The following is an 86,650-nucleotide window of genomic DNA, read 5'->3' on the forward strand; positions in this document are numbered from 1 at the left end:
CCTGGACGCCACGCGCATGACCCGGAAGGACGTGGAGGTGGTGGTCCGCCAGGCCCTGGGAGTCTCCCCGCGGGAGTGCGTGGACTGGTTCCTGGAGCGGGCGCCCCACGCGGTGGGACACTACCGCTTCATCGTCAACCACTGCCGGCTGGCCAAGCAGCTCGCCCAGGACCGGGGGGTGACGGCGGCGCACCTGGAGATGGCGGGGAGGATGATGGGGTGAAGCAGAACGAACTCTCAGAGTCCTGCCCTAGGTCCCATCGAATTTGGCAATAGGAAAACCGCATCAACTCGTAATTAAGTCTGGGAATTTCCGGATCTCCCGGGTAACGATCTATCGACTGATGGGCCGGGGGCTCCCCTATCTCAAGGTGGGGGGCAGCGACGCGGTTTGCCTCGGTGCGGGGGCATGGGATAGCTGGAGAAAAATAGCGAAGCCGACGGGGAGACGGAAACCATTCTGTAGCGCGGGAACTTTAGGTACATGGGGTGCGAGTGGATCGGGCACGTGCCTGAGCCGAGGCCATTGAGCGGGATTTGGTGCCCGAAGTGCAGGGCTGTGAGAAACGTAAAACAGGGTCTAAATCCACCTGGTTGAAAGTAGCTAGACTCCCACTTTTCTGCGAATGCTGCACGCGCAAAACCCATTAAAATCCGCCGTACCATCGAACATCGCCTGACCGCTTTGCCCCCCGCTTCGCCCCTGCGGCCCCCGGGAGCGCTCTGGCGTCGCCAGCATCCATGGAGCAAAAACGGGGCTCCCGCGCCTGCGCCAGGCTCCCAATATCGTAAAGTCATAACAAACAACTCATTAACGAAAAATTAAGCCCGGATACGTCAAAATGTTGACAACGGATTTTTAGGGCCTCATATTATGTCATGCTTTTGACGAATTTTTGTGGCCATCCTGTGAGAAGTCCCCAGGAAACCGGCCCAAATCCCCCTCTGGGAGGCGGGCACCTCTGAGGGTCCGCCCATGCGTTCTTCTTCATTGATCCCAAGACAGGCCCAAACGCGCGGCAGCCGAGAAACCGGAGGGGATCGATCCCCCTTGTGGGTTGTGCTCCTGGCCTGCGGACGCGTGGGGGCGGAGGGCGAGACCCCCGCTCCTCGCGCGGGCGACCACCCTTCGTCCCTTCTGCTGCAGGTCCATTCGCTCTCCCTCCGTTACGCCGAGCCCGAGCGAATCCTCGTCGTCGCCGCCGACCCGCCGCGCGCCATCGCGGCGAAGCTGCTCTGGCAAATTCCCGAGAGCAACGTCATCAGCCAGCCCAAGGATCTCGACACCGCCCCCGCTCTCTCGCTCGCGCTCGCCCACATCCTGAAGCTCGAGCCGGACGCGTCGATCCTCGGAATCTCCTGCGGCCACATCTTTTTGCCGGAGTGCATGCTGTCCGACGTGGTTTCCGAGACCCTTCAGGCGCTGGACGATCTCCATCACGTCAGCGCGGTGGTGTTCGGCATCCCTCCGGACAAGCCGCGCAGCGACAGGGGCTGGCTGTTGCCGGACCCGGGCATGAACAAGGAATGCGCCGAGCCGTATCCGCGGAGGCTGGCCAGGTTCATCGAGCAGCCCCGTCACGACGTCGCGCAGAAGCTCTTTGGCAGCGGCGGCCTGTGGAACACCTTCCTCTTCGCCGGAAAAGCGAGAGCGCTTTGGTACCTGCTGGGCAAACGCATGTCGGACACCCTGTCGCTGGTGGCCCGGCACTTTGGACTGCTCAAGTCGGGCGACAAGGGAAATTCCCTTGCCGATCTTTACGACCGGATCCTGCCCGCGAGCTTCTGGTCGCAGATCATGGCCAGGGAGCCAGCGGAGTTCCTTCTGGTCCCGCTTCCGGCCATCCGACAGGTTCGCCTTCGCCTCGGGCAAGCGGCGGGCACAAACCCGGAGAACGAGGCCACCACCCGGGCCCTTTCGTCATGGGACGAAGGCGCGGAAGAACGCGCAGGGGCTGGCCATAGGCCGGTTGCTTGACGGTGACCGGGAATCGGCCTGTAATGCTTCCTCTGAGCTGGGAAGGCGCGATTTCGCGCCCATGAGGCGACATCGATTCCGGCAGAGACGGGTCGCCAGGACCGTTCGACCGGCGGAAGGCTCCCTCGGTTCCTCTTCGCGGGTCAGCGTCGCCTGTCGCGCCTCCCATACAAGCGATGACCGAACAATACGAGCTGGCGCCTCTGACCAATTTTGTCTGGGACGGGACTCGCTTCGAGCTTCCGCGGATCGGCGCGATTCAACGCCTCGACCTCCCGATTCATCTGGAAAAATTCAAGAAAATCCTCTCCGAGGTCGAGATTCAAAGGCTCAGCGCGTGCCCCTTTTGGCTCGTCTTCCGCCCATCGGCCGAGTCGAACCTCCAGCCGGCGGCCATCCTGTTCGTCTTCCAATTCCTGCTGTGGCTCGTCGTGCCGACGAGAACGCAAATCGAATTCCGTTTCATTTCAACCGATGGGGCCGACCCGACCCTCGCAAACCGCGCCTTCCGGATCCTCGATCAATTCCATTGGCTCGAGAAAATTGTGCAGGAGAGGGTCTCAACGGGCCATCTGGAGGAAATCCGGCGATACACCGACAACCTGCTGTGGATCGTCACTTCGAGTGAGCGCCTCTTGAACAGCCTCCAGTTGACGTACTCGGGCATCACCTCGCTCATGTGGCAGGCCCGGTTCATCTGCTTCAGCGCCACGATGGAAGGGCTGCTCACTTACAGCTCGGAGCCCGGAATCGCGAAAAGGCTGGCGGGATCATTCGCCTGCCTGGTGGACCGCGACCCCGAGCGAAGGCTGCGCCTGTACCACGAGTTCAGGCGTCTGTATGACATCCGTTCCGATATCGCCCACGGGCGCGCGAATCATCTCAAGCAGCCGGAGAAGAACATCGAGGAGCTCATCGCATACGAGAACCTCGTGCGGCTGCTGTGGAAATCCATCCTGGCCGAGCCGACCACCGCGCGGGAGCTGGAAAAAACCGACAACCACAGAAGAACGTTTATCCAATCACTCATGGAGGGCTTTCACCCGCCCGAGAACTGACCCTCCTTCCGTCCCGTCAGTTGGATGCCGGCAAGGGGCTTCGCTCAGCCTCTTCCTTGGCGCCCTCAAGCCCGGTCGGATTGCCCTTCGGCGCGGGAAGCGGATCAAGGACGCGTCTGTAAACGCTTACTTCATCTTCAAGGCTGCGCAAGGCGACCGCGAGCTCGGCCACCTGTTTCCTGAGCAACTCGTTCTGCTGCGCGACCCCGGGGGGATCCCCGCCCCCCGCGCCTTGAGGCGCCACCTGACCCAAGGCCGCCCAGAGCGCCTCTCTCCTTGCCAGCTCCTTTCTCGCCGCCGCGAGCTCCCGCCGGATTTCTCGGAGCTGGCCCTTCAACCGGCCGTCGTTTTCTTGGGCTCTCCGGAATTCCTCCTGAAGCTTGGCCTTCTCCGAGCGATCCCGGGCCTGCACGGCTCTGAGCGCCTCGAGTTCCTCGAGATATTCCGCAAGCCTGACGCCTGCCTCTTCTCCTTTCTTGAGCAATTCCGCCACTTTCGCTCGATGTGCCCGCTCACGTTCGACGGCGGCCTTGTGATCGGCGGCTCCCCTCTCCAGGCGCTCCCGTAACGCGGCCCGCTCGCCGTCCGCCTGCCTGAGACGGGAGCGCAGCGACCCGTTTTCCTCCCGCAGGCTCTCCGACCGTGCGGCCTGGGCACGCAACTGCTTCCCCATCTCGGCGTTGGCGAGACGCAACTGCGCGACTTGGCTTTCGAGGGACGCTGAGATTTCCTTGAATTCCTTCGATTTCCTTTCTTGCTCCCGTTCGCCGGCAAGGGCACTCCTGTAGTCCTCCTCCAGTTTTCTCCAACGGCCCTGCAACGAGGCCAACGCATGGCTTGCCTGGGTGAGCCGGGCGTGCAGCGCCTCGTTCTCCTTGCGCAGCCTCTCCGACCGTGCGGCGTGGGTGCGCAGCTGCTTTCCCATCTCGGCATTGGCGAGACGCAATCTTGTGGTTTCCTGCCGCGAGGTGGAGGCCTCCGCCGTAAGCGCTTTCAGACGGTTCTGGATCTCCTCCGCCGATACATCACCCGCAGGCGCATGGGCTCGTGGGGTGGAAGGCGATTTGTCCTCCCGGCGTTCCTTGTCTCCGCCGCCTTCAGCCGGCTGGGTTTCTCCTTTTCCCGGCCCACCCTGGGAATGATCCTTGGACCCGAGCGGGGCTCGCCCCCGCGTTTTGTCCAGCGTCCGGCTCAACCTCTGCAGTTCCTCGCTGCGCTTTTCGCCAAGAATGTGCACTTGCGCCTTCGCCTCGCTCAGCCTTTCATACAGCGACTCGATGAGCTGGTCCTTCCGGCGGAGCTCCCCGGCCTGGATGACGACGGCTTGGCTTGCTTCCCAGAGATTCTTGAAGAGGTAGACGACTTCCATTCCGATGACGAGGGCCAACAAGGGGATGAGGATTCGCAGTCCCCTGTATAGCCACAGCAAATCTGAATTGTGCAGCCGTGCGATTGATCGGAACCGCAGGAATGCCATTGGGGTAATCCTTAGCGCAAGCTTGTCATTGCTTACTGATGAACGTCCCTGCACACAACGTACCCTGGAAGACAACGGGCCGCCTTCTCTTCTGACATTTCGGTGGACGTCCATGCGTCGTTGGCGGCGTTAACACCGCCAACGGACAATCTCGCAAATCATCTTCTCGGCTTTCCATAATCAGCAAGCTCCGGTTTCGCCTATCCCTCCATGAAGCAACTCTCCGCATCCCACGAATTGCAAGAATTCACGCCCGGCGGGCGCAGCCGCGCGGCTCCAGCCCCGCGCCCTGTAATGATTCGTGTAATGGTGACAACGCGTGCAACATTCCCTTTCCAAACCACCCTTTCCGCACGCCAGCGGCTGGATGCTGCCGGCACACCGTGTCCCGTGTTTTTCATCCGCTGCACAAGGGCATCCGAACGCCCGCATGGCATCCCAGGGGCAAAATCGCTGACAAAGAAAATACAATGCGCATTCCCGGAACAGAAACACATATCAGAAAATCGAGCGAGATTGCAGGAAATTCCCGTCTGTCATTCGGCACGGGCCTTGGCCTCTAGTTTGCAAGGCCATCATCCGAGCCCGACGGGAACGGCTCCATCCGGCGGGAAAGACCCATTCCGGCCGGCATTGAGAATCAAAGGATGTCGCGTTCCACCGTTGACGGCGCGAGATTTCCGGCCTCCGCGGGCAGGCCGTTCTAAAGTGGAGATTCGCTCTTTCATTCCAATTGGAGCCCCGATCCCTGAAGGGAACGGCTCGGCGACCGCGAATCAAAGGCGCTTCCCGCTAGCCCGCTTCTTATTTTCCACTTGAACAAGGGATCCTTCGAAAGGTGCTCCTCTGCCCGACTCTCCGCCAGGAACAAATCGGTAAAATTATAACGAGCCATTTGGCAAATCGCTTTACGCCTTTCCCGTCCGCTCTGCCCAGGGCTCATTTCGCCAAACCCTTGTCACCGAACGCATTAGGATTTCTCCGCGCGCCTGGCCTGACCTTTGCTATCGGAGAAATGCGGTTTCCCGGCAGGCAAGAAATCCGACGTGTCTTCCGGAGGGCATCGGGCACTCACGGGGGAGTCTGCAACCCCATTGGGCCGAATCGCGGCAGCCAAGTCGCGGAAAAAAATCGCGCCCTTCGGCGAGAAAGGAAGAACATGCGAGGCTATGCGGTCCACCGGTCACGTACGATGAACATCTATGGCGAACCCATTCTCATCGCCTTGCAGGATTCCGCCATACGGGAATTCGTCTACGAATCCCTATGCCGTTTCGGATTGTGCAACTGCACGGTCGTCGAGAATGAAATGGCCGCCTTCTCCTGCATTTGGGCGGGCATCGCCGAATCGCCCTGCGCTCCGTACACCATGGTCATCGGGGATGATCCGCGGGCGGGAAACACCACCCTCGATCTGCCGCAGATTCTTCAATATCACCGGCTGTTCCGTAATATCGGGATCATCCTTCTGACCGACCACGAGCGAAAGCTAGGCTCACGGGATTATCGGATGCTCGTCGAATACCTTCCTGTAACCTTGACCTTTTCCCAGCTCGTCTCATCTGTGTATTCGGTGTGGCGGAAGTTGCAGCTATTCAGAGAAGGCGATTATGTCCATTAAACTCGATTCTCTCATTGCGGAAACGGGCACCAAGTTCCAAGTGTTTGTGCTTCCGCGCCACCTGAAGTCGTTCTCGTTGCCGGAGCTCATCCAGGTATCCGTCGCCCCCCAAGGCATCCGGCCGGGCCCCCGGGACGACCGGATGTATGTGTGCAACGCCGTCTCCAAGCGCCCCTACACCAAGGACTACCTTCCCCCGTTCCAGGGGCCGGTCCATCCCCCGGTGGGACCGGGGGAAGATGGCCATTTTAATCATCTTTCCGTTGATTCGCCTGAATTCGTCTGCGCCGCCGCTTACGCATCGGCGCGCAGGACGCTGGACATTTGGGAAGATTATATGGGGCGCAACATCGCCTGGCCGTTCCGCTTGGAGTTTGAAATGCTCGAGATCATCCCGCTGGCTCGCATGCCGGGCGCGAGGATCGGATGGGGATTCTTGGAGTTCGGCTTCGCCGGAAGGAGCAGCGACGAATTGGATCTGTCGCACCCATACGCCCTGAATATGGAAGCAACCGCGCGGGGAATCGGCCGCGACATCTTCCTCTCGGAAGTCGGCATCCCGCTCCGCTCGCAGCTCACGCCCGAGCTCGTCGGCGTGGTGAAAACCACCGAGGATATCTCCGCCCTTCTGGCCGTGCTGCATTCCCACAAGATTTTGAATCATCTGCTCGATGCGACCTCGGGTGACCTCTTCTCCCCCGACGTCATCGGGCGAATCGGGGAATTGTCCGAGGTGCCCTTCTTCCGTCTCGCGCTGAATCAGGAAACGATGTCCAGCGTGCCCACCAAACCCAGGTTCCACATGCCTCTCACGGGGGCCCTCGTGGAGCTACTGATCCAAGTGTTCAAATATGAATTGATATCATTGCAGATCATCGACCCGGAGCTGTTCGGGCGGCTCGAGAAGCTCTCTTATCCGGATAAAACCGACTATATGGTCCAAACGGAGTTCGACATCGCTTACCTTCGCTATAAGCCTGAATTTAAGATCTGCTTTCAAAAGGCGCGCGATTATTTGGGCATGCTGATCGCCCGTGCCTGGCCGGGACTTTCGTGCGAGTCCCTCACCTTCTTCGACGTCGGCTTGGCGCTTCTCTCGGCGGACCAATTCGTATCGGGCGGAAAGCACATTGCGACCTTGAGGCGATGCTTTTCACGGCGTGAAATCGGCCTCCCAAAAGCCACGATCGCCCTTGAACCCGCCAACCTAGTCCCCTCTCCAAACGTGTGAGCGGATTTTTGAGATTCCGGGCTCTCCGTCACTTCCAAAAATCAAAGCCCATCCAGGGGAGGGATTGCCGCAACCCGGCAAGGGCATATGACCAGGCATGCCAACCGTTCTACCCCCAGGTATCGATGATCTTTCCACGTGCAGGGAGTTTTGTGTCTGCGCGCAGGCTTTTCTCCGGCGGGCTCATCCCGGCCGACGGAACCGTCCCGAAGACCGGAAAATCTTCCCGAAAAGGCACTATCGTGATCACCTCGGGCTCGATGGGTTGTTGATATTCCGGCCATCGCTGCCTGCGGTTCCGCTTGTCCACGTCCACCACCTTGTCTCGCGTCCTTGTCGGATTTCCAACCCGAATGACATTCAGATTCCAATGCTGGCGTCGCCTGATATCCTCGCACCCAACGAGAGTGGGCCCGTTCTTTGAGTCTGCGCAGGAGCCTGCGCCGTTGGTGAACCTCCCAGCGGCGCGGCCGCCAATTCGGGCGCCACAATCACATCCGGCGCACCGTCGAGACCGCCCGCCTTACATGCTTGACTCCGATCGCGCCTTCGCTCGTTCTAGCCCTCCTCCACCTTGATTTTGCATGCACCCGCCTCCGTGTTCCACAAAGGCCCCGCCGAGGCATCATCCCGGCCCTGGTGCCAGTTGCCCTAGGAGAAGGTGAGCCAGTTCATGTCAGAGATAGCGGTCCGCCGCATAGGGATCGACATCCTTCGCGATCAGGATGATCCCCTCTTGCCGGAACGCGCATGCTTGAATTTGTCCGCCGGGATGCTGCACGGCGGTCCCCGCGTTCCGGCAGGCCCTGTCGACCTGGGCTTGGTGGGTGCGTACGACGCGGATACCCTGAATTTCCCTGGCGTTATACGGCGGCGAGGCGGCGCATCCCGAAAGCAGAACGGTCAGGATCAACGCGGCTTGACGGACCCGCCGCGTGTTTATACGCTCGCGCAACCCTGATCCCTCCGTTGACCCGGTGCGGTTTTAGGGTAGCCCTCGGTCGGGATTCACGGTCCCGGCTGAGGGCGCTGGTTCTCGTTTGTGCTCCTCGCATGCAGCGGACCATTCGTCTTGATTTACCAAACGAGGCGGAAATAATGGTTTCCGCATTTGAACCGGCCATCCACTGACCTTCGGATCCCCGCTCCGCGAAGGCAATAAAGTTGTTCCGAGGTGGCCCCCGCGGGGATTCTCACCACGATGATTCCCCAGATGGTCAAGACATTGATGCTGAATTCACGTCCCAAGTGCGCGCTGGGAACCCTCACTTCGCTGAACACGTCCAATTCTTTCCGAATCAGAAGAGGATGGGGCTTGTATGAAATGACCAGTCTCAAATCCTCTCCGTCGTCCTGGGGGATTCGAATTTCTTCTCCGTCCTCCAGGCCGGGAGGCAGCAAGATCTTTCGGAAGGCCCAGCTCCGAATCTCACCGCTTCCGTCGCAAATCACGCATGTGCCGCCGCCCTGGCCGTGGCATATCGGACACTCTTCGGAGATCTGGAACCGGATCGCCACCTCTCCTCCCCGGATGCCCTTGATGAACTCGAGTGGCAGGAAATAGCGGCGGCCCTGGGCGGCCGCGCCGGGATCCTCCCGTGCGGCTTCCTCGGCGGGCCTGCTGGCGACGTGGTCCATCAGCTCCCGGTAGGCGCTGCTCAGGATCAAGAATTTTCCTTCCATCTTCGGGTCGCCGCCGTGGCGATCCGGATGGTATTCGAATGCCAATTGCTTGAATCGCCGCCGGATCTTCTCAGCGTCCGCGTCGGCCGTAATCCCCAAGATTCGACAAGTCTCCTCCAATCGCTCCTTCGGCATAGCCAACATGCTCATCCCTCATCGCAAGGAACCAGTATTCAATGTTTCCGCAGGAATCCGGACAGCAATCACATCAAGTCCCGCTGAATACAGTTCACCCTAACTTTTTCTTTTCCTAACAAATTGCATACCAATCGAGGCGCACGGGAAAAATGACATGCCCGCAACGGAAGATGTAAACATAACGATCGATGTTCGAGCCGCTGGACGCGGCCTGGAAGACACCGAACTGGCAGGCACAAACGGCGCAGGTTCCCCAAAAAATGTTTCATCCTGCACTTCGCGAAGTTTCTTTCACTATATCCGCCTGCGCATCCACGTCGGCCGTGATGCGAGGGGAAATTGCGTAAATTCCCACAATCTCTGCAAACGTTGTTTCCAACCCCGCCGGGATGGCCTGCGCGGTGCGGGCTGAGGCGATTTACTGACTCACGGCATGTAAACCTTGCGGACAGAAACCATTCCAGCGCCGAGAGGAAAGACGGGTTTCGAAGCCCAGCGACGAAGCCATTTCTTATAGATTGACCCAGAGCGGTACGAGGTATCGGAGCAAAACAAGAAAATCTACGACACCGGAATGACAAATCAGGCAACAGCCACTCATCCCGTTTCGACCCTCAATCCCCAAGGCATGCCAGCGCAGCGGAGGATTCTTCGCGAGTCATCGGAGTTGTATCCCATCCGCATCGATCGTTTGCGCCGATTTCTTTCCGCGCCTCCGTCCATCCATCGCCCTCCTTTGGCATCCCCCTTGCTCTATCCATCAACGACCGAGAGACAGGTGGCCGGATCGTTGACATTGCCCAGGTCACCCAGTGCCCACACCCGGCGCCTCACCCGAAAGTTGAAGACGAGACGCTCAAGCCGGGCGTGCCGGAGCCCACCCATTCGGGACGTGCTCCGGCAGGCTGGAAAGGAGGTGACACCCACACGCAGTCGGGAACCCGCAGAAGCAGGCAGCACCAGAAACAGCACGAAATCGGGTCCAACATCAACGGAGGCAAAAAAATGCGTAGATGGAGTTGGGTAGCTCCAGCATTGGCCACCTCCCTCATGCTGGGAGCGGGGCCGGCGTTCGCGGACGTCTTTGTGGCCGTGGACGTCTTCAAGCGCAAGGATATTGACATCGTCGAGCGGATCGAGATCGCCAAGGCCGTGACCGTGAGTGCGTTTTTTGCCGGGGCGGTGGAAAAGGCGGCCGAGTCGGATGTCATCGTCGATCAGGTGAACCTGGGCAACCAAGCCTGCACCAACTGCGACGAGAAGACCGACACCCTTGTCAATTCCGGCAACAGCAACTCCGGCGTCCTGAGCATCAACCAGGCGGCGGGCAACATGAACAACCAGGGCAACGTGGTGAGCGCCGCTGTGGACGCGGTCGTCGGCAACGGCGGCGGCACTCCGCCGACCCCCTCCGATCCCACGGGCGTCGCCAATTCCCAGTCCGCTCTCGAGCAGGAGAACGGCGTGTTTGTGAAGTTCGCCTTCGACGTGACCGTCACGCCGGCCCGGCCGCTCGATGAGCGTTTTGAGAGTGACGTCGACTTCACCAACCTGTTCATCGTGGCCAACGGCAACACCGTGACGACGGTGGACATCATCTTCCGCGATGCCACCCTCCAGAACGCGGTCAACGGCAACAGCGGCATCGCCCAGGTGAACCAGAGCCCGGGCAACATGAACAACCAGGCGAACTCCCTGTCACTCGCCGTGTCTCTCGCCGGCAACGGCGTGGCGCTGGCCGAAGCGGACCTGGGGCAGATCAACGCCGTGAACCAGGTGTTCGAGTCCGACGTGGTGGGGTCGAGCATCGGCGTCAATGGCGACGATGTCCCGGCCGCGGTCGGAATCAACAAGAACGCGACCATCACGGGCTCGATCCTGGGGAACACCGGCATCGTCGGCGTGAACCAGTCGGCCGGGAACATGGCGAACCAGGCCAACAACGTGAGCTTCGCCGCTGTGACTCCAGGAAACTAAAGGCGAGCGAATTCAAGGGAGACCTGACTAATGACAAGGAAACTTCTGGGCATTGCCCTTGGCCTGTCGATGATCGCCTTGGCGCCTCCAGCGTATGCTTTCCTGGACAACACGGCGATCATCCTCAAGGACAAAGACATCGAAGTACTCGAGCACGTCCGCGTACTGAAGCGGATCGTGATCGCCCCGAGGCTTGAGCGCCGCGATTTCACGGGAGCGGCGGAGGCCCAGGCTTTCACGAACCAGGCGAATGTCCTGAACAGCGATGACGCCGTCCCGGGGACGCCTCCCGGTGACTCCGAATTCGACCCCATCTCGGGGCAGCCCCAGGATCTGGTCGGCTTCGGCTGGCTGAAAGAGGCACTGATCACCGGCTCGGTGAACGCCAACACCGGTATCGTGGGCGTCAACCAGGACGTCGGCAACATGGTGAACCAGGCCAACAACGTCGCCTTCGCCCTGACCACCGCCTCCGCTGCGATCGCCCATTCGCAGGCGGACAGCGATCAGTTCAACCTGGGGAACGAGCACCGTCACATCGAGGTCCTTCCGCGGAATCCCGACGGGAGCCTCGATCTCGCCACGATCAACGATCCCAACTTCGGGCATCTCAAGGCGACGATCACCGGGTCGGTCAACACCAACTCCGGCATCGTCGGAGTGAACCAGAACGCCGGCAGCATGAACAACCAGAGCAACACCCTGGCCCTGGCCGTCGCTCCGGGCGGCTCCGTGGCCCTCTCCGAGTCCGATCTCGGGCAGGTGAATGCCTTCAACGAGGTGGTGGAGGTCGAGACCGTCAAGCGCGATCTCATCACCGGCTCGGTGAACGGCAACACAGGCGTCGTCCAGGTGAACCAGAGCACCGGCAACATGAACAACCAGGCGTCGGCCGTCAGCATGAGCGTGCTCACCAGCGCGGTCAGAGTGAACGTCGTCGGCGCTCCGTAGTCTCTAGCGGGAGGGAACGACCCCTCTCAAAGGGGCGCCGGTGGGGCGGGGGCGACCCCGCCCCACCCGGCCCCTCCTCCGGCGGGGCAGAGAAAAAGTCCACGCGATAAGCGGGGTCCAGGTCGGATGGACATCACACGAAGAGGGCCTCTGATGAAGGCGATGGGACGAAAGACATACCGATGGCTGGCCGTCCTGGCCGTCGCCGCGGCGGCGGTGGGAGCTCCCTTGGGGGCGCAGACGGCGTCCGCCCAAGAGAAAGCGGCCTTCGAATCGACCGAGACCGGCTTCAAGTATTCGGTGACCGGCGCCGGGGATGTCGAGGCGATTGCGAACAGCCTCGGCATGGCCATCGCCGAGACGACCGTGAGCCAGGCCCTAATCGGAAACTATGTCGAGCAAAATAACGTCAACAGCCGCACCCTGATCCGTGATTCCGTCAGGAACAACGCCGGGATCATCACGATCAACCAAGAGTCCGGGAACATCAACAACCAGGCGAACTCCATCGCGGTGGCTCTGATCGAGAGGAGCGGGCCCACCTTCGTCTCCTTGAACAACACGAGGATGGCCATCAGCGCCGGCAACACCCTGCTCGTGAGGGGAGGCCACCGGGAGGACCGCATCGAGAACAGCCTACAAAACACGCGAGGCATCGTAGCCGTCAACCAGACCTCCGGGAACCTGAACCAGCAGTCCAACGCCCTCGCCCTGGGCGTCGGTCTCCGGCTCGGGACCGAGGCGGTCAGCGTCGCCGACGGCGATCTCGGCCAGATCAGCCTGAAAAACAGCATGGTCAAAGACGAATCGGATTCCCGCACGAGAATGGACATCCTGGTGGACTCGTTCGGCGGTTTCTTCGGCATCGCGCAGATATCCCAATCGGCCGGAGATTCGAACATCGTGAGCAACACGGCCGCGGTTTCCATCACACGGCTGGAGGCCCGATGAATACGTGCGCAAAAACCGCCGTCGCGTGCGCGGCTTGCCTGCTCGCACTGACGCTGAGCATGCCGGCTGGAGAGGCCAGCGTCGTGGCGATTCCTGGCGCCGGAGGCGGAATCCGCCTGAACAACATCCACGTGAAGACGCTGGTGGACATGCGCTTCAAGCAGATCGTCCGGCAGCAGTACGACGTCAGCTGCGGCGCCGCGGCGGTCGCGACCCTGCTCAAACATTATTTCGGCCGGGAGCAGGCGACCGAAGAAGACGTTCTGAGAAGCATGATCAAGATCGGCGATCAGGAGAAGATCCAGCGCTTCGGATTCTCCCTTCTGGAAATGAAAAAATATACAGAAATGCTGGGATACACCTCGCGTGGATTTCGCCTCAAGAACATCGATGTGCTGACGCGCCTGAAGGTCCCCGTAATCACCCTGACCAATGTCAGGGGATATGCCCACTTCGTCGTCGTCAAAGGGGTGCGGGGGAACCGCGCCTACATCGCGGATCCTGCGTTCGGGAACCGCGCCGTCCCGCTGGATGAGTTCGAAGCGTCATGGAACCAGGTGATCCTGATTGTGATAGGAAATTCGGTCACGGCTGACAACACGTTCGAACTGCAAGACGCAGTGAAAACGGAGAACTCGACCCTGGCGTCAATCCTGAGCAGAGTGTCGTTCATCCACACGACGGTGACGCCCGGCGTCGGAGAATTCTAACCTCGGGAGACAGAACGACATGAAAAAGGCTTTTGTTCTGGGGTCCATTTTGGCTCTCCTTCTGGCTCCCGTCCAGAGCGTCGCGGGCGAGCGCGGGAAGCGCCCTTCCTTTGCGGAAGCGCAGCTCGTCATGCTGCAGCAACACGCGAATCCGCTGCCGGACGAACAGTTGAGCGATTTGCGCGGTGGCTTCAACGGTTTGGCCTTCCGGGTCATCTTCGAGGGATTTGCGAACTCCAACGGCGACCGCAACTTCAACCTCCAGGTGAACAGCAACACCGAGCCCTCCTCCAACGGGGGCCAGGTGACCACCACCGGCCAGGGAGACGGCGAAGCCAAGATCATCGCGTCGGTCGGCGGGTTTGGGGCGGCCCGAGGCGTATTCCAACTCGCGCAGGTCCCGGGGAACAACAATGTGATCACGAACAATCTCTTTATCCAGCTCGTTCTGCTCAACACCGGCGGAACGGAAGTCCTGCGCCTCTCGGACATCTTCGGGCCCGGGCAATAGGGGAATGTGAGGAACCGGGATGATGCGCCTGGAGAAAATGAGGACGCTCATACGCATCTTGTGCTTCATGCTGCTTGCGTCGCCCTTTGGTCTGGAGCGGGCCGGCGCGGAAAATCCCGCCTTGCTGAAGTCGGATTGCAGTCCGAGAGAGGCGCCCTGGCATTCTACGACGGTTGAAAACCTGCGCCTGGAATCATCCATCCTGCATGAACGGGTTATGACGATAGCGACCCACGGCTGTTCGGATATGCAGTCCATTTCGGAGTTGGAACTGGGCAGCGTGCGAGGCGGGGAATCCGGCGACGCCAGTTTCACTCCGCCCGAGGCCGCAAAAGAGCAGGACCCCTCCCTCGGCGGCGCGGACGCTGCGCCCGAAAGCTCCATTTCCGAGGTTCCGCCAGCCAACGGCGAAAAGAAGCGCGTCCGCGTCGAGATCAAACGGAACACCGCATCGGTCCGCAACGAGGAAAGGAATACCCGCCTCTCCACCTTTCGAGACGTCGCTCTCGTGCCGACATTCGGACCGTCCTTCGGTACCGGCTCCCCCACCCCCAACGGATTCTCTTCCCGCCTGATCCAGAATACCGCGCCGACAAGGTAACATGCCCCAAGGCGCCGCCTCGAGAGATACCTCACAAACCATCTCGTCCACCCTGTCCACCTGTCACTAGCCCCATCGAGGAACCCTTCTCCGCCGCAGCCTCCTGTATCCGCTCGGGCTCCCGCTCCCTTCCATAAGTACAGGCCGAAAGAAGCACAGCCCGAAGGAAGTCGCAAAAGGAGACGCGGGATCATCCTCCTTCAAAATATCTCCAGATAACGTCACATGATGAACAAAAGGTCATGTTTCTTAACACCGCGTTTCATAAAAGCGTATACAGCCTTACACCCGAAAATCCTTCGCCCGTATGGGTGTTCCGCCGCTTCACAAATCGGCTGTCTTTGGGATTTACATAAGCGGACCACACCCCCATCCCCTTCTCCCAATTCAAGCCGCAATTCCGACATGATCTTAGAATTTCACTTGGCCCGTAATTTGCTTTTTCATAGGCGGACTGCCAGCGGGATTCCCGGCGTGGATCGCATCGCAGGAAGCGGAGGGTGAGACTCTTGCGCCTTCTTGAGACGAGGCGAGAGCTAGCCCAAGGGGAAGTCCAAAGAACTCCACGCGTTGCCGATCTGGGAATCCTTGCAAACCGGCGGCAACGAAACGCCCGAGGGGAGACATGCCATATTCCGCCCATGATTTGCCTGACACCTGCTTTTCCGATGGCACCCCAAACCAGTCCGACGCACCCGGCTTTACGCCTCCCGTCCACGTCCTGGAAAGAGGAAAGCACCCGAAGGAAATCATCGCCGACAGCCCGGGGATGCAGGAGGTCTTCCAGCAAATTGAGAAATTTGCCTCCTCATCGGATGCCTCGATCCTCATCACAGGGGAGACCGGCACAGGCAAGGAAGTCGTCGCGGCCTTGATTCACAAGAAAAAGCTGCGGCGTGCCGATGGTCCCTTCGTTGCGGTCAATTGCGGCGCGATACCGGGCCCGCTCCTCGAGTCCGAGCTATTCGGGCACGAAAAGGGGGCATTCACGGGGGCGTATGCCCTCAAAAAGGGGAAGGCCGAGCTCGCGCACGGAGGCTCGCTGTTCCTGGATGAGGTCGGGGAACTGCCCCTGACGCTCCAGGTCAAATTGCTGCGCTTCCTGGAGACGCGCCAGATCGACCGGGTCGGCGGGACCAGCGCCAGGAACATCGACGTCCAAATCATCAGCGCGACCAACAAAAACCTGTTCGAGTCCGTCAAGAAGAAAGAGTTCCGAGAGGATCTGTACTACCGCCTGGCGGTCTTGTGCATACATCTGCCGCCTCTCAGGGAACGCGGCGACGACGTGCATCTCCTCGCCTACCAATTCCTCGAGAAGTTCGCGCGCGAGTTGGGCCGGCCCGTCAAAGGCTTCACGCCCGAAACCTTGCGGGCCATGGAGTCATATCCCTGGCCGGGCAACATCAGGGAGCTGCTCAACAAACTCCGCAGGGCGGTCGTGATGGCGGAAAACGAGTGGCTCTCGCCCTCGGACCTGAGCCTCGATCCGGAGAAGGACACCCCTGACCTCTTGAATCTCCCGGAGGCAAAGGAAAAAGTCGAACATGAATATCTGCAAAAGGCGCTCTCGCTCAGCAAAGGCAATATCTCGCGCGCTGCCAGGCTGCTGAAAATCAGCCGTCCGCATCTTTACACCCTGATGCGGAAGTACCGCATAAAAAAGGGATGACATGGCACTTCACGCGAAATGCCGGGCCTTTATTGCCGGCGCTTTTCCTCCAAGGAGATCGTCCATGAGACCGGCAAGAATATTCTGGGCCGCCGCAGCTCTTCTCCTGGCGATGGCCTCTCATTCGGCCGCCGCAGAATTGCGCGTGGTCCGCCTTTCCTTCACGAACGGATGGAACGCCCTGCCGGCCCTGGTGGCCATCGAGCGGGGCTTCTTCGCCCAAGAGGGCCTCGTCGTCAGCGGCTTGGCGGTCCCCTCGGTGAACGCCATCGGCAACTCTTTGCTGGCCGGCTCGTCGGATCTCGCCATTCTGCCCCAGCGCAACTTTCTGAAGATGGCGCAGCTGAAGATGCCGATCCGCGCCATATCCATAAGCGGCTGGGACACCCAGATGCAGCTCGTAGTGCCCGCGTCGGACGCTCGCACCAAGTCATTGAATGATCTCAAGGGGAAAAGCATGGCCCTGGGCGTCGCCTCGAACGCCTTGCCCGCGTTCATCCGGCTGCTCAACCAAAGCAACATGACCCTGAAGGATGTGGAGATCCGATTCTTGGACTCCTCCAAGCTCACCCAGGTGTTTCCGGCGAAAATGGCGGACGCCATTTTCGAGACCCGGCACTTCACCGATGTGATGACGATGAAAAAACTGGGAAGGGTCGCCGTAGGACACGAGGAAATCAAAGAGAAGATCGGCCTAATCCAGAGCGACCCTCTCCTCGCACGCCAAGAGTTCATCGAGAAGGAGCCGGAGACCGTCCAACGGTTCGTGAACGCGTGGGTCAAGGCGCTTCAATACATTCAACAAGACTCCAAGGATGCCTCCCGCGTCCTGACCATCTTCTTCCACCGCCTAGGGGTGGCCTCGGTGGACGAGAAGCTCGCCCATTCGTGGGTCACGTATTCCCGCCACGACCGGTATTTTTGGTCGGAGAGCGACATTGCCGACGCGAAGTATAACGCCTGGGGCCTCAAGGAGGCCGGCCAACTGAAGGCGGTGCCGGAGGATCTCGAAAAATACATTGACAACCGGTTCGCCCGGAAGGCGATGGAGAAGTTGAAGGCGGAGTTGCCTCCCTCCCCGGCGGCGAAATGAGCGTCCCCATCCGGGCCGGACGACCGGACCGGATGCTGGGCGCATGCATGACCTCCTACCTGAACAGATTGAACGTGATGGGAAAGCTGATCGTAAGTTGAAAGTCGGGCGACTGCTCCGAGAGGCCGATGGCGACCGCCATCAGGAGCGACATGTTGGGAGCGATGGTAACGGAGGTTCCGAAGGAGAGCCTTGCGTCCGTAAAGTCCGTCCCTCTCACCTTCACGCCGTTCCGCTCCGTCTTCGCCTGATCCTGGATGATGAATGACATATTCATCGAAACCCGTTCGTTGATCGCGAAGTTCAGGCCGGCGAACAAGTCGACGACATCGCCCGGATCGATGTCGCCCGTCGCTCCGCCGATGGAGCGCTCGAGATTGAACGTATAGCCCCCTCCCGCGAACAAAACGACGGGATCCGTTCTCCAGACAAACGTGACGCCCGGTCCCGCGCTATAGAAGCCCGAGCCCGTGGGCGCCTCGGTCAGACGCACATCCCCCGCGCCGACCGTCTCGGTGCTAATATCGAAGGAGTCCTTGCCGGTGCGGGATTTCCCGCGTAAGCGCAAGATGACATCGGGAATCGCCCCCTGCCCGATGATGGGCTGGTAAAGGATCGAACCCTCGACGTCGCCGATGCCCGAGCCAGTGATGGTTCTGCTGCTTTCAGCGTTGGTTCCAACCTGGATGATTTCCTCGTCCTTGCGCTGAATGAAGGGAACCCGCGTTTCGAGTTGCACGCGCGGGAGCAGGCCGTAACGGAGCGTCACCGCCTCGGTGTATATGTCGCGATCCAGCCGGTCGACCCGGATCGAGCCGATGACGATCGCCTCGAACACGGTGAAGCCGTTGATCACGACGCGGTTCGCGGTAAACCGGGACCACTCGAAACTCGGCTCGATCTGAAGCGTCCCGGGGGCCAGGAGGATGGCCCCCCGCTCCAGCAGCAAGGCCTCGCGCGGTTTTTCACTCGCCGGGCGGTCACCCTGGGTGGGGCCGGAAGGTGGCGTCGTCGGCGCAACCGGGGTCACCTCCCTGGGGGGCTTGGGGGCGGGCTCCGGCGCCTGCGCAAGGAGCAGGTCTCCTGCCCCCCTCTCCGCATATAGGTCGGGGCGCTCCAGGGTCAGCCGATCCAACAAGCCGCCCGATCCGTGCAGGCTGATCCCCAGGCCTGGCCTCCAGCCTTGCGCTGGCTGGCCGTAGGCCAAACCGTGCAACAAGATGAGCACCACAAAGCTGCCAACGCCCACCAGCGCCGAAATCACGAATTTGCCGACACAGCCGGCTGCACGGCCCGACGAAGTACGCCATCGAATTTTCACGGCTTATTCCTCTCCCCTGAGAAAAATGGAAATGATTCCATCCATCCCGGCGAAAATTGTTCGTCCCGCCCAAAGCGCCCGCCAAGGAATGGGAACGAGAAAGAGCAAACCGTAAATTACATTTACACAAGTAAATTCCTTGAATACGCGACATTCCCCGAATCAACAGAACAAATTCCCTCATCACGAGGGATGTCCGCTTTCAAATTTTCCTCACCGGCCAATCTTCATCCCTCCCAGTCCCCATCCCGCCGCGATGAATGCTTCGAAACGGGGACCGCTCGGGCACATCCTCTCCATTCCGCCACGATGAATGCATTCACCTCCTGTGTGCATGCTCTCCTCAAGCAAGCACATCGCATGCCGCCATTTTTGATCGGCCCACGGCAGACGCAGGGAAGGAGCCGTACCTCCCTCCACGGCTTTTCGTTACAGGTGATCTGGGATTTGAGACTACGGAAAATCCAAAATATAATTAATAGTCTACCTTCGACTCATATGAGAACAGTCCGGGAATTGGCCATCTACAAAGGAATGCACGACCTCCCCGGACGCTTTATCCGCAAACCCTGGCATCTTTCTTTCAGAATACCCTATGTTGGAATATCTAATATCCCCTTGGAGCAAGGAGAATTGATCGAAAATTCTCATATGCCTAAAAAGATAACTGAATATTGTAAAATTTGCTTACGGGTATTTTAAGTTGATTTTTCTAGTCTTAAAGAGCACGAAGGGATATAATAATTCTGATATGGATATACTTTGATAAGGGTTACGGAAAATATTGCAAATAATTCAGGAATATCCTGATATCGCTTTTTTGCGGAGGTATTCAGATGATCGCCCGAATCCTTCTTGTGGAAGATTGTGTGAAACAACGCACAATGATCCGGCATGGGCTCAACGAATTCGGCTTCGAGATCATCGAGGCCGACAATGTTGAGAATGCGAAGGAAAAACTGCGGCATCATATCCCTGATATTTTCGTGATCGATCTGCACCTTCCCGGCCGCGACGGCTTCGATTTTTGCGTCGACATTCAACAAGATCCCGCGCTGACTTCCATCCCGCGGCTCATGCTGACGGGGGATTCGACGATGGATAACCAGCTTCTTGGACTCTCGGAGTATGTCGACGATTACGTCACGAAGCCCTTCCGGCTGGAGCTCCTTAACGCGCGCATCAAGGCCCTGCTCCGCCGGTACAACCCTTATCTGCTATCTGACAACACCAGTTCCGTTGACCTTCAGGCGCTTCCCGAGAGCAACGACGCCTATCCGACTTTTGGCAGCGGGATCATCGGAGCATCGAAACCCATGCTGGATGTGTTCGCCTCGTTGAAAAAATTCGCCCAGGCGAACGCGCCAGTCCTGATCACCGGAGAGAGCGGCACTGGGAAGGAGCTTGCCGCACGCACCATCCACGAACGAAGCAGCCGTTCGGGCGGACCGTTCGTCTCCATCAACTGTGGGGCCATCCCCGACAACCTGCTGGAAGCCGAACTGTTCGGCTACGAGCGGGGCGCCTTCACCGGCGCCCACGCCCGGAAAAAAGGCAAGGTGGAAATGGCCCATGGCGGAACGCTGTTTTTCGACGAGATTGGAGAGTTGTCCTTGTCGCTCCAAGTGAAGCTGCTGCGCTTCCTCGAGACATACAGGTTCGAGAGGCTCGGGGGGATGGAATCCCTGAAAGTGGACGTTCTCTTCGTCGCGGCCACGAACAAAAACCTTCAGCGGGCCATTGAAGCAGGAACATTCCGCGAGGATCTATATTTCCGCCTCGCCGTTCTCTCGCTCGAGCTTCCGCCTCTTCGCACGCGGGGAGAGGACAAGATCATCATCTCGAACGCGCTCCTGAAGCGTTTTTCGCAGGAGGCTCGCATCAAGGTGGAGGGCTTTGCGCCGGATGCGCTGAACGCTATCCGCATGCACCACTGGCCCGGCAATGTGCGCGAGCTGGCCAATTGCATCCGGAGGGCCCTTGTGATGACGGATCACAGATGGATCCGAAAGGAAGACCTCAATCTGTCGAAAGGGAGCGATGGAATGAGGGTGGAAGTCCCCGGCTCGTTGCATGAGGCCAAAGAACAAACCGAGCGCATGTTCCTGGAGGAGGCCATTGCTCGTCACAAGGGCAACCTTTCCAGGGCCGCCCGTGAACTGGGCATCAGCCGTCCCACCCTGTACGGCCGGATCAAGAAATACAACCTGCGCCCCGATGCATTGGGCAATTCATGAGCGGTGGAGATGAGCATCACGCTGCACGGCAATGCGTTCGCCCCGCATCCGTCCGATGCGATCTTCTTCATTCCGTATGAGAATGTCATCCATCAAGACGCCCAATCCTGAACTCGCCAGGGTCCTCCATCCGGTCAGCGAGGAGGCGCGAGCCGCCTTGCGGGGCGACACGGTCATCATGCTGCTGATGGACCTCACGGGCAGCACCCCCGCGAGCGTTCTGTACCAGGCTGGATTGCCCTTCGTTGCGGCTCTTGACGAGAGTCTCAACGAGCACATGAGCTTCCTGCTTCAACGCGCCCTGATGCACGGGCGACCCGAAGTGACCAATTGCCTGGCTCCCGGGGCCATTTATGAAAAAGTCTTTCGGAAGATGGGCTTCACAACCTTGCTCGTCATCCCGTTTCACGCCGACCCCAAGACGATCATGGGGTTGTTCATATGCTCCAAAGAGCGGCAGGAATACTCCTCGGCCGACATACAGCTCGCCGAGCTTTACGGCCGGCTCATTGCGTCCCTTCTGGAGACATTCGAGCTTGGGAAGCTGTACGAAATCAGCAGCCGGACCATGCAGTTCATGCCCGGGGCCTTGCGAAAGTTGAGAGCCCAGGAAGACTTGCTGGAGATCATCCAGGCCGCCTTCCGCGAGTGCAAGCCCGTCATGGGCACGGATCGCAGCGTCCTCATCCTGCTCGATCCGGACACGAACGAGCTCCTCTTTTTCAAGTCCGATGCCGTCTCCGCCCGGTTCATAACCCGCCTCAAGAATTTTCCGGTGCCACACCCCTTTTTCCATCGCATGCTTCCTCAACCCAACCTGGGCGGGTCCGTTGTTTTCCCTGACGCCACCAAGGATCCGGAATGGGGATGGGTGCAGGTAGAGGAGGGGCACCAATCGTTCATTGGCTACCCACTTTGCTGTCAGAACCGGACCTCGGGTTTTCTTTTCTTCTACTGGACGAGCCCGCAAAGGCTGGACGACATCCGATATCTGATGGGAGAACTTTTCGCCGACCAGGTCGCCTGCTCCATCGCTCAAGTCCAGGCCAAGAACAGACAAGATGGTTTCCGGCGGATCACGGATAACGCCGCCGATCCCATTCTGGTCCATGACCTGAACGGAAAGATTCTTTACGCCAACCCGAGCGCCTGCCGCGCGCTTGGCTATTCATCCGAGGAGATCCTCGGCCTCTCCGTGGACGCTGTTGACCTGTACTGCCAGATCGCCACCTCGCGGCTGGAATGGGATCGGACGCGAGAGAATGAAGCGAAAACCGCCGAGGGGTTCTTCCGACGGAAGGATGGGAGCACCTTCCCCGTCGAGATCAGCCGCAACCGCCTGGACAGGCGTGGAAGCCCCGCCCTCATTGCATTCATCCACGATGTCGCGCGGTACAAGGAAATCGAGGACAAACAAAAAAAGATGATCGATGAGGCACACGCCACCAACAGGGCCAAGAGCTTCTTCCTCTCTACGGTCTCCCACGAACTGAGGTCTCCGCTCAATCAGATTATCGGCTACTGCGACATCATGATGATGGAGTCCCCCGATAAGGCCGAGATGCTCAAATCCATTCTGAATGCGGCGGAGCATCTGATGAAGCTTGTCGAGGACCTTACCGACATTGCGAATCTGGGCCGTCACAACATGCAGCTCCACTTGCAGGAGGTCCCCATCAACGAGTTGGTCAAGCATCTGACCGAAAGCCGGAGAGAGTCCTTCCCCGGCAAATTCCATCTTTCGCTCCGGCTCGACCCCTCCAACCCGCGCTGCATCTGCGATCCCACCCGGGTGAACCAGATCCTCACCAACCTTCTCGACAATGCCATCAAGTATTCGCCCAATGGGGGAACGATTTCCTTCGGCTCGCAGGAATATCCGACCGAAGTGTGGGTCTCCGTCAGCGACGAGGGGATCGGGATTGACGAAGCCGACAAAGAGGTCATCTTCGAGCCTTTCTACCAGGGGGACAGCGGCTTCTCCCGGCGCTTCGGCGGCCTGGGAATTGGCCTGAGTCTGGTCCGTTCCATGGTCATCATGCAGGGCGGTCGCATCTGGGCCGAAAAAGGCGAATCGGGAAAAGGCAGCACCTTCACGTTTTCCCTGCCCAAGTTTTAGGCCAACCGGAAAGGGCAGGAGACGGCTCTTGCTGACCCTCCTTCTCGCCCCAAAGGGTGGCCGGGGGTGCCGGCCCGCATCCGTGCGGAAGCTTGCGGCACGAGGTCCCGCATAGGCTTCATGAAGCCATCGACTTTCTTTGAGGACCTAACCGGGACGTGGATGGTGTTGGCGGGGACAACACATCGCATTCCCCCATTTTCACAGGCGTTTCACCTCAACTTGATATCCTTTTCCGCTTTTTTACGGAGTTTTACGCCCTTTCACGCCCATTTTCGGCCAATTTAAACCGAAAAATCCGCCAAATCATTTCGCAAATAACACGGGAGGCTCAAACGGCTCAGGCGCCCTCGACGGCGCGGGCCTCTACAGCATCGGAATTGGCCCGCCGGCGGGGAGCATCCGTCACCGCCATCGATCTCGGACCCGCGGTATTCGCGCCCGGCGCGTTTCCTCATCCTTTGTCTTTTTTCTGCTTTCCACCCTTCTCCTCCGGCTCCCTCGGAATGGCCCCGGACAAGGCGAACGGAATCCCTCCCCCGCTCGTGCCGCCACCCTCGTCTCCCACCACATCCGGCAAGTGCCTGGCATCGAGGCCGGGTTTCGTTTTGTCCTCATTTTTCTTTCGCGCGCCCGGGCCGCCGGCCGCCTCAGCCGTGCCTTTCCGTCTCGCATCTTCTCGATTCATTTTGGCCTCCTTAAGGCTTGAAAATTTCACCTTCAAGCAATATGGGCGGCTGGTTTTCCCGGATCAATGAAATGCCTGGAGGCGTGGGAGAGGCGGATGCCGCTAGAATCCCCTTTGATTTCGTTTCTCGCCGCTGGGGGCTTTTCCGCATGCTTCGAAGAGAAATGGTGAACGAGGACTTTCGGGCCCAACTGCGCGAATGGCGTGTCCAGCGGGCGCTGTGGATTCTTCTCATCCTGATTTTGATCAGCGCCCTCGCCGGAGCCTTCGGCGGGGGGCCGCTCAGCCGGGCGGTGGCGGGAGACGCGGCGGAGTCTTTCTGGCTGGAGTATGAGAGATTCGGCCGCTACAAGTCGACGAGCCTTCTGAAGGTGCATGCGGGGGAAAGGACGGGGCGAACCATCGCGCTCCGCCTCTCCAACGATTACCTGGATCAAATCGAAATCGAGAGAATCACGCCGGAACCGGCGTGGACCGAGACATTCTCCACCCACACCGCGTTTCATTTCGCGGCGGGCGCCGGCAGTACGCTCCTCGCCACCATCCAATTCCGGCCGAAGCGCATCGGCCGCATCCATGGGGCGGCCGGAGCGGGCGGAGCGTCCCTGCCGTTCGCGCATTGGGTATACCCGTAGGGAATTGCCCCGCCGGCACACATCCCCCTTTGGCCAAGCTGCCTCGAGGCGATCATGGAACCCGTCCTTCGCGCCACGGCGATTTACCTCGTGCTGATGATCCTCTTCCGGGTGATGGGCAAGCGCTCGCTGGCCCAGATCACGCTGTTCGATTTCGTCTTGCTGCTCATCATCGGGGAGGCGACGCAGAACGCCTTGCTTTCGGACGATTATTCGGTAACCAACGGCGTCCTTGTCATCATCACGCTGCTGATGGTGGATTTGGGCTTCAGCCTGTGGAAGGAATACTCCCCTCGCATGGAAAAGGCCGCCGAGGGGACGCCTCTCGTCCTGGTGGAGGACGGCAAACCGCTCGACGACCGCATCCAGAAGGAACGCGTCAACAACGAGGACATCATCGAGGCGGCCCGGCACCAATACGGACTATGGAAGATGAGTCAGATCCGGATGGCGATTCTGGAGAAGAACGGGGGCATCACCATCATCCCCATGGAATTGCCTTACGTGACGGAGACGATTCGGCGAGAGCTGGACGCCCGCTTGGGCCGCTCCTGAGCCTGCTGACTAGCGGCGCCATTTTCCCCGGAGGCGCCCGCCCAGGCGGTTCAGCCGCTCCATCAGGCGCTTTGCGGGAGGAAAATCGACGGCGAGGAGGGAGAGCCCCAGGGGAATCATCCAGAAGCCGACGATGGGCAGGAACCCCGCGAATCCGGAAATCGTCAGCAGCAAGCCCAGGGGAACGCGCAGCCAGAACAAGGAAGGCTTCTTCAGCCATTCGAAACCGCGCCGGAGCCCTCCGGCGGGGCCGCTTTCGCCGGAACGTGATTGCCGATGCGGGGGCATGAGATTTGGATGGCCCTGTCAGGGATGCCTATTGAACAGCGGACCGCAGGAGGAGGGCGGCGTGATCCGCGCCCGCCGCCGGAGCGCCGGCCGCCATCCTCCTGATGAGAGGATGGCGGCGCGGCCGGCTCAGCTATCTCCCTTGCATTCCCTCTCCGGCCCGTTCGATATCCCTGCCCATGCCTCTCCACGTCTCGCACCCGGAGAGCGCGAAGCTTCCCGCGAGAAGAACCGCGGCAAGGAACACCCTGAGCATCCAATTCGCCTTGATCATCTCGTTCTCTCTCTGTTTCATGGGGAATGAAGCGGCGTGTCTCTTTTTCAGCCCGGAGCGGCATGGCGCGGCCGGCTCGCCTCATCTGCCTTGCATTTCTTCTCCGGCCCTATCGAGATCCCGGCCCATGCCTCTCCACGTCTCGCACCCGGACAAAGCGAAGCTTCCCGCGAGAAGGACCGCGGCAAGAAACAACCTGAGCATCCAATTCGCCTTGATCATCTCGTCCTCCTGTCGTCTCATGGGGAAATGGAGCGGCGAGCGTCGTCTTTGGCCCCATCAGGCTCTCAGCGCCCCCGAATGGCATCTCCGAGGTTTTCCATGTCCCGCCCGAATCCTCTCGCGGTTTCGCAGCCCGTCAACGAAACCGAGCCCGCCAAGAGAGCGGCCGCCAGAAACAATCTGAGAATCCAGTTCGCATTGTGCATTCGTCACCTCCTTGCCTAACCACGAACCAGAGAAAAATTCTCCCAGTTCTTGAATTAACGTACCATTGGCCGGGGCCCGCTCCATTGAGCCCCTCTCCTGAAATCTGCGTCTTTTTCCGCTGAACTCCGTCCGGAAGAAACCTGAACTTTCGCTTCGAATGCGAACCCGCTCATGCCTGGGAGCGCATGCGAAAGCGGGGGCAGGGCTCTTCAGCCCTCGGGTAAAAAGCCGTGCGAATCCTTGCCCGCCAGCGCGACGGTCCCTAGATAGAAAAAAGGAGAAAAAACGCCGGCCGGTTCTTACCACGTTGAAAAGAGGGAGAGGTCGCCAGCTCACTTAAGGAGATCTTCTATGGCCGTATTCACCAAGCCGCATCCTCCCAAGACCACCCGTGGCGTCTCCCGGAAGACCCGGCTGGGCTCGGGGGCGCTGCAAGAAGGCGTGCTCGCGGGTTTGATAGGGGCCGCTATGATCGCCGTCTGGTTCCTGCTGGTCGATACGCTGCAGGGCCGGCCGTTCCACACGCCGGATATGCTGGGAAGGGTCTTGTTCCAAGGCGCGTCCCCGCTCGCGGCGGGGCCCGTTTCGTTCCAGACGGTGTTCCTCTTCACCTGGATCCACACGTTCGCCTTCATGGCGATCGGCGTGGCGGCGGCCTTCCTCATCCGGTTGGCGGGCCGGAACCCGAACTATGGGTTCGGGGTGCTGCTCCTGCTCGTCATCGTGGCGTTCGAGTTCACCGCCTTCTCCCTCGCCTTCGCCCGCGAAGTGATATACGCGATCACCCTTCCCTTCATCCTGATCGGGAATTTCCTGGCGGCGGGGGCGATGGCGTATCACTTCTGGCGCTGTCACCGCGGGATGAGGGTCTACCCTTGACGCGCCCGAATCCGGGCGAGCTCAGGAGAACGGAGCGCGGCGGATGAGGGTGTAGATGGCGCCGCCGGGGCGGAGGGCGCTGCGGAAGAGCCCCGCCTCTCCCATCCGGAACCGGGGCGGAGGAGAGAGCCAGCGGCCCTCGGCGGCGGCGAGCTCTCCCTCGAGTCCCGCGGGCGGGCGCCCTTTCACGCGGCGGCGGGCGAGGGTCAGGTGCGCGCGGAAGGGGCGCTCCTCGGCCGGGAATCCGGCCGCGTCCATTTCTTCCAATAGCCTCTCCGCGAAATCCGCCAGCGGCCCGGGGGTCCGCTCGGGCCCTCCCCACAGCACGCTCGGGCTCCGCAGGTGGGGGAATACACCGAAGCGGTCGAGAGGCATCTCGAAGGGGCGGCACCGCGCCGCGGCGGCTTCGAGTACATCGCCGGCCCGGGCTGCCTGGGATTCGCCGATATCGCCCAGAAAGCGCAGCGTCAGGTGGATGTTCTGGACGGGTGTCCAGCGGAATTCGCCGAGCGCTGGAAGGGAGGTCAGGGATTCCTGGAGCGCGCGGAGCTTCCCCGCTTCCTCGGGCACCAGGGGGATCGCCAGGAAAGCGCGCATGGGAGTCCCCTCGGAGCGGGTCACGCCCCTCCTTCCAGGACTTCGCGCAGGAAGCGGAGCGCCGCTTCGGCCGTCTGCACCTGGATCGAAATGCGATCCCCTTGGAAGTGCTGCTCCCGGCAGCGGGTGCCCGAGGGAAGGGACACGGCCATGAAAACCGTCCCCACCGGCTTCTGCGGCGTCCCCCCCGAGGGCCCGGCGATGCCGGTGACCGAGAGGGCGGCTTCGCTGGCCGCCGCGCGGCGTGCGCCCTCGGCCATGGCTTGCGCGCATGGCTCGCTCACCGCTCCATGGGCGGCCAGGAGATCGGCCGGGACCCCGAGCTCCTCCATCTTGGCTTCATTGCTGTAGGTGATGAAGCCCCGGTCGAAGTAGCCCGAGCTCCCCGGGACGTTCGTGATGCGGTGCGCGATGAGGCCCCCCGTGCAGCTCTCGGCGGTGGCTATCTTCCACTCCCTCCGGAGCATCTCGGGGCCCAGCCACTCTTCCAGCTTCTCGGCCAAAAAAATTCCTTTCCTTCAATCGATCAAAAGAGAGAAGTGGCCCGCGCGACGGCCAGAAGAACCCATCCGGCCGCGCCCGCGGCGAGGTCGTCCGCCATGATGCCCCACCCGCCGGGCAGGGACTCCAAGCGCCTCCAGGGCTTCGCGATGTCGAGCGCGCGGAAAACCACCAGGCCCGCGGCCAGGAGGGCGAGGGAAGGCTCCGCCCCCAGGAGGCAGAGCATCTGCCCCGCCGCTTCGTCGACCACCACCTCGGGAGGATCCTTCCGATCCACCTCCCGCTCCACCGCGCCGGCCGACCAGAGGCCGGCCGCCGCGACGAGGATGAACAGGACGAAGGGGAGCCAGGCGCCGGCCTGATAGGCCGCCCAGTAGAGCGCCAGACCCGCCGCCGACCCGGCGGTGCCGGGGGTCAGCGGGAACCGCCCGAGGCCCCCCAGGGTGGCGACCATCCAGGCCGGAGACGCCCCGGCGCGCCGCTCCGCCGCCCGCGCGTTCACCGCCGCCGCGCCCGGGCGGCTTGGCCGTTCAGGCAGGTCCGCGCGAATTCGCGCGCCCAATGGTCCGCCGCCAGGACGGCCTCCACGCCGGAGGCGGGGGCTCCGGCGTGGGCGTCGAGGGCGGCGCCCACCACGGCGGGGATGTCCATGAACCCGACTTCTCCCGCGAGGAAGGACGCCACCGCCTCCTCGTTCGCCGCGTTCAAGACGGCCGCCGCCGTCCCTCCCTCGCGCAGGGCCGCCTTGGCCAGGCACAGGCAGGGGAAGCGGTCGGAGTCGGGCTCCTCGAAGGTGAGCGTCCCCACCTCCGCCAGGTCCAGCCGGCGGACCGACAGGGGGATCCGCTCGGGATAGCTGAGCGCCTGCGCGATGGGGATCCGCATGTCGGGCTGGCTCATCTGGGCGATGAAGCTCCCGTCCACGAACTCCACCATGGCGTGGACGATGCTCTGCGGGTGCACCACCACGTCCACCCGCTCGGGCGCCAGGCCGAAGAGCCAGTGCGCCTCGATGACCTCGAGGCCCTTGTTCATCATGGTGGCCGAGTCCACCGTCACCTTGGGCCCCATCTTCCAGGTCGGGTGGCGCAGCGCCTCCTCCGGCGTGATGCGGGCCATCGCGTCCAGCGGCAGGCCCCGGAAGGGCCCGCCCGAGGCGGTCAGCACCAGGCGTCTCACCTCCTCCGCCGGCCGCCCCTGGAGCGCCTGGGCGATCCCGGCGTGCTCGCTGTCCACCGGGAGGAGGGCCGCCCCCCGGGCCCGCGCCCGCCGGGTGACGATCTCCCCCGCCATCACCAGCACTTCCTTGTTGGCGAGGGCGACGGCCACGCCCGCGTCGATGGCGGCCAGCGTGGGATCGAGGCCCGCCGCCCCCACCAGGGCCGAGACCACGACGCCGGCGCCCACTCCCGCGGCCACCTCGCGGAGCCCTTCCGCCCCGCTCAGGACCGCGGTTCCCTTCGGCACGATGCCCTCCAGGTGCGCGGCGTCCCGGGGATCGGCCACCGAGACGACCGCCGGCCGGAAAAGCCTGGCCTGCTCCGCCAGGCGCTCCCATCCCTTCCCGGCGGCCAGGCCCGCCACCTGGAAGCGGTCCGGATGCTCGGCCACGATGCGGAGGGCGTTCTCCCCGATGCTTCCCGTGGACCCGAGGATGGAGATGCGGCGCGGCATGGCGGTCACCTGGAGACGGTCCTATCGGCTCGCGAGCCAGTGCAGGAGATAGTAGAACGGCGGAGCGGAGAGGAGCAAACCATCGATCCGATCCAGCACCCCGCCATGGCCGGGGATGATGCCCGAGGCATCCTTCATCCCGGCGGCCCGCTTGAGAAGGGACTCGCACAGATCCCCCACCTGGGCCAGGAGCCCCAGGAGAAGGCTCGCCCCGACGGCGCCCGCGAAACCCAGCGCCGGCAGCGGGAAGAAGGCCGCGAAGAGCGCCCCCACCGCCGCGCCGGCGGCCAGCCCTCCGGCCGCGCCCTCCATCGTCTTGGCCGGGCTGATGACCGGGGCGAGCCGCCTCCGGCCCAGCCTGCGGCCCACGAAGTAGGCCGCCACATCGTTCGCCCACACCACGGCGAAGAGGAAGAGCACCGCCGCCCGCCCGCCCGGGAGCGCGCTCGTCATGGACAGGAGCATGCCCGCGCCGCCGATCCACACGATCCCGAGGAGGGAGGCGCCCGATCCGGCGATGCCGAGGCGCGGCTCCGCCGCCCCCAGCGAGCGCACCAGGAGGCGCAGGAGGATGAGGGTGAGCGCCAGGCCCGGAAGCGCCCCCCCGGCCCACCCCGCGAGCAGAAGCGCCCCCGCGTCGAGCGCCGTCTCCCACTCCCGGCCCGGCCAGCCGCAGGCGGCCATGAGCCCCTGATACTCCCAGGCCGCGAGGAGGACGAACAGGAGCACGAGCCAGATGAAGGCAGTGGGGGGAGCGAACCACACGACAAAAACGGCGGGGATTCCGAGCGCGAGGGCGCTCAGGAGGCGGGCCACGGCAGGCTCACGCCTTCCGGCCGGCCAACTGCTCCTCGGTCAGGCCGAATTTCCGCACCCGGGACTGGAAGTCGAGGATGGCTTCCTCCAGCTCCCGCTCGCCGAAATCGGGCCAGTAGAGGTCGGTGAAGTAGAGCTCCGCGTAGGCGGCCTGCCAGAGGAGGTAGTTGGAGAGGCGCAGCTCCCCGCTCGTCCGGATGAGGAGATCGAGCTCGGGCAGGTTCGCCGTGTAGAGATGCCGGGCGAGGTCCGCCTCGTCGATGTCCTCGGGATCCAGCTTGCCCGCCGCCGCCTCGCGCGCCAGGGCGCGGGCGGCGTCGGCGATCTCGCGGCGGGACCCGTAGCTCAGCGCCAGGGTCAGCACCATGCCCCGCTGGTCGGCCGTGTCGCGCATGGCGTCCGCGACCATCTTCTGGGCGAAGGGCGGGAGATCCTCCAGATGGCCGATGGCGTTGAAGCGGATCCCCTCTCGGAGCATGCGCCTCAGCTCGCGCTCGAGGTACTCGGCGAGGATGCCCATCAGGGCCTCCACCTCCTCGCGCGGCCGGCTCCAGTTCTCGAGGGAGAAGCTGTAGAGAGTGAGGGCCTGGACGCCCATCCGGCGGGCGTGGGCGACCACGCGGTCCACCGCCTTCACGCCCTCGCGGTGGCCGGCGATGCGGGGCAGGAACCGCTTCTTCGCCCACCGGCCGTTGCCGTCCATGATGATGCCGATGTGGCGCGGCAGGCGCCCGAGGTCGACCCGCGGATCGATGCGAGGTTCCATGAGCCGCCTCCCGGACCTACACCTCGAGGATTTCTTTTTCCTTGGACGCCAGCAACCCGTCGATCTGGGAGATGAACTGGTCGGTCATCTTCTGTATCTCGGCTTGGCCCTTCCGGGACTGATCCTCGGTGATCTCCTTGCTCTTCTCCCGGGCCTTCAATCCCTCGTTCCCGTCCCGGCGGACGTTGCGGACCGCGACCTTGTTGTCCTCGGCCATCTTCTTGAGCATCTTGACCATTTCCTTGCGCCGCTCCTCCGTCAGGGGAGGGACGGGCACGCGGATCACCTTGCCGTCGTTCGCGGGGTTCAGGCCGAGGTCCGCCTTCTGGATGGCCTTCTCGATCTCGCCCAGCGCGTTGCGGTCGAAGGGCTGGACCACGAGGAGCTGGGGCTCGGGCGCGCTCAGGGTGGCGAGCTGGTTCAGGGGCGTCGGATTGCCGTAGTAGGCCACCTTCACGTGGCTGATGAGGCCGGTCGAGGCCCGGCCCGTGCGCACGCGGGAGAGCTCCTGCTTGAAGCTCTCCACCGTGGCCGTCATCCGCTTCCTTACGTCGGCCGCTACGTCGTCCATGAGGCGCGCCCTCCGTTCCCGGTCCCGTCCCCGCCTAGGCGGTCGCCGCCACCAGGGTCCCCACCTCCTCCCCCATCACGACGCGGCGGATGTTCCCCGGTTTGTTCAGGTTGAAGACGATGATCGGGAGGTTGTTGTCCATGCAAAGGCTGATGGCCGTGGTGTCCATCACGCTCAACTGGCGGTTGAGGACCTCGATGTAGGTCAGCCGGTGGATGAACTCGGCCGAGCTGTCCTCGTGCGGGTCGGCGGTGTACACGCCATCCACCTTGGTGGCCTTGAGGATGCACTCGCAGCCCACCTCGACCGCCCGCAGGCTGGCCGTGGTGTCGGTGGTGAAGTAAGGGTTCCCCGTGCCCCCGGCGAAGATCACGACGCGCCGCTTCTCCATGTGGCGGATGGCCCGCCGCCGGATGTAGGGCTCGCACAGCTCGGCCATGTGGATGGCGCTCAGGACGCGGGTGACGAGGCCGGCCTTCTCGAGCGCGTGCTGCAGGGCCAGGGCGTTGATGACGGTGGCCAGCATCCCCATGTAGTCGGCGTTGGTGCGCTCCATGCCCATCTCCGCCGCCTCGCCGCCGCGGAAGATGTTGCCGCCGCCGACCACGACGGCGATGTCCACGTTGAGCTTGTGGACCTCGGCGATCTCCTGGGCGATGTTGTCCACGGTGGCGTGGTCGATGCCGTAACTGCGCTTCCCTCCGAGGGCTTCCCCGGACAGCTTGAGGAGGATCCGGCGGAACCGCGGACGCTGGGCCATTGCAGCTCCTTTCCCCGGAGCGCCTCCCGGAGGGCTAATTTCCTTCGCCGGGCTGGGACGCGGTCTCGCCCAGCTGGTACCGCACAAAACGCACGACAGCGATGCTATCGCCGAGGGCCTTGCCCCGGCTCGCGAGCATGGCCCGGACGGTCTGGTCCGGATCCTTCACGAAGGGCTGCTCGAGCAGGCATATCTCCTTCTTGAACTTGGCGAGCCGTCCCTCGACGATCTTGGCGAGGATATTCTCGGGCTTGCCCGAGTCCTTCTGCTGGGCGAGCAGGATCTGGCGCTCGTTGTCGAGGAGCGACTGGGAGATCTCGCCCGGCTCCAGGAACTGGGGCGCGCTCGCCGCCACGTGCATGGCGACGTCCTTGGCCACCTCGGCGAACTCGGGCGACGCTGCCTTGGCTTCCGACTGGACGGCCAGCACGGCCAGCACCCCGATGCGGCCGCCCGGATGCACGTAGCTCACCACCCGGCCCGCCTGGCCGGACGGCAGCTCGACGCGCTCCCCGCGGGCCACGATGATGTTCTCGCCCAGCTTCGCGATGGCGGCGCTCACCGCCTCCTGGACGGGCCCGCCGTCCGGCGCCGGCGGAAGGCTCTCCGGGCCCTTCTCGGAGACGTGCCTGGCCACGCGGGCGAGGAGCGCCCGAAAGTCGTCCGTGCGGGCGACGAAATCGGTTTCGCAGTTCACCTCGACGATGACGCCCTTGCGGCCGCCGGACTCCAGCATGGTGTACACCTGTCCGTCGCTGGCCGCGCGGCCGGCCTTCTTCGAGGCGCTGGCCAGGCCCTTCTCGCGGAGGTAGCGGACCGCCTCGTCGAAATCGCCCGCCTTCTCGCGGAGGGCCTCCTTGCAGTCCATGATCCCCGCGCCCGTCTGGGAGCGGAGCTCCTTGACCATCTGTGCCGTAACTTCCATCCCCGCACGTTCTCCCTGTCAAGGCGGGCCGGGCCCGCCGGTTATGCTTCCCCCTTCCCGCCTTCGCCGGCCGGCTGGGGCTGCTTTTGGGCCGCGGCCATGATCTCGGCCGCCACCTTGTCGCCCGACGCCATCACGGCCTCCACCTCCGCGATTCCGCCCTCCTTGCGGAGCGTGGCCCCCTCGCCGATGGCCTCGGCGGAGCGGGAGAGGAAGTAGCGGATGGAGCGGAGAGCGTCGTCGTTGCCCGGCAGCACGTAATCGATCCCCTCGGGGTCGGAATTCGTGTCCACCAGCGCGATGACGGGAATACCCAGCTTGCGGGCCTCGCGCACGGCGATCTGCTCGTGGCCCGCGTCCACCACGAACATGGCCTGGGGCAGGCGTTCCATGTTCTTGATGCCGCCCAGGAATTTCTCGAGGCGCTGGCGGTCCTTCTCCCGGCGGACGGATTCCTTCTTGGCCAGGAGATCGAAGGTTCCGTCCGCCTTCATGACATCAAGGTCCACAAGCCGGGCGATGGACTTCTTGATGGTGGCGAAGTTCGTCAGGGTGCCGCCCAGCCAGCGCTTGGTCACGTAGGGCATGCCGATCCCGCCGGCCTCCTCGGCCACGATGTCCTGGGCCTGCTGCTTGGTGCCCACGAAGAGTATCTTCCCGCCCTTGGCGGCCACCTCGCGCATGAACTCGCGCGCCTGGTTGAACAGGCGGACCGACTTCTGCAGGTCGATGATGTAGATGCCGTTCCGGGCCCCGAAGATGTAGGGGCGCATCCGGGGGTTCCAGCGGGTGGTCTGGTGCCCGAAGTGGGCACCCACTTCCAGAAGCTCGCGCAGCGAAATGGGGGTCAAAGACGCTCCTCCTGCTCCGCCTTTCTCCGAGGCGGAGCCTTGCCAGCATCCCGGTGGACGGGGGCTGAGATTGAGAAAACCCAGGATTTACCGAGATTCACCGCGCCGGCCCGCTCCAAGGAGGCGAGCCGCCACCGCGCGGCGGCATGAATGTCTCACAAGCCGGGGAAGGATTCAACCCCGCCCCGGAACCCGTCAGGTCCGATAATCCGCGTTTATCTTGACGTATTCATAGCTGAGGTCGGTGGTCCAGACGGCCCCCTCGGCCCGCCCGGCGCCCAGGTGCAGATTGACCATAAACTCCGGGCGCTTGAGGACGGGAGCGAGCGGCCCCTCCCAGCCCTCGACCGGGGCCCCATACCGGACGACCGGCACCCCCCCGATTTCGAGAGACATCCGCTCGGGCGCGATGCGCGCCCCGCTCCGTCCGGCCGCGGCGAAAATGCGGCCCCAGTTGGGCAGGCCCCCGAAGAAGGCCGTCTTGACCAGGAGGCTCTCGGCCACGGTGCGCCCCGCCCGCCTGGCGTCCGCCGGGCTCGCGGCGCCCCGGATCCGTATCTCCACCACCCGCGTCACTCCCTCCCCGTCCCGCAGGATGGCGAGGGCGAGCGCCCGGCAGACCTTGTCCAGACCCGCCCGGAAGCGCTCCAGCGCCCTTCCGCCGGCGATCCGGACGCCCGAGGCCCCGGTCGCGGCCAGGATGGCGGTGTCGTTCGTGGAGGTGTCCCCGTCCACCGTCACGCAGTTGAACGTGAGGTCCGCCGCCTTGCGGAGGGCCGGCAGGAGGACCCGGGAGGGGACGGCCGCGTCCGTCGTCAGGAAGGCCAGCATGGTCGCCATGTTGGGAGCGATCATGCCCGCGCCCTTGGTCATCCCCCCCAGGCGCACGCGCTGGCCGCCCCCAAGGTCGATCTCGACCGCGTGCTCCTTGGGGCGCGTGTCGGTGGTCATGATCGCGGCCGCCGCCTCGCGGCCCTTGCCAGGGGCGAGGTCCCGAACAAGCCCGCCCAGCGCCCGCTCCATGAGGTCCACGGGCAGCCGCTGGCCGATGAGCCCGGTCGAGCACATCGCCACCCGGGCCTGGGGGCAGCCGAGCTCTTTCGCGAGGGCCTGGGTGATCCGGCGGGCGTCCTTGAGGCCCTGCTTGCCGGTGCAGGCGTTGGCGTTGCCGCTGTTGACCAGGATGGCCCGCAGCGGCCCCTTGCCCACCCGTTCCCGGCAGAGCACGACCGGGGCGGCGCACACCTTGTTCCGGGTGTAGACGCCGGCCGCCTGGGCCGGGGAGTCGAAGGCGAGAAGAGTCATGTCGGGCCGGCCGGATTCCTTGATGCCGGCCGTGGCGGCGGAGGCCGCGACGCCCTGGGCGGCGCAGACTCCGCCCTCGATTTCCCGCAGGAAGGATTCCGCGCTCACATCCAGAACCCGGGATGGGCGAGGCCCCGCGTCTCCGGGAGCCCCAGCATGAGGTTCATGTTCTGGATGGCGGCGCCGGAGGCGCCCTTCACCAGGTTGTCGATGGCGGTCACGACGATGAACCGCCCCGTCCGCTCGTCGAGGGTGAAGCCGATGTCGAGGAAGTTGCTCCCGGCCACCTGGCTCACGTCCGGGAAGGCCCCCTCCGGCATGAGCCGCATGAAGGGCTCGCCGTCGTAGGCGTCCCGGTAGGCCTGCCGCGCCCGGGCCGCCGTCGCGCCCGGGCCCGCCTCGGCGTAGATGGTGGAGAGGATGCCCCGCGTCATGGGGACGAGGTGCGGGGTGAAGGAAACCTTCACCGCCTCCCCCGCCATCGCGGAGAGTTCCTGCTCGATCTCGGGGGTGTGCCGGTGGGTGGCGATGCCGTAGGCGCGGAAGCGCTCGTTCACCTCGGAGAACTGGAGGCTGAGCTCGGCCTTCCGCCCGGCGCCCGAGACGCCCGACTTGGAGTCCACGATGATGGAGCCCGCCCGGATGAGCCGCGCCTTGAGCAGCGGATAGAGGCCCAGGATGGCGCCCGTGGGATAGCACCCCGGGTTGGCCACGAGGGAGGCCTTGCGGATTCTCTCCCGGTACAGCTCGGGGATGCCGTAGACGGCCTGGGGGATGCGCTCGGGGCAGATGTGGGCCGTCTTGTACCAGGCGGTGTAGACCGAGGGGTCCTGAATGCGGAAGTCCGCCGAGAAATCCACCACCTTCAGATCCTGATCCAGCAGGCCCGGCACCGAATTCATGGCGACCCGGTGGGGAAGGCAGCAGAAGACGAGGTCCACGCCCTTGAATGTCCCGGGTGCGAATTTCTCGAAGCGCCCCCGCACCACCCCGGCGAGCGCGGGAAAGACCTCTCCCACCTCCTTGCCGGCGTAGCTTTCGGAGGTCAGCGGACCGAACTCGATTTCCCCGTGGGAGGCCAGCAGGCGGAGGAGCTCAAAGCCGGTGTAGCCCGTGGCCCCCATCACACCGACGCGGTGCATGGAAACCTCCCCCCGGAGGACGGGGCGCGGTGAGCGCGCGGACTGTTAGCGCTTGGAGAACTGGAAGCTCTTCCGGGCGGCCGCCCGGCCGTACTTCTTCCGTTCCTTGACGCGGGAGTCGCGGGTGATGAGGCCCGCCTTCTTCAGGATGCCGCGGAAGGCAGCGTCCACTCCGAGAAGCGCCTTGGAGATTCCGTGCCGGACGGCGCCCGCCTGGCCGGAGAGGCCTCCCCCCTGGACGCTGACGCGCACGTCGAAGCGCCCCCACGTGCCGGTCAGGTCGAACGGCTGCTTGATAATCATGAGGGAGGTGTCGCGCAGGAAATACTCGTCGACGGGGGTGTTGTTGACGAGGATGCGCCCGTCGCCGGGGAACATCCACACGCGCGCGATGGAGGTCTTCCGCTTGCCGGTTGCGTAGTAGGTGGTCGGGGTCGCCATCGTCAGGGTCCGCTTCGTTCCTTCGACGCGCGGCCGGAGGGGCCGCGCTAGCTAAAAGAGAGAGCCTCGGGCTTTTGGGCGGCGTGCGGATGGCTGCTTCCGCTGTACACCTTGAGCTTCTGCATCATGGCCCGGCCCAGCTTCGTCTTGGGGAGCATTCCCCGGATCGCGAATTCCACGAGCCGCTCGGGATGGGTTTCGAGGACCCGCCGGGCGGTGACTTCCTTCAGGTGACCCGGGTACCCGGAGTGGCGGTAGTACTTCTTCTGGTCGAGCTTCCGGCCGGTGAGGACCACCTTCTCGGCGTTCACCACCACGACGTAGTCGCCCGAGTCCACGTGGGGCGTCCAGTCGGGGCGGTGCTTCCCGCGCAGGACCACGGCCACGCGCGAGGCCAGCCGCCCCAGGGTCTGGCCCTGGGCGTCCACCACCACCCACCGGCGCTTCCCGGGGGCCTGCTCCTTCGTGAGCATCACGCTTTTCTGATACATCCTCACGCCTGATTCCTCCGGTCCGCCCGGCGGGGCGGCGAATCGCCCAAAATCCGCCCGGAACGGCGGAAGCGGCGATTAAAGCCCCAAAAAAGGCCCGGTGTCAACTCAGGGGGAGGATTTCGCGGGGTTACAGCTTGTAGAGCCGGCCGTCCGGCCGGGCGCCGGGATAGGCGTTCCGGGTGTCCACGATGCAGGGGGCGTGCTCGCGGACCAGCGCCAAGTCGATTTCCCCGTGGGCCGTGAGGATGACGGCGCAATCGATGTTCCGGAGGGAATCCGCCTCGACCGCCTGCGAAACGTGGCGCCGCCCCAGGAACTCGAGCTCCGGCACGTGGGGGTCATGGTAGCTGATCTGGGCGCCCAGCTCGGAGAGCAGGTGCCACACGTCCAGGGCCGGGCTCTCGCGGATGTCGCTCACGCCGGCCTTGTAGGCCACCCCGACGAGGAAAATCCTGGCCCCGTTCAGGGCCTTTCCGCGGTCGTTCAACGCTTTCAGCACCAGATCCACCACGAACTGGGGCATACTGATGTTGATCTTGCTGGCCAGGCTGATGAACTGGGCCTCGAAGCCCACCTGCCGGGCCTTCCACGACAGGTAGATGGGGTCGATGGGGATGCAGTGTCCCCCCAGCCCGGGCCCGGGATAGAACGGCATGAAGCCGAAGGGCTTGGTCTTCGCCGCGTCGATGACCTCCCAGATGTCCACCCCGAGCTTGTGGCACATGCGGGCCAGCTCGTTCACCAGCCCGATGTTCACGCTCCGGTAGGTGTTCTCCAGGAGCTTCACCATCTCGGCCACGCGCGGGGAGCTTACCGTCACGACGCTCTCGATGCAGTTGGAATAGAGCGCGGCGGCCACCTCGGAGCACCGGGCCGTCATCCCTCCCACCACCTTCGGGATGTTGCGGGTGTTGTATTGAGGGTTCCCCGGATCCACCCGCTCGGGCGAGAACGCCAGGAAGAAGTCTTCTCCGACCTGGTAGCCCGTCCGGCTCAGCACGGGCAGGAGCGCCTCCTCGGTGGTCCCCGGGTAGGTGGTGCTCTCCAGGATGTAGAGCTGGCCCCGCTGCTGGTTCGACGCGATGGACTGGACGGCGGACTGGACGTAGGAGAGGTCCGGATCGCCGGACTTGCTAAGGGGAGTGGGCACGCAGATGTTCACCGTCTGGACCTCGGCGAGCACATCCGGGTCCGTGGTGACGTGGAAACGCCCCGTGTCCAGCGCCTCGCGCAGGTGCCCATCGGCCACGTCGGTGATGTAGGACTGCCCGTCCCGCATCCGCCGTACCCGGCCATCGTCCGCGTCCAGGCCCACCACCTGATAGCCCGCGCGAACGAACTCGAGCGCCAGCGGGAGGCCCACGTAGCCGAGTCCCATCACGCAGGAGCGGACCCGCCGGTTCTGGATGTCCTCGAGCAAGGTCGTGAACACTGAGAGGCTTCCCCCCTTCTCTCGTTCTCCGTGGAAAAACCACAGCTTTTTATATTCGCCCCGAAACGCTGTCAATGATATCGGGTGTTTTACCGACCGCCGCCCTTGGCTTTACGGGCGCCGAACTCCTTCTGGATCATGTCCCGAAGCTCCTTCTGCATTTCCCGCTCGCGCTCGGGGGAGATATAGGGATCGGTCGTCCCAAAGAGGAAGAAGCTGGCGACATCCATCATCGTGACGCGCTGGACGACAGCGAACAGGAAGGCCGCCAGGGCGCACACGGCCACCAGGGAAGCGATGGCCTTCCAGGACATCCGGCTTCGGCGGGCGCGCGGGCTGCGATGTTTCCCCTTTTCCAGGGACCCTTCCGATCCGAACCGGAGCCATGAGCGGGCGCTCGTTTTATCCTTGGCGGAGCGCCTTTTTCTCTTCCGGGAGCGGCCGGCAAGAGCGCCGGTCCCCTTCCCGTCCCCTGGCGCGGAATGCCTCGGACCTCTCATGGATGGCTCCCCCGAGCGGACGCCAATCATCCGCCGAGGGCCCAGCTTGCCACAAACGGCGGAAGTCTTCCCATTGAAATTTCATCCCCTTCCGCCCCCGGGGCCCCCAAGGCGGCCACCGCATGTGGGGGCCACATGCGGATTCTGGGCCCAAAATCATGTAACACTGCAAAATCAATTGATTATTGACCTAATATTATTGTAAAATCATAGCTTGGTCCGGAGCCCTTTGGCGTGGAATTGTTTGTCTCTTTCGTGAGGCGAAGCCGGGGATGCGCAAGTGGGCGCTGGGGATCATGGCGGCGTGCCTGGCCGCCGGGATGGCCGGGACGGATTTCCGTCTGGCCGCGAGAGCCGCCTTCGGGGCTCCGGGGCCCGCCGCGGACGCCCTCCAGCCCAAGGGGCCGGTCGGGAAAGGCTACTTCCGCGGGCTCGTCGCGGCCGACCTGGACGGCGACGGCAAGCGCGAGCTCATCTCCAGCGACTTGGCCTCGGGCCAGGTATTGATCTGGCGGCCCCGCCCGGACCCCGGGTGGACCGAGCCCATCGCATTGGGGACTGGCGCGGAGGTGCGTTCCATCGCGGTCGCCGACCTGGACGGGGATTCTCTGCCGGAGATCATCGTCGCCCTCCGCGGCCAGGAAAAAGACGGGATCGAGATTTGGAAGAACATGGGGGGCCTCCGCTTCCAGCGGACGGCCGGCCCCGGCCAGGGCGAGGTGTTCTCGGACGTGGCCGTGGCCGATTTCAACTACGACGGGAGGCCGGACATCATCGCCTCCAAGGAGGAGGCGGGCGCCCAGGGCGGCCTCCGGGTCTGGCTGAACCTCGGCACCGACAAATGGCAGGAGGCGGCCGCCCCTCCGGCCGAAGGGCCCTTCCACAGCCTCGCCGTGGTGGACCTGAACCAGGACGGGATTCTCGACGTCGCCGCCGCCGGCACCGGCCCCTCGGGCGGCCTCCGGGCGTGGCTGGGCCGCGACAAGCACCTGAATTGGGGGAGGCCCAACCAGCTCTCGCAGGGGGACTTCTGGGGCGTCACCGTCGCCGACCTGAACGGGGACGGCCTGCCCGACCTCCTCGCCGCCGGCAGGAACACGGGCATCCAGGTCTGGCAGGGCCTGGGAAAGGGCACGTTCAATCAGATGGCCAGCCCCACCCCGGAGGGCAGCTTCTTCCGCGTGGTGCCCGTCGACCGGGATTCGGACGGCCGCGCCGATCTGGTGGCCAGCACGATGGACGGCAAGGGCTTGCGCTATTGGCGGCAGGACCAGGCGCTGGGCTGGGTGGCCCATCGCCTCCTCGCCGAGTCGGGGATATTCCACCACCTGCTGGTGGCGGACCTCGACGGCGACGGCCGGCTCGATTTGGGCGCCGCGACCCACGGCGAGGGCGTCGCCGTCTGGCCCGGTTTCGGAAAGCCCCTGCCCGGCCAGGTCCCGGGCGAGAAAACCGCCAAACACGATCTCCCGCTCCCGCCGGGCGCCCGCATGCCCGACCTGCGGACGGGCCGCCCCGCCCCTCCCCGCCAGCCCAAACAGCCGGCGCGGATCGAGGGGGCCTTCCCGGAGAAGCGGGTCCCGGGCGAGTACCTCATCGGCTCCGGCGACGTGCTGACCGTCAGCGTGTGGCGGGGGGTCATCTCCCAGAAAGAGCAGGTCCAGGTGAGCGAGCGGGGCGTGGTCAGCATCGGCCTCATCGATGACGTCCAGGCGGCGGGCCTGACCGTGAAGGAGGTGACCGACCTCCTCAAGGAGAAGCTGAGGAAGTTCATCAAGAACCCGCGGGTGGACGTGGTGGTGTCGAGATTCGGGAGCAAGATCGTGCGGGTGATGGGCGCGGTGGCGCGGCCCCAGACCTATAACGTGTCCGCGACGGTCACCCTGCTGGACGCCATCCTCCTCGCCGGCGGCCACCTGCCCACGACGCCCGAGCGTCCCGGCGGCGACCTCACCCACGTCTCCCTCCGGCGAGGAGGAAGGACGCGGACCGTGAACATCCTCCGCTACATCTCGGGAACCACGGGCGAGACCGACAACCCCGAGCTCCTGGACGGCGACCTGGTCTTCGTCCCGGAATCCAGCTCGGAGCTGGTCGAGCAGAAGCGCGTGTACGTATTCGGCGAGATCCGGTCGCCGGGCGTGCACCCCCTGACGTTCAACATGCGGGTGCTCGACGCCATCGCCAGGGCGGGAGGCTTCAACGAGTTCGCCCAGCAGGACGAGGTCCGCATCATCCGCGGCGACGCGGAGCGGCCCGAGGTCATCCACGCCGACATCAAGGCCATGCTCCGCCGCGGCGATCGCCGCGGGGATCACCTCCTGAAGCCGAACGACGTGGTGTTCGCCCCCCGGACCATCATCGGCGACCTCAACGAGTTCGCCCGCCACATGTCGCCGATTCTCGACTTCCTGTTCTACCCCTCCCGGTTCCGCGAGTCCTACTCGATCAACTCGAACCTCCTGAAGTTCGACCTGGGCGGCCCGAGCCGCACCACCGCGGAGCGGGGAGGCGAAGGCACATTCACCCCGGGCACGCGCACCGTCACCCTCATAGGGCAGTAGCCGAAAATGGGCCAGTATGACATCAACTTGCGCGACTATTGGCGGATCATCCGCAAGCGCAAGCTCATCATCATCTTCACCGTCGTCATCCTGGGTTTCTTCAGCTTCGTCTTCGCGAAGCTGAACGAGCCGCCCCCCATCTACTCGGCTTCCAGCGCCGTCCGGCTCGAGCCGAACACGGCCCTCTCCGGCCTGGTGAGCGACCCCGGAGCCCTCGGCACGACCGCGGAGATCACCACCCAGACCGCCGTCATCCGCAGCTACCCGGTCATGGAGCAGGTGGCCAAGGAGATGGGGATGGTGGACAAGTCCCTCTCCTCGGAGGATATCGCCAAGAACAGCCGGCTGGTTTCCATCATCAACGGCCTCGCGGGCCAAGTGAACACCGGCCAGGTGGGCGACACCAACATCATCTCCATCACGGTCATCTCGGGGGATCCCGACCAGGCGGCGCGGATGGCCAATACCACCGCGTCCGTTTTCCGGCAGTTCGACTACGAGAACCGGAACCAGACGGTCCTGCGCCAGCACGACTTCATCAAGACCCAGCTCACCCAGAGCGAGGCCCGCCTCAAGGAGGCCGAGCGCATCATCAAGGAGTTCAAGGAGTCCAAGAACTTCCTTTCCATCGCCGTGGAGGCCGCCTCCATCGGGCGGCTGATGGAGCGCCTCCAGGAAGTCGTCGCGCAGCAGCAAGGGATGCTCAAGCGCGTCCGCGAGGCCATCGAGCAGGTCCGCAACATCCGTGACGTCCGGGCCGGCAGGACCGAGCGCGTGCCCGTGGACGACATCGATCCCGGCCTGGCCCGCCTCAACCAGCAGCTCGTGGAGCTCCAGGTCCAGCGCGACAACCTGCTCCAGGAGTTCACCCCGGAGCATCCCGCGGTCAACGACATCATCCAGCAGATCAACAACGTCGTCCGGCAGATGCTGCTCATCCTGCAGGGCCGGGAGCAGACCCTGGCGGCGCTCGCGAAGGCCCGCGAGGACGAACTCAACCAGATCGAGTCGCGCAACAAGGAGATCCCAGACCTCTCCCTCCAGCTCCAGCGGCACGAGCGCCAGCTCGCCACCAACCAGGAAGTCCACAACCTCCTGCGCCAGAAGTTCGAGGAGGTCAGCATCCGGCTCGCGGGCACCCAGCACCTCGTTCGCATCGTGAAGCCCGCCTTCCGGCCGCTGTGGCGCGACAACCCGCCGCAGATCTTCCTGAACACCTTCGTGGGCGCGCTCCTGGGCCTGGTGGTGGGCCTGGCGTTCGCCCTGGTGCTCGAGACGATGGATACCTCCATCGGCACCATCGAGGACGTGGAGTCCTATCTCGAAGTGCCCGTCCTGGGAGTCATCCCCATCCTCGACAACGAGGAACTCGAGCGCCAGTACATCGAGAGCAACCCGGAACGGGCGGGCCGCTTCACGCCCGACATCTACGGCCGGCTCGTCACGCACTTCGTCCCGCGCTCGCCCATCGCCGAGGCCTACCGCTCCTTCCGCACGCAGATGGAGTTCGTCTCCGTCGAGAAGGGCGGCAACACCTTCGTCATCACGAGCAGCACGCCGGGCGAGGGCAAGACGACCACCTCCATCAACTTCGCCATCACCTGCGCCCAGTCCAACAAGCGCACCCTGCTCATCGACGCCGACATGCGGAAGCCCGTCATCTACCGCATCTTCGGCATCGACCGGGAGCCCGGCCTCACCGATATCCTCCTGGGCAACAACACCTGGACGGACTGCGTCCGCACCATGACCGACATCATGCTCGGCAAGTTCGACATGGAAGACATCATGCTGACGCCGGGCCTCGACAACCTGAACCTCCTGACCTGCGGGCACATCCCGCCGAACCCGGCCGAGCTCCTGAACTCCACGCGCATGACTCAGTTCCTCGAGGAGATCCGGCAGGAGTTCGACGTGATCGTGATCGACACGCCGCCCCTCCTGCCGGTCACGGACGCGGCCATCCTCGGCACGCGCGTGGACGGCTGCGTGCTGGTCTACCGGGTGGGGGCCATCGCGCGGGGGGCGCTCAAGCGGGCGAAGATGCAGCTCGACAACGTGCACGCGAAGGTGTGGGGCGTGGTCCTTAACTCGATGCGCCCCGAGGCCACCTCCGACATCGACTCCATCCGCTACCAGTCGACCTACTACTACGGCGGCTATACGGAAGAGCACGCCGAGGAAAACCTGGCCGAGCTGCCCTTCTATCAGCGCTGGTACCGCTCCGCGGTCGAGCTCGTCGCCCCCGCCGAGCGGGACGACGTGACCGAGGAAGCATCCTCCCTGGCCAAGACGCTCGCCGGCGTGGCCCTGGTCCTCTCCTTCTCCCTCATCGCTGCCAGCGCGGCCTGGCAGATGGGCGTGCGGCTCCCGTTCGTCGGCTCCCTCGCGGCGCGGGATCAGATGGTCGGCATGCCGCCGAAGGACTCGCTGGCGCCGCTGGGCGCGATCTGGAAGAGCACCCAGGAGGCGCCCGTGACCCCCGCGTCCGCCCCCGCCAGCCCCGCGGCCCCCGAGGGGAGCAAGGACGCGCCCCAGGCCCCCGCGAAGCCTCCCGCGCCCGCCCAGGGCGGGTCGCCCCCGCCGCAAGCTCCCGCCCGTCCCGGGCCGGGCGCCTCCCTCCTCCCGGGGCGGCGCTTCGCCTCGGCGCCCCCGGCCGCGCCCCGGGAAGACCTGACGGAGGCCGCCGCCGTCCGGCGGGCCGTCATGCGCCTCGCGGGCCAGACGCTCCCCGGCGGGCTCCTCCGCGAGGAGGAGAGCCGGAAGCCCTTCAGCGTCGTATTCAGCCACAACCGCCGCCGCGAGACGACGCGGCACCACCTGTCGATCCTGCGCCAGGCGGGGCTCGCCCCCTCCTTCGCCCCCGTCCGGGGGATCGAGGGCTCCGCCGACCGCGTCTTTCTCGGCGCCTTCGCCTCCGAGCGGGAGGCCAAGGCCTTCATCGAGAAGCGGCTCAGGCCCCTCCTCCAGCCGGGCGAGGAACCCTACGCGGACCGCCTGCCCTACACGCTCGAGGTGGGCCGCGATCTCGCGCCGGGCGAGGCCGACGTGATGCGCGTCATCCTGAAGGCGGCCGACCTCTACCCCGCCTTCGAGGAAACCTCGAGCGGCAAGGGCCGGCTGCTGGTCGGCGCCTTCCGGTCGCCGTCCGAGGCCGAGCACGCCGCCATCCTCCTCCAGCGGGAGAAGATCCCCTTCCAGCTCGTCACCCGCTAGCTCGACAGGACCGCCGCCGCATGGAGCCGAAGCCGGAGCCCCACCGTCCATCCGGATCCGCCGCGGCGCTCTTCGTCGCCCTCGCCACGGCCCTTTTCCTGCTGGGCGTGTCGCTGAAGCTCCAAACCCCCTTGACTTACTGGGACTCGGCGCTGCTGGAATGGGCGCGGAGCCCTTCGCCCTCGCCCGCTCCGGCGGGAACGTCTCCCTTCTTCCTCATCCTCCTCAAGGCGCTGGCCTCGGCCGGATGGCTCGAATCCGGTTTGCTGCGGTGGATCCAGGCGGGCGGATCCGTTCTGTCCGCGGCGGCGGCTTTTCTGCTCGCGCGCCGCCTCTGGGGGAGCCCCCGGGCCGGCGTCCTCGCCTATTGCCTTTACCTCCTCCACCCGGCCGTGGTGCAGGGAGCCCATAGCCTGGACATGGCCGACGCCTCCTACTACCCCGCCTTCGCCTCGTTCTGGCTCCTCGCCTTTCTCGCCCCCGGCCCGGATGGGTGGCGGCGGGGCTTCCGTCTCGCGGCCTGGAGCGCGCTGGCCATGGGCTGGAAAATCACCTCGTCCCTGGGCCTCCTCCTCTTCGCCTTCCCCGCCGCCTGGCGCCGGAAGGGCGGGTGGCGGGACTTCCTCGCCACCGGCGCCGGGCTCGCCCTCTTCGCGCTCCTCTGGTGGTCCCTGCAGAGCTGGGAGCGAGCCGGGGACTCGGCGGGAACCGCGGCGGAGTCCATCCTGGCGGGGCGGACGCCCGCGGCGGCCGCCTTTCACCTGATGCTGGGGATGGCCTGGCTGGGGCCTTTCCTCGCCCTGCTGGCGGCCGGGGGGGCCCTCGCCCTGCGGGCGCGGGGGGCGCCGCGCATGGGCCCGCTCCTCTGGGGGACCGTCCTCTATCTCGGGGGGTACTGGGCCGCGGGGGGCATGAACTACGGCTTCCCGCGCTACTACGTGGCCCTCCTGCCCCTCCTGTGCGCCTTCGCGGCGAACCCGGAATGGATCCCGCGCCCGGGCGCCCTCTCCCTGGCCCTCCTGCTCCTCCCGGCCCTGGCGCTCGCCCTCTGGATGCCCGACCCCCTCCTGGCCCTGAACGCCGGGCTGCGGGAGGCCTACGCGGCCGGGGGGGCCGCACCCGCCCTGGCGGAGCTGATCCTCCCCTGGGCGGCCGGGATCGGGCTGGCGGCGGGGGCCGCCTGGGCATTTCGTATCCCCTGGGCGAACCTTCTGGTATTATTGGCCTTGGCCAACGCCTTGGGACTCGGAGCGGCGCAGGGGCGCGCCCCCTACGCCACCTCGTACGGCTACGGCGAGCGGGGGCGCGCGGAGGCGCTCGGGTGGCTGGCGGAGAACGTGCCCCCCGGGCGGGCCGTCCTGGCTCCGCCCAACCTGGAGCCCGGGCTCCGCGAGCGGGGCCTGCGGGGCGCGGGCCACGGGGCATGGAGGTCGCGCGAGGCCGTCCTCGCGTTTCTCCGCCGGGAACGGCCGGCGGCGGTGGTTCTGGGCTCGACGGAGAATTCGGTATGGCAGCTTCGATGGCTCCTGCTCGAGCCGCCGATCGAGTTGGAGGCCTGCCGGGAGCGCTTCCGGCGGATCGGAACCTACCGGCTCTGCCGGCTTCCTCCCGGATGAGGCCGCGCCGGCCCGTCCGCACCCGGGAATCCTGAGAATGGCCCGAACCTCGCGCGCGATCGGCGGAGGCGGCTTGGCGGGCAGGGGCAGCCTGCTCCCCGTGGTGGCCGTGCTCGGCTTCCTCATCCTCAGCCTGGGCCTGTCCTACTCCCTCACGCAGACCTCGGCCTTCGTCGTCCTGGGGGGCTTCGTCGGCGCCATCATCCTCGGCGCGAGCTTCATGAGCCCGATGTTCGGCGTCGCGCTGCTGATCATGTCCATGCTCCTCTCGCCCGAGTTCGGGGCCGGGGGCGGAGGCGGGGGCGGCACCGACGCCGGGCGCTCGGTCGTGGTGCGGATGGACGACGTCCTCCTCGCCATTCTCTCCATCGCCTGGTTCGCCCGCACCGCCGTCCACAAGGAGCTGGGCTTCATCCTCAAGAACCCCCTCAACCGCCCCATCGGCTTCTACATCCTGAGCTGCATCATCTCCACCATCCTGGGCTTCATGACGGGCGGGGTGCGGGGGCTGATCGGGACCTTCTTCGTGATCCGCTACTTCGAGTATTTCGTCGTCTTCTTCCTCGCCCTCAACTTCATGACCGACCTCAAGGTGATGAAGCGCTTCATGAAGCTGGCCTTCTTCACCTCCATCTGCATCGCCCTCTACGGGATGGTGCAGATCCCGCTCGGGGTGCGCGTGTCGGCTCCCTTCGAGGGGGACTCGGGCGAGCCCAACACCATGGGCGGCTACCTCCTCCTGATGATGTGCATGGCGGGGGGCCAGCTCCTCTTCGCCCGGGGCCTGCGGGCCATCCTGGGCTGGGGCTCGCTGATCGCCCTCTTCTTCATCCCGCTGCTGTTCACCGGGAGCCGCGCCTCGTGGCTGGGCATCCCGGCCGTGATCGCGGCCTTCTTCATCTTCTCCCACAAGAAGAAGCAGATTGCGCTTTTCACCGTCGCCTTCGCCTTCTTGTCGATCGTCGTGCTTCCACAGTCGGTCAAGGAGCGCGTCCTCTTCACCTTCCAGCAGAAGAAGCAGCTCCACGCCAAGCAGATCCAGGTGGGCGCGGTCCGCCTGGACAGCTCCACCAGCGCCCGGCTGGAGAGCTACGCCGAGTCGGTCGGCGGCTGGATGAAGAAGCCCATCCTGGGCTGGGGGGTGACCGGCTACATCTTCGTGGACTCGCAGCCCATCCGGACGCTGGTGGAGACGGGGCTGGTGGGGATGGTGGCCTTCCTTTGGCTTGTGTGGGTCTATTTCCAGGCGGGACGGAAAGCGATGCGGACCTCGACGGACGCCTTCCAGCGGGGGATCGCCGTCGGCTACATGGCCGGCCTGTTCGGCCTCCTCACCCACAGCAGCGGCTCCAACACCTTCATCATCCTGCGCATCATGGAGCCGTGGATGCTCTTCACCGCCATGGTGGTGCGCATCCCCACCCTGGCCAAGGAGCGCCAGAAGCAGTGGGAGGAGCTGGAGCGCGAGGAGGGAAAGCTCATCGAGGCGCCGCCCGAGCCCCAGCCCGAGCCGGCGGAAGGCGAGGAGGCCCCCGGCGAGAAGCGCTTCGAGAAGAAACTCTCCGAGTACGAGGAATTCCTCGAGCGCGAGCGTGTAGAGATGGCGCGGCGGGAGGTCGAGGCCAGGCGCCGGGAGGCCGCCAAGCCCAAGTTCCGGAAGGAGTTGCTAGCCGCGGCCCGGGCGGGCGGGCCGCCCGCCGCCCCCGGGCCGGAGCCGGCGGCGGGCTCGTTCCCCAAGGCGCCCCGGAACGTCGACCTGATCCGAGAGCCCGCGTCCGGCCCCTTCGGCAGGCGCCCCCGCTAAGCCCGCCCGCCTAAGCTGTCCCGCCCCTACCGCTGCCGCAGGAGCGCCCTCCCCGCCAAAATCCAGAACACGAGCGGCCCGAAGAACTTCGAGGAGCGGATCAGCTCCGGCCAGAAACCCGGCCCTTTCCAAAGTGAGTGGGGGTAGTGCTCCACCCCGATCAGCAGAAGGGCGGCGAGAAAGAGCCCCGCCTGGAGGCGCCCCTCGCGCACCGCCGGATCCGTCATGGTGAGCAGCAGGGGAGCGGCGAGCCAAGCCAAGTGGTGCTCCTCGCTCAGGGGCGAGAGCATCCAGACGGAGAGGAGCAGGAAACCCGTCTCGAGCCAGGGCGCCTCCCGGCGCTTCCGCCCCGCCCAGAGAACCCAGAATGTGACCAGGGCGATGGCCGCCGTCAGAACGGCATTCAGGGTTGCGGCGAAGAGAGGCTCCGTCCAGGGCTGCACGGCCCGCGCCAGGAGCCCGCTCAGCGCGTAGTTCACGGAGTCCGGGTTCAGCCCCCCGCCCAGGTGGTCCCGGAGAAACCCCAGGTAGCCCGTCACCGATCCGGGGCCGAAGGCGGCGGCGGTGACACCCAGCCAGACCAGGCCGAAGATCGCCGTGGCCCACAGCCCCCGGCGCATCCGGCCCATCCAGGCGAGGAACACGATCACGGCCCCGAGCTGGATCTTCATCCATCCCATGAGCAGGGCGAGAACCCCCGCCCAGGCGCCCCGTCCCCGCGCCAGCGCCAGCCCCATCCCCGCGGCGGCCAGCCCGAGGAGGAGGTCCATCTGCCCCAGCGTCGTGGCCTGCTTCGCCGGGTAGAACACGGCGAGGAAGGCCGCCGCCCCCAGGGCGCTCTCCAGGCGGGGCAGGCCCCGCCGCGTCATCTCGCGCCAGGCGATCCAGCCGATCCCGGCCAGGGCCGCCTGGGAGAGAAGCGTCCAGAGCGCCTTCGCCGCCGCCCAGGGCAGGAGGGCGGCCGGCAGGAACAGGAAATAGAACGTGGGCGGGTTCAGCCCCCGGAGGGCCCTCAGGCCCAGCCGCCGGGCGTATTCTTCGAGCGCCGCGGCATCGGCGGGATTCGCCCCCTCCCAGAGCATCCGCGCATGGACGTAGTAGGTGCTCAAGTCCACCGGGTCGGTCAGAACGACCGTCCGCAACACCAGGACGATGTGCCTCCCAACCAGGAGCAAGACCAGGACCAGGAAGAGCGGGCGCAGCGGGTATTCGAGCCCGCCGGAGCGGCCTTTTTCGGGGGCGTTCATCCCGCCCGCACCTCCCCGGCCAGCTCCCGGAAGCCGATGAGCCTCAGCCGCGGGCTGGCGAGGGCCGCCCGGATTTCGTCGCAGCGTAGGGCGCGCATCTCCTCCTCCCGCCGGGCCTGATAGGAATCGAACGATGGGACGGCATAGCCCGGGTGGAGGGCGATCTCCGTCACGCCCGGCCCCGCGCTCTCCAGCGCCGCCTGGAGCGCCCGAATGAAGTCGCGGCCCCGGGTGAGGCCCGTGGCATAGAAGGCGTCGGGGCGGCGCAGCCCGGCCGCCGCGATGCGCCCGGGAGCCTCCCGGGCGAGAGTGCGCAGCAGGAGCGCCTTCCAGGAGGGGACGCTCCCGGGAAGAAGGTCCTCGCGCGGGTTGCGGAGGGCGGGGATCTGGAATTCCCGCGCCAGCCGGATGAGCACCTCCAGTAGCGCCGGGAAGCCGTGCAGGTGATGGTGGACGTCGAGGTGCCACACCCGGCCCGCCCCCGCCCCCAGCACCCGCTCGATCTGCGCCCGGGCCTCCCGCTCCAGGGCCTCCATGAGCGCGCGCCCCCCCGCCGCCAGCCGGAGGGCGGCGGCGGCCAGGCCCGGGAAGCGGCTCCCGCGCCCGGCGAGGGCCCGGGCGTCCGCGCCCTTCAGGAGGGGCTCGCCCAGCGTGAAGTTCAGATGCACCCCCAGGCTGCCCGGCAGGCCGCCGCGCAGCCTCGCGCAGGCGTCCTCGAAGCCCGGCAGGTTCGCCATGAGCGAGAAGCTCGTGACGGCGCCCGCCCCGGCGCACTCGGCGATGCCCCGGTTGGTCTCGGGCGCCATGCCGAGATCGTCCGCGTTCAGGATGATTCGGGCCGGTCCCGCTTCCACGTCCCCTCCCGCTCCCAAATCTTGATTCGGACGAGGTCGCGGATCATCCGGAAGGAATCGGCCGCGAACTCCACCGTGGTGAGCTCGGACTCGTAGTGAAAGACGACGGGGATCTCCACGATCCGGAAGCCCGCGACCTGGGCGATCCGCAGCACCTCCGGGTCGTAGGAGAAGCGGTTCAGCCGCTGGCGAGAGAAGATGTGGAGCGCGGCTTCCTTGCTGAATCCCTTGAGGCCCGCCTGGGTGTCGAGGACCCCGGGGACGACGAGGCGGATGATGCGGTTCCCGAGGCGGCTCAGCCAGTGCCGGGTGACGAGCTTGGAGAACATCCGGGGGCTGATGAGGTAGCGGCTCTCGGGGTGGACGCGGGAGACGATGACCGCGTCCGCCCCGGATTCGAGAAGGCGGAGCATCTGCCCAACCGTGTCCAGCCCGTAGGGCAGGTCGGCGTCCATCGTGATCCGGTAGAGCCCCTCCGCCGCGAGCATGCCCTTCCGGACGGAGGCCCCCTTGCCCATGTTCCGGTCGTTCCGGAGGAGGCGGATGATGCCCCCCCGCTGGCCCTCCACCTGCTGGATGGCGGCGACCGTGCCGTCGTCGCTGCAATCGTCCACCACGATAAGCTCGAAGGGGTGCCCGGAACGGCTCAGCCAGGACAGGAGGTCTTCCAGCGACCGGCGGATGAAGCCCACGCTCCGGTAGACCGGCAGGATGACGCTCAGGCGCGGCGAGGACGGCAAAGACCCGCTCGGGCTGCGCACCTCATCCCCCTTGGTCCCGCCGGCCGCCGGGCGATCAGGTCTTGCGGCAGCGGAAGAGAAAATGCGCGTAGGGCTTCCCGCGGTGGAAGGGAACCGTCTCGACCGCGAATCCGCACGCCCGGAGAAGCCCCTCGTTCTCTTCCTTCGACGCGTAGTGGATCCCGCGGCCGGCCGTGGTGCGGAGAACGTTCAGGGCGAGCCACTCCTGGAGCAGCGCCACTCCGTACTTCCAGGCGGGCCGCGTGGTAATCTCATGCACCAGGAGCAATCCTCCCGTCCGGATGGCCCGCCGCGCGTTCTCCACGATCCGCCGTTTCTCCTCCCCCGGCCACAGGTAGAGCACGTCCAGCAGGAGGGCCGCGTCGAACCCTTCCTCCGGCTCGTCCAGCGCCAGGAGGTCTCCCCGCCGGAAGGAGAGGTTCCCCAGCCCCTCCCCCGCACGGCGGGCGGCCTCCACCTTGCGCGCCTCCCGCTCGATCCCCACCACCGAGCGGCCCGGGGCCGAGGCCGCCAGCATGACCGCGGCGAGACCCTGCCCGCAGCCGAGGTCCGCCACCCGGCCCTGCCGGGGGACCTCCGCCTCGAGAAGCCAGAGGTTCATCATCCGGCAGCGGAGCGCCACGTGGAAGCGCTCCCGCGGCGGGCAGAAGCGGTAGCGCGCGAGAAGCGACCGGGAATCCCCCCTCTCCAAGCGCCTCCTCCGGCCTCATGTGCTCGGGCATCCGTATTCTAGCCGGAGGGGAGGAAAAAGGGCAGGAGAGAGGGCCTCAATCCCAGGCCCCTTTCAGGCCTTTTTTCCCCGGGGGCCAAGTGCTAGGTTGTCCCGGCGGCTCCCACGGGCGGGGGATCAATGCACACGATTCTCTACTGCCACCATTACACCCGGATCAGCGGCGGGGAAACCAGCCTCCTCGAATTGTTCCGCCGCCTGGACCGCGGCCGCTTCCGCCCCCTCCTGGCGGCGCCGCCTGAGGGGCCCTTCCCGGACGCGGCGCGGGAACTGGGGGTCGAGGTCATCCCGGCCCAGTACGGCCCCCTCCGCCGCCTGGACCTCCTGGCCCGCGCCGCCCGCCGCCTATGGGGGGTGGCCCGCGCCCGCGCCGTCTCGCTCCTCCACGCGAACGGCCCCCTCACCAACATCCCCGCCGCGCTGGCCGGCCGCCTCGCGGGGCGCCCCGTCGTCTGGCACGCCCGCAACCTCATCGTCCCGGGGGAGGAGATCGACCTCGACCGCCTCCTCCTGCCCCTCGCCTCCCTCCTCATCGCCAACTCGGACGCCATCCGGGAGCGCTTCCGCTTCCGGGGCGGGCTCTCCCCGAAGACGATGACCATCATCAACGGCGTGGACGTGGAGCGCTTCCACCCCTCCGTCTCGGGCGAGGAGGTGCGCGCCCGCTACGGCGCGGGGCCGGGGGATCTGCTCGCCGGGGTGGTGGGACGGATCTCCCCCATCAAGGGCCAGCGCACCTTCATCGAGGCGGCGGAGCGGCTCGTCCCGCGCTTCCCGAACCTGCGCTTCCTCATCGTGGGGGCGGGGCTCTTCGAGGGCGAGAAGAAGTGTGAAGAGGAGCTCCGGGCGCTCGTCGCCGCGCGCAACCTGGGCGGCCGCGTCTTCTTCTCGGGCTACCAGCGCGATGTGCGGGCCCACACCGCCGCCCTCGACATCTGCGTCATCCCCTCGGACGCCGAGCCCTGCGGCCGCGTCATCTTCGAGGCCATGGCCATGGCCAAGCCGGTCGTGGGCACCGCGGCGGGCGGCACGCCCGAGATCGCCGCCGAGGGCGAGACGGGCCTCCTCGTCCCGCCGCGCGACCCGGAGGCCCTCGCCGCCGCCATCGCCCGCCTCGCGGGAGAGCCCGGTCTCAGGCGGCGCATGGGCGAGGCCGGCCGGCGGCGGGTGGCCGAGCGGTTCACCATCCAGGCCCACGTCGGCCGGACCGAGGAAGCCTACCTCCGCCTCCTGGGGGAGCCCCGTGGCTAGCCTTTCGGGCGCGCTCCGGCGGGAGAACGGCGCCGCCAGCCTCGCCTGGGGCGAGGACTGCCGCTTCCAGGCGGCCGGGGACGCCCAGGCCGCCGTCCTGGGCCCGGCCCGCCGGGAGCTGCCCGCCGAGGCGCTCGCCCTGGCCGCCCGCCCCGGGGACGCGGAGGCCATCCTGCGGGCCCACCTCCTCGCCGGGATGGGCTTCTCGTTCGCCGTCTGGGAAGGGGGAAGGCTCACCCTCGGGGCGGACCCCTGGGGGCTCCAGACGCTCTACTACCGCGAAGCGGACGCCGGGGTGCGCTTCAGCGACCGCCTCGCCGACCTCGCGCGCCCGGGGGAGGAGAAGCTCCACCTCGCCTCCTGCGAGCACTACATGCGCTACTTCACCGTCCCCCCCGGGCGCACCCTGCTGGGAGGGGTGCGGCGGGTCTGCCCGGGCGAGCGGCTCGTCGTTTCGGCGGAAGGGATCACGGCCGAGCCCTTCATCGTCCTCGGCGGGGAGCGCCTCCAGGACCCCATCGAGGCCCGGTGGCAGCTCAGGGAAAGCGTCGAGGAGGCGGTGGCCGCGGCGGCGGATCTCCCGCCGGGAGAGGCCGTGGGGCTCCTCCTCAGCGGGGGAGCGGACAGCACCGCCCTCCTCGCGCTCCTCCGGCAGGTTCGGGGCAGCGGCCCCATCGTCGCCATTCACGCCGGGGACGAGGGAAGCCCGGATCGGGACTTCGCCCGGGCCGTGGCGGAGCGCCACGCGGCGAAGTTCGTGGACCTGACCCTCACCGGCCGCGACGCCTGGGAGAGCCTCGTCTGGATCGTGGGGAGCATGGAGGCCCCCGGCGGCAACGCCTCGGCCGTCGCGAGCTGCCGGGCGTTCTCGCAGGCGCGGGAGATGGGGCTTCGGCGGGTGATCTCGGGCCTGGGCGCGGACGAGGCCTTCGGCGGCCACGGCAAGCATCTCCTCGCTCCCTGGTGGCCGTGGATGAGCCGGCTCCCCCTCTCCCTCCGGAAGCCGCTGGCGCGCTGGGGCCGCACCCCCGCCCTCCGGGCTGCCCTGGCGGCCGAAGGGGGTCCCGCCGAGATGCACCGGGCGATGTACTGCCTGATGGAGGAGGAGGCCGCCGACCGCTTGCGGGGCGGGCTGGCGCGGTTCGCCCAGCCGCGCCCGGAGGGCGGCCCGGGGCATCCCCCCGATTATTCCTCCGCCCTCCTCCAGGTGGACCTGGATCAATGGCTGCGGGCCGCTCTCGCCCCCATGGCGGGCGCCCTGGCGGCCGCGAACGGGCTGGAGCTGGCCCTCCCGCTGGCCTCCGTCCCCCTGCTCAGGCTCTCGGCCGCGATGCCGCTCTCCTGGAAGGTCCGCGGGCGCTCGGGCAAGCACATCTTCCGCCAGGCCCTGGAGGACCTGCTGCCCGCCGAGATTCGGGTCCGCTCCCGCAAGGGCTTCACGGTGCCTTCCTCGGAGTGGCTGCGCGGCGGCTTGGGGGAGACGGCGCGCCAGCTCCTGGACCCGGGCCGGGTGGAGCGTTGGTGCCTGCTCGACAAGGAGGGGCCGGGGCGGCTCCTGCAGGACCACCTGGCGGGCCGGGCCGACTGGGGGCTCGTCCTGTGGGGCTGGATGACCTTCTCGGAGTGGCACGACCGTTTTTTCCCTCCGAAGGGGGGGATGTGATAGATTGACCGGCGCCCATCTCCGTCGTCCCGCCGGCGCGGGCCGCCGCTCCGCCGCGAGGAGTTTTCATTGAAGAGCCCGGCTTCGCGGCTTCGCGCGCCCTCGGAACGAACCCAGGTCGTCGAGACCGACGTCCTCGTGGTGGGCGGGGGCGTGGCCGGCTGCCTCGCCGTGCTCGGCGCCGCCGAGGCCGGGGCCAGGGTCGCGGTGTGCGAGAAGGGCGGCATCATCGAGCGCTCCGGGAGCGTCGCCGCCGGGGTGGACCACTTCTTCTCCATCCTGGAGGAAGGCCCGGAGTGGGACACGCCGGATTATCTCCTCCGGCACGTCCCCCGCCTCACCGACGGCATCGCCGACCTCGACTCGGCGGCCCGCCTGCTCCACGGCCTCAAGCCCATGGTCCACTACCTCGAGAAGCTGGGGGTGGACTTCACCGACCCCGAGACGGGGCGCAGGTACTACCGCCACCGCTCCTTCGGGATGCCGGGCGAGTACACCATCAACTTCGACGGGCGCGACTTCAAGCACCACATCGGCCGCGCGGCCCGGAACACCGGCGCGCTGGTGCTCGAGCGGGTGATGGTGCCCGAGATCCTGGTCGAGGACGGCCAGGTGCGCGGTGCCGTGGCCTTCCACATCCGCCACGGCACCTTCTACTTCATCCTGGCGCGCGCCGTGGTGATGGCCACCGGCGAGACCAACCGCATGTCCCGAAACGCCTCGGGCGTCCCTTTCGACAGCTGGCACACTCCCTACAACACGGGGGACGGCCAGGCCATGTCCCTGCGCCGGGGCGCCCGGCTGGCCAACATGGAGTTCTTCGACTGCACCCTCTGCCCGAAGGGCTACTCCACCCAGGGCACCAACGCCTTCGTGGGCGGGGGCGGGCACCTCAAGAACCGCCTCGGCGAGCGCTTCATGTTCAAGTACCACCCGGACGGAGAGCGCGCCCGCCGGGGGGACCTCATCCTCGGCATCGTCACCGAGATCATGGCGGGGCGGGGGCCCATCTGCTGCGACTGCACCCATCTGCCCCCGGACGAGATCCACCGCCTCAAGGAAACCCTCGGGGTGGACCGCCCGGCCATGCCCGCCTTCTTCGAGCAGAAGGGCATCGACATCGCCAAGGCCCCCTTCGAGATCACGGTGTCGGAGCTCTCGAGCCGCCACGGCGGCACCTTCTTCCGATCGAGCGGCATCCTCATCGACCCCGAGACCCGGACGAACGTGGAGGGCCTCTTCGCCGCGGGGGACTGCTCCACCATGAGCGCGGGCATATCGGGTGCCGCGGTGATGGGCAGGGTCGCGGGCGAGGAGGCGGCGCGCCACGCCCTGGCCTCCCCCCGGCCCCGTCCGCTCGGGGACAAGGAAACCGCCTCGATCCGGGACTCCATCCTCCGTCCCCTCCGGAGGCCCGGGGGCTGCACCTTCTCCGAGTTCGAGGACGAGGTGCGCGCCGTCGTGACGGATTACGTCGGCTTCTACCGGGACGAGCCCCACATGCGCGAGGGCCTGCGCCGGCTCAAGGCGCTCCGGGCGCGCGAGGCCGAGATGACCGCCGGGGACCACCACGGGCTCATGCGCGTCCACGAGGCGCGGAACATCCGGGCGGTCGCGGAGGCCATGGCCGCGAGCGCCGTCGAGCGGCGGGAGACGCGCGGGGGCGGCGCCCACATCCGGGCGGACTACCCACGCCAGGACGACGCCAAAGGGCTGAAGATGATCATCGTGGAGCTCGACGGGGAGGACCTCCGCGTCTCCTCCAGGCCCACGGGCATCACGCCCGAGGACATCCGCTCCACCGCCGCGCTCGGGGAGGCGAGGGCCCATGCCCATCCTGATTGACGAGAAGACCTGCCTCTCCGGGTGCACGATCTGCGACTTCTTCTGTCCGGGCGACATCATCTGGCGCGAGTCGCGCGAGAAGCCGCCCGAGGTGAAGTACCCGGACGAGTGCTGGTACTGCGGCGCCTGCGAGGACCACTGCCCCGTCGACGCCGTCAAGGTGATCTTCCCGCCCGAGATGCTCAACTGCCAGACGCCGGTCGAGACCCTCATGGGGCTCCCCGCCCGGGGCCTGGCCCGGCCCGACGCGGGAGAGGCAGGCGCAACCAATTGATTTAATTGGAAGTCTTGCCTTTACCGCTCTTCGTTCGCCTGATATGATTTCCGCCCTGGGGCCGATGGAGGGCCGGGGAGCGCCGGCTTGAGAGTTCTCCACATCATCACCCGGCTCGACCGGGGGGGCTCGGCCGACAACACCCTGCTCTGCTGCATCGGCCAGCGGCGGAGCGGCCACGAGGTGGTGCTCGCCGCCGGAAGCGGCATGACCGGGGAATCGCCCTTGCTGCCCCGGGCGGAGGCGGAGGGCGTAGCGCTGGTCCGGATCCCGCCGCTCGTCCGCGCCATTCATCCCGCGAGGGACGCGGGCGCGCTGTGGGCCTGCTACCGCCTGATCCGAGGGGGAAGGTTCGACCTCGTGCACACCCACACCTCGAAGGCCGGGATCCTGGGCCGCGCCGCCGCCCGCCTCGCCGGGGGCTGCCGGGTCGTCCACACCCCGCACGGCCACGTCTTCTACGGCTATTTCGGCCCGTGGAAGACCCGCCTGTTCGTCTGGGCCGAGCGCCTGATGGCCCGCTGGACCGACGCCATCGTCACCCTCACCGACCGGGAGGCCGAGGAGCACCTCGCCCTGGGCGTGGGGCGCCCCGGCCAGTTCGTCACCATCTTCAGCGGCATCCCCCTCCCCCCGGCTCCTCCCGCCGACCGGGCCGCCCGGCGGAGGGCACTGGGCCTTCCCGAGGACGGCCCGCTCGTCGGCTCGGTGGGCCGCCTCGACCCGGTGAAGGGGCACGGGCTCCTCATCCGCGCCTTCGCCCGGCTCCGCGACCCCAAGGCGCGGCTCGCCCTCGCCGGGGACGGGGAAAAGCGCGGGGAGTACGAGGCCCTGGCCCGGGAACTGGGAATATCGGAGCGCGTCCATTTCATGGGCTGGCGCGAGGACGTGGATGATCTGCTCGGGGCGCTCGACCTCTTCGTCTTCCCCTCTCTGAACGAGGGCATGGGCCGGGCGGCGGTCGAGGCCATGGCGGCGGGGCTCGCGGTGGTGGCCTCCCGCACGGGGGGCCTGCCCGAGGTGGTGAGGGACGGGGAGACGGGCCTGCTCGTCCCGCCCGGCGACGCGGAGGCCCTCGCCTCGGCCATGGAGCGGCTCCTGGCGCGGCCGGAGGAGCGCCGGGCCATGGGCGAGGCCGGGCGCAGGCTGGCCCGGGACTACGGCGCCGAGCGGATGTGCGAGAGGCTGGAGGCTCTCTACGCGAGACTTCTGGCGCCCTCCGCCGCGGGGGCCGCCCGGTGAGGCTCGCTCTCCTCCTGGCCGCCGCTCTCGTGCTCCTGCCGCCCGCTGCGCCCGCCCAGCCGGCCCGGCCCGCCCAGCCCCAGGCCCCCGCCTCCCAGCGGCAGAGCGGGCTGACCCCCCACCGGGCCGTCATCCACATCCACACCACCTTCAGCACCGGCGAGTTCACCGCCGAGGAGATCGTGGCCAAGGCCAAGGCGGCGGGCATCACGGTCGTCGTCTTCACCGACCACGACTACGTCCGCATGGCCTGGGGGCCGCCCCCCTTCCGCCACCTCTTCAGCTACAGCGTGGACTACCGGCCCTCCGTCCTGCGCATCGGGGTGGACGAGTACTACAACACCATCGAGAAGCTCCAGCGCGAAAACCCGGGGATGGTCCTCATCCCCGGCATCGAGAGCGCGCCCTTTTACTACGTCACGGGCGGCCCCCTGGCGGGCGATCTCGAGATCCACGACTGGCGCCGGCACATCCTCCTCCTCGGGATGGGCCGCCAGGCGGTGAAGAAGCTGCCCATCCAGAACAACGGCCTGAGCACCCGCTACTTTTCCGTCCTGCTCCCGGGCTGGCTGATGTACCTGGGGGGCATCTTCCTCTCCCTCGTCCTCCTCATCTTCCCGGGATGGCTCCGGTGGACGGGCGCCGCGCTCTTGCTCCTCAACGTGATGGGGGCCATCGACGCCCACCCCTTCAAGTCGAGCCCCTTCAGCCCCTACCTGGGCCCGCGCGGCATGCGCCCCTACCAGGAGATCATCAACTACACCGAGGAGAACGGGGGGTTCGCCCTCTGGGCCCACCAGGGCTCGCTCCTCGGCCGCGAGAAGACCGGCACGGCCGCCATGCGCACCGCGCCCTACACCCAGGTGCTCCACGAGACGGTCAACTTCTGGGGCTTCGACGCCATCTACGAGGACAACTTCAAGGCCAGCCTGCCCGGCCAGGAGTGGGACCAGTACCTCGTCGGCTACGTCAACGGCCTCAGGCCCAGGCCCATCTGGGGCTACGGCGGGCTCGACTTCCACGCCGAGAGCGAGCTCGGGGGGCGCAAGCGGCTCACCGACATCCAGAACGTCTTCCTCCTCGAGGAGGCCTCCGAGGACGCCTTCTTCCGCGCCCTGGTGAACGGCCGCTTCTACGTCTCCCGGGGCTACACCCCGGCCCGCCTCCAGATGAACGCCTTCCAGGTCGCATCGCCCGACGGCAAGGCCGCGGCGACCTACGGCGGGGAGGCGCAGTTCGGGGGGGCGCCCCGGATCACCTTCGAGGTCGCGGCCCAGGACGGCAGCGCGGTGAGCGTGAAGGCCCAGCTCGTCCGGATGGGGAAGGTGATCCGCACCTTCGAGGGCAAGACGCCGCTCAAGGTGGACTTCACGGACGGCGACAACTTTCCCTTCAAGCGGTTCTACTACCGCGTCGACGCCCAGGTGGACCGGAGCAACCACGTCATCACGAACCCCGTTTTCGTCCGGCGCTGAACGCCGGGCCAGGGAGCGGCCATGAACATCCTCGCCATCGGGTCCCATCCGGACGACATCGAGTTCGGCTGCGGGGGCGCCCTCGCCCGCTACGCCGAGTCCGGCCACCGGGTGATCATGCTCGTGGTGACAGGCGGGGAGCAGGGGGGCGTCTCGGCCACCCGCCGGAAGGAGCAGCAGGCCGCGGCGGACATCCTGAAGGCGGCCGAGGCCATCTTCGGGGCCTACGAGGACACGCGGGTGCCCCTCACCCGGGAGTTCATCTCCTACCTGGAGGACATCCTCCAGAGGACCCGGCCGCACATGATCTTCGTCCACCACGGGGAGGACACCCACCAGGACCACCGCACGGTGCACACGGCCATCCTCTCGGCCGCGCGCTACGTCCCCAACCTCCTTTTCTACGAAGGCCCCACGACCATCGACTTTCAGCCCACGATCTACGTGAACATCCAGGGAACGCTGGACAGGAAGCTGCGCGCCCTCGAGGCCCACGCTTCCCAGGTCCAGAAAACGAACATCCCCAACACCAACATCCTGGAGATGGCCCGGGCGACGGCCGTGTTCCGGGGCACCCAGGGCCGCGTCCCCGCCGCCGAGGCTTTCCGCTCGGCCCGCCTCTTCCTCGAGCCCTGACCGCCATGGCGCCCGCCGCCATCCCCCACTCCCGGCCCACGCTGGGCGAGGAGGAGGCCCGCGCCGCCGCCGAGGCGGTGCGCTCGGGGCAGATCGCCCAGGGCCCCCGCACGGCCGCCTTCGAGGAGGCCGTGGCCCGCTACGCGGGCAGGGCCTGGGGCGCGGCGGTGAGCAGCGGCACGGCGGCCCTCGGGCTCGCGCTCCACGCGATGGGGGTGGGCGCGGGAGACGAGGTGGTGGTCCCGAGCTACAACTGCCCCGCCCTCGCCCACGCCGTCCGCCACCTGGGCGCCCGGCCCCGCCTGTGCGACGTGGAGCCCGCCACCGGGAACCCGACCCCCGAGACGGTGGGCGCGGCGGCCCGGGGGGCGCGGGCGATCATCGCCGCCCACCTGTTCGGTTTGGCCGCCGACGCGGCGGGCATCGCCGCCCTGGGGGTCCCGCTGGTCGAGGATCTCGCCCAGGCGCTCGGAGCCCGCCGCGCGGAAGGCAAGGCGGGAGGATTCGGGAGGCTCGCCATCTGCAGCTTCTACGCGACGAAGCCCCTCGCGGCGGGCGAGGGAGGGATGGTGCTGGGGGACGAGGAGGCCCTCCTCGCCCGGATCCGGGACGCGCGGGACTACGACGAGCGCGACGACCTCGCCCCGCGCTGGAACTGCAAGCTGACCGACGTCCAGGCGGCGATCGGCCTCGTCCAGCTCTCCCGCTACGAGGGCTTCATCGCGCGCCGGAGGGAGATCGCCGCCCGCTACGCCGAGGGGCTCGCCGGGACCCCGCTGGAGCTGCCCGGCGACCCGCCCGGCGGCCGCCACATCTACCACCGCTACGTGGTGCGCCTGCCGGAGGAATACGCCCGGCGGGGCGGCCCCGGGGCGGCGGAGGAGGCCCTTCAGGCGAAGGGGATCGGGGCGCGGCGCCCCATCTACCGCCCCCTCCACCGCCTCATGGGCGAAGCGGGCTTCCCGGGGGCCGAGGAGGCGTGGGCCCGGCATCTCTCCCTCCCGATCTATCCATCCTTGACGGAGGGGGAGATCGAACGGATCATGGGCGCCGTTCGCTCCCTGTTCTGAGGAGAAGATGGCCACGGCGGACCGCGGCACGACCCCTGCCCAGGAGACCGGCGGCGGCTTCGCCTTCGCTTATCTCTATGGGGCCGCCTTCATCATCCTGGGCTTCATCCTCATGCCCCAGGTGAGGGGCTGGATGAAGGACCACGGCCACCGCTGGGCCTACGTCCCCGCCATCTCCCTGCTCGCCTCGTTCCTGGTCACCCCCATCGTCCGGGCCATCGCCGTCAAGATGGGCGTGGTGGACGTCCCCGACGCCCGGAAGATCCACGCCTCCCCCACGCCGCTCCTCGGGGGTCTGGCCGTCTTCTTCGGCTTCGCCTTCTCCGTCTTCGTGAACAACCTCTACTCGCCGGAGATGATGGGCGTGGCCGTGGCCGCCGCGATCCTCCTCATCGTGGGGGCCTGGGACGACATGCGCCGGGTCCGCGCGACCGTGAAGATGGCCGCCCAGCTCCTCGCCTGCGCCATCGTCGTCTACTCGGGCGTGCGGCTCTCCTTCTTCCCGCCGGGCATCCTGGAGGACACGGTCGAGATATTCCTCACCTTCCTCTGGCTCATCGGCATCTCGAACGCCCTCAACTTCCTCGACGGCATGGACGGCCTCGCCTCGGGCCTGGGGGCCATCGCCGCGCTCTTCTTCGGCGTCTCGGCGCTCCAGACCAACCAGCCTTTCGTCATGTTCCTGAGCCTGGGGCTGATGGGCGGGTGCCTGGGCTTCCTGCCCTACAACCTGCGTTCCGGCAAGCCGGCCGCCATCTTCCTGGGGGACGCCGGGAGCACCTTCATCGGCTTCACCCTGGCCTCCCTCGGCGTCATGGGCACATGGGACGTGAACGACCCCATCAAGGCCTTCGCGATGCCCATGCTGATCCTGGGGGTGCCGATCTTCGACACGACCTTCATCACCGCCTCCCGCGTCGTCTCGGGCCGGGTCGCCTCGGTGCGCGAGTGGCTGGAGTACGTGGGCCGGGACCACATCCACCACAAGCTGGTGGACGTGGGGCTCTCGCGGCGCCAGACCGTCTTCTTCATCTTCCTGGTGGCCGCCTCGCTCGGCATCTCGGCCCTCGTCCTCAGGAACGGCCGCACGGTGGACGCCCTCCTCCTCCTCATCCAGAGCTTCAACATCCTCTTCCTGCTCGTCATCCTGATGCAGAAGGGCGCCGACACCCGCCGCCGCAACGGGGACCCTTCCTGACCCGTCCTGGGGAAAAAAATTTTTTCCCTTGAAGCCGGGGAGGGATGCGTATCCTCCCTCCGCCCGTCCAGTTCCGGGAGGCTCCCCTTCGGGCAGCGCCGTTTTTTTTGCCTCGTATATAGGTGAAGATTGGTGAAAAACAGGGAAAGACGGGACTTTTTTAAAAGGAAGCGGGGGGTGCTTCCCCCGCCCGCCCCGGCGGGATTCAGGCCCGCCCGATGAAATTTTTTGGCTAGAATATCGGTGAATATCGTAGACAGCCCAGGAAAGACGGGCTTTTTACGCCGAAACTCCCGACCCTGCGAACCCTTTGTCCCTCCGTCCGCGTCCGCCCCCGTCCCGAGAAATTTTTTGCCTGGAATATCGTGAAATATCGTAGACAGTCCAGGAAAACGGGGCTTTCTTAGTGAAATTCCTCTCAGGTCCGAAATGCCCTTCCATCCCCGGCATCTCCCCGGCCGGAAACCGGGCGGGCGAGGCCGGCTCTCCTTGAAGATAGGCCGGGAGAGGGAAACCTCCGCTACCGCAATTTCGTCCAATTTCGCGCACGTTCATGCTTGGTCCTCAGGGGGAGCAGATTTTCAAACTTCAAAGTGGGGGACGAGGGAGGCCCGGGTATTGGAGTTCCCCCCATGTTCCCTCCCCCCTGCCACCTCCGCCTACGCGGGCCTCAGCCCTCTCGCCTTCGAGAAGCTCGCTTCGGCGGACGAAGGCCCGGAGGGAGGGGGAGAGGCCAGGGCGTGGACGGGGGTGGTGAATTTCCCTCCCCCTCCGGGGAGAACCCAAGAACCGGTGGAGTAAAGTGTCACCCATGTCCCAGGTCTGATGTGTTACCCATGTACCCGGTTGCACAGAGGGGGAAGCGCCGAGCGCTCCCCCCTGAGGGAAGACGAATCTTGTAATAGCCCCTCGTCCTAGCCTCAGCCAGAGGGCGACCAGGAGATTCGCCCCTACGGATACGACCTTCCCCCGCAAGTGTAGGCCTACAGCCGGGGATAGCGCCCGCGCCAGATCTCGTACAGGGGCGCCCAGTACATGGAGAAGGTGAAGATCCAGGCGAACTCCTCGATGGGGATGCCCTCGATGGCGAACCCCGAGAAGTTCACGAGCTGGTAGCTCGCCCGGAGCGAGGGGAAGGCCCTCCAGAAGACGTAGTAGATGGCCCCGTAGATGAGGGTGGCGGCGAGGCCCGAGAAGAGAATGGGCCGCACCGCGTCCCATCCCAGGAAGCCGAGGAGGACGATCGTCCCCAGCAGCATGGCCCCCCCGGGGAACCAGGCGAAGTTGACGGGCACCTCCGTCCCGCCCGGCAGGTAGAGGGCGAGGAACAGCGCGGGCGCCGCGAGGGTCCAGGCGGGGTGGACCCGCCGCAGGAGGAAGAGGCCCTTCCCCGCCACGGCCTGGTAGGAGCAGGCGCAGAAGCCCCCCAGCACGCCGCAGAAGAGCAGGCTCTCGAGGAAGAGCTCATTGCCCAGGGGGATGGCCTTGAACTTGGGAATCCAGTAGGACGGGATGAAGAGGGGCTCGGTGAACCCGAGGAAGAAGGAAACCCCGCTGGAGAAGAGGAGCTTCCGGCGCAGGTCCTTCCGGAGATGGAAGTAAGCGGCCCATACCGCGCCGAAGGCGAGGGCCAGCCACAGGTAAACGTAGTCCCGCATCCGATTCCTCAGCCGTTCACGAGGCGGACGAGGGGCCTCTCCCCGTGGTACTCGATGATGTTGAGGGCGGCGAAGTCCTGCTCGATGCGGAAGAAGTTCTCGAGGGGGACGCCGAGCGCGTCGCACAAAATCACCCGGTTCACCCCGGCGTGCGCCATCACCATGATGTTCTTTCCCGCCATCTTCTCGCGGAGGCGCCGCAGCGCCCGGCGCACCCTGAGGGCGAGGTCCTGCAGGGACTCCCCGCCCGGCGGCCGGGAGCGCACGAAATCGGCGTAGTGGGCCCTGAGGCGCTCGGGCTCCTTCGCGCTCAGGGAGGCGTAGGTTTCCCCCTCCCATTTCCCCAGGTCCAGCTCGGAGAGCCCCTCCACCACCTCGCCCTCCCCCGGGGGCTCCAGGCCGAGCTCCTCCCGCAGGAGGAGCGAGCTGCGGCGGGCCCGGCGCAGCGGGCTCGTGAAGCAGCGGATCTCCCCGCCGCCGTCCAGCCAGGGCGCGAGGCGCGCGCCGGCCTCCCGCATCTGCGCCTCCCCGCGCGGGGAAAGCTCCACGTCGGTCCGCCCGAAGAAGCGGCCCTGCTCGGAGCCCACCCCCGCGCCGTGCCGCACGAGGAGGAGCCGGATCGGGTGGGAAGCCTTTCCCGGCATGGAGACCGACGGATCGCTCCGGTCCGCCGTCACCGGCTCGGGAAGCTGCGAAACGGGATTCTCCATAAAGAGGGCCTCATTCCTTGACCGCGACCGAGATGTCGCGGATGCCCGCCGAAAAGCTGCTGCCCATGATCTGGACCACGAAGCCGTAGTCGAGGCGCTTGTCCGCCTTGATGGTGAGGGTGTGCCGGCCGGGCTTCGCCGCCGCCTCCTTCAGGCGGCGCTCGAGGGCCGGGAGGGAGAGCGGCTGGCCGTTCAGGCGGATGTCCTTCTCCACCCCGACCTCGACGAGGAAGTCCTGCTTCTGCTGGGCCTGGGCGCTCTGCTTCGACTCGGGCAGCTCGATGTCGAGCCGCCGCGTGAAGTCCACGAACGAGGTGGAAACCATGAAGAAGATGAGGAGGAGGAAGACGAGGTCCGTCATCGAGATGAGCTGGAGGCTGTAGTCCTCCTCCTGCTTCTGGAAGCGCATCTAGGCGTCCTCCCCCGCCTCGGCCGGCGCGGACGCACGCAGGGGCTTTCGGCCCGGCGTCTCGGCCACGACAAGGGCGTCGAGGAGGTTGAGCGCGATGTTCTCCATCTCGAAGATGAGCCGGTCGGCGCGGGAGCGGAGGTAGTGGTAGCCCGCCAGCGCCGGGATGCCCACGGCCAGCCCCGCCACCGTGGTGATGAGGGCCTCGGAGATGCCCCCGGCCACAAGGCTCGGCGTCACCGTCCCCGCGCGCCCGATGGCCTCGAAGGCGCTGAGCATCCCCAGGACCGTCCCGAAGAAGCCCAGCATGGGGGCCAGGTTGGCGATGACGCCCAGCGCCCGCAGGTTGCGCCCCAGGACGGAGGACTCGTGCTGCCCCGTGCCCACCATGGCGCGCTCCATCTCGTCGATCCCCAGGTGGCGCCGCTGGACCCCCGCCCGGAGGATGCGGGCCAGCGGCACGTCGAAGCGCTCGTACACCCGCAGCGCGGCGTCGAAGTCCGCCCGCCGCCAGTAGCGCTCGCTGGCGTGGACCACCTCGTTCGGGATCACCTTCTCGCGGCGGAAGGCGAAGAGGCGCTCGAACACCACGGCCAGGGCCACGATGGAACAGACGCCGAGGGGGACCATGGTGATGCCCCCCTTCTTGACGAAGTCCCAGGCCGCCGGGGAGAGGCCGAAGAGGCCGCCTCCCCCGGCGGGGGGGGCCGGGGCCGCCTGCCCCGCCTGGGCCGCCAAGGCCGCCCCGGCGGCCATAAGAAGCGCCGCGCCCGCCCATGCTCCCGCCTTCCACGCTGTCACTTTCGGATTCCTCCGCTCACGCCGCGCCGGCCGAGGCGGCCAGCAGGCTCTCGACATCTGGCTCGATACGGATGCGCTCCCCGAACACGTCCGCGCAGAGCGGGACGATCGCCTCCGCCACCTGGCTGAGCGGGGGAGCCGCGCCGAGGAGGCGATCGAGCGAGGTCACCCGGGCGCCCGCCTCGCCGCAAGGGTGAATCATCTCGAAAAACCGCAGGTCCGTCGAGACGTTGAAAGCGACCCCGTGCATGGTGATCCACCTCCGGGCGCCCACGCCCAGGGAGAGGATCTTCGCTCCCGCCACCCAGAGGCCCGGCTGCCCCGGCCGGCGCTCGGCCCGGAAGCCGAGATCGGCCAGGTGGCGCACGAACACCTCCTCGAGCCTCCGGCAGTGGCGGTGGACGTCCCGGTCCCGCGCGCGCAGGTCGCACACCGCGTAGAGCATGAGCTGCCCGGGGCCGTGGTAGGTCACCTCGCCGCCCCGGTTGATGCGGACGACGGGCACCTCCGTGCCGTCCCAGGGCGCCCGGGTGCGGAGCACGTTCGCCTCCGCCCCTCCCTGCCCCAGCGTGAACACCGGCTCGTGGTCGAGGAGGAGGAGCGCGTCCTCGGCCAGGCGGCCCGCGGCCCGCTCCTCCCAGAGGCGCCGCTGGAGCGCCCACGCCTCGCCGAAGGCCATCCGCCCCAGGTGGAGGGCTTTCACCGGGAGGCCCTACTCAAAGTAGACCGCCCCCTCCCCCACCAGCTCGCCCAGCTCGGCGGAGAGCGACTCCGAGGGCGCGACGACGAACTCCCGGCCCGCCTGCACCAGCACCTCGCGCTCCGGGAACTGGAGGGCGAAGAGGACGGGCACCTCGCCCGGGTGGCGGGCCAGCACCTCGCGCACCGCCGTCAGCCGGCCGTGGGCGCGGCCCGTCTCGCCCAGATGGAGGACCATCCGCTGGGTGCGCGCCATCTGCGCCTGGGCCAGCGGCTCCACCGAGCGCACCACCACCTGCACCCCCTCCTCCGAGACCTCGGCCATCCCCTCGACCAGGACGGGCTCCTCCGTCTCCAGGCGCGGGAAGAAGGCCTCGAAAACGTCGGGGAACATGGTCATCTCGGCCGTGCCCTCGCGGTCCTCCAGGACGAAGCTGGCCATCCGGCGCCCGGCCCTCGTGGTGCGGATCTTCGAGGAGCGGATGAGGCCCGCCATGCGCACCCGGTGGGTGCCCTCGAGCTCGGCCAGCCGGCGGGAGTCCATGTTGGCGAGGCGGCGGATGGTCTCCTGGTGGTCGTTCAGGGGGTGGCCCGAGACGTAGAAGCCCAGCACCTCCTTCTCGAAGGCGAGCCGCTGACGGGCGGGCCACTCGGGTACATCCGGCAGGGCGGCGGAGAGGGAGGGCGCCTCCTCGGGGGAGAAGAGGCTCGTTTGGCCCATGGCGGTGGTGCGCTGCTCGCGGACCCCCGCCTCCAAGGCGGCGTCGAGCGCGGCCATGGCCTGGGCCCGGCCGATCCCCAGGCTGTCGAAGGCGCACGCCTTGACGAGGCTCTCGACCGCCCGGCGGTTCAAGTGGCGGTGCTCCACCCGGCGGCAGAAGTCGCCCAGGGTGCGGAAGGGCCCCTCCGCCGCCCGGGCGGCCAGGATGGCGTCCACCATGGCCTCCCCCACGTTCTTGACCGCGAGGAGCCCGAAGCGGATGGAGTCGCCCTCGACGGTGAAGTCCTTGTCGCTCGCGTTCACGTCGGGGGGGAGCACCGCGATGCCCATGTCGCGGCACTCGGCGATGTCCTTGATCACCTTGTCCGCGTTGTCGCGGTCGCAGGTCAGGAGGGCCGCCATGAACTCCCGCGGGTGATGGGCCTTGAGGTAGGCCGTGCGGTAGGCGATGAGGGCGTAGGCCGCGCTGTGGCTCTTGTTGAAGCCGTAGCCCGCGAACTGCTGGATCTGGTCCCACAGGGCCTCGACCTTGCGGCGGTCGTGCCCCCAGGCGGCCGCCCCCTCGACGAAGTCCCGCATCTGCTGGGCCATGAGCTCGGGGCTCTTCTTCCCCATGGCCTTGCGCAGCACGTCCGCGCGGCCCAGGGAGAAGCCCGAGAGCGCGTTCGATATCTGCATCACCTGCTCCTGGTACACCATGACGCCGTAGGTGCTCTCCAGGATGGGCTTGAGCTCGGGAAAGAAGTAATCGATCTGCGCCCGCCCGTGCTTGCGGTTGATGAAGGCGTCCACCATCCCGCTGTTGAGGGGCCCGGGGCGGTAGAGGGCCACCATGGCGATGAGGTCCTCGAAGCTCGAGGGGGCGAGCTTCCGGAGGTACTCGCGGATGCCCCGGCTCTCGAGCTGGAAGATGCCCGTGGTGCGGCCCTCGGAGAGGAGCCTGTAGGAGGCCTCGTCGCCGAGCGGCAGGGTGTCGAGGTCGAGCTCCACCCCCTTCAGGCGCACGAGGTCGACGGTCCGCTTGAGGGCGGTCAGGGTCTTGAGGCCCAGGAAGTCCATCTTGAGGAGGCCGAGCTGCTCGACGTCCTTCATGTCGAACTGCGTCATGACCTCGCCGCCGGACCCCTTGTAGAGGGGCACGAAATCCGTGAGCTTCGAGGGCGCGATCACCACCCCCGCCGCGTGGGTGCCCGCGTGGCGGATGTTCCCCTCGAGCTTGCGGGCCGTCTCCATGAGCCGGCCCACGTTCGGGTCGCGGCTCACCGCCTCGCGCAGGCGGGGCTCCTTCTGGAGGGCGTCGTCCAGGGTGATCTTGAGCTCGTTCGGGACGAGCTTGGCGATGCGGTCCACCTCGCCGTAGGGCATGTCCATCACCCGGCCCACGTCGCGGAGCACTCCCTTGGCCAGCATGCTGCCGAAGGTGATGATCTGGCAGACGTTCTCGCGGCCGTACTTCTCCTGCACGTAGCGGATGACCTCGTCCCGGCGGTCCATGCAGAAGTCGATGTCGATGTCGGGGGGGCTCACCCGCTCGGGGTTCAGGAAGCGCTCGAAGAGGAGGGAGTAGCGGAGCGGGTCGATGCCCGTGATCCCCAAGGCGAAGGCGGCGAGGCTCCCCGCCGCCGAGCCCCGCCCCGGCCCCACGGGGATGCCGTTCTCGCGGGCGTAGCGGATGAAGTCCGAGACGACGAGGAAGTAGCCCTCGTATCCCTGGCTGTTGATGACGCCCAGCTCCATGGCGAGGCGCTCGCGGTAGCGCCTGGCCTCGCTCCCGCCGATGCCGAGCTGCTTGAGCCGCTGCTCGAGCCCCTCCTCGGCCAGCTTCCGGAGGTAGGTCTTGCGGTCCGAGCCGTCCGGGATGGGGAAGTCCGGGTAGTGGCTCCCCCCGAACTCGAAGGCGAAGTCGCAGCGCTCGGCCACGGCCAGGGTGTTCCGGAGCGCCTCGGGCACCTCCTTGAACAGGGCCCCCATCTCCCCGGCGCTCTTCAGGTAGAACTCGTGGCTCTTGATGTGCATCCGGTTGGGATCGGTCAGGGTCTTGCCCGTCTGGATGCAGATGAGGACCTCCTGGACGCTGTGGTCGCCCTGGTCCAGGTAGTGCACGTCGTTCGTGGCAACGAGGGGGAGAGCGAGCTCCCGGGCGAGGGCGACGGCCTCGGGGACGAGGCGCTTGTCCTCCTCCATCCCGTGGTCCTGGATCTCCAGGTAGTAGCGGCCCGGGAAGAGCTCCTTGTAGAAGGAGGCTGCCTCGCGGGCGGCGGCGCGGTCCCCCCTCAGGAGGGCCTCGTTCACCTCCCCCTTCAGGCAGGCCGAGGTGCAGATGAGGCCCTCGGCGTGCCGGGCGAGGATCTCCCGGTCCACGCGCGGGAAGTAGTACATCCCCTCGGTGAAGCCCGCCGTCACCAGCTCGCAGAGGTTGCGGTAGCCCTTCGCGTTCTCGGCCAGGAGCAGCATGTGCCAGGAACGGGAGCCCCCCGTGCTGTTGTTCGCCCGGTCGTGGCGGCTGCCCGGGGCGACGTACACCTCGCAGCCGATGATGGGCTTCACCCCCGCCTTCCTGGCCGCCTCGAAGAACTTGATCGCCCCGCACATGTTGCCGTGATCGGTGAGGGCCATGGCGGGCATGCCGAGCGACGCCCCGCGCTGGACCAGGTCGTCGATGCGCGCCGCGCCGTCGAGGAGGCTGTACTGGCTGTGCAGGTGGAGGTGGACGAACTCGGCGGCCCCCATGAGGCTACTCCCACTCGATGGTGGCGGGCGGTTTGGACGAGACATCGTACACCACGCGGTTGATGCCGCGCACTTCGTTGATGATGCGGTTCGAGGCCTCGGCCAGGAGATCGTAGGGCAGGTGGGCCCAGTCGGCCGTCATGCCGTCCTGGCTGGTGACGGCGCGGAGCGCCAGCGCGTTCTCGTAGGTGCGCGCGTCCCCCATCACCCCCACCGTCCGCACGGGCAGCAGGACCGAGAAGGCCTGCCACACCTTGTCGTACCAGCCGCGCTCCCGGAGTATCCCGATGAAGATGGCGTCCGCCTCGCGGAGCACCCGCAGACGATCCTCGGTGATCTCGCCCAGCACCCGCACCGCGAGCCCCGGCCCCGGGAAGGGGTGCCGCCAGAGGATGTCCTCCGGCAGGCCCAGTTCCTCCCCCGCGGCGCGCACCTCGTCCTTGAAGAGCTCCCGCAGCGGCTCGACGAGGGCGAGTTCCATCCGCTCGGGAAGCCCCCCCACGTTGTGGTGGCTCTTGATGGTGGCCGAGGGGCCCTTGAAGGAGACGCTCTCGATCACGTCCGGGTAGAGGGTGCCCTGGGCGAGGAACTTGACCCGCCCGAGCTTGCGGGCCTCCTTCTCGAAGACCCGGATGAAGGTTTCGCCGATGCGCTTGCGCTTGGCCTCGGGGTCGGTCACCCCGGCCAGGGCGGCCAGGAACTCCCGCCGCGCGTCCACCGGGACGAGGTTCATCTCGAGCCTCCGGCCGAAGGTCTCGATGACGCCGGCCCCCTCGTCCTTCCGGAGAAGGCCGTTGTCCACGAAGATGCAGGTGAGCTGGTCCCCCACCGCGCGGTGGATGAGGGTGGCCGCGACGGAGGAGTCCACGCCCCCCGAGAGCCCGCAGATGACCTTCCCGCCCCCGACCTGGGCGCGGATGCGCTCGGTGGCCTCGTCGATGAAGGAGCGCATGTTCCAGTCGCCCTTGCACCCGCACACCCCGAAGACGAAGTTGCGCAGGATCTCCTTCCCCCTCGGGGTGTGCACCACCTCGGGGTGGAACTGGATGCCGTAGCGCAGGCCATCCTCGGAACCCATCGCGGCGACGGGGGAGCCCGCCGAGTGGGCCAGGGGCCGGTAGCCGGGCGGCGGGGCCTCGATGGCGTCGCCGTGGCTCATCCACACCGTCTCGCGCCCCGCCGAGCCCTCGAAGATGCCCACGGGCCGGTCCACCACCAGCTCGGCCCGGCCGTACTCGCGGCGGTGGACGGGGGCCACCCGCCCCCCGAGCAGGTGGGTCATGAGCTGCATGCCGTAGCAGATGCCCAGGACGGGGGCGTCCCCCCGCAGCAGATCGGCGTCCACCGTGGGGGCGCCGTTCTCGTAGACGCTCGACGGGCCTCCCGAGAGGATCACCCCCCTGGTCTCCGGCGTCAGGAGCTCGCGCCAGGAGGCGGTGCAGGGGTGGATTTCGCAGTAGACCTGCATCTCGCGGACGCGACGCGCGATCAACTGGGTGTACTGGGAGCCGAAGTCGAGGATGAGGATCCGCTCGCGCATGATGCTCAGCGGGTGAAGAATTCTTCGAAATAGACCGAGCGCACTTGCCCCTGGACCACCTCCTTCGACAGCCGGGCGATGAGGGCGGCCTTGGCCTGCTCGCGCCCCTTGGGGCTGGCCAGGTCCTGGGGGGTCATGCGGTTGAAATGGTCGAAGACGGCCTCGCGGATGACGGAGCGCTTGCCCGCCACCTCGCGCAAGGCCGCCTGGTTAGAGACGCCCAGGGTGAGGGAGAGGTGAAGGAAGACGGTGGGGCCCTTCTCCCTCGCGTTCCGCCGGCTCCCTTCCAGGGGGATGAAGAAGGGCTCCTCGAGGGCGATCTTCCCGGCGTCGGTCTCGTCCCCCTTGCCGCCGGGGGAGATGGAGGGGAGCGCTGGCTCCTGCGGCCCCGGGGCGAGCACCTTCATCGTCTCGCGCGGGTCCGCCGGGGCCTTGGGCGCCTCCTTGGGCGGGAGCACCCGGGCCTGCTCGACCGCCTTGGGGGCCTCGGCCCGGGGCGCGAGCCCCTGGCGGATGATGAAGGCGAAGGTCCAGCCCATGGACAGGATGAGGGCCGCGCCGGCCGCGGGGACGACGTAGTACATGAGGGCGGAGGGGCGCTTGGCGCCCCGCTTCCGGCCCGCGCCCCCGGCTTCCTCGTCTTCATCCGCCTCCTCCGCCGCCTTGGCCGCGGCGGGCTTTTTCTCCGGGGCGGGCTCGACGAGAGGGGGCCGCTCCTTCTTCGGCGGCGCCGCGACCTCGATGGGATGCTCGTCGCGCTCGAGCTGCGGCCCCGCAGGCGCGGCGGCGGGGGCCGCGGCGGCGCCCCCGGCGAACAGGTCGTCGGCGACGTCGATCTCGGTGGAGCGGCTGGCTTGCGCGGGCGTCTTGGCCATCTTCCGTCCAATCTGAACGGGGGGGCCGGGCCGCCCCTCCGGGGAACGCGCCTAGTCCCGCTGGTAGTTGGGCGCCTCGCGGGTGATGAACACGTCGTGCACGTGGCTCTCCTTGAGCCCCGCGGAGGTGATGCGGATGAACTTCGCGTTCTTGCGGAGCTCGGCGAGGGTGCGGCAGCCCGTGTAGCCCATGCCCGCCGCCAGCCCGCCCATGAGCTGGTAAACGGTGGCCGCCAGGGCGCCCTTGTAGGGGACCCGCCCCTCCACCCCCTCGGGCACCAGCTTGGTCTCGCTGAAGGAGTCCTCGTAGCCGTCCGTGTCCTGGAAGTAGCGGTCGCGGGAGGTGCCGTTCTGCATGGCGCCGACCGAGCCCATGCCGCGGTATATCTTGTAGCTGCGGCCCTGGAAGAGGACGCGCTCGCCCGGGCTCTCCTCCACCCCGGCGAAGAGGCTCCCGATCATGACGGCGTGGGCGCCGGCGGCGATGGCCTTCACGATGTCCCCCGAGTACTTGATGCCCCCGTCCGAGACGACCCGCACCCCGTAGGGCTCGGCGGCGGCCGCGCAGGCCGCCACGGCCGTCAGCTGGGGCACGCCCACGCCCGCCACCACCCGGGTGGTGCAGATGGAGCCGGGCCCGATGCCCACCTTGACGATGTCGGCTCCCGCCTTGATGAGATCCACGGTCCCCTCGGCGGTGGCCACGTTGCCCCCCATGAGGAGCACCCCGGGGTGCAGGGACTTCACGGTCTCCACCGCCTTCAGCACCCGCTCGGAGTGGCCGTGGGCGCTGTCCACGACCAGGAGGTCCACCCCCGCCTCCACCAGGGCCTGGGCGCGATCCCGCATGTCGGCCCCCACGCCCAGCGCCGCGGCGGCCCGCAGCCGCCCGTGCTTGTCCTTGGCGGAGCGGGGGAAGCGCCGCACCTTCTCGACGTCTTTCAGGGTGATGAGCCCCTTCAGGTAGAAGTTCTCGTCCACGACCAAGAGCTTCTCGATGCGGTGCTGGTGGAGGATGCCCTTGCTCTCCTCCAGGGTGGTCCCCACCGGGACGGTGATCAGGCCCGCCTTGGTCATCAACTCGGAGACGGTGCGGTCGAGGTCCGTCTCGAAGCGCACGTCGCGGTTGGTCAGGATGCCGACCAGCCGCCCGCCCTCGGTGATGGGCACCCCGGAAATCCGGTAGGCGGCCATCAGGTCGAGCGCCTCCTTGATCTTCTGGCCCGGGCGCATCGTGATGGGCTGGGTGATCATCCCGCTCTCGGAGCGCTTGACCCGGTCCACCTCCGCCGCCTGGCGATCGACGGGCATGTTGCGGTGGATCACCCCGATTCCCCCCTGCTGGGCCAGGGCGATCGCCAGCGCCGACTCGGTCACGGTGTCCATGGCCGCGCTGAAGAGCGGGATGCGCATCTCCAGCTCCTCGGCGATCGTCACCGTGAGGTCCGCGTCCTTGGGGAGCACCGCGGAGCGCGCGGGCAGGAGCATCACGTCGTCGAAGGTCAGGGCGTCCTGGGGAAAGGAATTGAGCGGCATCGGGGGGCGCTGCTCCGTCTCGGGGTGTGGAATGCCAGCCAGTGGGCGGGCCGGCCGCCCCAACGAGGGCGGCATCGGCTGCGGGCGGATCGTGCGCGGCGGCTCTTCGCCTATAAGCTGTTATGAAATAAAGGGCTCAGGAAAAGAAGAAACCCCACGTTCCCTCCTCCCGCGACAGGCAGCATTTTCCGCCCGGGGGAGGCCCCTGTCAAGAAGAAGGCGGGCGCGCCTCGGCCGGACAGCCACCCTCAGGAGCGCAGGAAGCGCCGCCGGACGGGCCCCGTCCCCAGCACCAGCATCAGGGGGCGCCCGTGGGGGCAGGTCCAGCTCCCCGGCATCCCGTCCACCGCCTTGATGAGGGCCGCCACCTCCTCGGGGTGGAGCGCCTGGGCCGCCTTGACCGCCCCCCGGCAGCTCATCCGGGCGATGATGCCGTCGATGAGGTCGGGGAAGCTCATGGGCTCCTCCCACTCGGCCAGGCCCTCGACCACCCGCCGCACCGCCCCCACCGGGTCGCGCTCGGCGAGGAGCGCGGGCACCGAGCGGATGAGGTACTCCCCCGGGCCCGCCGGCTCGAGCTCGAAGCCCGAGCGCTCGAGCGCCGCGCGGTGCGCCTCGAGCCGGATGGCCTCCTCGGGCCGGAGGCGGATGGAGGCGGGCACCAGGCAGGCCTGGGTCTCGACTCTCCCCTCCCGGAACTCGTCCCGGAAGCGGTTGTAGAGCACCCGCTCGTGGGCCGCGTGCTGGTCCATGAACACGAGGCCCTGGGGCGAGGCGAAGAGGAGGAAGCACTCATCCCACTGCCCCAGGTAGCGGCACTCGCCCAGTCGGATGGGCCGCGAGGGATGGGGCGGCTGGAGCACCCGCTCGAGCGGCCCCGCCAGGGCCGAGGCGCGGAAGACGGGGAGGTTCTTCTCCGCGAGCCCGGGCGGGAGCGGAGGCGCCTCCTCCGGGGCCTGCGCGTACTCGGCGGCCGGCTCGTAGACGAGGGGAGCGGCCTCGCCTTCACGAGAAGGGTCCTCGGGCGCGCGGGGGGGGATGTAGCCCCCTCCCCCGAGCAGGGAGGGCGGGGCGGGCCTCCCGCCGGGGCGGGTCTCCCCCAGCCGCCCCGCCGGGATGGGGGCCTCGGGCCTCCGGTAGGTCAGCCGGGGGCGGGGCGCGGGGGCCCCCAGCGTCCCGGTGAGGGCGTCGCGCACCAGGGCGTAGACGGCCGAGGCGCGGCGGAAGCGCACTTCCTCCTTCGCCGGGTGGACGTTCACGTCCACCTCCTCGGGGGGCAGGTCCAGGAAGAGCACGAAGAGGGGGTGCCGCCCCGAGGGCAGGAAGCTCCGGTAGGCCTCGTAGGCGGCCCGCACCAGGACGGGATCGCGCACCGGGCGGCCGTTCACGAAAAGATACTGCCCGTCCCGGCCCGAGCGGGTGAGGCTGGGGGCTGCGGCCCAGCCGGTGAGCCGCACCCCCTCGCTTTCCCCGTTCACCTCCAGGAGGTGGGGCGCCGAGTCCTTCCCGAGAAGGGCGGCCGCGCGGGAGAGGCGTTCCTCTCCCGCCCGGAGATCCAGGAGCACCTTCCCGCCGTGGCGGAGCACGAAGGCCGCCTCGGGCCGCGCCATCGCCGCCCGGCTCACCACCTCGACGCAGCGCGCCAGCTCGGTCTCGGGCCGCCGGAGGAACTTCCGCCGCGCGGGGACGTTGAAGAAGAGCGAGCGGGCCTCGATCTGGGTGCCCTCGGGCGCCCCCATCTCGGTCACCCGCTTGACCTGCCCCCCCTCGATCACCACCTCGGTGCCGAGCGGCTCGCCGGGCCTCCGGGTGGTGAGGGTCACCTTGCTCACCGCCGCGATGGAGGGCAGCGCCTCCCCCCGGAAGCCCAGGGTGGAGACCCGGTGCAGGTCCTCGGAGGAGGCGATCTTGCTCGTGGCGTGGCGCTCGAAGGCGAGCAGCGCGTCGTCCCGGCCCATGCCTTCGCCGTCGTCCCGCACCCGAATGCTCTGGGCGCCGCCGCCTTCGAGGTCCACCTGGATGCGGCGGGCCCCGGCGTCGAGGGCGTTCTCGACCAGCTCCTTCAGGGCCGCGGCGGGCCGCTGGACCACCTCTCCGGCCGCGATCTGGTTCGCGAGCGCCTCGGGGAGGACGCGGATGCGGCTCGGCTGGGGCATGGGGGGCCTCCCGGGGGAACGAAGGAGCCCCATGCTCCCCCATCCCGGCGGGGCTGTCAAGGCGGACCACAAGATTTAGTGGGGTGAATTGGAAATGATGGCCATATGTGCGCAAAGTGTCCGCGCTAGCGAAGGGGAATCGGCCGCCTCCCCAGCTCATGTCCTTGACAATCAGGCATATCGTGATTTAAATTTAGATAAGCCTAATTATTCTTTTGATCCCCCTCTATCTTACCCGTGAAAAGCTCACACCCGCATCGACGACCCCTGGAGACGTGCTCCAATGAAAAAGCGGACCCAGTCCCCCAACCGCGAAGAAAGCTCATCCGGGCCTCCCGGGTTCTCTTTCAACCGCCGGCGGCTCCTGCAAGGCCTTCTCACCCTCGGCGTCGGGGGAGGTGCCCTCGCCGCGGGGGCGAAGCTGGCGGCGCCCCTCGCCGCGCCCAGCCACGGTGGCCCAGGACATGGGGGCACCGTTTCCTCTTCCTCGCCGCACGAAAACGCCCACGCGGGAGGGCACGGAACTTACCTGGTGCGCGAGCGGATCAGCGACGCCGAGCTCGCGGCCCTGACGGCCCGGGTGAAGCCGCTGCGCCCGAAGAGCCCGATGGAGGTGCTCACCTCCTTCGACTACGGCACCGTCACCCGCCTCGGGGACGGCACCCTGCAGCGCGAGTACGTGATGATCGCCGAGGACGCCGAGATCGAGGTGGCCAGGGGCGTGAAATACCCCGCCTGGACCTACAACGGCTCCGTGCCCGGCCCGACCCTCCGGGCCACCCAGGGCGACCGGCTCAAGATCCACTTCATCAACCAGGGCGGGATGCCCCACACCATCCACTTCCACGGAATCCACGCCGCCAATATGGACGGCGTCCTCGAGGTGGTGCCGAGCGGGGGCAAGTTCACCTACGAGTTCACGGCCGAGCCCTTTGGCATCCACCTCTACCACTGCCACACCATGCCGCTCAAGAAACACGTCGAGAAGGGCCTCTACGGCGCCTTCATCGTGGACCCGCCCGAGCCCCGGCCCAAGGCCCGGGAGCTCGTCATGGTCATGAACGGCTACGACACCGACCTGGACGGGGAGAACGAGTTCTACACCGTGAACGGGGTGGCGAACTACTTCCTGGACCATCCCATCCCCCTCAAGACGGGCGATCCGGTGCGGATCTATCTCGTGAACCTGACCGAGTTCGACCTCCTCAACTCGATGCACATCCACGCCCAGTTCTTCAAGCTCTACCGGACGGGCACGCGGCTCGGCCAATACGAGATCACGGACACCGTGATGCTCTGCCAGGGCGAGCGCTGCATCCTGGAGTTCGCCTACAACTTCCCGGGCCGGTTCATGTTCCACGCCCACCAGTCGGAGTTCGCCGAGCTCGGCTGGATGGGCTTCTTCAACGTGGAGGGGCCGCCTTCCGCCTGATGGGCGTCAAAGGGACGATTCCCGCGCGGGCTCCACGCTTGAAAAGAGGTGACGAACAATGGCCGTCCATCATGCGGAACATGCCTCCCGGCCCGTCACGGGCGGCGCCCTGTGGCGGACGTGCGCCTGGGGGCTCCTACCCCTCCTCCTGCTGGCGGGGCTGGTCTATTACGTCATGACCAGCGGCGAGAATCTCCTCGGCCGCTCCCCGGTCTCCCAGGACGCCCTCCAGAAGCTGGAGTTCCAGCGCGTGGTGCTCCGGCCCGGGAGCATCCTCGTCCAGGCCGTCAACACCGGGCCGGGCCCCGTCGCCGTGGGCCAGGTCACGGTGAACGAGGCGATGTGGAACTTCACGGCCGAGCCCAAGGGCGAGGTCGCCCGCCTGGGCCGGGTCCGGATCTCCATCCCCTATCCCTGGCACGCGGAGGAGCCGCTCAAGATCGCGGTCATCTCCTCGGCCGGGGTGAAGTTCGAGAAAGAAATCAGCGTGGCCATCGAAACCCCCGAGATGGGGATGGCCTCGGTCGGCTACTTCTCCCTCATCGGCATCTACGTGGGCGTCATCCCCGTGTTTTTGGGCTTCTTGTGGAAGCCCTTCTTGGGGCGGCTTGGCCCCGGGGCCATGTCGTTCCTCATCAGCTTCACCGTGGGCGTCCTGCTCGCCCTCGGCGTGGACGTGATGGCCGAGGCCGTGGAGACGGCCGGGCGGGTGGGGAGCGCCCTGAGGGGCGGGGGGGTGGTCACCCTGGGCTTCCTGGCGGGCCTGCTCGTCCTGGGCGGGGTGGAGCAGAGCGTGCCGCGCGGCGCCCCCCTCGAAAGGAAGGACGGCGGGTTCCGGGACAAGCTGATCCTGGCCTACCTCATCTCGGTGGGCATCGGGCTCCACAACTTCGGCGAGGGGGTGGCCATCGGCTCGGCCTACGTGGTGGGCAACGTGGCGCTGGGGGCCCTCCTCATCGTGGGCTTCATGATCCACAACGTGACCGAGGGCATCGCCATCGTGGCCCCCGTGGCCCAGGGGCGCGTCGCGCTCAAGCACCTGGCCTGGATGTGCCTCCTGGCCGGCGCCCCCACCATCGCGGGCGCGGTGATCGGCGGCTTCGCCTACTACGACTCCCTCGCGGCCCTCTTCTTCGCCATCGGGGGCGGCGCCGTCTTCTACGTCGTCTACCAGATCGTGCGGGACATGGCGCGGGGGCGGGGCCTATCCCAAATCACCTGGGCCGAGATCGCGGGCCTCCTCCTGGGCGTCGGGGCGATGTACGCGACGGGGCTCCTCGTGGCCACCTGAGGCAGGGCGTAGCCGCCGTCGGCCCCATTGCTCCTCCCCCCCATGACATCCCCCCTCCCCTCCGTGTAAATTAAGGGGCGGGAAACCGCCTGTCCGAGGATGTTTCGCATGCCCCACGCACCCGACAGCCGCGGGAGGCACCCCGACGGCTTCGACAAGGCCCTGGACGTGATGGCCCGCCTCCGGGCGCCGGAGGGCTGCCCCTGGGACCGGGAGCAGGACCACAAGACCCTCAAGCCCTACTTGATCGAGGAGGCCTACGAGGTCATCGAGGCCATCGAGGCGGGCGATTCCGACAGGCTCCGCGAGGAGCTGGGGGACCTCCTGCTCCAGGTCATCTTCCACTGCCAGCTCGCGAAGGAGCGGGGGCTCTTCGACGCCTTCGAGGTGGCCGGGGCCCTGGCCGAGAAGATGATCGAGCGCCACCCCCACGTCTTCGGCGAAGGGCAGGCCAAGACGAGCGGGGAGGTGCTCCGCAACTGGGAGATCCAGAAGCGCAACGGCCGCGCCCGGAAGGGCGAGAAGGAGGGGAAGCCCTCCATCCTGGACGGGGTGCCCGCCGCGCTCCCGGCCCTGCTGCGCGCCCAGCGGCTCCAGGGTAAGGCCGCGCGCGTGGGCTTCGACTGGAAGGACGCCGGGGGCCCCGCGAAGAAGGTGGAGGAGGAGTGGGGCGAGCTCCGCCGGGCCGTCGAGGCCGGGGACGCGGAGGCCGCCGAGCGCGAGCTGGGGGATCTCCTCTTCGCCGCCGTGAACCTCGCCCGCAAGCTCCGGGTGGACGCCGAGCAGGCCGCCCAGGCCGCGGTGGGCCGCTTCGTGGCGCGCTTCCACCACATCGAGGCCGCGCTCCGCGCCCGGGGCCTCTCGCCCGAGCAGGTCCCGCTCGGGGAGCTCGACCGGCTCTGGGAGGAGGCCAAGGCGCGCGAGGCGGGGCCCTCTCCCGCCTGAGCCCCCAGGGTTAAATGGACCTCCTCTCGTCCTTCCTCCTCGCCTACTCCACCCTCTTCGCCATCGTGGACCCGATCGGCGTCGCCGCCGTCTTCGTGGCCATGACCGAGGCCAATACCCCGGCCGAGCGCCTGCGCATGGCCCGGGCGGGCTCCCTCACGGCGGGCGGGGTGCTCGCCTTCTTCGCCCTGGGCGGGCGGACCCTCTTCGAGATCATCGGGATCACCTACCCGGCCTTCCAGATCGCGGGGGGCGTCATTCTCCTCCTGGCCGCGCTGGACATGGTGCGGGGGGAGCGCGTGGCGGTGCGCACGAGCGCCGAGGAGCACCACGCCGCCGTGGCGAAGGCGGACATCGCCATCACCCCGCTGGCCGTCCCCCTCCTCGCCGGGCCCGGGGCCATCTCGGCCGTCCTGGTCCTGAGCGGGCGGGGCGGCCCGGCCCAGGGCGCGGTGGTCCTCCTGGCCATCGGGGCCATCACCCTCACCTCCTGGCTGGCCCTGCGCGGGTCCATCCGCCTCGCGCGCTTCCTCGGGACCCTGGGAGCGCGGGTGCTGGAGCGCCTCGTGGGGCTCCTCCTCACCGCCCTGGCCGTGCAGTTCATCGTGAGCGGAGTGACGGCGGCGATGGGGAGGGGATGATAAAAGGGCGCCTGAATTCCAGCCAGAATGGGTCAATTTCGCGCTTGAATTCTTTCCTGGCGAAAATCCGGCCGGGGGAACTATATTAAAAATAACCCGCTGAGGCGGGCCAAAGACTCCCGCAAGGGAGCAGGCACCGCAAGGAGGCGATAAAGCCCGCGGTGCCTCAGCCATCAACGGCCCCGGAGCCCCGGCCCCGGGGTTTTTTTGTATCTTCCCCGCCAATCCAAGACGCGCCCCCGCATGCCGTCTCTCCGGCCCGTGTGGTAGGGTAGGAGCGCCCGCAACGAGAATGAGGCTCTGCCCATGCCCCGCTTCCCCCGCAGGCCCGCGCCCCCGTCCGGAGGCGCGTCCCAGGCCGGCCTCTTCGGCGCGGGGACCTTGACCGGCATAATCGAGCACATCCGCTTTAGGGCTGGGTACTTTGTGCGCTGGCGGTTCCTTGGTGCCCTGGCCGTCCAGTTCATCGTGAACGGTATAATGTCGTTCCTGGGGAGAATATAAATGGCCTGTTATCTATGCCTTGATGAGAAAGCAACAATTAAGGGGGACTTGCGGAAAACCGTGCATTGTCGCAATTGCGGCGACTATGAAATAGGACGCGATTTAATAGAAGATATTCCAAGCAAACTGAGAACTGACCATGTACGGCGGTATCTGAGTTATAAGGTTCGACAAATGCAGGGTGGAGCGACACGGCCAATTCTTTACACGGATACGATCAACGCCTTATTAGAAAATATTTCTTATCCTCGTCCACGAGAACAAGCGGATAACTTGGTACGCTGGTTGGGCAACCAGCTTGCTCAGGTCGATCCTGCAGGATGGCAAGAAATCGGCTGGCCCGAAGGTGGTTCCCTTATAGGTGCGCTCACTAAAGATGGATTCTATCGAATACGCGACCAATTAATTCATAAGGACAAATTGGTAGAAATTGAACAAGTAGAGAAGAGAAAAATCAGCCTCACCTTTGCAGGATGGGAACGATATGAAGAAATAATGCGCGGATATACCGAAGAGCGCCTAGCTTTTATGGCTATGCCTTTTGATGTCCCGGAACTCGAAGACATGTTCAAGAATTGGCTCAAGCCTGCCGTGGACAAGACTGGGTTTGAACTTCGCGCGGTCAATGAGAAACCCAAAGCGGGACTAATTGACGACCGAATTCTAGTTGAGATTCGGCGTTCGCGTTTTCTTGTCGCCGAGGTTAGCGACAAGAATTGGAACGTATCTTGGGAGGCGGGATTTGCTGCGGGATTGGGTAAACCTGTCTTTTACCTTTGCGAGAAATCAAAATTTGAAAGTGGCAAGGGAATGTTTGATACCAGCCATCAACATACAGTTCTATGGACCGCGAACAACTTCGCAGCAGCGATGGAAGAACTCAAGGCGGCCATCCGAAATACTCTCCCGACCGAAGCCAAAATGGCGGATGGCTAACATGCCCCGCTTCCCCCGCAGGCCCGCGCCCCCGTCCGGAGGCGCGTCCCAGGCCGGCCTCTTCGGCGTGGGGACGCTCACCGGCACGATCGAGCGCGTCCGCTTCCGGGCCGAGGACACGGGCTACACCGTCCTGGTGATCGTGCCCGACGAGCTGGCCGAGTCCGTCGTGGCGGTGGGCCACCTGGGGGCGCTCCGCGAGGGGGAGCGGGTGCGCTTCGAGGGGGAGTGGAAGGATCACCCCCGCTACGGGCGTCAGTTCCAGGTGAGGGTGGCCCAGCCGCTCGCCCCGGCCACGGCCGAGGGGATCGAGAAGTTCCTCGCGGCGGGCCCGGTCAAGCACATCGGGCCCGCCCTGGCCCGGCGCATCGTGGAGCGCTTCGGGGAGCGCACGCTCGAGGTCTTCGACCAGGAGCCCCAGCGCCTGCTGGAGATCCCGGGCCTCGGCCAGAAGAAGCTGGCCGAGGCGCTCGATAGCTGGCGCAGCCACGGCGAGGCGCGGGAGGTGATGCTCTTCCTCCAGCAGAACGGCCTCTCGCTGCACCTGGCCGAGAAGATATTCCGGGCCTACGGCGCCCAGGCCATCCCCATCCTCCGCGAGAACCCCTACCGGCTCGCGACCGACATCTTCGGCGTGGGCTTCCGCACCGCCGACCGGGTGGCGCGGCAGATCGGCTTCCCGCAGGACGACCCCGCCCGCTGCGCCGCGGGGGCGCTCTACCTCCTCCAGCAGCTTTCGGAGCGCGACGGGCACGTGTTCGTCCCCTGGCGGGGGGCGGCCGAGGAGGCGGCGGGGCTCCTGGGGGTCGAGCCGGCCCGGGTGGAGGAGGCGCTGGAGTCGCTCCGGAGGCAGGGGGCGGTGGTGGTGGAGGAGGCGGCGGGGGAGCGCCGCCTCTACGCCAAGGCCCTCCACGCCTCGGAGTGCGAGGTGGCCCGGCGGCTGGCGGGCCTGCTCAAGACTCCGCGCGACGAGGCGCGGCTCGAGTCCGCCCTGCGGGGCCTGGGGGTCTCGGGCGGGAACCTCAGGGAGCGCCTCAGGCGGCTCGCCCAGCGGGCGCTGGAGGGGGGCCAGGCCACGGGGGACCAGGCCCGGGCCATCGAGGACGCCCTGGCCGAGAAGGCCCTGGTGGTGACCGGGGGCCCGGGGACGGGCAAGACCACCATCGTCAACGCGGTGACCCGGCTCTACGGCCAGCTCGGCCTCCAGGTCTTGCTCGCCGCCCCCACCGGGCGGGCGGCCAAGCGGCTGGCCGAGGTGACGGGCCACGAGGCCTCGACCATCCACCGGCTGCTCGAGTACAGCTGGACGCTCGGCGGCTTCGCCCGGAACGCCTCCCAGCCCCTCGCGGCGGACGCGGTGATCATCGACGAGGCCTCGATGCTGGACATACACCTCGCGGCGAGCCTCCTGCGCGCGGTGCCGGACATGGCCACCTTCGTCCTGGTGGGGGACGTGGACCAGCTCCCCTCTGTGGGGCCGGGGAACGTGCTCCGGGACGTGATCGAGTCGGGCGGGGTGCCGGTGGTGCGCCTCAAGGAGGTGTTCCGCCAGGCGAAGGAGAGCCTCATCGTCGAGAACGCCCACCGGGTGAACGGGGGGGAGATGCCCCTCGAGGCGCCTCCCGAGCGCGAGGGGGCGGACTTCTTCTTCATCGAGGAGGCGGACCCGGCCCGCTGCGCCGATCTCATCGTCGAGCTGTGCCGGGAGCGCATCCCCCGGCGCTTCGGCCTCGACCCCATCCAGGACATCCAGGTGCTCGCCCCCATGCAGCGGGGGGTGCTCGGGGTGCGGAGCCTGAACGAGCGGCTCCAGGAGGCGCTGAACCCGGCCGGCGGGGGGCCGCTCCTCCTCAGCGGGGGGCGCGCCTTCCGCAAGGGGGACAAGCTCATCCAGATCCGCAACAACTACGACAAGAACGTCTTCAACGGGGATATCGGGGTGGTGGAGCGGGTGGACCCGGCCGAGGGCGCGCTCTGGGCCGCCTTCGACGGGGAGATCGTCGAGTACACGGCGGGGAGCCTGGACGAGGTGGTCCACGCCTTCGCCGTGACGGTCCACAAGAGCCAGGGGAGCGAGTACCCGGCGGTGGTGGTGCCGCTGCACACCCAGCACTTCCCCATGCTCCAGCGGAACCTGGTCTACACGGCCCTCACCCGGGCGAGGCGGCTGGCGGTGTTCGTGGGGACCAAGAAGGCGCTCGCCATCGCCCTCAAGAACGCGCGCGTCAGGCGGCGCTGGAGCCGCCTGGCCGAGCGCCTGCGCTCCGCGGCGGGGCTGCCCCCGGCGGCCGCCGGGGAACCGCCCGCCGAGCCGATGCCGGACGTGGACGGGGACGAGGCGATCTGAAACGGCGTTCGAGACGCCCGAATCCGTAGGGGCGGTTCGCGAACCGCCCCTACAACGGCCTCGCCCTATTCGTCCGTGGGGGCGAGGCATGCCTCGCCCCTGCCAGATTGTGTGAGAGGCGACCGACCGGCCGCCCCTCGAAACGTGAGCCAGATGGGCTTGCGAAAGCGCGACCTACCGGAAGAAATACTCCAGCACCCGGAAGACGATCATGGTGGCCCCCGCCGCGAAGGGCAGGGTCACCACCCACGCATAGACGATGTTCCGGATGACCCGCAGGTTCAGGGCCCCCACGCCGCGCGCCATGCCCACCCCGATGACCGCCCCCACGATGGTGTGGGAGGTCGAGATGGGCAGCCCGAGTTGGGAGGCGACGAGGACGGTGGCCGCCGCCCCGAACTGGGCGGCGAAGCCGTTCTGGGGGTTGATCTCGGTGATCTTCCCCCCGATGGTGGCGATGACCTTCCGGCCGTAGACGGCGAGCCCCGCGACGATGCCCACCCCGCCCAGTCCCAGCACCCACCAGGGGACCTCCACCTTGGCCGTGGGCACCGTGCCCGAGCGGTAGATGTCCAGGACGGCGGCCATCGGCCCCACGGCGTTCCCCACGTCGTTCGCGCCGTGGGCGAAGGCGACGTAGCCCGCCGTGGCGACCATCAGGAAGCCGAAGAAGCGGTTCGTGAGCTCCTTCCCCTGCGGCCGGCCCTCCGCCCCCAGCCAGGAGCGGGTGACGAGGGCGACGAGCCCCCCGAGGAGGACGCCCAGGAGCAGCACGCTCCAGAAGGTCACCGGGAGCTTCAGGTTCTTCATGCCCTTGAAGACGAAGGACTGGAGCAGCACCACCACCACGATGAAGAGGATGAGCGGAGCGTAGCGCCTTGTGGCATCGTCCCGGTCGCGCACGGCCAGGATCTTGTCGCGGATAAAGCCGTAGATCCAATAGCTCAGCAGCCCGCCCGCAAGGGGCGAGACGAACCAGCTCGCCACGATCTTGGCGAGGTTCCAGAGGTAGAGGCCATCCATCCCCCGGGCGACCAGCCCGAAGCCCACCACCGAGCCGACGATGGAGTGGGTGGTCGAGACGGGGAGGCCCAGCATCGTGGCGGCGTGCAGCCAGAAGGCGGAGCCCAGGAGGGCCGCCGACATCCCCAGCATGAACTCGAGCGGCTGCCCTCGGAAGAGGGCCGGCTTCACGATGCCCTGGTGGATGGTGGAGGTGACGTGCTCGCCCACGAGGACGGCGCCCAGGAACTCGGCCACGCCGGCGATGACAAGAGCCGCGCCCAGGGAGAGCGCCCCGCTCCCCACGGGGGCCCCCATGGCGTTCGCCACGTCGTTCGCGCCGATGGCCCACGCCATGTAGAAGGCGAAGACGCAGGTCAGGATGAGCAGCGTGAAGGGCAAGGCCATGCCGCTTAATC

General features: G+C 66.8%; 75 protein-coding genes. 37 read left to right on the top strand and 38 right to left on the bottom strand.

The window, feature by feature from the left end:
* From HYZ11_06015 to HYZ11_06025, 3 genes are all read left to right on the top strand, one after another.
* Positions 1-223 (top strand): hypothetical protein (locus tag HYZ11_06015; GenBank protein MBI3127139.1); only part of this gene is annotated, 223 nt, incomplete at its 5' end.
* Positions 224-1,051: 828 nt separating this feature from the next.
* A complete protein-coding gene (locus HYZ11_06020) occupies positions 1,052-1,978 on the top strand; it encodes a hypothetical protein (GenBank protein ID MBI3127140.1) in 927 nt (308 codons plus the stop codon).
* A gap of 176 nt (positions 1,979-2,154) precedes the next feature.
* The gene (locus HYZ11_06025; GenBank protein MBI3127141.1) at positions 2,155-3,036 is read left to right on the top strand and encodes a hypothetical protein; all 882 of its coding nucleotides are present in this window, start codon (positions 2,155-2,157) and stop codon (positions 3,034-3,036) included.
* Positions 3,037-3,052: 16 nt separating this feature from the next.
* Here HYZ11_06025 and HYZ11_06030 read toward each other — a convergent pair whose 3' ends face one another.
* A complete protein-coding gene (locus HYZ11_06030) occupies positions 3,053-4,513 on the bottom strand; it encodes a hypothetical protein (GenBank protein ID MBI3127142.1) in 1,461 nt (486 codons plus the stop codon).
* A 1,159-nt stretch (positions 4,514-5,672) separates the two neighbouring features.
* Between HYZ11_06030 and HYZ11_06035 the strand changes: the two genes are divergently transcribed.
* Both HYZ11_06035 and HYZ11_06040 read left to right on the top strand, forming a co-directional pair.
* Entirely contained in the window at positions 5,673-6,134 is a 462-nt protein-coding gene (locus HYZ11_06035; GenBank protein MBI3127143.1) for a hypothetical protein, read from the top strand.
* The gene (locus tag HYZ11_06040; protein ID MBI3127144.1) at positions 6,124-7,365 is read left to right on the top strand and encodes a hypothetical protein; all 1,242 of its coding nucleotides are present in this window, start codon (positions 6,124-6,126) and stop codon (positions 7,363-7,365) included. The genes HYZ11_06035 and HYZ11_06040 overlap by 11 nt, the downstream gene beginning before the upstream one ends.
* 109 nt (positions 7,366-7,474) lie before the next feature.
* Here the strand turns inward: HYZ11_06040 and HYZ11_06045 are convergent, their stop codons facing one another.
* The 3 genes from HYZ11_06045 to HYZ11_06055 all read right to left on the bottom strand — a co-directional run bounded on the left by HYZ11_06045 (position 7,475) and on the right by HYZ11_06055 (position 9,147).
* Complete coding sequence (locus HYZ11_06045; GenBank protein ID MBI3127145.1) at positions 7,475-7,681, bottom strand: hypothetical protein; 207 nt, start codon at positions 7,679-7,681, stop codon at positions 7,475-7,477.
* Positions 7,682-8,041: 360 nt separating this feature from the next.
* On the bottom strand, positions 8,042-8,320 hold the full coding sequence (locus HYZ11_06050) for a hypothetical protein (protein ID MBI3127146.1): 279 nt from the start codon (positions 8,318-8,320) through the stop codon (positions 8,042-8,044).
* A gap of 122 nt (positions 8,321-8,442) precedes the next feature.
* Positions 8,443-9,147: a J domain-containing protein gene (locus HYZ11_06055; protein MBI3127147.1), complete on the bottom strand. Its 705-nt coding sequence runs from the start codon at positions 9,145-9,147 to the stop codon at positions 8,443-8,445.
* A 1,044-nt stretch (positions 9,148-10,191) separates the two neighbouring features.
* Between HYZ11_06055 and HYZ11_06060 the strand changes: the two genes are divergently transcribed.
* The 8 genes from HYZ11_06060 to HYZ11_06095 all read left to right on the top strand — a co-directional run bounded on the left by HYZ11_06060 (position 10,192) and on the right by HYZ11_06095 (position 17,652).
* Positions 10,192-11,163, top strand: coding sequence for a hypothetical protein (locus HYZ11_06060; protein ID MBI3127148.1), 972 nt, complete (start codon positions 10,192-10,194; stop codon positions 11,161-11,163).
* 30 nt (positions 11,164-11,193) lie between these two features.
* On the top strand, positions 11,194-12,114 hold the full coding sequence (locus HYZ11_06065) for a hypothetical protein (GenBank protein ID MBI3127149.1): 921 nt from the start codon (positions 11,194-11,196) through the stop codon (positions 12,112-12,114).
* A gap of 153 nt (positions 12,115-12,267) precedes the next feature.
* Positions 12,268-13,065 carry a hypothetical protein gene (locus tag HYZ11_06070; GenBank protein ID MBI3127150.1) on the top strand — a complete coding sequence of 266 codons (798 nt, stop codon included), beginning with the start codon at positions 12,268-12,270 and terminating at the stop codon, positions 13,063-13,065.
* Positions 13,062-13,775, top strand: coding sequence for a C39 family peptidase (locus HYZ11_06075; GenBank protein MBI3127151.1), 714 nt, complete (start codon positions 13,062-13,064; stop codon positions 13,773-13,775). Before HYZ11_06070 ends, HYZ11_06075 begins: the two co-directional genes overlap by 4 nt.
* Before the next feature lie 19 nt (positions 13,776-13,794).
* Positions 13,795-14,286, top strand: a complete 492-nt coding sequence (locus HYZ11_06080) for a hypothetical protein (protein MBI3127152.1) — start codon at positions 13,795-13,797, stop codon at positions 14,284-14,286.
* 19 nt (positions 14,287-14,305) lie between these two features.
* Entirely contained in the window at positions 14,306-14,887 is a 582-nt protein-coding gene (locus tag HYZ11_06085; protein MBI3127153.1) for a hypothetical protein, read from the top strand.
* A gap of 625 nt (positions 14,888-15,512) precedes the next feature.
* Positions 15,513-16,559, top strand: coding sequence for a sigma-54-dependent Fis family transcriptional regulator (locus tag HYZ11_06090; protein ID MBI3127154.1), 1,047 nt, complete (start codon positions 15,513-15,515; stop codon positions 16,557-16,559).
* Between the two features lies 1 nt (position 16,560).
* Positions 16,561-17,652: an ABC transporter substrate-binding protein gene (locus HYZ11_06095; GenBank protein ID MBI3127155.1), complete on the top strand. Its 1,092-nt coding sequence runs from the start codon at positions 16,561-16,563 to the stop codon at positions 17,650-17,652.
* Between the two features lie 55 nt (positions 17,653-17,707).
* Here HYZ11_06095 and HYZ11_06100 read toward each other — a convergent pair whose 3' ends face one another.
* Entirely contained in the window at positions 17,708-18,973 is a 1,266-nt protein-coding gene (locus HYZ11_06100) for a hypothetical protein (protein MBI3127156.1), read from the bottom strand.
* 836 nt (positions 18,974-19,809) lie between these two features.
* Here HYZ11_06100 and HYZ11_06105 point away from each other — a divergent pair.
* On the top strand, positions 19,810-21,210 hold the full coding sequence (locus HYZ11_06105) for a sigma-54-dependent Fis family transcriptional regulator (GenBank protein ID MBI3127157.1): 1,401 nt from the start codon (positions 19,810-19,812) through the stop codon (positions 21,208-21,210).
* Positions 21,211-21,292: 82 nt separating this feature from the next.
* On the top strand, positions 21,293-23,329 hold the full coding sequence (locus HYZ11_06110) for a PAS domain S-box protein (protein MBI3127158.1): 2,037 nt from the start codon (positions 21,293-21,295) through the stop codon (positions 23,327-23,329).
* Positions 23,330-23,783: 454 nt separating this feature from the next.
* On the opposite strand, the gene HYZ11_06115 is transcribed toward HYZ11_06110, so the two are convergent.
* Entirely contained in the window at positions 23,784-24,017 is a 234-nt protein-coding gene (locus HYZ11_06115) for a hypothetical protein (protein ID MBI3127159.1), read from the bottom strand.
* A gap of 71 nt (positions 24,018-24,088) precedes the next feature.
* On the opposite strand from HYZ11_06115, the gene HYZ11_06120 reads away from it, so the two are divergent.
* Positions 24,089-24,652 (top strand): hypothetical protein, encoded by a 564-nt coding sequence (locus HYZ11_06120; protein MBI3127160.1) that lies wholly within the window; start codon positions 24,089-24,091, stop codon positions 24,650-24,652.
* A 54-nt stretch (positions 24,653-24,706) separates the two neighbouring features.
* The gene (locus tag HYZ11_06125; GenBank protein MBI3127161.1) at positions 24,707-25,207 is read left to right on the top strand and encodes a DUF421 domain-containing protein; all 501 of its coding nucleotides are present in this window, start codon (positions 24,707-24,709) and stop codon (positions 25,205-25,207) included.
* A gap of 9 nt (positions 25,208-25,216) precedes the next feature.
* Here HYZ11_06125 and HYZ11_06130 read toward each other — a convergent pair whose 3' ends face one another.
* Positions 25,217-25,495, bottom strand: a complete 279-nt coding sequence (locus HYZ11_06130; GenBank protein MBI3127162.1) for a hypothetical protein — start codon at positions 25,493-25,495, stop codon at positions 25,217-25,219.
* 1,054 nt (positions 25,496-26,549) lie between these two features.
* On the opposite strand from HYZ11_06130, the gene HYZ11_06135 reads away from it, so the two are divergent.
* On the top strand, positions 26,550-27,077 hold the full coding sequence (locus HYZ11_06135) for a hypothetical protein (protein ID MBI3127163.1): 528 nt from the start codon (positions 26,550-26,552) through the stop codon (positions 27,075-27,077).
* A gap of 21 nt (positions 27,078-27,098) precedes the next feature.
* Here the strand turns inward: HYZ11_06135 and thpR are convergent, their stop codons facing one another.
* From thpR to HYZ11_06215, 16 genes are all read right to left on the bottom strand, one after another.
* Complete coding sequence (gene thpR / locus HYZ11_06140) at positions 27,099-27,674, bottom strand: RNA 2',3'-cyclic phosphodiesterase (protein ID MBI3127164.1); 576 nt, start codon at positions 27,672-27,674, stop codon at positions 27,099-27,101.
* 20 nt (positions 27,675-27,694) lie between these two features.
* A complete protein-coding gene (locus tag HYZ11_06145; GenBank protein MBI3127165.1) occupies positions 27,695-28,141 on the bottom strand; it encodes a CinA family protein in 447 nt (148 codons plus the stop codon).
* A 59-nt stretch (positions 28,142-28,200) separates the two neighbouring features.
* A complete protein-coding gene (locus tag HYZ11_06150) occupies positions 28,201-28,677 on the bottom strand; it encodes a phosphatidylglycerophosphatase A (GenBank protein ID MBI3127166.1) in 477 nt (158 codons plus the stop codon).
* Positions 28,674-29,849, bottom strand: coding sequence for a 1-deoxy-D-xylulose-5-phosphate reductoisomerase (locus HYZ11_06155; GenBank protein MBI3127167.1), 1,176 nt, complete (start codon positions 29,847-29,849; stop codon positions 28,674-28,676). The genes HYZ11_06150 and HYZ11_06155 overlap by 4 nt, the downstream gene beginning before the upstream one ends.
* A 21-nt stretch (positions 29,850-29,870) precedes the next feature.
* Complete coding sequence (locus HYZ11_06160) at positions 29,871-30,665, bottom strand: phosphatidate cytidylyltransferase (GenBank protein ID MBI3127168.1); 795 nt, start codon at positions 30,663-30,665, stop codon at positions 29,871-29,873.
* A 7-nt stretch (positions 30,666-30,672) separates the two neighbouring features.
* Complete coding sequence (locus tag HYZ11_06165; GenBank protein MBI3127169.1) at positions 30,673-31,431, bottom strand: isoprenyl transferase; 759 nt, start codon at positions 31,429-31,431, stop codon at positions 30,673-30,675.
* A gap of 16 nt (positions 31,432-31,447) precedes the next feature.
* Positions 31,448-32,002: a ribosome recycling factor gene (gene frr, locus HYZ11_06170; protein MBI3127170.1), complete on the bottom strand. Its 555-nt coding sequence runs from the start codon at positions 32,000-32,002 to the stop codon at positions 31,448-31,450.
* Between the two features lie 34 nt (positions 32,003-32,036).
* The gene (locus tag HYZ11_06175) at positions 32,037-32,762 is read right to left on the bottom strand and encodes a UMP kinase (protein ID MBI3127171.1); all 726 of its coding nucleotides are present in this window, start codon (positions 32,760-32,762) and stop codon (positions 32,037-32,039) included.
* A 34-nt stretch (positions 32,763-32,796) separates the two neighbouring features.
* On the bottom strand, positions 32,797-33,687 hold the full coding sequence (locus HYZ11_06180; protein ID MBI3127172.1) for an elongation factor Ts: 891 nt from the start codon (positions 33,685-33,687) through the stop codon (positions 32,797-32,799).
* Between the two features lie 41 nt (positions 33,688-33,728).
* Positions 33,729-34,538, bottom strand: coding sequence for a 30S ribosomal protein S2 (gene rpsB, locus HYZ11_06185; protein MBI3127173.1), 810 nt, complete (start codon positions 34,536-34,538; stop codon positions 33,729-33,731).
* Positions 34,539-34,733: 195 nt separating this feature from the next.
* Positions 34,734-35,933, bottom strand: coding sequence for a bifunctional glutamate N-acetyltransferase/amino-acid acetyltransferase ArgJ (gene argJ / locus HYZ11_06190; GenBank protein MBI3127174.1), 1,200 nt, complete (start codon positions 35,931-35,933; stop codon positions 34,734-34,736).
* 14 nt (positions 35,934-35,947) lie between these two features.
* Positions 35,948-36,985: an N-acetyl-gamma-glutamyl-phosphate reductase gene (locus HYZ11_06195; GenBank protein MBI3127175.1), complete on the bottom strand. Its 1,038-nt coding sequence runs from the start codon at positions 36,983-36,985 to the stop codon at positions 35,948-35,950.
* A 45-nt stretch (positions 36,986-37,030) separates the two neighbouring features.
* The gene (gene rpsI / locus HYZ11_06200; protein ID MBI3127176.1) at positions 37,031-37,426 is read right to left on the bottom strand and encodes a 30S ribosomal protein S9; all 396 of its coding nucleotides are present in this window, start codon (positions 37,424-37,426) and stop codon (positions 37,031-37,033) included.
* Between the two features lie 47 nt (positions 37,427-37,473).
* A complete protein-coding gene (rplM, locus tag HYZ11_06205) occupies positions 37,474-37,899 on the bottom strand; it encodes a 50S ribosomal protein L13 (GenBank protein ID MBI3127177.1) in 426 nt (141 codons plus the stop codon).
* A 148-nt stretch (positions 37,900-38,047) separates the two neighbouring features.
* On the bottom strand, positions 38,048-39,298 hold the full coding sequence (locus tag HYZ11_06210) for a nucleotide sugar dehydrogenase (GenBank protein MBI3127178.1): 1,251 nt from the start codon (positions 39,296-39,298) through the stop codon (positions 38,048-38,050).
* A gap of 143 nt (positions 39,299-39,441) precedes the next feature.
* Positions 39,442-39,666: a hypothetical protein gene (locus HYZ11_06215; GenBank protein ID MBI3127179.1), complete on the bottom strand. Its 225-nt coding sequence runs from the start codon at positions 39,664-39,666 to the stop codon at positions 39,442-39,444.
* Positions 39,667-40,124: 458 nt separating this feature from the next.
* Here HYZ11_06215 and HYZ11_06220 point away from each other — a divergent pair, with 458 nt between their 5' ends.
* From HYZ11_06220 to HYZ11_06235, 4 genes are read left to right on the top strand one after another with little or no spacing between them, the layout of a single operon-like run.
* Positions 40,125-42,416 (top strand): VCBS repeat-containing protein, encoded by a 2,292-nt coding sequence (locus HYZ11_06220; GenBank protein MBI3127180.1) that lies wholly within the window; start codon positions 40,125-40,127, stop codon positions 42,414-42,416.
* 6 nt (positions 42,417-42,422) lie between these two features.
* Entirely contained in the window at positions 42,423-45,632 is a 3,210-nt protein-coding gene (locus HYZ11_06225) for a polysaccharide biosynthesis tyrosine autokinase (GenBank protein MBI3127181.1), read from the top strand.
* Between the two features lie 20 nt (positions 45,633-45,652).
* Positions 45,653-47,248 (top strand): hypothetical protein, encoded by a 1,596-nt coding sequence (locus tag HYZ11_06230; protein ID MBI3127182.1) that lies wholly within the window; start codon positions 45,653-45,655, stop codon positions 47,246-47,248.
* A 37-nt stretch (positions 47,249-47,285) separates the two neighbouring features.
* On the top strand, positions 47,286-49,052 hold the full coding sequence (locus tag HYZ11_06235) for an O-antigen ligase family protein (protein ID MBI3127183.1): 1,767 nt from the start codon (positions 47,286-47,288) through the stop codon (positions 49,050-49,052).
* 26 nt (positions 49,053-49,078) lie between these two features.
* Here the strand turns inward: HYZ11_06235 and HYZ11_06240 are convergent, their stop codons facing one another.
* Genes HYZ11_06240 through HYZ11_06255 form a run of 4 tightly spaced genes read right to left on the bottom strand, consistent with a single transcriptional unit; the run spans position 49,079 to position 52,605 of the window.
* Positions 49,079-50,299: a DUF2029 domain-containing protein gene (locus tag HYZ11_06240; GenBank protein ID MBI3127184.1), complete on the bottom strand. Its 1,221-nt coding sequence runs from the start codon at positions 50,297-50,299 to the stop codon at positions 49,079-49,081.
* Positions 50,296-51,153 carry a ChbG/HpnK family deacetylase gene (locus tag HYZ11_06245; GenBank protein MBI3127185.1) on the bottom strand — a complete coding sequence of 286 codons (858 nt, stop codon included), beginning with the start codon at positions 51,151-51,153 and terminating at the stop codon, positions 50,296-50,298. Before HYZ11_06245 ends, HYZ11_06240 begins: the two co-directional genes overlap by 4 nt.
* On the bottom strand, positions 51,123-51,914 hold the full coding sequence (locus tag HYZ11_06250) for a glycosyltransferase (GenBank protein ID MBI3127186.1): 792 nt from the start codon (positions 51,912-51,914) through the stop codon (positions 51,123-51,125). Before HYZ11_06250 ends, HYZ11_06245 begins: the two co-directional genes overlap by 31 nt.
* 34 nt (positions 51,915-51,948) lie before the next feature.
* Entirely contained in the window at positions 51,949-52,605 is a 657-nt protein-coding gene (locus HYZ11_06255; protein ID MBI3127187.1) for a class I SAM-dependent methyltransferase, read from the bottom strand.
* A gap of 159 nt (positions 52,606-52,764) precedes the next feature.
* Between HYZ11_06255 and HYZ11_06260 the strand changes: the two genes are divergently transcribed.
* The 9 genes from HYZ11_06260 (at position 52,765) to HYZ11_06300 (ending at position 63,298) form a co-directional block, all read left to right on the top strand.
* Complete coding sequence (locus HYZ11_06260; protein ID MBI3127188.1) at positions 52,765-53,895, top strand: glycosyltransferase family 4 protein; 1,131 nt, start codon at positions 52,765-52,767, stop codon at positions 53,893-53,895.
* Positions 53,888-55,558 carry an asparagine synthase C-terminal domain-containing protein gene (locus HYZ11_06265; GenBank protein ID MBI3127189.1) on the top strand — a complete coding sequence of 557 codons (1,671 nt, stop codon included), beginning with the start codon at positions 53,888-53,890 and terminating at the stop codon, positions 55,556-55,558. The genes HYZ11_06260 and HYZ11_06265 overlap by 8 nt, the downstream gene beginning before the upstream one ends.
* Positions 55,559-55,627: 69 nt before the next feature.
* Positions 55,628-57,403: an FAD-binding protein gene (locus HYZ11_06270; protein ID MBI3127190.1), complete on the top strand. Its 1,776-nt coding sequence runs from the start codon at positions 55,628-55,630 to the stop codon at positions 57,401-57,403.
* Complete coding sequence (locus HYZ11_06275; protein MBI3127191.1) at positions 57,387-57,677, top strand: ferredoxin family protein; 291 nt, start codon at positions 57,387-57,389, stop codon at positions 57,675-57,677. Before HYZ11_06270 ends, HYZ11_06275 begins: the two co-directional genes overlap by 17 nt.
* Before the next feature lie 87 nt (positions 57,678-57,764).
* A complete protein-coding gene (locus tag HYZ11_06280; GenBank protein MBI3127192.1) occupies positions 57,765-58,919 on the top strand; it encodes a glycosyltransferase family 4 protein in 1,155 nt (384 codons plus the stop codon).
* A complete protein-coding gene (locus HYZ11_06285) occupies positions 58,916-60,394 on the top strand; it encodes a PHP domain-containing protein (protein ID MBI3127193.1) in 1,479 nt (492 codons plus the stop codon). The genes HYZ11_06280 and HYZ11_06285 overlap by 4 nt, the downstream gene beginning before the upstream one ends.
* 21 nt (positions 60,395-60,415) lie before the next feature.
* Positions 60,416-61,030 (top strand): PIG-L family deacetylase, encoded by a 615-nt coding sequence (locus HYZ11_06290; protein ID MBI3127194.1) that lies wholly within the window; start codon positions 60,416-60,418, stop codon positions 61,028-61,030.
* A 5-nt stretch (positions 61,031-61,035) separates the two neighbouring features.
* The gene (locus HYZ11_06295) at positions 61,036-62,100 is read left to right on the top strand and encodes a DegT/DnrJ/EryC1/StrS family aminotransferase (GenBank protein MBI3127195.1); all 1,065 of its coding nucleotides are present in this window, start codon (positions 61,036-61,038) and stop codon (positions 62,098-62,100) included.
* A 7-nt stretch (positions 62,101-62,107) separates the two neighbouring features.
* The gene (locus tag HYZ11_06300) at positions 62,108-63,298 is read left to right on the top strand and encodes an undecaprenyl/decaprenyl-phosphate alpha-N-acetylglucosaminyl 1-phosphate transferase (GenBank protein ID MBI3127196.1); all 1,191 of its coding nucleotides are present in this window, start codon (positions 62,108-62,110) and stop codon (positions 63,296-63,298) included.
* A gap of 983 nt (positions 63,299-64,281) precedes the next feature.
* Here the strand turns inward: HYZ11_06300 and HYZ11_06305 are convergent.
* The 10 genes from HYZ11_06305 to mutL form a co-directional block, all read right to left on the bottom strand.
* A complete protein-coding gene (locus HYZ11_06305) occupies positions 64,282-64,956 on the bottom strand; it encodes a hypothetical protein (protein MBI3127197.1) in 675 nt (224 codons plus the stop codon).
* An 8-nt stretch (positions 64,957-64,964) separates the two neighbouring features.
* Positions 64,965-65,666, bottom strand: coding sequence for a histidine phosphatase family protein (locus tag HYZ11_06310; protein MBI3127198.1), 702 nt, complete (start codon positions 65,664-65,666; stop codon positions 64,965-64,967).
* Between the two features lie 10 nt (positions 65,667-65,676).
* Positions 65,677-66,075: a biopolymer transporter ExbD gene (locus HYZ11_06315; GenBank protein MBI3127199.1), complete on the bottom strand. Its 399-nt coding sequence runs from the start codon at positions 66,073-66,075 to the stop codon at positions 65,677-65,679.
* The gene (locus HYZ11_06320; protein MBI3127200.1) at positions 66,076-66,876 is read right to left on the bottom strand and encodes a MotA/TolQ/ExbB proton channel family protein; all 801 of its coding nucleotides are present in this window, start codon (positions 66,874-66,876) and stop codon (positions 66,076-66,078) included.
* Between the two features lie 16 nt (positions 66,877-66,892).
* Positions 66,893-67,579, bottom strand: a complete 687-nt coding sequence (gene lipB, locus HYZ11_06325) for a lipoyl(octanoyl) transferase LipB (GenBank protein ID MBI3127201.1) — start codon at positions 67,577-67,579, stop codon at positions 66,893-66,895.
* 9 nt (positions 67,580-67,588) lie between these two features.
* Positions 67,589-71,026: a DNA polymerase III subunit alpha gene (gene dnaE / locus HYZ11_06330; GenBank protein ID MBI3127202.1), complete on the bottom strand. Its 3,438-nt coding sequence runs from the start codon at positions 71,024-71,026 to the stop codon at positions 67,589-67,591.
* Between the two features lie 4 nt (positions 71,027-71,030).
* Complete coding sequence (guaA, locus tag HYZ11_06335; GenBank protein ID MBI3127203.1) at positions 71,031-72,566, bottom strand: glutamine-hydrolyzing GMP synthase; 1,536 nt, start codon at positions 72,564-72,566, stop codon at positions 71,031-71,033.
* A gap of 5 nt (positions 72,567-72,571) precedes the next feature.
* Positions 72,572-73,441: a flagellar basal body-associated FliL family protein gene (locus HYZ11_06340; GenBank protein MBI3127204.1), complete on the bottom strand. Its 870-nt coding sequence runs from the start codon at positions 73,439-73,441 to the stop codon at positions 72,572-72,574.
* Between the two features lie 51 nt (positions 73,442-73,492).
* Positions 73,493-74,977, bottom strand: a complete 1,485-nt coding sequence (gene guaB / locus HYZ11_06345; protein ID MBI3127205.1) for an IMP dehydrogenase — start codon at positions 74,975-74,977, stop codon at positions 73,493-73,495.
* 248 nt (positions 74,978-75,225) lie between these two features.
* Positions 75,226-77,133, bottom strand: coding sequence for a DNA mismatch repair endonuclease MutL (gene mutL / locus HYZ11_06350; protein MBI3127206.1), 1,908 nt, complete (start codon positions 77,131-77,133; stop codon positions 75,226-75,228).
* Between the two features lie 283 nt (positions 77,134-77,416).
* Between mutL and HYZ11_06355 the strand changes: the two genes are divergently transcribed.
* The 6 genes from HYZ11_06355 (at position 77,417) to HYZ11_06380 (ending at position 85,229) form a co-directional block, all read left to right on the top strand.
* Positions 77,417-78,565: a multicopper oxidase domain-containing protein gene (locus HYZ11_06355; protein ID MBI3127207.1), complete on the top strand. Its 1,149-nt coding sequence runs from the start codon at positions 77,417-77,419 to the stop codon at positions 78,563-78,565.
* Between the two features lie 58 nt (positions 78,566-78,623).
* Positions 78,624-79,856: a metal transporter gene (locus HYZ11_06360; GenBank protein ID MBI3127208.1), complete on the top strand. Its 1,233-nt coding sequence runs from the start codon at positions 78,624-78,626 to the stop codon at positions 79,854-79,856.
* Between the two features lie 108 nt (positions 79,857-79,964).
* Positions 79,965-80,801 carry a nucleoside triphosphate pyrophosphohydrolase gene (gene mazG / locus HYZ11_06365; GenBank protein ID MBI3127209.1) on the top strand — a complete coding sequence of 279 codons (837 nt, stop codon included), beginning with the start codon at positions 79,965-79,967 and terminating at the stop codon, positions 80,799-80,801.
* 14 nt (positions 80,802-80,815) lie between these two features.
* On the top strand, positions 80,816-81,442 hold the full coding sequence (locus tag HYZ11_06370; protein ID MBI3127210.1) for a MarC family protein: 627 nt from the start codon (positions 80,816-80,818) through the stop codon (positions 81,440-81,442).
* Positions 81,443-81,946: 504 nt separating this feature from the next.
* Positions 81,947-82,882 (top strand): hypothetical protein, encoded by a 936-nt coding sequence (locus tag HYZ11_06375; GenBank protein MBI3127211.1) that lies wholly within the window; start codon positions 81,947-81,949, stop codon positions 82,880-82,882.
* Position 82,883: 1 nt separating this feature from the next.
* Positions 82,884-85,229 (top strand): ATP-dependent RecD-like DNA helicase, encoded by a 2,346-nt coding sequence (locus tag HYZ11_06380; protein MBI3127212.1) that lies wholly within the window; start codon positions 82,884-82,886, stop codon positions 85,227-85,229.
* Between the two features lie 174 nt (positions 85,230-85,403).
* Here HYZ11_06380 and HYZ11_06385 read toward each other — a convergent pair whose 3' ends face one another.
* The gene (locus HYZ11_06385) at positions 85,404-86,639 is read right to left on the bottom strand and encodes an inorganic phosphate transporter (protein MBI3127213.1); all 1,236 of its coding nucleotides are present in this window, start codon (positions 86,637-86,639) and stop codon (positions 85,404-85,406) included.
* Positions 86,640-86,650 lie beyond the last annotated feature (11 nt).

Source organism: Candidatus Tectomicrobia bacterium (genome assembly GCA_016192135.1).
GTDB lineage: Bacteria > UBA8248 > UBA8248 > UBA8248 > UBA8248 > 2-12-FULL-69-37.

Coding starts and splice junctions, on each gene's coding strand:
- HYZ11_06025 (MBI3127141.1), top strand. CDS start 2,155: ATGACCGAACAATACGAGCTGGCGCCTCTGACCAATTTTGTCTGGGAC.
- HYZ11_06030 (MBI3127142.1), bottom strand. CDS start 4,513: ATGGCATTCCTGCGGTTCCGATCAATCGCACGGCTGCACAATTCAGAT.
- HYZ11_06035 (MBI3127143.1), top strand. CDS start 5,673: ATGCGAGGCTATGCGGTCCACCGGTCACGTACGATGAACATCTATGGC.
- HYZ11_06040 (MBI3127144.1), top strand. CDS start 6,124: ATGTCCATTAAACTCGATTCTCTCATTGCGGAAACGGGCACCAAGTTC.
- HYZ11_06060 (MBI3127148.1), top strand. CDS start 10,192: ATGCGTAGATGGAGTTGGGTAGCTCCAGCATTGGCCACCTCCCTCATG.
- HYZ11_06065 (MBI3127149.1), top strand. CDS start 11,194: ATGACAAGGAAACTTCTGGGCATTGCCCTTGGCCTGTCGATGATCGCC.
- HYZ11_06070 (MBI3127150.1), top strand. CDS start 12,268: ATGAAGGCGATGGGACGAAAGACATACCGATGGCTGGCCGTCCTGGCC.
- HYZ11_06075 (MBI3127151.1), top strand. CDS start 13,062: ATGAATACGTGCGCAAAAACCGCCGTCGCGTGCGCGGCTTGCCTGCTC.
- HYZ11_06080 (MBI3127152.1), top strand. CDS start 13,795: ATGAAAAAGGCTTTTGTTCTGGGGTCCATTTTGGCTCTCCTTCTGGCT.
- HYZ11_06085 (MBI3127153.1), top strand. CDS start 14,306: ATGATGCGCCTGGAGAAAATGAGGACGCTCATACGCATCTTGTGCTTC.
- HYZ11_06090 (MBI3127154.1), top strand. CDS start 15,513: ATGCCATATTCCGCCCATGATTTGCCTGACACCTGCTTTTCCGATGGC.
- HYZ11_06095 (MBI3127155.1), top strand. CDS start 16,561: ATGGCACTTCACGCGAAATGCCGGGCCTTTATTGCCGGCGCTTTTCCT.
- HYZ11_06105 (MBI3127157.1), top strand. CDS start 19,810: ATGATCGCCCGAATCCTTCTTGTGGAAGATTGTGTGAAACAACGCACA.
- HYZ11_06110 (MBI3127158.1), top strand. CDS start 21,293: ATGTCATCCATCAAGACGCCCAATCCTGAACTCGCCAGGGTCCTCCAT.
- HYZ11_06115 (MBI3127159.1), bottom strand. CDS start 24,017: ATGAATCGAGAAGATGCGAGACGGAAAGGCACGGCTGAGGCGGCCGGC.
- HYZ11_06120 (MBI3127160.1), top strand. CDS start 24,089: ATGCCTGGAGGCGTGGGAGAGGCGGATGCCGCTAGAATCCCCTTTGAT.
- HYZ11_06125 (MBI3127161.1), top strand. CDS start 24,707: ATGGAACCCGTCCTTCGCGCCACGGCGATTTACCTCGTGCTGATGATC.
- HYZ11_06130 (MBI3127162.1), bottom strand. CDS start 25,495: ATGCCCCCGCATCGGCAATCACGTTCCGGCGAAAGCGGCCCCGCCGGA.
- HYZ11_06135 (MBI3127163.1), top strand. CDS start 26,550: ATGGCCGTATTCACCAAGCCGCATCCTCCCAAGACCACCCGTGGCGTC.
- thpR (MBI3127164.1), bottom strand. CDS start 27,674: ATGCGCGCTTTCCTGGCGATCCCCCTGGTGCCCGAGGAAGCGGGGAAG.
- HYZ11_06145 (MBI3127165.1), bottom strand. CDS start 28,141: ATGCTCCGGAGGGAGTGGAAGATAGCCACCGCCGAGAGCTGCACGGGG.
- HYZ11_06155 (MBI3127167.1), bottom strand. CDS start 29,849: ATGCCGCGCCGCATCTCCATCCTCGGGTCCACGGGAAGCATCGGGGAG.
- HYZ11_06165 (MBI3127169.1), bottom strand. CDS start 31,431: ATGGAACCTCGCATCGATCCGCGGGTCGACCTCGGGCGCCTGCCGCGC.
- frr (MBI3127170.1), bottom strand. CDS start 32,002: ATGGACGACGTAGCGGCCGACGTAAGGAAGCGGATGACGGCCACGGTG.
- HYZ11_06175 (MBI3127171.1), bottom strand. CDS start 32,762: ATGGCCCAGCGTCCGCGGTTCCGCCGGATCCTCCTCAAGCTGTCCGGG.
- HYZ11_06180 (MBI3127172.1), bottom strand. CDS start 33,687: ATGGAAGTTACGGCACAGATGGTCAAGGAGCTCCGCTCCCAGACGGGC.
- HYZ11_06195 (MBI3127175.1), bottom strand. CDS start 36,985: ATGCACCGCGTCGGTGTGATGGGGGCCACGGGCTACACCGGCTTTGAG.
- rpsI (MBI3127176.1), bottom strand. CDS start 37,426: ATGGCGACCCCGACCACCTACTACGCAACCGGCAAGCGGAAGACCTCC.
- rplM (MBI3127177.1), bottom strand. CDS start 37,899: ATGCTCACGAAGGAGCAGGCCCCCGGGAAGCGCCGGTGGGTGGTGGTG.
- HYZ11_06210 (MBI3127178.1), bottom strand. CDS start 39,298: ATGGGACTCGGCTACGTGGGCCTCCCGCTGGCGCTCGAGTTCGTTCGC.
- HYZ11_06215 (MBI3127179.1), bottom strand. CDS start 39,666: ATGTCCTGGAAGGCCATCGCTTCCCTGGTGGCCGTGTGCGCCCTGGCG.
- HYZ11_06220 (MBI3127180.1), top strand. CDS start 40,125: ATGCGCAAGTGGGCGCTGGGGATCATGGCGGCGTGCCTGGCCGCCGGG.
- HYZ11_06225 (MBI3127181.1), top strand. CDS start 42,423: ATGGGCCAGTATGACATCAACTTGCGCGACTATTGGCGGATCATCCGC.
- HYZ11_06230 (MBI3127182.1), top strand. CDS start 45,653: ATGGAGCCGAAGCCGGAGCCCCACCGTCCATCCGGATCCGCCGCGGCG.
- HYZ11_06235 (MBI3127183.1), top strand. CDS start 47,286: ATGGCCCGAACCTCGCGCGCGATCGGCGGAGGCGGCTTGGCGGGCAGG.
- HYZ11_06240 (MBI3127184.1), bottom strand. CDS start 50,299: ATGAACGCCCCCGAAAAAGGCCGCTCCGGCGGGCTCGAATACCCGCTG.
- HYZ11_06260 (MBI3127188.1), top strand. CDS start 52,765: ATGCACACGATTCTCTACTGCCACCATTACACCCGGATCAGCGGCGGG.
- HYZ11_06275 (MBI3127191.1), top strand. CDS start 57,387: ATGCCCATCCTGATTGACGAGAAGACCTGCCTCTCCGGGTGCACGATC.
- HYZ11_06290 (MBI3127194.1), top strand. CDS start 60,416: ATGAACATCCTCGCCATCGGGTCCCATCCGGACGACATCGAGTTCGGC.
- HYZ11_06295 (MBI3127195.1), top strand. CDS start 61,036: ATGGCGCCCGCCGCCATCCCCCACTCCCGGCCCACGCTGGGCGAGGAG.
- HYZ11_06300 (MBI3127196.1), top strand. CDS start 62,108: ATGGCCACGGCGGACCGCGGCACGACCCCTGCCCAGGAGACCGGCGGC.
- HYZ11_06305 (MBI3127197.1), bottom strand. CDS start 64,956: ATGCGGGACTACGTTTACCTGTGGCTGGCCCTCGCCTTCGGCGCGGTA.
- HYZ11_06310 (MBI3127198.1), bottom strand. CDS start 65,666: ATGGAGAATCCCGTTTCGCAGCTTCCCGAGCCGGTGACGGCGGACCGG.
- HYZ11_06315 (MBI3127199.1), bottom strand. CDS start 66,075: ATGCGCTTCCAGAAGCAGGAGGAGGACTACAGCCTCCAGCTCATCTCG.
- dnaE (MBI3127202.1), bottom strand. CDS start 71,026: ATGGGGGCCGCCGAGTTCGTCCACCTCCACCTGCACAGCCAGTACAGC.
- guaA (MBI3127203.1), bottom strand. CDS start 72,566: ATGCGCGAGCGGATCCTCATCCTCGACTTCGGCTCCCAGTACACCCAG.
- HYZ11_06340 (MBI3127204.1), bottom strand. CDS start 73,441: ATGGCCAAGACGCCCGCGCAAGCCAGCCGCTCCACCGAGATCGACGTC.
- guaB (MBI3127205.1), bottom strand. CDS start 74,977: ATGCCGCTCAATTCCTTTCCCCAGGACGCCCTGACCTTCGACGACGTG.
- mutL (MBI3127206.1), bottom strand. CDS start 77,133: ATGCCCCAGCCGAGCCGCATCCGCGTCCTCCCCGAGGCGCTCGCGAAC.
- HYZ11_06355 (MBI3127207.1), top strand. CDS start 77,417: ATGAAAAAGCGGACCCAGTCCCCCAACCGCGAAGAAAGCTCATCCGGG.
- HYZ11_06360 (MBI3127208.1), top strand. CDS start 78,624: ATGGCCGTCCATCATGCGGAACATGCCTCCCGGCCCGTCACGGGCGGC.
- mazG (MBI3127209.1), top strand. CDS start 79,965: ATGCCCCACGCACCCGACAGCCGCGGGAGGCACCCCGACGGCTTCGAC.
- HYZ11_06370 (MBI3127210.1), top strand. CDS start 80,816: ATGGACCTCCTCTCGTCCTTCCTCCTCGCCTACTCCACCCTCTTCGCC.
- HYZ11_06375 (MBI3127211.1), top strand. CDS start 81,947: ATGGCCTGTTATCTATGCCTTGATGAGAAAGCAACAATTAAGGGGGAC.
- HYZ11_06380 (MBI3127212.1), top strand. CDS start 82,884: ATGCCCCGCTTCCCCCGCAGGCCCGCGCCCCCGTCCGGAGGCGCGTCC.
- HYZ11_06385 (MBI3127213.1), bottom strand. CDS start 86,639: ATGGCCTTGCCCTTCACGCTGCTCATCCTGACCTGCGTCTTCGCCTTC.